Origin of the sequence: Psychromonas sp. MB-3u-54, from assembly GCF_002836415.1 — a bacterium.
In the GTDB taxonomy this organism is placed as follows: Bacteria; Pseudomonadota; Gammaproteobacteria; order Enterobacterales; family Psychromonadaceae; genus Psychromonas.
On sequence record NZ_PJBP01000178.1, the window covers coordinates 1 to 115,343 of the forward strand.

The 115,343-nt window shown below is 41.0% G+C and carries 98 protein-coding genes and 1 tRNA gene (1 of these 99 running past the window's edge); 49 read left to right on the top strand and 50 right to left on the bottom strand.

Translation table 11 applies throughout. The annotated features are described in order from the left end of the window. Positions 1-16: 16 nt before the first annotated feature. Positions 17-901 (bottom strand): LysR family transcriptional regulator, encoded by an 885-nt coding sequence (locus CXF72_RS15775; protein WP_101040418.1) that lies wholly within the window; start codon positions 899-901, stop codon positions 17-19. A 136-nt stretch (positions 902-1,037) separates the two neighbouring features. On the opposite strand from CXF72_RS15775, the gene CXF72_RS15780 reads away from it, so the two are divergent. Beyond that, positions 1,038-2,180 carry an alkene reductase gene (locus CXF72_RS15780; protein ID WP_101040420.1) on the top strand — a complete coding sequence of 381 codons (1,143 nt, stop codon included), beginning with the start codon at positions 1,038-1,040 and terminating at the stop codon, positions 2,178-2,180. A gap of 196 nt (positions 2,181-2,376) precedes the next feature. On the opposite strand, the gene CXF72_RS15785 is transcribed toward CXF72_RS15780, so the two are convergent. Next, positions 2,377-2,778: a hypothetical protein gene (locus tag CXF72_RS15785; protein ID WP_157823277.1), complete on the bottom strand. Its 402-nt coding sequence runs from the start codon at positions 2,776-2,778 to the stop codon at positions 2,377-2,379. 547 nt (positions 2,779-3,325) lie between these two features. Here CXF72_RS15785 and CXF72_RS15790 point away from each other — a divergent pair. Together CXF72_RS15790 and CXF72_RS15795 are read left to right on the top strand one after the other, a co-directional pair. Next, entirely contained in the window at positions 3,326-4,039 is a 714-nt protein-coding gene (locus tag CXF72_RS15790; protein ID WP_232785005.1) for a methyltransferase domain-containing protein, read from the top strand. Continuing rightward, positions 4,027-5,085, top strand: coding sequence for an FAD-dependent oxidoreductase (locus CXF72_RS15795; RefSeq protein ID WP_198552627.1), 1,059 nt, complete (start codon positions 4,027-4,029; stop codon positions 5,083-5,085). The genes CXF72_RS15790 and CXF72_RS15795 overlap by 13 nt, the downstream gene beginning before the upstream one ends. On the opposite strand, the gene CXF72_RS15800 is transcribed toward CXF72_RS15795, so the two are convergent. The 5 genes from CXF72_RS15800 to CXF72_RS15820 form a co-directional block, all read right to left on the bottom strand. Next, the gene (locus tag CXF72_RS15800) at positions 5,082-6,170 is read right to left on the bottom strand and encodes a type III polyketide synthase (RefSeq protein ID WP_101040426.1); all 1,089 of its coding nucleotides are present in this window, start codon (positions 6,168-6,170) and stop codon (positions 5,082-5,084) included. The genes CXF72_RS15795 and CXF72_RS15800 overlap by 4 nt on opposite strands. A gap of 408 nt (positions 6,171-6,578) precedes the next feature. Then, entirely contained in the window at positions 6,579-6,935 is a 357-nt protein-coding gene (gene hpf, locus CXF72_RS15805; RefSeq protein WP_101040428.1) for a ribosome hibernation-promoting factor, HPF/YfiA family, read from the bottom strand. 1,085 nt (positions 6,936-8,020) lie between these two features. Continuing rightward, positions 8,021-8,641, bottom strand: coding sequence for a PEP-CTERM sorting domain-containing protein (locus CXF72_RS15810; protein WP_101040430.1), 621 nt, complete (start codon positions 8,639-8,641; stop codon positions 8,021-8,023). Positions 8,642-9,305: 664 nt separating this feature from the next. After that, positions 9,306-9,539, bottom strand: a complete 234-nt coding sequence (locus tag CXF72_RS15815; protein ID WP_101040432.1) for a hypothetical protein — start codon at positions 9,537-9,539, stop codon at positions 9,306-9,308. A 126-nt stretch (positions 9,540-9,665) separates the two neighbouring features. Then, entirely contained in the window at positions 9,666-11,102 is a 1,437-nt protein-coding gene (locus tag CXF72_RS15820) for an esterase/lipase family protein (RefSeq protein WP_198552628.1), read from the bottom strand. A 1,137-nt stretch (positions 11,103-12,239) separates the two neighbouring features. On the opposite strand from CXF72_RS15820, the gene CXF72_RS15825 reads away from it, so the two are divergent. The 5 genes from CXF72_RS15825 to CXF72_RS15845 all read left to right on the top strand — a co-directional run bounded on the left by CXF72_RS15825 (position 12,240) and on the right by CXF72_RS15845 (position 18,144). After that, the gene (locus tag CXF72_RS15825; RefSeq protein WP_101040434.1) at positions 12,240-12,506 is read left to right on the top strand and encodes a DUF4212 domain-containing protein; all 267 of its coding nucleotides are present in this window, start codon (positions 12,240-12,242) and stop codon (positions 12,504-12,506) included. Between the two features lie 11 nt (positions 12,507-12,517). Next, positions 12,518-14,236, top strand: coding sequence for a sodium:solute symporter family protein (locus tag CXF72_RS15830; protein WP_101040436.1), 1,719 nt, complete (start codon positions 12,518-12,520; stop codon positions 14,234-14,236). A 117-nt stretch (positions 14,237-14,353) separates the two neighbouring features. Beyond that, on the top strand, positions 14,354-16,198 hold the full coding sequence (locus CXF72_RS15835; protein ID WP_101040633.1) for a DUF294 nucleotidyltransferase-like domain-containing protein: 1,845 nt from the start codon (positions 14,354-14,356) through the stop codon (positions 16,196-16,198). After that, positions 16,198-16,884, top strand: a complete 687-nt coding sequence (locus CXF72_RS15840) for an exonuclease domain-containing protein (protein ID WP_101040438.1) — start codon at positions 16,198-16,200, stop codon at positions 16,882-16,884. The genes CXF72_RS15835 and CXF72_RS15840 overlap by 1 nt, the downstream gene beginning before the upstream one ends. A 132-nt stretch (positions 16,885-17,016) precedes the next feature. After that, positions 17,017-18,144 (top strand): M14 family metallopeptidase, encoded by a 1,128-nt coding sequence (locus tag CXF72_RS15845; protein ID WP_101040440.1) that lies wholly within the window; start codon positions 17,017-17,019, stop codon positions 18,142-18,144. A 201-nt stretch (positions 18,145-18,345) separates the two neighbouring features. Here the strand turns inward: CXF72_RS15845 and CXF72_RS15850 are convergent, their stop codons facing one another. Beyond that, positions 18,346-18,660 (bottom strand): DUF1840 domain-containing protein, encoded by a 315-nt coding sequence (locus tag CXF72_RS15850; RefSeq protein ID WP_101040442.1) that lies wholly within the window; start codon positions 18,658-18,660, stop codon positions 18,346-18,348. Between the two features lie 740 nt (positions 18,661-19,400). On the opposite strand from CXF72_RS15850, the gene CXF72_RS15855 reads away from it, so the two are divergent. The 5 genes from CXF72_RS15855 (at position 19,401) to CXF72_RS15875 (ending at position 24,187) form a co-directional block, all read left to right on the top strand. After that, positions 19,401-19,742, top strand: coding sequence for a PepSY domain-containing protein (locus CXF72_RS15855; protein WP_101040444.1), 342 nt, complete (start codon positions 19,401-19,403; stop codon positions 19,740-19,742). Positions 19,743-19,924: 182 nt separating this feature from the next. Continuing rightward, a complete protein-coding gene (locus tag CXF72_RS15860) occupies positions 19,925-20,398 on the top strand; it encodes a DUF2271 domain-containing protein (RefSeq protein ID WP_101040446.1) in 474 nt (157 codons plus the stop codon). Between the two features lie 18 nt (positions 20,399-20,416). Continuing rightward, on the top strand, positions 20,417-22,639 hold the full coding sequence (locus CXF72_RS15865; RefSeq protein WP_101040448.1) for a PepSY domain-containing protein: 2,223 nt from the start codon (positions 20,417-20,419) through the stop codon (positions 22,637-22,639). Positions 22,640-23,372: 733 nt separating this feature from the next. Next, complete coding sequence (locus tag CXF72_RS15870) at positions 23,373-23,663, top strand: winged helix-turn-helix domain-containing protein (protein WP_101040450.1); 291 nt, start codon at positions 23,373-23,375, stop codon at positions 23,661-23,663. Between the two features lie 284 nt (positions 23,664-23,947). Beyond that, positions 23,948-24,187, top strand: coding sequence for a hypothetical protein (locus tag CXF72_RS15875; protein ID WP_101040452.1), 240 nt, complete (start codon positions 23,948-23,950; stop codon positions 24,185-24,187). Between the two features lie 834 nt (positions 24,188-25,021). On the opposite strand, the gene CXF72_RS15880 is transcribed toward CXF72_RS15875, so the two are convergent. From CXF72_RS15880 to CXF72_RS15905, 6 genes are all read right to left on the bottom strand, one after another. Continuing rightward, a complete protein-coding gene (locus tag CXF72_RS15880; protein ID WP_011768704.1) occupies positions 25,022-25,228 on the bottom strand; it encodes a cold-shock protein in 207 nt (68 codons plus the stop codon). A 361-nt stretch (positions 25,229-25,589) separates the two neighbouring features. Then, the gene (locus CXF72_RS15885; RefSeq protein WP_198552629.1) at positions 25,590-28,358 is read right to left on the bottom strand and encodes a cation-translocating P-type ATPase; all 2,769 of its coding nucleotides are present in this window, start codon (positions 28,356-28,358) and stop codon (positions 25,590-25,592) included. A gap of 418 nt (positions 28,359-28,776) precedes the next feature. Further along, positions 28,777-29,424 carry an OmpA family protein gene (locus CXF72_RS15890; protein WP_101040456.1) on the bottom strand — a complete coding sequence of 216 codons (648 nt, stop codon included), beginning with the start codon at positions 29,422-29,424 and terminating at the stop codon, positions 28,777-28,779. A gap of 637 nt (positions 29,425-30,061) precedes the next feature. Next, complete coding sequence (locus CXF72_RS15895) at positions 30,062-31,438, bottom strand: ATP-binding protein (RefSeq protein ID WP_101040458.1); 1,377 nt, start codon at positions 31,436-31,438, stop codon at positions 30,062-30,064. Continuing rightward, positions 31,438-32,130 (bottom strand): response regulator transcription factor, encoded by a 693-nt coding sequence (locus CXF72_RS15900; protein ID WP_101040460.1) that lies wholly within the window; start codon positions 32,128-32,130, stop codon positions 31,438-31,440. The genes CXF72_RS15895 and CXF72_RS15900 overlap by 1 nt, the downstream gene beginning before the upstream one ends. A 43-nt stretch (positions 32,131-32,173) precedes the next feature. Continuing rightward, positions 32,174-32,467 carry a PepSY domain-containing protein gene (locus CXF72_RS15905; protein WP_101040462.1) on the bottom strand — a complete coding sequence of 98 codons (294 nt, stop codon included), beginning with the start codon at positions 32,465-32,467 and terminating at the stop codon, positions 32,174-32,176. A 300-nt stretch (positions 32,468-32,767) separates the two neighbouring features. Between CXF72_RS15905 and selD the strand changes: the two genes are divergently transcribed. The 4 genes from selD to tyrA all read left to right on the top strand — a co-directional run bounded on the left by selD (position 32,768) and on the right by tyrA (position 37,402). Then, on the top strand, positions 32,768-33,823 hold the full coding sequence (selD, locus tag CXF72_RS15910; RefSeq protein WP_101040464.1) for a selenide, water dikinase SelD: 1,056 nt from the start codon (positions 32,768-32,770) through the stop codon (positions 33,821-33,823). A 1-nt stretch (position 33,824) separates the two neighbouring features. Next, a complete protein-coding gene (mnmH, locus tag CXF72_RS15915; RefSeq protein ID WP_332870233.1) occupies positions 33,825-34,937 on the top strand; it encodes a tRNA 2-selenouridine(34) synthase MnmH in 1,113 nt (370 codons plus the stop codon). 266 nt (positions 34,938-35,203) lie between these two features. Next, positions 35,204-36,265, top strand: a complete 1,062-nt coding sequence (locus CXF72_RS15925) for a 3-deoxy-7-phosphoheptulonate synthase (protein ID WP_101040468.1) — start codon at positions 35,204-35,206, stop codon at positions 36,263-36,265. Between the two features lie 9 nt (positions 36,266-36,274). Continuing rightward, a complete protein-coding gene (gene tyrA, locus CXF72_RS15930) occupies positions 36,275-37,402 on the top strand; it encodes a bifunctional chorismate mutase/prephenate dehydrogenase (protein WP_101040470.1) in 1,128 nt (375 codons plus the stop codon). 84 nt (positions 37,403-37,486) lie between these two features. Here the strand turns inward: tyrA and hpf (CXF72_RS15935) are convergent, their stop codons facing one another. Then, positions 37,487-37,897, bottom strand: a complete 411-nt coding sequence (gene hpf, locus CXF72_RS15935) for a ribosome hibernation-promoting factor, HPF/YfiA family (RefSeq protein WP_011768713.1) — start codon at positions 37,895-37,897, stop codon at positions 37,487-37,489. Between the two features lie 383 nt (positions 37,898-38,280). On the opposite strand from hpf (CXF72_RS15935), the gene CXF72_RS15940 reads away from it, so the two are divergent. Genes CXF72_RS15940 through CXF72_RS15960 form a run of 5 tightly spaced genes read left to right on the top strand, consistent with a single transcriptional unit; the run spans position 38,281 to position 45,700 of the window. Further along, complete coding sequence (locus CXF72_RS15940) at positions 38,281-40,035, top strand: extracellular solute-binding protein (protein ID WP_232785006.1); 1,755 nt, start codon at positions 38,281-38,283, stop codon at positions 40,033-40,035. Next, positions 40,032-41,108 carry a microcin C ABC transporter permease YejB gene (locus tag CXF72_RS15945; RefSeq protein WP_101040473.1) on the top strand — a complete coding sequence of 359 codons (1,077 nt, stop codon included), beginning with the start codon at positions 40,032-40,034 and terminating at the stop codon, positions 41,106-41,108. The genes CXF72_RS15940 and CXF72_RS15945 overlap by 4 nt, the downstream gene beginning before the upstream one ends. A gap of 1 nt (position 41,109) precedes the next feature. Next, positions 41,110-42,159 carry an ABC transporter permease gene (locus tag CXF72_RS15950; protein WP_101040475.1) on the top strand — a complete coding sequence of 350 codons (1,050 nt, stop codon included), beginning with the start codon at positions 41,110-41,112 and terminating at the stop codon, positions 42,157-42,159. Beyond that, the gene (locus tag CXF72_RS15955; RefSeq protein ID WP_101040477.1) at positions 42,156-43,748 is read left to right on the top strand and encodes an ABC transporter ATP-binding protein; all 1,593 of its coding nucleotides are present in this window, start codon (positions 42,156-42,158) and stop codon (positions 43,746-43,748) included. The genes CXF72_RS15950 and CXF72_RS15955 overlap by 4 nt, the downstream gene beginning before the upstream one ends. 38 nt (positions 43,749-43,786) lie before the next feature. Beyond that, positions 43,787-45,700 carry a transglycosylase SLT domain-containing protein gene (locus CXF72_RS15960; RefSeq protein ID WP_198552630.1) on the top strand — a complete coding sequence of 638 codons (1,914 nt, stop codon included), beginning with the start codon at positions 43,787-43,789 and terminating at the stop codon, positions 45,698-45,700. A gap of 113 nt (positions 45,701-45,813) precedes the next feature. Here CXF72_RS15960 and CXF72_RS15965 read toward each other — a convergent pair whose 3' ends face one another. Then, positions 45,814-46,218 carry a type IV pilin protein gene (locus tag CXF72_RS15965; protein ID WP_101040479.1) on the bottom strand — a complete coding sequence of 135 codons (405 nt, stop codon included), beginning with the start codon at positions 46,216-46,218 and terminating at the stop codon, positions 45,814-45,816. Between the two features lie 334 nt (positions 46,219-46,552). Next, positions 46,553-47,005 (bottom strand): transcriptional regulator ArgR, encoded by a 453-nt coding sequence (gene argR, locus CXF72_RS15970; RefSeq protein ID WP_101040481.1) that lies wholly within the window; start codon positions 47,003-47,005, stop codon positions 46,553-46,555. A 231-nt stretch (positions 47,006-47,236) separates the two neighbouring features. Between argR and CXF72_RS15975 the strand changes: the two genes are divergently transcribed. The 3 genes from CXF72_RS15975 (at position 47,237) to cysG (ending at position 50,885) form a co-directional block, all read left to right on the top strand. Further along, a complete protein-coding gene (locus tag CXF72_RS15975; RefSeq protein WP_232785007.1) occupies positions 47,237-47,998 on the top strand; it encodes a transporter substrate-binding domain-containing protein in 762 nt (253 codons plus the stop codon). 249 nt (positions 47,999-48,247) lie between these two features. Continuing rightward, positions 48,248-49,207, top strand: coding sequence for a malate dehydrogenase (gene mdh / locus CXF72_RS15980; RefSeq protein WP_101040484.1), 960 nt, complete (start codon positions 48,248-48,250; stop codon positions 49,205-49,207). Positions 49,208-49,466: 259 nt separating this feature from the next. Further along, complete coding sequence (gene cysG, locus CXF72_RS15985; RefSeq protein ID WP_101040487.1) at positions 49,467-50,885, top strand: siroheme synthase CysG; 1,419 nt, start codon at positions 49,467-49,469, stop codon at positions 50,883-50,885. 201 nt (positions 50,886-51,086) lie between these two features. Here cysG and glgC read toward each other — a convergent pair whose 3' ends face one another. Together glgC and putA are read right to left on the bottom strand one after the other, a co-directional pair. Next, on the bottom strand, positions 51,087-52,361 hold the full coding sequence (gene glgC / locus CXF72_RS15990) for a glucose-1-phosphate adenylyltransferase (RefSeq protein WP_101040489.1): 1,275 nt from the start codon (positions 52,359-52,361) through the stop codon (positions 51,087-51,089). A 708-nt stretch (positions 52,362-53,069) separates the two neighbouring features. Continuing rightward, positions 53,070-56,864 (bottom strand): bifunctional proline dehydrogenase/L-glutamate gamma-semialdehyde dehydrogenase PutA, encoded by a 3,795-nt coding sequence (putA, locus tag CXF72_RS15995; protein WP_101040491.1) that lies wholly within the window; start codon positions 56,862-56,864, stop codon positions 53,070-53,072. A 425-nt stretch (positions 56,865-57,289) separates the two neighbouring features. Between putA and CXF72_RS16000 the strand changes: the two genes are divergently transcribed. After that, positions 57,290-57,670 (top strand): PaaI family thioesterase, encoded by a 381-nt coding sequence (locus CXF72_RS16000; protein ID WP_101040493.1) that lies wholly within the window; start codon positions 57,290-57,292, stop codon positions 57,668-57,670. Positions 57,671-57,802: 132 nt separating this feature from the next. Here the strand turns inward: CXF72_RS16000 and CXF72_RS16005 are convergent, their stop codons facing one another. After that, positions 57,803-59,341, bottom strand: coding sequence for a DUF3612 domain-containing protein (locus CXF72_RS16005; protein ID WP_101040495.1), 1,539 nt, complete (start codon positions 59,339-59,341; stop codon positions 57,803-57,805). Positions 59,342-59,527: 186 nt separating this feature from the next. Here CXF72_RS16005 and CXF72_RS16010 point away from each other — a divergent pair, with 186 nt between their 5' ends. The 3 genes from CXF72_RS16010 to CXF72_RS16025 all read left to right on the top strand — a co-directional run bounded on the left by CXF72_RS16010 (position 59,528) and on the right by CXF72_RS16025 (position 65,714). Then, positions 59,528-61,696 carry a malate synthase G gene (locus tag CXF72_RS16010; RefSeq protein WP_101040497.1) on the top strand — a complete coding sequence of 723 codons (2,169 nt, stop codon included), beginning with the start codon at positions 59,528-59,530 and terminating at the stop codon, positions 61,694-61,696. A gap of 68 nt (positions 61,697-61,764) precedes the next feature. Continuing rightward, entirely contained in the window at positions 61,765-63,360 is a 1,596-nt protein-coding gene (locus tag CXF72_RS16015; protein ID WP_101040499.1) for an isocitrate lyase, read from the top strand. A 437-nt stretch (positions 63,361-63,797) separates the two neighbouring features. After that, the gene (locus CXF72_RS16025; protein WP_101040503.1) at positions 63,798-65,714 is read left to right on the top strand and encodes an alpha-amylase family protein; all 1,917 of its coding nucleotides are present in this window, start codon (positions 63,798-63,800) and stop codon (positions 65,712-65,714) included. A 10-nt stretch (positions 65,715-65,724) separates the two neighbouring features. On the opposite strand, the gene CXF72_RS20075 is transcribed toward CXF72_RS16025, so the two are convergent. The 3 genes from CXF72_RS20075 to CXF72_RS16040 all read right to left on the bottom strand — a co-directional run bounded on the left by CXF72_RS20075 (position 65,725) and on the right by CXF72_RS16040 (position 67,782). Further along, complete coding sequence (locus CXF72_RS20075) at positions 65,725-65,859, bottom strand: hypothetical protein (RefSeq protein ID WP_269801199.1); 135 nt, start codon at positions 65,857-65,859, stop codon at positions 65,725-65,727. Between the two features lie 50 nt (positions 65,860-65,909). Continuing rightward, the gene (locus tag CXF72_RS16035) at positions 65,910-67,088 is read right to left on the bottom strand and encodes a PQQ-dependent sugar dehydrogenase (RefSeq protein WP_101040505.1); all 1,179 of its coding nucleotides are present in this window, start codon (positions 67,086-67,088) and stop codon (positions 65,910-65,912) included. Positions 67,089-67,569: 481 nt separating this feature from the next. Continuing rightward, on the bottom strand, positions 67,570-67,782 hold the full coding sequence (locus tag CXF72_RS16040; RefSeq protein WP_101040507.1) for a DUF2061 domain-containing protein: 213 nt from the start codon (positions 67,780-67,782) through the stop codon (positions 67,570-67,572). A gap of 569 nt (positions 67,783-68,351) precedes the next feature. Here CXF72_RS16040 and CXF72_RS16050 point away from each other — a divergent pair. Together CXF72_RS16050 and CXF72_RS19445 are read left to right on the top strand one after the other, a co-directional pair. Further along, positions 68,352-68,609 carry a hypothetical protein gene (locus CXF72_RS16050; RefSeq protein WP_101040511.1) on the top strand — a complete coding sequence of 86 codons (258 nt, stop codon included), beginning with the start codon at positions 68,352-68,354 and terminating at the stop codon, positions 68,607-68,609. 158 nt (positions 68,610-68,767) lie between these two features. Beyond that, positions 68,768-69,124, top strand: a complete 357-nt coding sequence (locus CXF72_RS19445) for a hypothetical protein (RefSeq protein WP_157823278.1) — start codon at positions 68,768-68,770, stop codon at positions 69,122-69,124. A 676-nt stretch (positions 69,125-69,800) separates the two neighbouring features. Here CXF72_RS19445 and CXF72_RS16055 read toward each other — a convergent pair. The 5 genes from CXF72_RS16055 to rpsU form a co-directional block, all read right to left on the bottom strand. Next, a tRNA-Ile gene (locus tag CXF72_RS16055) sits at positions 69,801-69,877 on the bottom strand. A 270-nt stretch (positions 69,878-70,147) separates the two neighbouring features. Continuing rightward, entirely contained in the window at positions 70,148-72,001 is a 1,854-nt protein-coding gene (gene rpoD, locus CXF72_RS16060; RefSeq protein ID WP_101040513.1) for an RNA polymerase sigma factor RpoD, read from the bottom strand. 111 nt (positions 72,002-72,112) lie between these two features. Then, positions 72,113-73,864, bottom strand: a complete 1,752-nt coding sequence (gene dnaG / locus CXF72_RS16065) for a DNA primase (RefSeq protein WP_101040515.1) — start codon at positions 73,862-73,864, stop codon at positions 72,113-72,115. Between the two features lie 210 nt (positions 73,865-74,074). Next, complete coding sequence (locus tag CXF72_RS16070) at positions 74,075-74,518, bottom strand: GatB/YqeY domain-containing protein (RefSeq protein ID WP_101040517.1); 444 nt, start codon at positions 74,516-74,518, stop codon at positions 74,075-74,077. A gap of 33 nt (positions 74,519-74,551) precedes the next feature. Beyond that, positions 74,552-74,767, bottom strand: coding sequence for a 30S ribosomal protein S21 (rpsU, locus tag CXF72_RS16075; RefSeq protein ID WP_011768738.1), 216 nt, complete (start codon positions 74,765-74,767; stop codon positions 74,552-74,554). Between the two features lie 266 nt (positions 74,768-75,033). On the opposite strand from rpsU, the gene tsaD reads away from it, so the two are divergent. Together tsaD and CXF72_RS16085 are read left to right on the top strand one after the other, a co-directional pair. Next, the gene (gene tsaD / locus CXF72_RS16080) at positions 75,034-76,059 is read left to right on the top strand and encodes a tRNA (adenosine(37)-N6)-threonylcarbamoyltransferase complex transferase subunit TsaD (protein WP_101040518.1); all 1,026 of its coding nucleotides are present in this window, start codon (positions 75,034-75,036) and stop codon (positions 76,057-76,059) included. Between the two features lie 131 nt (positions 76,060-76,190). Continuing rightward, positions 76,191-77,411, top strand: coding sequence for a Wzz/FepE/Etk N-terminal domain-containing protein (locus CXF72_RS16085; protein WP_232785008.1), 1,221 nt, complete (start codon positions 76,191-76,193; stop codon positions 77,409-77,411). Positions 77,412-77,524: 113 nt separating this feature from the next. Here CXF72_RS16085 and hemB read toward each other — a convergent pair whose 3' ends face one another. From hemB to ubiE, 8 genes are all read right to left on the bottom strand, one after another. Continuing rightward, a complete protein-coding gene (gene hemB, locus CXF72_RS16090) occupies positions 77,525-78,532 on the bottom strand; it encodes a porphobilinogen synthase (RefSeq protein ID WP_101040522.1) in 1,008 nt (335 codons plus the stop codon). A gap of 12 nt (positions 78,533-78,544) precedes the next feature. Further along, positions 78,545-79,342 (bottom strand): TatD family hydrolase, encoded by a 798-nt coding sequence (locus CXF72_RS16095; RefSeq protein WP_101040524.1) that lies wholly within the window; start codon positions 79,340-79,342, stop codon positions 78,545-78,547. A gap of 6 nt (positions 79,343-79,348) precedes the next feature. Then, positions 79,349-80,125, bottom strand: coding sequence for a twin-arginine translocase subunit TatC (tatC, locus tag CXF72_RS16100; protein WP_101040526.1), 777 nt, complete (start codon positions 80,123-80,125; stop codon positions 79,349-79,351). Continuing rightward, complete coding sequence (gene tatB / locus CXF72_RS16105) at positions 80,122-80,532, bottom strand: Sec-independent protein translocase protein TatB (RefSeq protein ID WP_101040528.1); 411 nt, start codon at positions 80,530-80,532, stop codon at positions 80,122-80,124. Before tatB ends, tatC begins: the two co-directional genes overlap by 4 nt. 24 nt (positions 80,533-80,556) lie before the next feature. After that, on the bottom strand, positions 80,557-80,823 hold the full coding sequence (gene tatA / locus CXF72_RS16110) for a twin-arginine translocase TatA/TatE family subunit (protein ID WP_101040531.1): 267 nt from the start codon (positions 80,821-80,823) through the stop codon (positions 80,557-80,559). Positions 80,824-80,947: 124 nt separating this feature from the next. Then, positions 80,948-82,588, bottom strand: a complete 1,641-nt coding sequence (gene ubiB, locus CXF72_RS16115) for a ubiquinone biosynthesis regulatory protein kinase UbiB (RefSeq protein WP_332870234.1) — start codon at positions 82,586-82,588, stop codon at positions 80,948-80,950. Beyond that, positions 82,585-83,217 (bottom strand): ubiquinone biosynthesis accessory factor UbiJ, encoded by a 633-nt coding sequence (locus tag CXF72_RS16120; RefSeq protein WP_101040533.1) that lies wholly within the window; start codon positions 83,215-83,217, stop codon positions 82,585-82,587. Before CXF72_RS16120 ends, ubiB begins: the two co-directional genes overlap by 4 nt. Before the next feature lie 71 nt (positions 83,218-83,288). After that, the gene (gene ubiE / locus CXF72_RS16125) at positions 83,289-84,044 is read right to left on the bottom strand and encodes a bifunctional demethylmenaquinone methyltransferase/2-methoxy-6-polyprenyl-1,4-benzoquinol methylase UbiE (RefSeq protein ID WP_101040535.1); all 756 of its coding nucleotides are present in this window, start codon (positions 84,042-84,044) and stop codon (positions 83,289-83,291) included. A 454-nt stretch (positions 84,045-84,498) separates the two neighbouring features. Between ubiE and pgi the strand changes: the two genes are divergently transcribed. Further along, positions 84,499-86,151 (top strand): glucose-6-phosphate isomerase, encoded by a 1,653-nt coding sequence (gene pgi / locus CXF72_RS16130; RefSeq protein WP_101040537.1) that lies wholly within the window; start codon positions 84,499-84,501, stop codon positions 86,149-86,151. Between the two features lie 55 nt (positions 86,152-86,206). Here the strand turns inward: pgi and CXF72_RS16135 are convergent, their stop codons facing one another. From CXF72_RS16135 to CXF72_RS16145, 3 genes are read right to left on the bottom strand one after another with little or no spacing between them, the layout of a single operon-like run. After that, positions 86,207-86,908, bottom strand: a complete 702-nt coding sequence (locus tag CXF72_RS16135; RefSeq protein ID WP_101040539.1) for a 3-deoxy-D-manno-octulosonic acid kinase — start codon at positions 86,906-86,908, stop codon at positions 86,207-86,209. Positions 86,909-86,934: 26 nt separating this feature from the next. Next, a complete protein-coding gene (locus CXF72_RS16140; RefSeq protein ID WP_101040541.1) occupies positions 86,935-87,330 on the bottom strand; it encodes an adenylyltransferase/cytidyltransferase family protein in 396 nt (131 codons plus the stop codon). An 8-nt stretch (positions 87,331-87,338) separates the two neighbouring features. Next, complete coding sequence (locus CXF72_RS16145; protein ID WP_101040543.1) at positions 87,339-88,124, bottom strand: LicD family protein; 786 nt, start codon at positions 88,122-88,124, stop codon at positions 87,339-87,341. A gap of 461 nt (positions 88,125-88,585) precedes the next feature. On the opposite strand from CXF72_RS16145, the gene CXF72_RS16150 reads away from it, so the two are divergent. From CXF72_RS16150 to CXF72_RS16165, 4 genes are read left to right on the top strand one after another with little or no spacing between them, the layout of a single operon-like run. Further along, positions 88,586-89,671, top strand: coding sequence for a glycosyltransferase family 9 protein (locus CXF72_RS16150; protein ID WP_101040641.1), 1,086 nt, complete (start codon positions 88,586-88,588; stop codon positions 89,669-89,671). Then, a complete protein-coding gene (locus tag CXF72_RS16155) occupies positions 89,661-90,431 on the top strand; it encodes a glycosyltransferase family 2 protein (protein ID WP_101040545.1) in 771 nt (256 codons plus the stop codon). Before CXF72_RS16150 ends, CXF72_RS16155 begins: the two co-directional genes overlap by 11 nt. Further along, entirely contained in the window at positions 90,428-91,201 is a 774-nt protein-coding gene (locus tag CXF72_RS16160; protein WP_101040547.1) for a glycosyltransferase family 2 protein, read from the top strand. The genes CXF72_RS16155 and CXF72_RS16160 overlap by 4 nt, the downstream gene beginning before the upstream one ends. Positions 91,202-91,246: 45 nt before the next feature. Further along, entirely contained in the window at positions 91,247-92,185 is a 939-nt protein-coding gene (locus tag CXF72_RS16165) for a glycosyl transferase family 90 (RefSeq protein ID WP_101040549.1), read from the top strand. Between the two features lie 24 nt (positions 92,186-92,209). Here the strand turns inward: CXF72_RS16165 and waaA are convergent, their stop codons facing one another. From waaA to rfaD (CXF72_RS16180), 3 genes are read right to left on the bottom strand one after another with little or no spacing between them, the layout of a single operon-like run. Then, positions 92,210-93,481, bottom strand: coding sequence for a lipid IV(A) 3-deoxy-D-manno-octulosonic acid transferase (gene waaA / locus CXF72_RS16170; RefSeq protein ID WP_101040551.1), 1,272 nt, complete (start codon positions 93,479-93,481; stop codon positions 92,210-92,212). Further along, a complete protein-coding gene (gene waaF, locus CXF72_RS16175; protein WP_101040554.1) occupies positions 93,475-94,530 on the bottom strand; it encodes a lipopolysaccharide heptosyltransferase II in 1,056 nt (351 codons plus the stop codon). Before waaF ends, waaA begins: the two co-directional genes overlap by 7 nt. A gap of 1 nt (position 94,531) precedes the next feature. Then, on the bottom strand, positions 94,532-95,467 hold the full coding sequence (gene rfaD, locus CXF72_RS16180) for an ADP-glyceromanno-heptose 6-epimerase (RefSeq protein ID WP_101040556.1): 936 nt from the start codon (positions 95,465-95,467) through the stop codon (positions 94,532-94,534). 254 nt (positions 95,468-95,721) lie between these two features. Here rfaD (CXF72_RS16180) and CXF72_RS16185 point away from each other — a divergent pair, with 254 nt between their 5' ends. Next, positions 95,722-95,970: a hypothetical protein gene (locus CXF72_RS16185; RefSeq protein ID WP_101040558.1), complete on the top strand. Its 249-nt coding sequence runs from the start codon at positions 95,722-95,724 to the stop codon at positions 95,968-95,970. Between the two features lie 158 nt (positions 95,971-96,128). Here CXF72_RS16185 and CXF72_RS16190 read toward each other — a convergent pair whose 3' ends face one another. Further along, positions 96,129-97,355, bottom strand: coding sequence for an O-antigen ligase family protein (locus tag CXF72_RS16190; RefSeq protein ID WP_157823279.1), 1,227 nt, complete (start codon positions 97,353-97,355; stop codon positions 96,129-96,131). Positions 97,356-97,442: 87 nt separating this feature from the next. Beyond that, positions 97,443-98,387, bottom strand: a complete 945-nt coding sequence (gene rfaD / locus CXF72_RS16195) for an ADP-glyceromanno-heptose 6-epimerase (protein ID WP_101040561.1) — start codon at positions 98,385-98,387, stop codon at positions 97,443-97,445. A 373-nt stretch (positions 98,388-98,760) separates the two neighbouring features. Between rfaD (CXF72_RS16195) and glpE the strand changes: the two genes are divergently transcribed. The 9 genes from glpE (at position 98,761) to CXF72_RS16245 (ending at position 108,346) form a co-directional block, all read left to right on the top strand. Continuing rightward, a complete protein-coding gene (gene glpE / locus CXF72_RS16200; protein ID WP_101040563.1) occupies positions 98,761-99,063 on the top strand; it encodes a thiosulfate sulfurtransferase GlpE in 303 nt (100 codons plus the stop codon). Between the two features lie 120 nt (positions 99,064-99,183). Further along, entirely contained in the window at positions 99,184-99,534 is a 351-nt protein-coding gene (locus CXF72_RS16205; RefSeq protein WP_101040565.1) for a DUF6572 domain-containing protein, read from the top strand. A 273-nt stretch (positions 99,535-99,807) separates the two neighbouring features. Next, on the top strand, positions 99,808-101,811 hold the full coding sequence (gene tkt / locus CXF72_RS16210; RefSeq protein WP_101040567.1) for a transketolase: 2,004 nt from the start codon (positions 99,808-99,810) through the stop codon (positions 101,809-101,811). Between the two features lie 317 nt (positions 101,812-102,128). Then, positions 102,129-102,545 carry a D-ribose pyranase gene (gene rbsD / locus CXF72_RS16215; protein ID WP_101040569.1) on the top strand — a complete coding sequence of 139 codons (417 nt, stop codon included), beginning with the start codon at positions 102,129-102,131 and terminating at the stop codon, positions 102,543-102,545. 26 nt (positions 102,546-102,571) lie between these two features. Beyond that, positions 102,572-104,077, top strand: coding sequence for a ribose ABC transporter ATP-binding protein RbsA (gene rbsA / locus CXF72_RS16220; RefSeq protein ID WP_101040571.1), 1,506 nt, complete (start codon positions 102,572-102,574; stop codon positions 104,075-104,077). After that, positions 104,074-105,048, top strand: coding sequence for a ribose ABC transporter permease (rbsC, locus tag CXF72_RS16225; RefSeq protein ID WP_101040573.1), 975 nt, complete (start codon positions 104,074-104,076; stop codon positions 105,046-105,048). Before rbsA ends, rbsC begins: the two co-directional genes overlap by 4 nt. Positions 105,049-105,118: 70 nt before the next feature. Next, positions 105,119-105,997 carry a ribose ABC transporter substrate-binding protein RbsB gene (gene rbsB / locus CXF72_RS16230; RefSeq protein ID WP_101040575.1) on the top strand — a complete coding sequence of 293 codons (879 nt, stop codon included), beginning with the start codon at positions 105,119-105,121 and terminating at the stop codon, positions 105,995-105,997. A gap of 394 nt (positions 105,998-106,391) precedes the next feature. Continuing rightward, the gene (gene rbsK / locus CXF72_RS16240) at positions 106,392-107,333 is read left to right on the top strand and encodes a ribokinase (protein ID WP_101040577.1); all 942 of its coding nucleotides are present in this window, start codon (positions 106,392-106,394) and stop codon (positions 107,331-107,333) included. A gap of 8 nt (positions 107,334-107,341) precedes the next feature. Then, a complete protein-coding gene (locus CXF72_RS16245; RefSeq protein WP_101040578.1) occupies positions 107,342-108,346 on the top strand; it encodes a substrate-binding domain-containing protein in 1,005 nt (334 codons plus the stop codon). A 72-nt stretch (positions 108,347-108,418) separates the two neighbouring features. On the opposite strand, the gene ilvD is transcribed toward CXF72_RS16245, so the two are convergent. From ilvD to ilvG, 3 genes are all read right to left on the bottom strand, one after another. After that, positions 108,419-110,257, bottom strand: a complete 1,839-nt coding sequence (gene ilvD, locus CXF72_RS16250) for a dihydroxy-acid dehydratase (RefSeq protein WP_101040580.1) — start codon at positions 110,255-110,257, stop codon at positions 108,419-108,421. Between the two features lie 143 nt (positions 110,258-110,400). Then, positions 110,401-110,658, bottom strand: a complete 258-nt coding sequence (gene ilvM, locus CXF72_RS16255) for an acetolactate synthase 2 small subunit (protein ID WP_101040582.1) — start codon at positions 110,656-110,658, stop codon at positions 110,401-110,403. Then, a complete protein-coding gene (gene ilvG / locus CXF72_RS16260) occupies positions 110,655-112,301 on the bottom strand; it encodes an acetolactate synthase 2 catalytic subunit (protein WP_101040584.1) in 1,647 nt (548 codons plus the stop codon). The genes ilvM and ilvG overlap by 4 nt, the downstream gene beginning before the upstream one ends. A gap of 154 nt (positions 112,302-112,455) precedes the next feature. On the opposite strand from ilvG, the gene CXF72_RS20080 reads away from it, so the two are divergent. Then, complete coding sequence (locus tag CXF72_RS20080; RefSeq protein WP_269801200.1) at positions 112,456-112,584, top strand: hypothetical protein; 129 nt, start codon at positions 112,456-112,458, stop codon at positions 112,582-112,584. A gap of 73 nt (positions 112,585-112,657) precedes the next feature. On the opposite strand, the gene CXF72_RS16265 is transcribed toward CXF72_RS20080, so the two are convergent. The 3 genes from CXF72_RS16265 to menH form a co-directional block, all read right to left on the bottom strand. Further along, positions 112,658-113,260, bottom strand: a complete 603-nt coding sequence (locus CXF72_RS16265; RefSeq protein ID WP_101040586.1) for a peroxiredoxin C — start codon at positions 113,258-113,260, stop codon at positions 112,658-112,660. Positions 113,261-113,529: 269 nt separating this feature from the next. Next, positions 113,530-114,372, bottom strand: coding sequence for a 1,4-dihydroxy-2-naphthoyl-CoA synthase (gene menB / locus CXF72_RS16270; protein ID WP_101040588.1), 843 nt, complete (start codon positions 114,370-114,372; stop codon positions 113,530-113,532). Positions 114,373-114,687: 315 nt separating this feature from the next. Then, positions 114,688-115,343 carry the 3' portion of a 2-succinyl-6-hydroxy-2,4-cyclohexadiene-1-carboxylate synthase gene (menH, locus tag CXF72_RS16275; RefSeq protein WP_101040590.1) on the bottom strand. Its footprint extends 142 nt past the window's final position, so the window shows 656 of its 798 coding nt (coding positions 143-798); the start codon falls outside the window, past its right edge; it ends in the stop codon at positions 114,688-114,690.

Genomic DNA, 115,343 nt, shown 5'->3' on the forward strand with positions numbered 1-115,343 from the left:
TAGGCTCTATTTCACTTCAAATGTTTTTTAGCTTTTCTATTATCCAGCCGTGGATTGCACTATCACTTGTGCGTGGATGCCATGCCGCTATGACCTTAAATGTCGGGGGCAAAGCTGCTATCTTTAATTGTTTAACCTTACTATTTGGTAATAACCGCGAAGGATAGAACGCAATCATATCGGTCGTCTGAAGAATGTCGGGCACGGCAGAAAAACTAGGCACTGACATAACAATATTTCGTTTAAGATCTCTTGCTGCAAACCACTTATCATGTGAGCCGCGTAAATTTGCGCGCGAAGGTGATACCACCAGCTGCGGGTACGCTGCAATTTGCGCAAGTGTTAAAGGTGCTTTTATAAGATAGTTGCCGCAACCAGTAATGCATAAATGTTGCTCTTCAAGCAACGTTACATAGGCTAAGTTATCGGGTATAAATTCTGGAAAAGTAATTAATAAATCAAGCTCACCCGCCGTAATTAGCTGATTAACATTGTCGGAGGCGAAGTCGCGTACTATCAGTTTTAAGCCCGGCGCCTCTCGCCTGGTTATTTTAAAAAGCTGCGGCAACAAGGCTTGTGTTGCGTAGTCGGTAGCGCTAATAGTAAATACGCCTTTATATGTTTGAGGTATAAACAGATCGGGCTCAAGTAACGTCTCCAGCTGCTTTAATATATGACTAATAGGTTGTTGCATAGATAGCGCTTTGGGTGTTGGCACCATGCTATTGCCCTGGCGAATAAATAAGCGGTCATTAAATAAATCACGTAGCTTGCGCAGCTGCTCGCTAATTGCTTGTTGGGTTAACCCCATTTTACGTGCAACTTGTGAAAGATTTTTTAAATCAAGCAAGGCATTGAGCACCCTGAGCTGTTTAATATCGAGCCTACTAATACCATTCATAATTGTATCTCAAACAAAAAAGTGTTGTTTCAAATTGTATCTTTAAAACGCTAAGCTTACCAACATTGCTTAAGCAACTCATTAAGCATCAAAACAATTAAATGATTTCTATCAGTTTGCTTTAAAAGAGAGTTTTATGAAACAGTCTATTCCAAATACCAGCACGTTATTTTCATCTGTGAAGCTGGGTCCTTTTACGCTTAAAAACCGTGTTGTAATGCCACCATTAACACGTTCTCGCAGCAGCCAACCAGACAATATTCCTAACCAATTAATGGCAAATTATTATGCTCAGCGTGCCTCTGCAGGCTTTATGGTTACCGAAGGCACCCAAATAGAACCACGAGGCCAAGGCTACGCATGGACTCCAGGTATACATTCGCAAGCCCAAATTGAAGGTTGGAAAAAAGTAACCCAAGCAGTGCATGCTAAAAACGGTATTATTTTTGCTCAGTTATGGCATGTTGGTCGAGTGTCTCACACTAGCTTACAACCAAACGAAGCTCAGCCGATAGGCCCTTCGGCTATTGTGGCTGACAATGTAAAAGTATTTGTTGAAACAGGCCCGAGTGAAGGCGCGTTAGCCGATCCAAGTGAGCCGCGGGCACTTACTACCGAGGAAGTGGGTGAACTGGTAAATATGTATGCTCAAGCAGCACGTAACGCACTGGAGGCTGGCTTTGATGGTGTAGAACTTCATTGTGCTAATGGTTATTTAGTTAATCAGTTTATTTCAGAACATAGCAATAATCGTGATGACCAATACGGTGGTTCGCTGACCAACCGTCTGCGTTTTTTAAAAGAAATAGTTGCAGCAGTAAGTGACGTTGTTGGTGCACAGCGTTTAGGTGTTCGCTTTGCGCCTTTATTTGCAAGTACCAACGAAACGCGTGTTTACTTAGGTTTAGTAGAATCAGACCCACACAACACTTATGTTGAGGCTGTTAAAGCGCTTGAGCAAGCTGGCATTGCTTACTTATCCATAGCTGAAGCGGATTGGGATAATGCCCCGGATTTACCTGAGTCATTTTATAAAGCAGTAAGATTCGAGTTTTCGGGGCGCATTATTTATGCGGGTAAATATACCGTTGAAAAAGCAGTTAACATATTAGCTAAAGGCTATGGTGACTTATTTGCCTTTGGTCGTCCTTTTATAGCGAACCCAGATTTACCTGAGCGCATTGCTAATAATTGGCCGCTAAACGAAGCCGATCCAGCCACTATGTATGGCGGCTCTGAACTTGGTTATAGTGACTACCCATATTACAAAATCAGTTAATATTATAAGGCTACGGAGGGCTTGGTTAATTGGTGGGGAAGTTGATTTTTTTAATGGATGATTTAAAAGAATATAAGATATGGATGTTCAGCCTTTTTATCCAGCCTTTTTTAAAGGTAGCAAAATCGTTCAAGCAGACAATTGTCCGCGATCAACTACCTTTATCTCAATTGCCTCATTAAGTACTAATAATGACTTAGCTGTGTTTTGCTTTGTTGAATATTTTAGGGATTCGAAGTGCTGCAATAAATGCGGCAGTAAATACAACGGCAACATATGCAAACCAAGATATCTGGTATAAGCCTAATAAATAACTTAGGGTATGAGATATTAAGAATACCAAGGCTGCTGAGAACGCTAAGTGCTTTATAGCTAAAGACTCTTTACCTATAAGTTGCCCTAAATAAAAACCAGCACCGCCAATTAAACCTGCAATTAATACATTTATAGCAATACTCAGAAAATTAATGTTTACACCTAAGTCATAAATAGAGTAATAACGAAGAATAAAACCGAAAATAATCAGAAACACGGTAAATAGGCTTGCTTGTTTGATAATGCTCAATGGAACTCCTTGTACAGTTAACGCCAGCCACAAAAGCCAGCTTTTTTATGTCCGACTTAATGGCCTTGTTAGCTGGTTGTGACATGTTTTTTTGTTGCCTGCATATCACGCTTGGCTAATATTGGTTTTAACTTGAAACGACAAACCAATTCATTTAATACAGTAATTTAACAAGCTATTGCCCAATTGCAAGCAGGGAAACTTAATTCCTTAACACAACTCTCAGGGTAAATTGATCTAACCCGTTTAGCTCAATTTGAAGCGTTAGAATTGCCCCTTTTCAAATATAAAATCCACGTTGCCGATGATAATTTTCCATGCAGACTGAATGGCCAACTAATATTATAGTCATAAAAGGTTATTTCAATGGATGATGAAATAACCTTTTATTGTTTATAAAAATGGGTGACTGAGTGAGTTAATGTAGTTAGTTATAAGGCTGTTTAAATATGACAGATAATAAACGTTATTCTCCTTTCAAAACTCATTACGCAGATAGGGGGGATTTTAGCCAGCAAGGCTGATCACTTATTTGATGCGCTTGGTATTAGAGTGAATGTGTTATTATTTGCGGTATTAAATGAATTTCTGGAAAAAAACTGTGCTATCAAATCGCTCAAATGAAAAAGAAATTCTCGATTTAGGTCCGGGCAACTACAGCGCGGAAGAGTTTACTCATTGTCAAAAAATGCTATATCGCATCAACCAAATTCTTGGATTCTTTCACGGAACCGTTAATGTTTTAAAGAAAGATGGGGAAAAGTCGCATGTGATGGACGTTGGTTGTGGCGCAGGATTATTTATTCTTAATCTCAGTTGCCATTTTCCAAAGATGACATTCCATGGTATTGATATCTCATCTGAAGCGATTGATATGGCCAATCATGAGAAGTCTGTATTTAGAGCGGATACCTCAAATGTGAAATTTGAGAAAATGACTGAGCCCAACTTAACATTTGGCGAAAATAGTGTTGATGTCATTTTGGCAACAATGGTTTGCCACCACATGAGCAACGAAGAAATTATTGAATTTTTCAAACAAGCATTACACACCACAAAAAATAAAGTCATCATTAATGATTTGCACCGTAACATCATTGCCTATGGGTTTTATCGCCTTTTTAGTCCAATTTTATTTCGCAATAGGCTCATTACCTATGATGGTCTTATCTCGATCAAACGCGGCTTTATCCGTCAAGAACTAATAACACTGTTAGAACAAGCTGGTATGAAATACTACCAAGTTAAATGGTGTTTCCCATTTCGTTGGAGAGTGATCATTTGGAAGAAGTAGTCATTATCGGTGGTGGCGTTGCTGGACTATCGTGCCTAAATGCATTGCTTGATCAAGGTATATCGGCGCTTTTAATCGAAGGCTCAAGCATCGGTACACCTAAAATGTGTGGCGAATTCTTAGCACCGATTGCGGCACAGCAACTACAGTTTTGGGACATTGATCCTCTTATCCCCATTCCTCATGCCGCATTCTATGCTGGAATTAGGCAATTAGATATTCACTTCACCAAGCCCTCTGCTGCTATCTCAAGAAGTGACGTTGAGCTAAAGTTAGCTGCACGAGCACGCCGGTTGGGTGGACGCATCCGGGAAAACATTTATCTGGAGTACACAACAGCAGCCACTGAGAGAACGCCATTTTACTTCAAATTATCCACTGGTGAGATTATTGAGGCTAAAAGTGCTTTTTTTGCAACGGGTAAACTCAGTAACAACCAAGACAATAACAAAATTGCGCTACCCTATTTTGGTTTTAAATTACATTTTTCCCATACCGAAAATGATCATAGTCTTAAGATGTTCAGTCTGGATAAAGCTTATTTGGGCATTGTTCCGATCACCGAGACATTAAGTAACTGTGCCTGTTTGGCAAAACGAGAAGCGGTTGATGCTGCAACTTCGCCGAAGGAATACTTTAGGCATCTAACACAATCTCATCCGGTGCTTAAAAAAACATTCACTCCGCTTGATCTTAGTACTATTGATATTCTGTCGGGTCGCGCTCCTGCATTTACTCAAAAAAATCCGCCTAGCTGGCCTAACAGCTACTGGATAGGGGATACCTTAGCATCGCTTTACCCCGCTATTGGCTCTGGATTTGCACATAGTATTGATAGCGCTATTCAAGCTGTGCAGTCTTACTTAAAACAACAACCTAAGCTGTATCGGATCAATTATTCGAAATCGATTAAAACAAAAGTACGGTTAGGCAGTCTATTTAACGCCGTATTACTGCAACCTAAGGTGGGTCAATTGGCTCTTCCTGTACTAAAACGATCACCTAAGCTGATGAACCTTGTTCTCAAAAAGCTTGATTATGTTTAATTCGGTTGGTTTACCTTAAGTAACATTGATTCTAAAGTTAATCCAGGTCCAAAAGCGCAACTAAAAACAGTTTCTTGATGATTATTAACCGTCAAATGGGTCATCAATTCTTTCAAAACAAACAAAATGGTGGCTGATGACATATTTCCATACTCACGCATCACATGATAAGCATGCTTGTTTTTGTCTTTTGTAATACTCAAGGCCGCTTCACAGGCTTGTAGTATTTTCATACCGCCTGGATGAATTGCATAGTGATTAACTTCGCTGATCGCTTCCTGTCTCAAGAGTTTATCCATAAACGCCGCAATCCCTGACTCAATCACTTCTGGAATATAAGATTTTAAAACAATATCAAAGCCTGAATCACCTATCTCCCATGCCATATCTTCGCTGGTCTGTGGTAATAAATCACAATTGAAGGCCTCGATCGATAGGCTTTTTTGATTCTCTATCATAGGCTGAACCAGTGCCGCTGCGGCACCATCTGCAAAAATCGCATTTGAAAGTAAATGATCCAAATCTTCATCATTCTGGAAATGCAGACTGCAAAGCTCAACACATACAATTAAAACAACAGCCCCTTTATTCGCGCGACAGATATCATCCGCCACTTTCAATGCGTTGAAGGCACCATAACATCCCATAAAATTGATTGCCGTGCGTTTAGCATTAGTGCGCAGCTTTAATTGCTGCACAATTTCAATATCTAAGCCGGGGGCATACATGCCTGTACAACTGACTGTAATAACATGTGTGATATCGGAAAATGTGGCATCGGACTGCTCCATACATTGCTTGATAGCAGCAACCGCTAACGGCAGCGCATGCTCCTTATAAAGTGCCATACGCCCTGCTGTGCTTAAGTCGGGGGATGATATGTCACTTCTGGAATTTGAGAGATGCCCCATATCGTTTAGCACTGTATACCGCGATTCAATACCCGTCGCTTTATAAATGGATCTAAGCATTCTTTTTTTTGCGGCACTCAATTGCAACCGTTCTGAAATGAGCACTGAGGCTTCACTTTGCTTGAATTTGTGCTGTGGCACTGCGGTTCCAATGGCGCTAATACTACTTTGCATCCTCGTATCCTGCTTTATAAAAATTAAAGAGTAATATTACCATCTTAGCGCATAAAGCCGCTTCCATCAGGTGGGGGATATAAGCCTTTTCTTTTGTTCTTATAAAAGGTTATCTCAATGGATGATCAAAGAAGCTCTATTATTGTTTATAAAAATGGGTGGTTTGGTTAATTTTGCAACTATTAAGCAAATGAAGGGGGCTAGTTGAATGGTCTCGTTGATCGTTTGCCGGCAGGTAGGTTTCATTTAATAAACGGTCGAACGTTGCCGAATATCGGGGCATAAATATAGCGTCATTTGATTGCACAAGGCGCTGTAGTAATAAATCGATTAGCTGAGGTTTCGAATGGCACAAACAAAAAACGCAGCTTGGGCTGCGTTTTTGGGGTATTAACTGAACGAGTAGGGTTAATTTAAGTTCATTTCTTGTTCTGTTTCGTCAGCAGTTTCAGGTTCAGTCAAATCGGGCTTTTCATGTAAATCTGCTTTTAATTGACCTTTGCGGTGCTTTAATACTGTATCTAATTTTTTAGCTGCACTCGCAATAGCGGGGTACATAACCGAATCGTTACCTTTAGCGGCAATGCTGGTTCCTTCATAATTAGTGCGAATTTCAACATCAAACTGACCATGCTCTTTAGAAATGATGATATCTAGCGAGATAAGTGTGGGGAAATGAGTCGCTATTTTAGCGAATTTTTCTTCTACGTGCTCTTTGATGCTATCAGTAACATCAACATGGTGACCGGAAATATTTATTTTCATATATTGTCCTTAACAAATTTACTTGCCAAATCTATCGCGTATTACATCTTTATATTTACATAAATAAACTCGTTGTACAAATGTAAGCTTACATAATTTGACATACATCAAGTGAGTTGTCGTATCCGTGTTTACATAATAATATGTGTACAAGAATTAACATGACCACCCAAGATTATTGTCATAAAAGGTTATATAAAGGGACTAAGTTGTCAGTTGACTTGTTAGATATTAAATTTTTGTTTTTTTTGAGGGGGAATCAATATTTCTAGAGAGACTAGCCTAGCCAATTTTACTCACTCTCATCAGTTAAAGGCGCGATTAAGCATAGCGAATATACATTTAAAAGATCTATTTCTAAGTTGGTTTTAGGACGATTGTGAGTTAGTTTTCTAGGGTGAAAAGAGGCATAAAGTCTTAGCTTTTCTTCTCTATTATCAATTTTAACAGCCAAAATAGACTAATAAGCCTTGTCGATTGAACTGTACAATCGTCAGGTCATATTTTTAGAGATACCTTGGTAGATTAGGTTAGCAGCTATGACAAAGCCCTGAGGAGTTCAATGCATGGAGCTAAGATTTAGGGCATCAAGGCGTATTAACCACATTAAATAGTTATGGTGATGTACTAGATTATCGACAAGCAGTGTTGATTAAAAAGCTTCATACACCGAGGCAAGAGCAACGTGTTGATATGGAGGCTATTATTGCAGCAATTATTAAACAAATGAAGGGTGCTAGTTGAACGGTCTCATTTATTGCTTGCTCAAAAATAACTTTAATTTCAGGTCGAATTTTGCCGGATTTCCAAGCATAAATATAGCGCCATTTGATTACCAAAGGCGCTGTAGTAATAAATTAATTAGTTCGGATTTGATGTGACTGTAATCAAGACACGATGATATCTGACATCCTATATTGGGGCGAATATATGCCTCAGAACGGATGTGAATTATTAAAAAAGCAAAAAAACTGACCCTAGGCTCCACCTTGTCTACATACTCAATAACAAGTGTAATTCAACACGCTGGGAACAAAAAACGCCTCCATCAGGAGGCGTTTTTACACAATAAAAAAATTAATTGACTATGATTTAGCGCGTCGACCAAGCATCAGACCAAAAAGCCCTAAAAACATTAATGCAAGTGATGACGGTTCCGGTACGGCGGTGACTACTCGTATCCAGTCACCGGGCTGACTAACTATCATGTTCACCATGAGAAAACGGCTCCCTACACCAGAGTACTTGTCTGCACCTTCCATACCACGAGCGTTAAAACCACCCGGGTAAGTTGTTGCCAATGCACCGAGAATCGGCGTGCTTGATGCCTCGTATGCGCCAAGTTTATCGGACATAACACCGAGGATCGTGCCATCGAAGGCCCATTTCACTGCGTTATGGATTGTTGTCACCCCTATGTTATTAGGATTATTGAGAAAGATCATATGGCTATCCACCACCATTCCTCCACCAACTACACCTTGATCTGTGGAAACTCCATTCCCCAATAAAACACCTTGCTGTTCATCGAAGCCTTGTTGTGCCAAATTGGTCACCGAAGCATCCTCCGCGGCTGATGGTGCAGCGATAATTGACGCAAAATTTCCATTAGAGCTTACGGGCCCGGTCACATTGATTAGGGAGGCATTAGCGTTCATTGTAACCAAGGCACTAATCCCTAGCATACATTTCAAGATTGTTTTCATGATTGATTCCCTTAACTATTTGGTTGTTTGAAAGTCACTGCCTTAGAGGCCAGAGATCGTAATAATTATTTCTACACTAAATAAATTTGCAAAGGTCATGCCAAAAACAATTACTGTTTGATTTCAAAAGCTTATGTTTTATTGAGCAAATGGTTTTTGGTTTTATGTAAAGAATATCGACAATTTAAAGCGTAAACGAATAAGGAAAACAAAAAACTATATATTTTTTAATTACTTATATACGTAAAAGAGGTTTTTTTCGATCTGTAAAGTTTTCTGACATCTACCCTAACAAGAGAGATAACCCCGAAGATTCCTTGTCATTCACAGAATCATTGGACAAATCTATATCGTAATCAAACCACTGGAGGATGGGGTCAGGTCTGAATGGCACTGCATTAAGCCTAAAATGTATGGATAATGGGGGGGCAGTGTGATTTTACATTCGGCGACAATTTAATCTAACTTATTAAGCGCATGTTTATAGGTCTATTTATACCAAAAGAATTAATGAAGTGATCAATGATTGCGAAGGAAAAATCAGCACTAATAGGTGTGAGTTGCAGGAGATAGTTATTCTCACTTCACAAAAATCGTCTGGAACGATTTTGAACACCTTTAGCTGACCACGAAGTGGTGAAGAACAGGATGTTCTGAATAAAACTCACAACGCAGTTAGGGATGGTTTTAACCAGCAAGGGTGCTCACTATCAAGATTTGGATCATCAAATAGAGATAACAGGGAAAGATCTGGTGATGTAACAAAAGTAATTCCTTTACCGGTCTCATTTTCAGGTGTCGGAATTTCGATTCCCTTAAGGTGATAGATCTTACCTTTATGCTGCCCGGCTGATTCTAAGTAACTAGAATTAACATGACCACCCAAGATTATTGTCATAAGAGGTTATCTCAATGGATGATGAGAGAAGCGATATTATTTAAAAAACGTTAACTAGATGAATTAACTATAATGTCGCCCATTGTTAAGTCGCCTTTGCCGAGCAGCAAAGGCGATAGAGACAGACTAAGACTTCTCGACCTCCTTCTTCATAGGTTTCTCGTTTTTAAAGGAATGACGGGTTTCTGATTTGATGATAAAACCTTCCTTCCTGAGCTTTGGATCACTGGCATTGTCCACTCTGAAAACGTTCTTGTCGACGCAACGATGCAGTTGAATTTCCACATAAAAGGTCTCATTAGGTTTCATGAAATCATTGATATCAATACCATTGGCATGGTATTCAACAACATGATAGAACACGAATCCATCGTCGGGACGTGCGATGATGCGGAATCCTGTGAGTTTGTTTTTGGTCACTAGATCGTAATCAATGTAATAAACAAGATGATTGGGGTGCGCTACATTTTTTTGTCGATCAACAAAAAATCCTTTGGTCAAATTGTTTGGATTGTGACTGTCTCCCCCCAAAAGGAATAGGTCGTAATCGTTAACCGGGTCGCCCTGATCATCTTTTATGATGAATACTAGCATGACGTAACGATGCGTTCCCTTCTGCGTTTCTTTAGTCAATACTTCCAGAGCGTTGGCGCGGTCAGTATAATCGGCTTTGCTATCGACGGTCAGGCATTTTAAAATTTCGCTAACCTGAGGCTTGTTCTTTGCTTTTGCAGACAGCACGCTACGCATAATCCCTTTGTCCTTACCGGAATGGCTGGCACCCGGAATCACACCCAAAGGAGCTAATGAAGGACGTTGTAATTTTCCTTCTACTTTAAGAAGTTGAACCTTTATTTCATCAGCCCCGTGAGTAACCGTCTCGAACTTCTTTGTTTCCACTAGTTTTATCATGCTGTAGTTGATATTGGCACAGGCAACACGAACAACCCCATCGGACCCAGCCTCTGCCAAATAACTGTTAACAAAGTCATATAACTTTTTGTCAATCGTCTGCCCGGTGAGAACAAAAGGAAAGAACTTATGTTCAGCAGGTTTATATTTGAGGTAAGACTGTGCCAAATCAATCTGCTGCTGACTGCCCAGTGACAGCCAATCAAGAATCCGTTGCCCGGGCTCTACTCCGGAAAACCATGCTTTAATCCGCCCAACCCGTTGCTTGCCGAGGGCTGCTAGCGGGGAGCCATGATTCGCAGGCGCAAGCATGACCAGATGACGCAACGGTGATTGTGAAAGTAGAGAACCCCGATAGAAACGATCCAGCCATTCGCGCACTACGGGTCCACCGGTGGAGTGGGTAATGCACGAAAAATCCGCGATTCCACCAATGCCATCGGATATCTGATCATGCAATGAGTCGTGAAATGCCCGTGCAATATCAGCTACGTTGACTTCATCATTAAAACTAATATAACGGCCTAGCCAGATATGCTTGATCTCAATTTTAAGCTTGTACTGATTCGCCTGTTCTGCCAATGCCTCGGGCAACAAACCATAGGTACTGGTATCGACAACACTCCAACCATGAATAAAAATCACTATCATACAAATTTCTCCTTCGTCCTTTTATAGGGGGCCGTAATGATCCGATCTGGAGAGGGTTATCTTTCTCCTATCATTTAATCAGTAACCCTATGATTAAATTTAGAAATTATTTTGAAATAACCTGCACTATGAAGATTGTTGCCGGATCAGCTGAGAATCACTTTTGTGTATTCCACTTCTATTTAATGTTAGTTCCTTTCCTAAGTATTGGTATTAGCCCCAACTGCTAATTTCATGATTTCAGGCAAAAAGCAGATGTCCGTACCTGGATCTCCTCACACTTGATGATGGCTATAATGGCGGGTATTTGCTTTTCTGTTTTTTCACTGTTCGCTCGAAGTCATAAATCGATTAGCTTGGATTTGACTGTTCGCTCGAAGTAATCAATTACAATTAGCGGATGTTAAATACTTCTATGATGGTTTTGCTATCCCCGGAGAAGTGGGTGATTGAGTGAAAATTGAAGGACATAAGGAGACGGCCAGGATTGTCAAAATAGACTATGCCAGGCAAGCCATTATATTAAATTGACCATTAAGCTGGCAGCAGGGGGATGGAATCGCATTAAGTTATAAGGGATTGAGTCCAGATTTAGGTGTCTTGGAGTACCATTAATGACATTAAAAATATCAACTTAATGAGCAAGATTGAATTGTCAATAAATGTGAAATAACGCTGAATACCCTATTATCTATAGATTTTAGGTTTAATGTACTGCTATTCAGGTCTGATCCTCTAATTTACTCCTGATTCCCCCTATATTTCACTCTTTAATTATTTCATCAAAATTTACTAATTTTCATTTTTTCGACTCATTTTAATAACTTATCTAGTTGCAAATAGCGTCAAGCAAAAGTGTTAATTAAGTGAACTTCAATCACAAAAATAACGCAAGAGCACTTTTCTGTGATGGACTGCTCATTTTTTATTCAGCAAAACATGATCCAGCTCTTTGTCTTGGGCTATTAAAATAGTGTATTTAACATACTATAGCGGCATGCTTATTTGATAAGAAAATTATTTTTTAAGTGATAAGAGAAGCGACTAAAATGAATGCTTATTCTTTGTTTAATGCATGCAAAAAGTAAGTGTTTACTTTAACTCTCTTCCTCATTAAGACCATTAAGGAGAATGCTCGTGAGTTTTGAAGATAAAAGTAAAGCAGATCAATACTGGCAGGAGAATATTAATTTAGTCATCAAACTGTTAGTTATTTGGGCAACGGTATCCTTTGGCTTTGGTATCTTGCTGGTAGATGTACTAAATGCAATCACCTTTATGGGATTCAAACTGGGTTTCTGGTTTGCACAACAGGGCGCGATATATGTGTTTCTTGTACTGATTTTCTATTACAGGGCAAAAGCAAACAAACTCGATGAAAAATACGGTGTTCAAGAAGACTAAGGATTAGCATAATGGATGTTCAAACTTTAACTTATACAATTGTGGGCATGACGTTTGCCCTTTACATTGTTATTGCAATATGGAGCCGAGCAGGCTCTACTAAAGAATTTTACGTAGCAGGCGGCGGTGTACACCCCATTGTCAACGGCATGGCGACAGCAGCAGATTGGATGTCTGCAGCATCATTTATCTCATTAGCAGGTATCGTTTCATTTGTTGGTTATGATGGTTCGGTATATATAATGGGCTGGACGGGTGGTTATGTATTACTTGCACTGCTAATGGCGCCTTATTTACGTAAATTTGGTAAATTTACTGTGCCTGATTTTGTTGGTGATCGCTACTACTCTCAAACTGCGCGTACTGTTGCTGTTATATGTGCACTGGTGGTCAGTTTCACTTATATCGCAGGCCAAATGCGTGGTACAGGTGTTGTATTTTCACGCTTCTTAGAAGTCGACATTGATACTGGTGTTTATATCGGTATGGCCGTTGTTTTCTTCTACTCGGTATTAGGTGGCATGAAAGGCATCACTTATACACAAGTTGCTCAATACTGTGTAATGATTTTTGCATTCATGGTGCCCGCTATTTTCTTATCAATTATGATGACCGGCCATTTCTTTCCACAGATTGGTTTTGGATCTGAATTACTGGATGCCTCTGGTAATAATTCAGGCGTATATCTGCTTGATAAATTAGATGGATTGTCTACCCAACTCGGTTTTGCCGAATATACAGTCGGCACAAAAGATACGATTGATGTGTTCTTCATCTGTGGTGCATTAATGTTTGGTACTGCCGGTTTACCGCATGTTATCGTCCGTTTCTTTACCGTTCCTCGGGTTAAAGATGCACGTACTTCTGCAGGTTGGACATTAGTATTTATTGCCATTCTGTACACTACTATTCCTGCATTAGCCGCTTTCTCTCGTGTAAATATGATTGAAACAATCAATGGTGCCGATGGGCAAGGTGTTTCTCACGCAGAAGCGCCAAGTTGGATCAATAGCTGGGAAAGAACCGGTTTGATCGCATGGGATGATAAAAACGGCGATGGTAAGATGTTCTATGCTAAAGGCGAAACTAATGAGATGACGATCGATCGCGATATCATTGTATTAGCAACACCTGAAATAGCTAACTTACCAGCTTGGGTTATTGCATTAATCGCTGCTGGTGGTCTAGCTGCTGCACTGTCAACCTCTGCCGGATTATTACTGGTTATATCAACTTCTGTTTCACATGATTTACTGAAGAAAAATATGATGCCGGATATCTCCGATAAGAGGGAGTTAATGTATGCACGAATGGCAGCCGGTGTAGGTGTCCTTATTGCAGGTTACTTTGGTATTAATCCCCCGGGCTTTGTAGCCGCAGTGGTTGCGATCGCGTTCGGACTCGCCGCCTCCTCTTTATTCCCTGCAATAACAATGGGTATATTCTCTAAGAAGATGAATAAAGAAGGCGCTATTTCAGGTATGGCTGCAGGTTTACTGTTTTCAATAGGTTATATTGTTTACTTTAAATTTTTAAATCCAGCTATAAACACTGCTGAACACTGGTTATTTGGTATTTCACCAGAAGGTATCGGTTTATTGGGTATGTGTCTTAACTTCGTTGTCGCTATTCTGGTTTGTCGCATGACAGCACCAGTACCTCAAGATGTACAAGAGATGGTTGAAGCCATTCGTTTCCCTAAAGGATCAGGTGAAGCATCAGATCATTAATATAATGATGTAATTAAAAAAGCGCTTCGGCGCTTTTTTTTAATGCTTTTTTTAGCCACCTATCTATACCCGCAAAAACCACAACACTCGCAATCCTCAACTTATAGTCAGGTGCATATGGATAATAGTGAATTACAGCCAATTATTGATTTCATGCGTAAATTAGCCCCTTTTGATTCATTGCCTGAACAGGGTATCAAGCAATGCTGTCAGGCATTAACTATTGCCTATTACAGTAAACAACAGAAATTAGTACCCGTAGACAGTAACGCTCCGCAGCTCTATATTGTTCGCAGTGGTGCTTTTGAAGTAACTACCGAACAGGGAGATCTCATTGACCGAGTGGGTGAAGGCCAATACTTCGGATTTAGCGGTTTGCTATCGGGAGAAAAAGTCGTTAACCAAATACATATTTTAGAGGATGGTTTGGTTTATCACTTACCTGCTAAAATGTTCGACGAATTACGTGCCAACAGCCAATCATTTGATCGTTTCTTTAATCAAGCCTTTGCCAAACGCTTACGTAATCAAGGTACACTCCAACATGATAATATCAGCACAGCGCGTATTACCCACATCATGTCCAGAGATCTCACCACGATCACAGCCGATGCCAGCATTCATCAAGCCGCACTTTTAATGTCTAAAAAACGTCTCTCCTCTCTGGTAGTGGTTGATCAAGAAAAATTGTGCGGTATTCTAACCGATCGTGATTTGCGCAATCGCGTGTTAGCAAAAGGACTTAATGGCGATCTATTAGTCGGGCAAATAATGACTAAGGATCCGGTTATCATTGAACCTAATGTATTGATGTTTGAAGCCATGTTAAAAATGAGTGAAAATAATATCCATCATTTACCCGTCGTGCATGTAGGTCGACCAGTAGGGATCATTACCAGCACTGACTTGATCCGCAGCCAAAGCTCTCAACCCCTGTTGTTAATTGGTCAAATAGAGCGTCAAAATAGTTTAGAAGCGCTTATTAAAGTCAGCCAGAAGATACCTGATTTATTGCACAATTTAATCAGCAGCGATGCTAAAGCCATTGAGATCGGCCGTATTCTCACCTCGGTAACCGACTCATTAACACGGCGTTTAATCGTATTAAAACAGGAACAGTTAGGTCCGGCACCAATGGGATTTTGCTGGTTAGCTTTTGGATCACAAGGCCGCCAGGATCAAATGGCAGGCTCTGATCAAGATAACGCCTTGATCTTAGAAAGGGATACCACAGCGGCAGAAAAAGACTACTTTAAACAACTATCGGAGTCCGTATGCAGTGCTTTAAATGAGTGTGGCTTTCCATTTTGCCCGGGTAATATCATGGCCCAAAACCCGCAATGGCAATTAACATTACAACAATGGCAGCAACAGTTTTCAAGCTGGGTTAAAACGCCACAACCGAGCGCATTATTAAATGCCACTATTTTTTTTGATATGCGCGGAATATTTGGTGATTTAACATTATTGAACACTCTGCAATCTAGCGTATTAAAAAATACCAAAGGTAACGATATATTTATTGCTGCGCTTAGTAAGAACGCTCTGCAATCAACACCCCCATTGGGTTTTTTTCGCAGCTTTGTTATTGAACGCGACGGCAGTGAAGTTAAAGGAATAGACTTAAAACATAAAGGTAATGCATTAATCAATGATATTGTCAGAATCTATGCTTTAGCTGCAGGTATAAATGAAGTAAACACCACCAAACGTCTTGAAAGTTTAATGGCCAAATCTAAGATAGATAAAGATATTGCAATGAGTTTGTTAGATGCATGGGAGTTTATCGCCCATAAACGCCTGATCAATCAAGGCCAGCAATTTAACAATAATGAACCCGTATCTAACTATATTTTACCCGACAGCCTCTCTTCATTGGTGCGTCATCAGCTAAAGGATGCATTTAAAGTTATCCATGAAGCGCAGGGCACCGTTAGGCTAAAATTTTTAAGGCAATTTTGATGTTTAAGCAATGGTGGTTACAGTACAAATTAAAACGGCTGATTAAAAACAGCAAACTTGCCGCGCTAAAAGCACATTACCAGTACCTGTTAACCCATCTTCATCAGCCCATTTCTGACATTAAGTTATTAGCATTAGATATTGAAATGACAGGCTTAAATCATAAAAAAGATCAGATGGTCAGTATTGGTGTTATCCCTATTATCAATGCCGAAATCCAACCTCAGTTTGCACAGTATAAATTAATGAAAATAGAGGGTAGTGTCGGACAAAGCGCCGTTATACACGGTATTTTAGATAAAGATTTGGCTAATGCATTACCACTGGAAGAAGTTCTGCAGTGGTTGTTTGAGCAATGTAAAGATAAAGTATTAGTCGCCCATCATGCTCAATTGGATTTACAATTTTTGCGACAATCATTATCAAGCTCTGGAGCACACTCTTTTGCCTTGTTGGGTATTGATACCTTAATCATTGAGAAGGAGCGAGAACAGCGTAAGCATCCGGTTTTAAAAACGGGAAGTTTACGTTTGAACGCCTGCAGAGAGCGTTATAATTTGCCTATTTATAATGCACATAATGCATTAACCGATGCATTAGCTTGCGCTGAATTATTGTTAGCGCAATTAAATAAGATGGGTGGCTTGGATAATATCACTCTGGTGCAGTTGCTCACTAAGCGATAATGACAATGCTAGGAAGCAAAAAGCAACGAGTAACCTGCTTTACTCGATTAAGTTAGTTTTCCTATCCTGTTTGTTTACAATCCTTTATGCTCGACTTACTTTGTAAAATAACTAATTAAGAAAGGAAGTGTTATGCGCATCACCGCTAATTTTGATTCAGGTAATATCGACGTTATTAATTTGAAGGATAAAAAAGATATCCAACTGGCTATTCGTCCGGACTTTGGGGGCGAGTTTTTCCAGTGGTTTAACTTTCGACTGGAAGGGGAGGTTGGTCAGCAATATATCCTTAATATCCTTAATGCGGGTGAAGCTTCCTATCTTGAAGGCTGGGAAAATTATCAAGCGGTGGCTTCTTATGATCGAAAACATTGGTTCCGGCTGCCAACATTTTATAAAGAGGGAAAATTAACTATTGTGGCAGAGCTGGATTGTGAAACAATTCAAATTGCCTACTTTGCGCCTTATAGTTACGAGCGCCATCAGGACTTACTGGCGGCTGTACAAACACATCCGCTGGTGAGTTTAGAGCACTTAGGTGAAACCCTTGATCAACGTGATTTAACCTTAGTTAAAATTGGCGATGGTGATACTAATAAACGTAATATCTGGATCACGGCGCGTCAGCATCCCGGTGAAACGATGGCTGAATGGTTAGTCGACGGGTTAATGAATAGTTTACTTGATAGTAATAATCCTACCGGCAAATTATTATTGGATAAAGCCAACTTTTATATTGTGCCTAATATGAATCCCGATGGCAGTGCGCGTGGACACCTTCGCACTAATGCGGCAGGCATTAATTTAAACCGTGAATGGTTGAACCCAAGTTTAGAAAAAAGTCCTGAAGTCTTTCATGTGATCAATAAAATGGAAGAGACGGGGGTTGATTTATTTTATGATGTGCACGGTGATGAGGCATTACCCTTTGTTTTCCTGGCGGGCTCAGAAGGGTCTCCGAGTTATAACAACAGACTTGCGGTTTTACGTAAGCGTTTTTCTGAAGTGTTTATGTTAGCGAGTGCTGACTTTCAGTCTGAATTTGGTTATGACGTTGATGCGCCGGGTAAAGCTAATATGACCGTGGCAACAAATTGGGTTGCAGAACGATTTGATTGTCTTGCTAATACCCTAGAGATGCCGTTTAAAGACAACGATAATTTACCCGATCCAACCATGGGGTGGTCACCGCAACGTTCGCTTAAGTTAGGTGAAGCATCATTGGTTGCTATGTTAGCAGTGGTTGATGACTTACGTTAGTTTATCAAGCACTTAATCTTTAAATAAAAACTAACGAAAAAGCCCGGCAAGTATTACTTGCCGGGCTTTTTGTTTTTTGAGCGCTTTAAATTGATCTGGCTAGGCGGCTTGTGCTTTTACAATAAAATAATGGATGATCCTATTATTTTTTGGTCTTCAACTAACGACTGCATGTCCATCTGAATGTGGGTGTAAAAAGGATTATCGATTGCTATCCCACATCACATTGCATTTATCCCTGACCGCAGCCCTGAGTAATTCGATCAAAGGCAAGGCGCGATGCGAGAGGCTGATGGCCGGTTCGTCGTCTTCATCTTCCAGCTGTTTTATCGATGCTTTTGGCTCAGTCGACTGCTTGATGGCCGCCTCCAGACGAACCAGAGCGGCTTGCACATCTTCTGCACCGATAGCACCGGGTACTGTGCCACTGTGGCCCATTATTTTAAGCAGTTTGACCGCCACGTCACCGAACATAGTTACGTCCGCATAGGCCGGACATGAAAAAGTTATCAGCATAATCACTTCCTCTTTATTGAGTTGTTCATTTATTGGGCTCTATTTATCCCTTGAATTTCTTCTTGCTTCAAAATGTTATTCAAGAGAATAGGGTGATTTTATTCATCGATTGAGGTCATACCGCAGCAACCCTGATTTTATGAATTAACAAAGCGACGGCTTAGTATCGTCAATAGGGTGAACACACTCGAACAATAACACTTCTAATAGTTTTACCATCAAAATCCTATCAATTTAAAATTGTAAGGAATGCAGACCCCGACCTTATGGAAGGAAATTACCTTGTTGACGGCGGTCCAAGTGAAAGCAAATTATTCCACTCATTATCTGTATTAATTTTATCATCATCGCGCTTTGCCGCAGATTGTTGAGAAGTTCGGTTAATCTTCAATAATACACTGTTATTAATGGTTAACGGGCTGCGCATGGAGAGAATATAATGATCGGAACGGTTGCTTATTCAGCGCTACCGCCTATTTCTGCCCCTCCAGTTTTTTTCCAGCTAATTGATTTCTACTAAGCTTACGTTAAGTAAGGTCAAATATAATGTCTTTATTGCTAATCATCCGTTTCAATTTTTTTCTCTGCAGCAGTGCAGATTTTAGATGGCTTAGGTTCAAATAATAAGTGCATAACTTGAATAGGTAAAAAATGAGATGGCAAATAGTAAGCAGGTGTTTGAGTGGATAACAAAACCATATTTTAAATTAACCAAGCAAGTTAGCTGAGGGCAATTCAATATGAATAAAAAAGGGTTAAAAATCTTTACCGTATTATCTCTGTGCACTGCCGTGGCTCAAGCCGAGGTGGAGTGCCACGATCCTGTCGGCAAGTGGCAACCGCGGCAGCAACTTCGTCATAAATTGGAGCAAAAAGGCTGGCAGGTTAAACGCATCAGAGTGGATGATAACTGTTATGAAGTAAAAGCATTAGACCATCACGGGAATAAAATAGAGGCACGATTCGGGCCTGCTGAGCTGGATATTTTAGAACTTGAGGTTGAGGTTGTCGGTACGGAGAAAATTGAGAAGTTTCTGGAAGATCACGGCGAGGCGCAACCTTATACCAATTCCACTAATTAAGTGATCTGTTTAGGCGCCGGAAAAACGCATGAAAGCAAGGCATTGATTGCAGTAACTAGTTGTTCTAATTACAAAATCAATAACGAAGCTAGCATGTGTTTTAATCAGCATAAATGAACAGAAAATTAATGGATTTGGTATTAGCCAGCCATCAAAGATAAAAGCAATAAGGAGATTATTAAATGAACAGATTGATAATGTTAATATTTTTTGTTTCATCGCTTATTTTTGCGGCCTCGTCTCAGGCGCGCACGGTTAACTTTAACACTGAACTGACAAATTATGGCGGGAGCGGTGCCTATCTGGTGTTATATCTTACGGATGCTAACGGTCAGTATCAGGATACGCTATGGGTAGCGGGGAGGAAGTCAAAATACTACAAACATTTAAGAGGATGGACACGCAGCGCCGGTACTCAGGTTTTTTCATATGACGGCTTAACCGGGGCGAGCAGGGGACAAGGGGAGACATTTACGATAACAGTTGACGTTGCGGATAGTTTGATCGACTCCGGGTACCAGCTCCGAATGGATACCGCCGTTGAAGACATGCGTGAAAATCGTAATGATGTGGTCGTGCCTCTTAGCAGTGAAGGGGCGGGTAAAGCAGTATCCGGTCGCGGTTATGTAAAAACCTTCACTTATACTTTTAATTAATAGGTTAGGTATCTGATTTTGCTACGTAAACTGCATTCTTATTTAGGTTTGGCGGCCAGCATACTGGTCGTTCTGCTGGCTATCAGCGGCGCCGTTCTGGCGATAAATCCCGCTCTGGATCGTGCTCAAGCTAAGGTATCCGGCACTGACCAAATTAGCGTGGCGGATGTGGCCGCTAATATTGCCCATCTTTACCCCAATGTAGAACAGCTGCAGCGTAAGGCTTCGGGCAGTCTTATCGTTTATTACAGTAATGCTGATCAGGCGGGTGCGGATCTTGTTGATCCCTTTACGGGAGAAAAAATTGCGCCTTACTCTCTTTCACCTTTTAAGCGCTGGGTGCAAAATTTTCACCGATCGTTTCTGCTTGATACTCCCGGACGCGCCGCGGGTGGTATCGGTGCGCTGCTGATGGTTATTTTGAGTATTTCCGGCCTGTTTATGCTGCGTACACGGCAGGGCGGCTGGCGGAAAATTTTCCGTCCGATGCCGGGGTCTATTAAGCAGGATCTGCACGGTCACTTCTCGCGTTTTGCGGTGCTGGGGTTAATTCTTTCGGCCTGTACCGGCGGTTATATGTCAGCGAGCCGATTCGAGCTGATACCTGTCTATCAGCAGGTTGATCCTGCCTTTCCGGAAACAGTTAATGGCGGTAAACCCGCCGCTGTTGATGGGTTACCTGCATTACAAACTATCGCATTAACGGATCTGCGAGAGTTAGTTTATCCCTATCCGGGAGACAGCCTAGATGTTTATTCACTGCGCACCGATCAGGGGGTGGGCTTTATTGATCAGGCAAGCGGAGAGCTGCTCTCTTACCAGATGGTTGGCACTGCGCAGAAGATCTATGAATTTATTTATATGTTACACACCGGGGAAGGGCTGTGGTGGCTGGCTTTATTAGTCGGGCTCGCTTCATTAAGTGTGCCTTTGCTGGCGTTCACCGGCCTGCAAATATTTATGAAACGCCGACGCAGCATGATACGTATTAAGAATAATGCCACGGCCAACAGTGCCGAGATAGTGATTTTAGTGGGCAGTGAAACTAACAGTACCTGGGGATTTGCGAAAACACTGCATGATGCGCTGAGTTTGTCGGGTTATCGCGTTCATAGTAACAGCATGAATAACATTGCCAGTACTTACCCTAAAGCTAAGAAGATGTTTATTTTAACTTCTACTTATGGTGATGGTGACGCGCCCGCATCCGCGAAGCTGTTTATGAATAAAATAAAGCGGTTTACCAATCATTCTAATTTCCAGTTTTGCGTATTGGGGTTCGGCGATCGCAAGTTTGATAGTTATGGCCAATTTGCGCTTGATGTTAATAATGTTTTGCTTGATAAGGGCTGGAATCCACTCTCCAGTGTCGACATTATTGATACACAGTCAACGCAGGCCTTTAATCGTTGGGGGACAGTAGTGGGATCCTTAATGGGCTTAGATCTTGACCTTATTTATCGTCCTCCTCGTATTAGTACGCAATTATTGCAGCTGGTGGACCGTGTTGATTACGGTGCTGAGGTTAATGCGCCAACCGCTGTCCTGCGTTTTATCCCGGCGGAGCAAAAATCAGGTAGATTTTTTAACAAACTGCGCCGTAAACCCCGATTACCGCAATTTTCTGCTGGAGACTTGGTTGGTATTTTACCGACAGAGTCAGACAATGCGCGCTTTTATTCACTGGCCAGCGCATCGAAAAATCGTCAGCTGGAAATTTGTGTGCATCAACATCCGCAGGGAATCTGTTCCAACTATCTTTATAACCTGCAGCTAGGCGACTGTATTAAAGGATTTATTCGGGAGAACCCCACTTTCCGTCCGCAGCGGGAGCAAAGCTCTATTCTTTTAATTGGGGCGGGTACGGGGATAGCACCGCTGATTGGATTTATAAGGAATAATCACACCCGTCAGCCGATGCGCTTGTATTGGGGAGGACGGGATCCGAACTCTGATTTTCTCTATCGGGCCGAGCTTGAACAATATTTGCAGGATAAGCGTTTAACCGAGTTAGTCACCGCGTTTTCGCGCACTGAAGAGCGTTGTTATATTCAGGATAAACTGCTTGCCGATGCGCCGAAAATTCAGGCATTAATTAGTGAAGGAGCACAAATACTGGTCTGTGGAGGCCGGCCAATGAGTAAATGTGTCAGCGCGGCTATTACCGAGGTGATCTCACCGCTGCAGATCACATTGGAAGATTTGAAAGCGCAGGGACGTTATCTGGAGGATGTTTACTAAATTAGCACCGGGTTTTTAATTGTAAAATAAAAGGCTTGTGAATAAATTCGGAAGCCTTTATATATTCCACATTCTGCACCTGATTTTAAAAGATGATAAAGGCATGGCTGTCCAGCCTTCTTGCTTTCTTGCCTTCTTGCCTTCTTGCCTTCTTGCTTTCTTGCCTTCTTGCTTTCTTGCCTTCTTGCCTTTTAGCCTTATTGCCTTATTGCCTTATTGCCTTATTGCCTTTTAGCCTTATTGCCTTTTAGCCTTTTTACTCTTTATTTTTGATTATTTTATTGAAAATATTCTAAACTAAAAGGGCTGTTGTCCTTTAGTGCTGCTAACCTATACCCATGATACTTCAAGATGCAAAGTCAGCAAGGAACATTGTGCTGAGATGCTAGGCATAAAATTGAAGGTTAGTTATTCTACAGAGAGATTTTATAACAACGCAGATTGGCACAATTTACCTTGCCCTACGGGGCGCAAGGTCGAAAACCAGCGCTGCGTTGCACCCATCGAAAAGGGAATAACCATTACCTCATGTTGCGTCTGCTCTGGTCTACGACCTTGCGCCTGACAAAGCATCTTGAAGTAACATGGGTATATAATAAACCTTCAGATTGAGTTGATGACGAGCGGCGCTTTATTCTGCTCTGATTGTTTTCAACTGCTTGATAAAAATAGACCTTCTAGCTTTACAGCTATCATTGAGGCATTTCTTGCCTGAGTCTTTTAAAGGGAAAATATGACTAGTAAACCAAGTAAAACCCAAACTTCATTTCTGCGCAGATTGCTTGTCGCCTACTTGATTGACAATGATTTTAATACAGTGCCCAAAATCATCGATGCGACGGGAATGCCCAGAAGAACCGCACAAGACACCATCAAAGCCCTGCATGAAATTGAAATTAAAATAGAGCAATCTGTACGAGGTGAGTATCGGATAACCGATTGGGGGGCAGTGAACAAAGATTGGGTAAAAAACAACTTAAGACACGTCTGTGAGGTGCTGTCATACCTGGATGTAGAAATTTAATCTTTAAGAAATAAATTTTGGAGTCTGACTGATTGCGCCAATTTTTGAAACGGGGCCCTTGGTCAATTAACGCTAAAATAATTGTCTGCACAGTAGTGACTAAAATGTCTGCTGGCGAAAAACAGGCGAATCGCCATAAGACTAAAAAGAAAAATATCAATAATTTTGTTTTTATAACACTTAATTATCAATAACTAATCAATAATTAATAAATAATGCAGTGATAATGTGACACTAATGCAATAATTAAAATATAAATCAACCACAGTAGTGGGTGATAAAGAATGACCGATATTTTTACCGGCTACCATATTTTATTAGCAACGGAGCACAAGAACATGAGTAAAAAGATAATCAACAGCACGTTTAAAAATCAACTGCTGAATGATTGTACCAACCATTTATCCCTTCAACTTAAGCAGTGCCGTAGGGAAAATGAAACGCAACATAAAACCGTCAATCGATCATATGAAACGCCATTAACTGATATCGTAACGGATCACTTTATTCGCGGTTATAACTAGTAGTTTTAAAAGATACCAGCCAATGTTTAATGATAGGCGAGTACCTTCTCTCTTTTATCTAATAGCTAGTTACTTTGAAGCTGTAGCTCTCTGCGGTGATAATAATTTGCGCAGTCGTATTTATCCTGAAAATATGAACTGCTAAGAACCGCCAAGAAAAAGTTTGCTTTACTGTCTCAAGCAGAAGACTAGCTTGTATCTGCTTAGTGCGCTATTTTATGTAAAATCTGCCCTTAAGAGGGCGGGTTTCGACTCTTAGAGTCATAAAAATGATTAAAATCTAGAAGACAATAGCCCGTTTACTTTTTTGTTGTGACGGGCTTTTTTTATGCTCCATATTGCGAGCTTATTGCTATTAAGTATTCCTTTCCTTTTTTTTATCGCATTGACAGCTCTTGTGATCATTATTTTACCTATAGTAAAACCCACTTTTCGATAAACTCGTAGCAGATATAATAAGGATGTGATCTTGCATCACGTAGATAGGATTGATTTTAACCCGCAAGGTTAATCACTTATTTGATACGTTTGGTATCTATCCGTTTGTATCAGAAATTCTCTAATACTGGACAGGGAAAATAAACGCTGGCAAGATTTTTTATTGAGTCATAGGCGGCTATCGAGAATAAAAAAGGTATTAGCAGAGCAATATAGATCAGATATTTATGCGGATTGGGATCAGACAAAGCAGTGTGGGTGGACTGAAGGGACTAAATCTCTTTAATTATGGAAGCATTTTATTTTAGAATGGACAAAAAAAATGGCAAACCCGTGAAGGTTTACCATTTTTAAATATTACTCAGCTCAATATAGAAGCTAAAATATCATAGCAAACTAGATAGCTACGATGTTTTCAGCGTTCGGGCCTTTTTGACCTTGAGTAATAGTAAATTCTACTTTTTGGCCTTCAGCAAGAGTTTTGAAACCTTCGCTTGAGATAGCGCTAAAGTGAGCGAATACATCTGGACCAGAAGCTTGCTCGATAAAACCAAAACCTTTAGACTCGTTGAACCATTTAACTGTACCTTGAACTTTAGACATAATAATACCCTGTAATTTTAATAAAAGTGTCTTTAAAAGACATGAATAGCGTAAAAACAGACTGGAACTTAAAAACTACAGAGCGAGGTATTATTAATAAAACAACGAAATGGAGAATGTAAACAAAAGGCTTTCTTTCCTGCTGGCGTGTACTTTATAGAATCTAATTTGAAAGTCAAGAGGAGGTTAAAAAATAAACACATTAAAATCGATAAATTTAATGCTGCTATTATTATCAGACTTCAGACTATAACCGTTATCGTTATCTTCAATGTTATTCTTCGCCAGAATTTGTAAACGGCATCTTCAATTATATCCATTATCTCCCCTCTTTTACGAGAGGAAAAAATAATGCGATAGCTTATACCGCTAGCCATTTTACTCCCCTGCGTACCAGCCACTTCCTGAATTCTTCGATGGAAAATAGCGTAATAGGAGCAATAATAAAAATCCACCAGATAGATATATCTATAGGTGCCGTGGAGAAAATGTTGTGCAGTGCGGGCGTGTACAAAATAGTGACAATAAACAGCAGTTCTGCGACCACCCCCAGAGTTATCCATTGATTAAACTGAGTCAGATGCGGCCATGCACTTTGACGGTTGCTGCGACATGCCATCACATTACCTATCTGTGAGAATATAATAGTCGTGAGAAAAGCACCTGCCGCCTGACCGTAAAGCGGATCACTGCTTGTCAGCGTCTGTCCCCATTCCCAGCCGGCACCGTAGAGCACCATAAAGAATGCCATAAATGAGAATGCGGCCTCCACCGGGCCGATGATTGCATAACTGCGTATAAAAGTATTAATACTGACCAAGCGCTCATCTCGTCGCCGCGGAGGGCGCAACATGGTATCGGCCTCAGGGGGTTCGTTACCCAGACCGATTGCCGGCAAAATGTCGGTAATAAGGTCGATCGCAAGGATCTGTATCACGGTGATCGGCAAGGGGATTGGAAACAGCACATAGGCAATAAAAGGCAGAATCTCGGGGATGTTGCTGGTGAGTATGTAGGTAATGAACTTCTTGATATTGTCATAAATCGCCCGGCCTTCTTCGATCGCTTTAACAATAGTTGCGAAATTATCGTCAAGTAGGATGATGTCCGAAGCTTCTTTGGCAACATCGGTTCCACGCTTGCCCATGGCGATCCCGATATCAGCCCGCTTAAGCGCCGGGGCGTCATTAACCCCGTCACCGGTAACAGCCACCACCTCATTCATCTCCTTGAGCGCGTTAACTATTGATAGCTTCTGCTCGGGGGCAATGCGTGCAAAAACCACCTCACCACCGCGCAGCTCCTCCATCAGCTCCTCCATATCCATTGCCGATAACTGCTCACCGTCAATCACTTTCGGTGTGGTAACAATACCGAGTTTACGGGCGATGTAGCTCACTGTCTCCCCCTTGTCGCCGCTGATTACTATAATACGAATCCCTGCACTCTTACAGGCCGAGACCGCTGCAGGCACCTCCCGGCGAGGTGGGTCGACCATCGCAACCAGCCCAGCAAAAACTAGCTGCTGCGCGTTGCTCTCGAGCTGTGCTGTTTTACGGTAGGCCAGCGCTAGCACCCGTAACCCCTGATTCGCATAGTAGTGAGCCTGTTTTGCAATATGCAGCCTATCCTGATCCTGTATTTCACGTACTATCCGATCGCAGTGGAGTTGTGAGCAACGCTCAAGGATCACATCCGGCGCGCCCTTAACGGTCAGGTAAAAGCTATTATCACCGGTTTGGTAAGTGCTGGACATATACTTGCTGACGGCATCAAAAGGGCGAGTTTGCATTATTTTAAAACGCTCACGTATTGCCTCAAAACCACCGTGCCTGTCGGTAAATAGCGCCATTGCAACTTCAGTAGGATCGCCGTGAAAGCGCTCACTGCTTTTATGCTCTTTAAGTGTGATTACCTCGTTGCATAACGCCATAATTTCAAATGCAGTGCATGCAGCTGGATTATTCTCTAGTCCATTTTGATGATTGACAGAGATCTCCTGCAAATTGAGATATAGCTTCTCTACATGCAGCTTGTTATGAGTCAGAGTGCCTGTCTTGTCGGTACAGATAACAGTGGTGCTGCCGAGGGTTTCTACCGAAAGAATATGTTTGATGATCGCGTTATGCTTGCTCATTCGCACCGAGGCTTGGGTCAGTGCCAGAGTGACCGTCGGCAGGAGCCCCTCGGGCACGTTGGCAACGATGATCCCGATTGCAAAGATCAGGTTGATCCAGAAGGAATTACCGATAATAAAGCCGATCATAAAAAAGATCAGCCCAATCCCTAATGCCAGCCAGGTGATCTTACCTACAAAATCCTGCAGTTCGAGCTGCATTGGTGTCAGGTTGCTTGTTACCGACTGTGATAACTCCGAGATACTGCCTAGGCTGGTGGCGCGACCGGTACGGGTTACCAGCATCTGTGCACTGCCCTTTAATACTGTCGCTCCGGAGCGGGCAAGGTTGGTTTTCTCAACCTTATCCTGCACTGCAAACTTGATCACAGGCTCTGATTCACCGGTCAGGATAGATTCATCCAGCAATAGCTGTGAGGCACTGATAATAACACCATCGGCCGAAATCTTATCTCCCTCCTGAAGGAAAAGAATATCACCTGGTACGACCTCTTTTGCATCCCGCAAAATTTTCTCACCCTCGCGCAGCAATGCAACCTCTTTGGGGATGTAATCAAGAAAGGAGAGCATTAATTGCTCTACTCTGTAGTTCTGGGAAAAGGAGACCAGGGCATTAAGCAGCACAACCAGTAATAGCGCAAATCCAATCAGCTTGTATCCCTGATCAGGGCTAATTGACTGGGCAAAAAAGGAGAGCAGTGCTGCGGCCATCAGTAACAGCGGAAATAGCGCGGTGAATTCTGCCAGTAGCATCAGCAATGGCGAACGGCGTCTGTGAAACTCAATCTGGTTTTTACCAAAATTCTGTAACCGTTGACTGGCCTCCTCATCGGAAAGACCGCTTGGCGTGGTAAGGTAGTAATGAAAGAGTGCCGCTCGGCACAGACCAAGAACGGGGCGATTGATAATACTCTGTGAAAGGGGGGGGGTCATAACTTCAGCGTAGTACTGGATAGGGTAAATGAACAATGATAGCGTTGTGTTTATAGCCAAAAATTAATGACCTTAGCCCTGCCAATTTACGATTATTGCCGTGCTATTCAAGTAAAATCGCTTCAGCCTCAATACGCTATATCTTGCCTATTTTCTATTGCCACAGGGATTTGACTCGTTCTCTGACATCCTGTTTGCTGGCTGCAGAGCAGCTGAATTGTTAATTGAAAACTCAGAATCTCTGCGAGGGAAAATTGAACATGTTGAGCCGCGTGAAATAGTCACCAAAAATATATTTGCTGGGGCTGAAAAAGGATTGCCGGATCTTATTTGCGATTAGGCAGGGTGCCCGAATTAAAGTGAACGCAGACTCCGATGGGATAGCGGGAGGCTGCGTTACAACGTGTTAGCTTGGCAGGTTATTTTTTTAAATTGTCTTTTTGATCTTTTAGAGAATAGCTAAAAGATTCCAAAACACCTAGTTAGCTATAATATTAATTTCAACACGACGGTTAGCCGAACGACCTGAAGGAGTATCGTTAGTTGCTATCGGGCGGCGTTCGCCATAGCCTAATGTACTTAGGCGACCTGATTTTACATTGCGCTGCATAAGGTAATTAGACACGGATTCAGCACGACGCTCAGAAAGAGTTACATTTGATTCTGAGCTGCCAACACTGTCCGTATGACCAATGATGCGCAGTGATGATTTAGGGTACTCATTAAGAACGCTTGCAACGCCATTTAAAGTTGAAAAAATACTGCCGCTTAACTGATAATTTCCGGTATTAAAACCAATACCATCTGCCATTATAAGCTGCAGTTCATTTTCGCCAACACGTTTGACCTGCACTCCGGAATTTAATAACTCTTCGCGTAATGCCGCTTCCTGCTGGTCAAAGTAATAACCGATTCCGCCACCAATAGCAGCACCACCAAGTGCGCCAAATAACGCGCCATTTTTTTTGCCTGTCGCAGCACCCGCAAGCGCTCCAGCAATCGCGCCACCGAAAGCAGATTTTGTCGCGGTATTCATTTCTTGTTCACCTGTTGTTGCATTTTGGCGATTTACACAACCGCTTAAAAGAGTAACAACCATTAACGCGATAACTGATTTTTTGTTCATTATTTGCTTCCTGTTTTTTGAATGATGCGTAGAACTTTAATAATAAAATATTTAATGATAGGGCTTTGAGATCGTTTTAATAATACTCCATATTCATAAGAAATATAGGTTATTATTTCAATTGCAGCCGTTGGTTATTAGGATCTTAATATTTAGATCCTTTACAGGAATCTTTATCTTTCTGCTGGCCCCTGCATCTTGAGATCGATCCTATGAGTGGGCGGTCTTAACTGCTGCTGATTTTAACCCTGTTATTCATTAATCGATGGCGATTGTCCGGCTGACTGGTTTTGTTATCAAACAGTTGATGACGTTATCCCAAAAGAATTAATGAAGTGATCAATGATTGCGAAGGAAAAATTAGCAACTTATAGTTGCATTCGGTTGTTATCCTCCTTCACAAAATCGTCTGGAACGATTTTGAACAGCTTTAGCTGACCACGAAGTGGTGAAGAAAAAGACCTTCTGAATAAAACTCACAACGCAGTTAGGGTTAATTTTAACCAGCAAGGATGATCACCTTTTTGGTTCTTTTGGTATTAGGACATCATAAAGAGTCAAAGATGAACACCAGCTGAAGATTTAAACCTAAGTGCGAAAAATAACATTTAGCGCTGAATTTTGTCGATGGACAATTTTAGAAGCTAAAGCGAAACTCAAATTTGGCTCCTCCGAGGTTTTTTGACGTTGAAACGAAGAGTTGACCATTATAGCTGTCCGTAAGATCCCGCACGATAGCCAGACCTATCCCGTGTCCACGCTGGTAGGATTCCGCCCGTATACCACGCTCGAAGATTTGGCTGTGTTGCTCCGGGCTAATCCCCTTGCCATCATCTTCAACCGTGATGATTAACTCATCTTCATTGGCGGTGACGGTTAATGCCACCTGCGATTTTGCGGCTTTGCAGGCGTTATCTAAGACATTACCCAGTATTTCTGTCAGATCTGCTTCATCACCTTTAAAGATAGCTTGCGGATCGCTATTCTGGTCTATTGATATTTGCGGCTCGCGATAGATTTTATGCAGGGTTCTGATTAATTTATCCGCCACGGATTTGACCTTAATGCCTAAATGCCAGGAGGCGCCCGCCGCAGTTTGAGCCCGTTTTAATTGATGACCAATGATACTGTTAATGATCGATACCTGCTCGATTGCAGCGCTATTCAGCTCTTTCTGGCTTTGAATAACGGCAAGCGGTGTCTTCAGGCTGTGCGCCAGATCAGACAGGGCATTACGGTAGCGCTTACGCTGACTTTGTTCGGTATTAAGCAGGGCATTGAGTTGTCGTGCAACAGCTTGCAATTCAGTCGGGTAAATTTCAGTAAGCTGTTGTGTTCGGCCCTGTTCAATATCGTTGAGTTCCTTGCTGAATTTGGCCAGAGGCTTTAAGGTCCATAACAACCAAGCCATCTGCACAATAACCAATAGCGCCATTAGAATAAGCAGCCAGCTCCAGAGTTGTTTAGTAAAGCGGTCAACCTGGCGCTGAAAATCTAGCTGATCCTTAATGATATGGAGAGTGATTGGCAGCGCTGCAGCACTATTAGGTTGCTCGAAACTGGCGGTGAAGCTGTAGATTAGATAAGGTTTTCCCTCAAGTTTAATCTCAGAAAATTCACTTTGACCCGTCGCCGGATGCGCTAAGTTAACGGGTGCTTTAAACCCCAGAAAGGAATTAGACTGCCAGGCTATTCTGCTCTGCCCTGCGTTAACCTTAGGCATCGTTATCAAGGCATATAAACCGGACTGAATAACATTAAATTGATTTTCTAATAATAAATCCGGCATAAGTAACTGGCCGTGATCAAACTCAGTCACCGCAAGTACGGAATAAACATAGGCGCTGAGTTCATTTTTGCTGGCACTTTTTACCTGCTCTTTAAATGCATTGTTGAGGGTCAATCCAATCAAAGGCATAAGCACTAATATTAATAACAGGGCGCTGACGATTAGGCGTGCTTTAAGGGAATTTAAGTTTGCCACTCTTTTGGGCTTAATCGTCTTTTGGCTCATTAGCCATCACCCTGACTTTTTGGTAACGGAGTAAGGCGGTAACCTTGCCCTCTTAATGTCTCGATAAGTCCATATTCATTATCAGGATCGAGCTTTTTTCTTAAGCGCCTGATAAAAACTTCAATCACATTGGAATCAAGATCAAAATCCTGATCGTAAATATGTTCGGTGAGCACTGTTTTCGATTTAACTTCACCGGGATGGAGCATAAAGTATTCAAAAATCTTGTACTCGGACGCGCTTAAATTAATGAATTGATGTTCTTTTTTGACTTCAAGGCTGCTGATATTAATACTGAACGGGCCATTATTAATAACCGGACTCGCTTTACCCGCTGAACGGCGAATCAAGGCATTGAGTCGCGCCACCAGTTCTTCCGGATAAAAGGGTTTGCACAAATAGTCATCGGCACCGGCATCCAGTCCTTCTACTTTAGCTTGCCAGCTGTCGCGCGCCGTTAAAATTAAAATAGGAAAATTTCTGTGTTTTTCCCGAAGGCGAGTAATCACAGTGATACCGTCTATTTTAGGCAAACCCAGATCGATAATGGCCGCATCATAATTATATTCAATCCCCTGAAAAAGCCCCTCTTCACCATCGGATGCGGTATCGACCCGATAATTAGAAGCGACTAAGTGTTGTTGTAGATTGCTCCGAAGACTGAGATCGTCTTCGACTAAAAGTATTCTCATTGACAGGATCCTTTGACTATCTTTCGTTGCTTGACTGCAGGGATTATTTTCCGCTAATACTGCCGGTTTGGGCATCGACAAAGAGATAAAATACCCGTCCCTCTTTGGAGATCATCTTAACCTTATAACCAGAGTAACCATCGCTGTTACTTACTTGCGCTCTGAGCACTTTACCCTGATATTGATGCTTAACTAACTGCACCGCCTGAGCTGTACTGCTAACCTTGATTTTTGATGATTGATCGGCGGCCCTGCCGTCATTAGCGGCAGAGGCTGTTGTTGCCGCCAAAGGCAACAGTAAACAGACTGCCAGAGTCAAGATAGAAGCCATTTTCATGAGCTGTGCCCGCCTTACTTAAAAGAGTCGTGATAGTGGATGCGCCTACAGTTTAATTAATAAACAGCTTGTTGTCATCCAAGTAAAGCTGCAGCCTGAAGACTCGCCTGATATACTGAGCCGAAAAAATTCAAAAACAGAAGTGCTTAAGCCCATGCGATCTTGTATACCGCAATGCTTTTACGGATAAGTATGACAAATGTTATCCTTTAAATTTGATATAAAAGCATAAAAAACACTAGTTTTCCCTGCCACGTGCTTAAGTTTAATCTTCTTCAAAAATCAGTGAGAGATAATAAAATGTCAGCAGATTATGAACATACCAATGTACGTCTAACCCAATACAGTCATGGTGCCGGTTGCGGGTGTAAAATTTCGCCGAAAGTATTAGATAGCATTCTGTTATCAGCACTTCCAGCCTTCCAGGATCCCAATCTATTAGTGGGCAATGAAAATAAAGATGATGCCGCTGTTTATGATCTTGGCAACGGTAGTTCTATTATCAGTACCACGGACTTTTTTATGCCTATTGTGGATGATCCTTTTGATTTTGGCCGTATTGCAGCGACTAATGCGATCAGCGATATTTACGCTATGGGCGGTAAACCCATTATGGCCATTGCTATTCTCGGCTGGCCTGTCAATAAATTGGATCCCAGCATAGCGGCCCGGGTCATTGACGGTGGTCGTTCGGTTTGCCATGCAGCCGGAATTGCATTAGCGGGCGGGCATAGTATTGATGCGCCCGAGCCTATCTTCGGATTGGCAGTTACCGGCATAGTACCAACCGACAAAATTAAACAGAATAGCCAGGCTAAAGAGGGCGATTTGCTGTTTTTATCTAAACCTATTGGTATCGGCATTTTAACCACCGCAGAAAAAAAGGGCTTGCTGAAGGCCGCCCACAAAAATCTGGCACGCGATACTATGTGTGAGCTTAATCAGATTGGCGCAGAGTTTGCTAATATAGACGGCGTCAATGCGATGACCGACGTGACCGGTTTTGGTTTGTTGGGGCATTTATCGGAAATTTGCGAAGGCAGCGGCTTGTCCGCATCACTTGATTTTTCCGCTATTCCCACCTTAGATGCTATTGAATATTATGTGGAAAAAGGTTGTGTGCCCGGTGGTTCAATGCGTAATTTTGACAGTTACGGCCATAAAGTGTCACCCATTAGTGAACTGCAAAAAACTATTTTATGCGATCCGCAAACATCGGGCGGCCTGCTTATCTCTGTTTCACCGTCAAGTGCTGAAATATTGATGGAAACCGCAAAAAACAGCGGTGTTAAGTTATTCCAGATTGGCAAAATAGAGTCAGCAAGCGCTCAGCAAACCGTTATTTCAGTGTTATAAAATGAGTGAATTAAAAATGCCACAAAGCGACCTTCAAGAGCAACAATTATATCGCTCGTTGTTTTTGTCAAAGACCCCGTTGATTGACCTTAGGGCGCCCGTTGAATTTGTTCAGGGCGCTTTTCCTGAAAGCTGTAACTTACCTTTAATGACAGATAACGAGCGCGAGCAGGTCGGTACTTGTTATAAAAAAGAGGGCCAAGCCGCTGCCATTACACTCGGGCATCAGTTAGTGGCATCCGATATACAAAATCGCATTAGAAAATGGGCCCAGTTTAAAGAGGCAAACTCAACGGCCTGGCTGTACTGTTTTCGAGGGGGGCTGCGCTCACGATTATCGGCACAATTCCTGATCGATCACGGCGTAGACATTAATATTGTGCCGGGTGGTTATAAAGCCTTGCGCCGTTATCTTATTGACGTTATCGATCAGGCGGCTGAGCAAAAGTTAATGATTGTCGGTGGTAATACCGGCTGTGGTAAAACACAATTAATTCAAGCACTTGATAACGGACTGGATATAGAAGGTCGGGCCAATCATCGCGGTTCCAGTTTTGGTAAGCAGGTAACACCGCAGCCACGGCAAATTAGTTATGAAAATCAACTCGCTATTGATATTCTGCATATTTCACAACATGCCAATTCCTTGGTTATTGAGGATGAAAGTAAAGCGATCGGGGCATTATATGTTCCCGAACTTCTGTTTGCCGGTATGACGCGGGCACCGATGGTGGTCGTTGATGATCCTCTTGATATCCGCCTGCAGAGACTGTGTTATGAATATTGCACCTCAATGACTGAAAAGTTTAGCCAGGCATTAGGTGCCGAACAAGGGTGGCTGGCTTATGAAAAATATCTGCACAATGGCTTGTACGGCATTAGAAAACGCTTGGGAACAGAAAAATTTAAGGTGATCAATGACGTTTTAGATGCCGCACTCAAGCAGCAGCAAAACACCGGAAGCGTAGAAGGGCACCTCAATTGGATTGCGCCAATACTGAGGGATTATTACGATCCTATGTACCAATATCAGCTTGGGAAAAAGGCCGACAGAATACAATTTAGCGGTACATTCCAAGAGGTCAAAGAATGGTTAACCGTTAACAAAAAATAAGCGGCTTTGGGCTTTCGGCTTTCGGCTCGTAGCCCGCAGCTCGCAGCCCGCAGCTCGCAGCTCGCAGCTCGCAGCTCGCAGCCCGCAGCCCGCAGCTCGCAGCCCGCAGCCCGCAGCTCGCAGCCCGCAGCTCGCAGCCCGCAGCCCGCAGCTCGCAGCTCGTCGCTTTCAGCTTTTAATCATTTCAGCGGGTTAATCGCATGATCTATTTTACCGCTATGCTATGATACTTTTATTCATAAAATGTCAGCAACAAGAGAATCACTATGCCTCAAAATGAAAATATTTATATAGAATCAGAAACAGTGTTAATCACTCCTGCAGAATTAAAAAATTTAGTGCCGGCTTCGGAAGATGTTTATCAATTTATCGCAGAAGCTCGACAAACAGTGTCGAATATTGTGCATAAGAAAGATCCGCGTTTTTTGGTGATTTGCGGACCTTGTTCTATCCATGATATTGATGCCGCTAAAGATTATGCGACACGCCTAAAATCCTTACATGAGGAATATAAGGATACGCTTTATATTGTCATGAGAGTTTATTTTGAAAAACCCCGTACCACAGTAGGTTGGAAAGGGTTAATTAATGACCCTTATATGGATGATTCATTCGAAATTGAAACCGGATTAAAGCAAGCTCGCGAACTACTGCTATGGATTTCTGAATTAGGTTTACCTATTGCAACGGAAGCGCTTGATCCTATCAGCCCGCAATATTTAGGCGATCTGTTTAGTTGGTCTGCGATTGGCGCGCGTACTACTGAGTCACAAACTCACCGCGAAATGGCCAGTGGTTTATCAATGCCGGTTGGTTTCAAAAATGGCACCGACGGCAGTTTATCTACCGCTGTCAACGCGATGAAATCTGCGTCTTCTCCACATCGTTTTATGGGTATTAACCAGTTAGGCCAAAGTGCATTACTGCAGACCTCGGGTAATAGAGATGGCCATGTTATTTTACGTGGCGGTGGTGGTAAGCCGAACTATGACTCCGTCAATGTTACATTGGCAGAGCAGGCACTTAAAAAAGCCAATGTAGAAGAAGTATTGATTGTCGACTGCAGTCATGAAAATTCAAATAAAAATCATGCCCTGCAGCCTTTAGTGGCAAAAGATGTATTCCATCAGGTGACAGAAGGCAATAAATCCATCGTAGGTATTATGCTGGAAAGTAATATTAATGAAGGCAATCAGGCGGTAAAATTACCTAAAGCGTCTCTTAAATATGGTGTGTCAGTCACTGATGCCTGTATTGATTGGGAAACAACGAGTCAACTTCTTTCTGAAGCTGTCAATATATTAAAAGATACTTTAAAAACAAGATAAGAAGGATTTATGCCTTTAAGTAAATTACGAGATCAAATTGATGCAGTTGATCAGCAGATAATTGACCTGCTTGCTGAACGTCTTCGTCTGGTGGGTGAAGTTGGTGAAGTTAAAGCCAAGCATGGTTTACCTATTTATGTTCCTGAGCGTGAAGCGGCTATGCTGGCTAAACGCCGCGAGGAAGCATCATCTAAAGGCGTGCCGGCCAATCTAATCGAAGATATCCTGCGCCGTACGATGCGCGAATCCTATGCCAGTGAAAATGATACTGGCTTTAAAACTGTTAATCCAAAGATGAAAAGAATTGTTATCATTGGCGGGAACGGCTTATTAGGTCAGCGTTTTGTGGAAATGTTTAAGTTATCGGGCTATGAGGTTGATATTCTAGGACGTGCTAACTGGGACAAGGCCGAAGAGATATGCAGTCATGCAGGTCTGGTTATTGTCGGTTCGCCAATTGATGTCACTGTCTCAGTTATCGAGCAACTTAGTTATCTTCCCGATGATTGTATTCTAGCGGATATTACCAGCGTAAAAGATGAGCCGCTGCAGGCAATGCTGAAGGTGCATAAAGGCCCTGTTGTTGGTTTACATCCTATGTTTGGTCCTGATATTACCAGTTTCGCCAAGCAGGTTGTTGTTTACTGTGATGGTCGGGGTGAAGAGAAGTACCAGTGGTTAATCGAACAGATGAAAATCTGGGGCGCGCATCTTTATAATGTTGACTCGACAGTTCACGATGAGTCGATGACCCTGATTCAAGCATTACGACACTTTACGAGTTTTGTCTACGGAAGCCATTTAAAAGAAGTGGATGCTGATTTAAAACAGTTGTTAGATTTAAGCTCCCCAATTTATCGTTTGGAGCTGGCAATGGTCGGACGCCTGTTTGCGCAGGATCCCGCTTTATATGCCGATATTATTCTTTCACAAAAAAATAATCTGGTGATGATCAAACGTTATCATCAGCATTTTGCCGAGGCGATTGAGTTACTTGAAAATGCGGATCGAGAGCAGTTTATTAAACGTTTTCAATCGGTAACTGAATGGATGGGGGATTATTCTTCTTTATTCCTTGATGAAAGTCGCTCGCTGCTGCAGCAGGCTCATGATAATCGCCATTACGAAGATAAATAAAGAACAATTAAGCACTTTTTTCAGGCAATAAAAAAGGAGGTTTTTAACCTCCTTTTTTATTTACTTATTTGTTTTGTATCAGTTTTATGCTGCGAATTCTTTATTTAATTTTATTTCAGCATCTGATTCAATTTCAATCTCAGGCTCTTCAATCGCTTCGCCTGAAATCTCTCCTGTTCGGCACATATCTTTACCGTTATTTTTGGCGCGACTCGCTTCAGATTTATGGAGATATTTAGTTAACTGACGTTCTAATTTTTGAAATAATTGTCCGATTGCGACATACAGATCATCATTCTGTGCATGTGCAAAAATTTTATCATTAGGAACGTTAATTGTAGCTTCTATTTTTACGCCTTTAGGCTCTTTGGTGATAATGACGTGGGGAGTGATAAGGGGAATTTGTAGCTTTTCTAATTTTTCGAATCTTTCCTCTACTTTGGTGCGCATTGTATCAGTGATAGTAATTTGTTTACTTGTGATTTCAATTCTCATATAAGACACCTCTTGGTTGTACGTTTATTGCATTTGTAAATAGATTATTCTTTTTTACCAATTTTAAAAGCGATCTCTGTCACAATTTTCTGGCTTGTACTGGTAATGAAATTATTATTTGACCTAGGTTTGTTTTCTTAAAATAAAAATAATCATTGCTTGTTGTGCTGAAAAACTTAGGGCATCCTTGAACAGATAACCTCATTACTTTTACTTCTTACTTTTCTTTTTCTTTTTTAATTTAAATGTTTTTTTAATTTTTTCTTTTGCTATCTTTGTTTCCATTACTCCTCTTATTTAACAGCTGAATCTATTATATGTTTCCACTCTCACTCTTTAAGCTTACACGTATTTTGCTCTTTTGCTATTTAAGCAGTAGTTCTTTGTTATTTGCCGGTGCCTGGCAGCATGGGCTGAGCATGTATGGAGACTTTAAATATGCGCCAAATTTTACCCATTTTCAATATGTAAATCCAAATTCACCTAAGGGAGGCGTTTTCAGACAAGCCGCTATTGGTAGTTTTGACTCCCTAAATCCGTTTATTGTTAAAGGCAATGCAGCCAGTGGAATCAGTATGATTTATGATACTTTACTGGCGCAATCAAAAGATGAACCCTTTAGCAGTTATGGATTGATTGCGGAAAAAGTCAAAGTGGCGAGCGACTTTACTTCGGTCAGTTTTATGCTCAATAAAAATGCCCGATTTCACGATGGTAAAAGTATTCTAGCCAGTGATGTTAAGTTCAGTTTTGAATTGTTAGTTGAAAAAGGGGCGCCGCATTATCGCTCCTATTATTCCGGAGTGAAGGAGGTGGTGGTCGATAATGATCAGCAGGTCACTTTTTACTTTAAAGAAATTGGTAATCGCGAATTGTCTTTAATCATCGGTCAGCTGCCCATTTTACCTGAACATTTTTGGGCGGATAAGGATTTTGCCACAAGCAGCTTAACCATTCCGCTCGGTTCAGGTCCCTATCAAGTGGATAGTTTTGATGCTTCAAAAAGAATCACTTACAAAAGAGTTAAAGATTATTGGGCAAAAGATTTGGCCGTTAATAAAGGCCAGCATAATTTTGACAGTATGATCATTGATTATTATCGCGATGATAGTGTTGCCTTTGAAGCATTTAAATCGGGTAATTTTGATTACCGTCTGGAAAGTTCAGCAAAGCGTTGGGCAACGGGTTATGTCGGTGATAACTTTGAAACAGGCGCAATTATCAGCCGTAAAATTGCCGATAAAAATCCGCAGGGGATGCAGGGTTTCTGGTTTAATTTGCGCAAAGAAAAATTTAAAGATGTTAATGTGCGTCAGGCGATCGCTTTGTTATTTGATTTTGAGTGGGCCAATAAAACCCTTTTTTACGGCGCTTACTCGCGTATTAACAGCTTTTATTCCGGCTCTGAATTATCCACCCAAGAAAATATTTCTGCCGCTGAACGTGCGGTTTTACTGCCCTATAAAGATCAGCTCTCAAAGGCTGTTTTTGCCCCTATCAAATTCCCGGAAAGCAGTGCCGACGGCAATATTCGAGCGCGGCTGAGAAAATCCGTTGAGTTACTTAAACTTGCCGGATACCAGTTAAAAGACAGTAAAATGCAGGATAAGAATGGCCGGCAATTAAGCTTTGAGTTTTTACTTTACAGCAAGGATTTTGAACGTGTGGTTCATCCATTTCGCCGTAATTTACAGCGTATAGGTATAAAAACCTCGCTACGACTGGTTGATGTTTCCCAGTACATTAACCGCTTAAATAATTTTGATTTTGACTTAGTATCATTGCGCAAAGGGCAATCAATCTCGCCGGGTAATGAGCAATCGGGTCATTGGGGCTGCGATAGTATGATGGAGCCCGGAACCGCCAATTGGTCCGGGGTTTGTCATCCGGTCATTGATCAGTTGGTCAGTAAATTAATTATGGCCGATACACGCAAAGATCTGGTGCAGACAACCAAAGCCTTAGACCGTGTTTTGCTCAGCCAGCATTTTGTTATTCCCCAGTGGTATCTGCCCGCCTATCGAATTGCCTATTGGAATAAATTTTCTCATCCAAATATTGCGCCACTATATGATTTGGGTTTATCCACCTGGTGGTCAACTCAGGCAGAAAACACTAAGGAGGAAATACAAGAATGAATTATTATATTTTAAGGCGTTTATTACTTATTATTCCGACCCTGCTCGGCATTATGACCATTAATTTTTTTATTGTACAGATTGCCCCCGGCGGTCCGGTTGAACAGGCAATTGCACAATATCAGGGCATAGGCGATGCGAATACAACGCGCGTCGCATCGGGCACTAACAGTGAAATAAAACAGGGCGGTGAAAGTAAATACCGCGGTTCCCGAGGGGTGGATCCTGAATATATTAAAGCACTTGAAAAACTCTATGGTTTTGATAAACCTATTATCGATCGTTACTTTTCAATGTTATGGCGTTATATAAAATTTGATTTCGGCGAAAGCTTTTATCGCAATGAAAAAGTCACCGATTTAATTATTTCAAAAATGCCCGTTTCAATTTCATTGGGGCTTTGGACAACGCTGCTCGTGTATTTAATTTCTATCCCTCTAGGGATTAAAAAAGCTACCTCGCATGGCCATTCTTTTGATATCTGGACCAGTACTATTGTGACCGTCGCCTATGCGCTGCCGAGCTTTATTGTTGCTATTATGCTGATTGTTCTCTTTGCGGGGGGGTCCTATTATGACTGGTTTCCGTTGCGCGGATTAACCTCGGATAATTTTTCGGAGTTGAGCTTGATGGCGCAAATTAAAGATTATTTCTGGCACCTGACTCTGCCTGTTTTTGCCTCTGTATTAGGCAGTTTTGCAACCCTGACTATGCTCACCAAGAACTCTTTCCTTGATGAAATTCATAAACAATATGTGGTTACTGCGCGCGCTAAGGGCTGCTCGGATAAGCGAATTTTGTACGGTCACGTGTTTAGAAATGCCATGTTATTAGTCTTGGCAGGTTTACCCGCGGCACTGATTGGTATTTTTTTTACAGGCTCGATGTTAATTGAAGTTATTTTTTCTTTAGATGGCTTAGGTCTATTAAGCTTTGAATCCGTTATCAACCGTGATTATCCGGTAATTTTTGCCTCGCTCTACATGTTTACTATAGTGGGGCTGGTGTTAAAACTGATCAGTGATATCACTTATACTCTGATTGATCCGCGCATCACTTTTGAGGGGCGTTAATATGTCATTATTAAACACATGGCAAGAGATGCGCCGCAATCCGGTTAATGCGGACCGCTGGTTACAGTTTAAAAATAATAAACGTGGTTACTGGTCGCTGTGGATCTTTTTAATCTTATTTTCAGCCAGTTTACTGGGTGAACTGTGGATAAATGACAAACCTATTATGGTTTCCTATCAGCAGCATTGGTATTTCCCCCTTGTTGAGGATATTCCTGAGAATCAACTCGGGGGGGATTTTGATATTACCACGGATTTTAGTGACCCTTATATGGTGACGCAAATTCGCAAAGCAGGCTGGATCATCTGGCCGCTTATCCCATTTTATTTTGACAGTATTAATTTTGAGTTAACCGAGCCTGCACCCTCGCCACCCAGCGATATTAACTATCTGGGAACCGATGATCAGGGCCGGGATGTGTTAGCGCGTTTGGTTTATGGATTTCGAATCTCTGTTGTATTTGCGTTGGCGTTAACCTTAGTCAGTTCAGTGATTGGTATTATTGTGGGTGCTGTTCAAGGCTATTACGGCGGGCGAATAGATCTTTTCGGGCAGCGTTTTTTAGAAATTTGGGAAGGCCTGCCGATGTTATTTATGCTGATTATTTTAGCCAGTTTTGTGGAGCCCACTTTTCTGTGGTTATTAGGCTTAATGATTCTTTTTAGCTGGCCAAGTTTAGTGGGGGTGGTGCGTGCGGAGTTTTTACGCGGACGCCATTTAGAATATGTAAAAGCCGCCCGTGCTTTGGGGGTTGGCGATAAAAAAATTATGTTTAAACATATTTTGCCCAATGCCATGATTGCAACCTTAACTTTTATGCCCTATCTGTTTACCGGAGCTTTAACCACGTTAACCTCCTTGGATTTTCTCGGTTTTGGTTTACCCCTTGGTTCTGCATCCTTAGGCGAGATGGTCGCACAGGGTAAAGACAACCTGCATGCCCCCTGGCTTGCTATTACTGCGTTTATTTCATTATCCACTATTTTGGTATTATTGGTTTTTATCGGAGAAGCGACGCGTGATGCATTTGATCCAAGGAGATCCTTGTGAGTAGCAAAAATGAATTATTAAAAATAGAAAATCTGGCGGTCAGTTTTGGCGATAAAAAGGTTGTCAGCGGAGTAAGTTTTAGCCTTGATAAAGGGCAAACACTCGCCATAGTGGGTGAAAGTGGTGCGGGTAAATCTCTGCTTGCCTTATCTATTCTGCAGTTATTACCCTATCCCCATGCACACCACCCTGCAGGTCAAATCTACATAGATGGTTTGCAGTTAGTGGGAAAAGAGACGGCAGTATTAGAAACGATTCGCGGTAATAAAGTAGGCATGATTTTCCAGGAGCCGATGACCTCACTCAACCCTTTGCATACGGTGCAAAAGCAGATTGCTGAAACCCTGCTGATCCATAAAGGATTAACAGGTAAGGCATCCACTGCGCGTATTATTGAGTTATTAGATTTGGTGGGCATTGAAGCACCGGAAACACGCTTAGCTTCTTATCCGCATGAATTATCCGGTGGGCAACGTCAACGTGTGATGATCGCCATGGCGCTCGCTAACGATCCGGAACTGCTGATTGCCGATGAGCCGACTACTGCCCTTGATGTGACTATTCAAAGGCAAATTTTGGATCTGTTAAAATCATTACAAAAACGTCTTAATATGGCGGTCTTAATTATTACCCATGATCTCCATGTAGTTAAGCATATTGCCGATTCAGTGTTAGTGATGCACGATGGTAAAAGCATAGAATACAGCAGTAAAAATGATCTTTTTTCAAACCCCAAGCACGCCTATACCAAACTTTTATTGAATGCGGAACCTAGTGGCGAAATGACGGAATTAATTTCTCCCGAACTTATTTTAAGCGCGAATAATATCAATGTGAGCTACCCGTTAAAGAAAAATTTTTGGGGAAAAACCACCCGCAGTCTGCAAGCCGTTAAAAATGTCAGTTTACAGATTCATCAGGGTGAAACTGTGGCTATTGTGGGGGAAAGCGGCTCAGGGAAAAGTACCTTAGCGCAGGCGATATTGCAGCTCAATAAAAGTACCGGAGATGTTGTTTATTTGGGGAAAAAAATAAATGCTATTAAACATAACGAGTTACAAAGATTAAGGAAAAAATTACAGATAGTTTTTCAGGATCCCTTTGCCAGCTTAAGTCCGCGTATGTCTGTTCGCGATATTATTGCCGAAGGACTGCAGGTTCATCAACAAACAAAACCATTATCCGCTAAAGAAATTGATCTTCAAGTTGAGCAGGTTTTACAACGGGTTGGTCTGGAAAAAGACAGCGGGTTGCGTTACCCCCATGAGTTTTCCGGGGGGCAGCGTCAGCGAATTTCAATTGCGCGGGCCTTAATCCTAAAACCGCAGTTAATTGTATTAGACGAGCCAACGTCAGCGTTAGATCGCAGTATTCAGAAACAGATATTAGCATTGTTAATATCACTGCAGAAAGAACTCGGCTTGAGCTATCTTTTTATCAGCCATGATTTGTCCGTGGTTCGCGCTATTAGCCACCGTGTATTGGTGATGCACAATGGCGAAATTATTGAACAGGGAAGCTGCAAAAAAATATTTTCACAGCCAAACCATGAGTACACAAAAATACTATTATTATCCTCGGTTTTGTGATGATATGAGAGACTAATTAACCTTTTGGGAGAGCCTTGGTGAATAAATTATTACTACTGTGTTGCGGTTTTTTCTCTATGACAAGTTTTGTCTCTGCCTATAATCTCGAGGAGCAAAGAGAACTCTACTCACAGGTTATTGTTTTACAAGAACAAGGCGAGTGGGAGCGAGCACAAAAAAAGGTGGCATTAATCCCCGAGTATCCATTAACTTACCTGCTTGAATTTCAGAGTATTAAGGCACATTTTGCTGTTAATAACGCAGCAGTGGTGCAGTCCTTTATTAACAATAACCCGAAACGTAGCCTTTCCTTAGATTTAGAAAGAGATTATTTACGCTTTTTAGCAAAAAATCATGCCTGGAAGGAATTTTTGAATTTTTATCCGCAATTACCTAATAGTAGTGATCTTAAATGTAATTACTTCCAGGCAAAAATAAGTCAGGGTAAGACGAAAGAAATTTGGCCTGAATTTAAAAAAACCTGGTTAACGGGAAGCTCTTTAGCGCCGGCCTGTGACAGTGTTATCGCGGTTTACCGTGATAATAACTCCCTTTCAGAAACGTTGGTTTGGCAGCGTTTTAGCTTAGCTTATCAGCGTCATTCCCCTGCTTTAATGCGTTATTTAATTACCTGGATGGAAGGGGATAACAGGAGCCTCGCAACTCAGTTATATGGGTTATATAAAAATCCAAAGGGCTTGCTGAGCAGCGAATTATTTAAAAGCAGAGAACAGGACAGCTTTGTATTTTTACAAACGAGTATTAAACGCTTAGCGCGAGTCGATCTGGATGCCGCTATGGATCTGTTTAACATTTATGAGAAAAAAATTCCTTTTACGGCTTTCGAAAGTCAGGCATTAAAAAAATATTTTGCATTACGGGTCCTATTGTATGATGAGGAGGGGCAGCTGCCATGGTTAGATAAAGCGCTTGCCTCTTTGAATGATGACGGATTGTTTGAGCTGCGACTTCGTTATGCAATAAAATTGGATAACTGGAAAGATATTGAATATTGGTTAAACGCTTTGCCACAAAGATTACAAAAAAAAGACAAATGGATATATTGGCAAGCGCGTGTATTAGAAAACAAACAACAGCAGACACAAGCCGATAAACTCTATCTTAAGATTGCCGGGCAAAGACGTTATTATAGTTTTCTGGCGGCTCAAAAGTTGGGGCTTGATTATCAGCTAAATGCTAAATTAGTCAGTGAAAAGAGTAACAGCTTAAAGATGATGAAAGCGGATCTTGCTCATATTGGAGAATTAGTCTTCCAAAAACGTAATGCACTTTTAAAGCGAGAATGGCATGCATTATTAAATAACAACGATACAAACACTCAGCTGCAGCTAGGCTTGTACGCATATCAAAAGGATTGGGCACATCTGTCGGTGATGGCCAGTATTAACAGTAAGAGTTGGGATGCGTTGAATATACGTTTTCCCGAAGTAAAACCGAGCTTATTTGCAAATACGGCGAATCAATACCAGCTGGAGCCAACCTATATTTATGCTCTGGCTCGTCAGGAGAGTGCTTTTGACGAGTACGCGAAATCTCGAGTGGGTGCCAGTGGTTATATGCAGCTGATGCCGGCGACAGCAAAAGAAACGGCGCAAATGATCGGGATGAAAGATTATAACGATCAGGCGCAGTTAACTGAAGGGGCTATTAATGTGCAGTTAGGCACAGCTTATTTTGAGATGTTATTAAAACGTTATAGCGGTAATCGAATCCTTGCTACAGCGGCTTATAATGCGGGTCCTCATCGCGTTGATAGCTGGAAAGGTAAAGCTGGGCAAAGCTTGGAGATGGATAGTTGGATTGAAACCATTCCCTATAAAGAAACGCGTAACTATGTGAAAAATGTATTAGCTTATAATGTTATCTACCAGCACATTTTAGATAAATCGCGAGAATTTTTTAATAAAAAAGAGCTCAATACGCGTTATTAGTTCATAAGAAAAGAAAGGTTTAATATTGTCTACTATGCTTATCCGTTAATAACTCTTTAACAATCTTGCCGGTCGATCATAATCCCTGATTTTGTAAAAAATTGGGGATTTTTTTATGACCAGCATTCATCATTGGGGTCACCCTGATCGTCAGAATGCAGGTTGTCCTGATTGATCACTAAGGTTGTACATTGAGACTTATCATTCGCCTGCATTGTCCCTGCTTTAGCGACCGCTTTCATTACATAAGTAGATCTTCCTGCTGAGATGATAGTAAAAGTATAATAACTATGATTATCCGGTAGTCCGACGTCGCCTGCGACAGTTGAATATGTTGGATTTAAAATATGCAGACTGCTCTGTACTAACTGTGCTTTTTGCAATTCATTTATGGCATCACTGCGATTTACGCTAAGCATATAAGATTTATAGTTGGGGTAAGCGATGCTTGCTAATATCCCGATAATCACTATTACAACTAAGAGTTCAATTAATGTAAATCCTTGAGCCTTTTTCATAAAATCATCTCCTCTATTTAATGCGATGTAACGCTCTGAATCTTTTTCATTAAAGTACCTTCTATATTTAATACGATGTAAATCCTTGAGTCTTTTTCATAAAATCACTTCCCGATATAATGTCATGTGCAGGTAAGTGTAGGATGCTATTAACAAAGCGACAGGAGGTCTTCAAGCTTAATAGCTAATATGTGAAGTGTTACGATAGACCTTAAAACAGAAGTTAATATAGCAGTCGTGGATGCTCAAATTAAAAATGGGGAATCGCTGAGAATAATATTCTCAGCGGGTTTTCAATCGTCGCTATAAAAAACGGCGTTCGCGACAGGGAAAATCAATGAAATAATTTTTTGATGATATTCATCGTTTCCTGTATTTTTTTAGAGTTCGTCGGGGTTGTGAAGATAGTATCATCGCCGGCGATGTTACCTAATATGCCCTCGGTTTTACCGATCGAATCTAATAAGCGAGCGATTAACTGAGCGGCACCGGGACTGGTACGGATAACAATGATACTGTCATTGCGATCTATATCTAATACAAGGTTTTTTAATGGGCTTGTAATTATAGGGATACTTAAGTCAGCCGGTAAACAATATAACATTTCTTGTTTTGCATTACGTGTGCGTACTGCGCCGGATTTGCTTAACATGCGGGAAACTTTTGACTGATTAATATTATTAAAACCAGCATTAACCAAGGCTTCTACTATCTCGCCTTGAGAGCTAAAATGTTCTTTTTCCAATAATGCTTTGAAAAATGTCATTAATTCTGTTGATTGCTTCATTATTTATTCTTTTTAGTGCTTCAAGGGCGCAATAATAATGAATATTAAGCATTTATCAACCCATTAATCTACAATTAAAATGCATAACTATTCAATTTCAGACTTGTGTTTAAAATAGATAGTCATTAAATGTTAAGATTAGTGTAATATAGGTCATTCTCAATAAGTATTTTAAACGTCTACAACGTGAATTTTTTTTGTTATTAATGAATGAATTGGATATTAAACATCATGCTTATTCCACGCATTTTTCTTTCAATATTTCTATTTTTTTCCGCCTTTTCTGTCCTATCTTCGACGGCAGTTCCTCACGATAATATAAAAGTTCGTTTTGCGACCGATGCAAATTATTACCCTTTTGAATACTTAGATGAACAGCAACAGATTCAGGGTTTTGACATTGATATGGTTAAAGCGATTTGTAAAGCTGTTAATTTAACCTGCAGTTTTCATCATCAACGTTTTGAGAGCCTGCTGCTGTCATTATCCTTCGCGCGTTTTGATGCGGTTATTTCCGCTTTAGATATTACCAGCGAACGTTTAAAAACAGTGGATTTTACTAATAGTTATTATGAGAATTCGCCCGTCTTTATCAGTAAAAAATCGGCTCAGGAAAGCTTCTCAACGGCAGGGAAATTTATAGGAGTGCGTTCTAACTCATCCAACCAGGAATATTTAATTAAATATGAAAAAGAGAATAGTTTTATCATCTCTTACGTCACCTATTCCGAAATTCTTTCGGATTTAAGTGCTGAAAAAATTGATGCGGCATTTGTCGATCAAGCGGTCGCATCGACATTTTTAAAACAAAAAGATAATCGCACTCATTTTGACCTTCATAAGATTAATAATGCGCAGCAAAAATTATTTTCGCAAGGCTATGGTATCGCGATTCAAAAAGGAAATATCAAACTGCAAAAGCGGTTGAATTTGGGTCTTAAAATTATTACTGAAAATGGTACTTATCAAAAAATATATAAACGCTATTTTTAAGCCCTGCGACCTTGCATCACAAATTAACCACCATTCAGAGTTATCTGCTGTTTCAGGTATTAAGCAACTCTTGCTGCTTTTCAAACTATTATTGTTTAAAAATAGCGTGACCTCACTTAATCTTATTTTTTAATATGATTATTCATGTATCGCTCACAATTCATTAATATTTATTACATGCTTGCTCATTTTTCATTAAAATGACCATTCACATTTATATCATTAATTAGATACATATTGGAGATCGTTATGAAAATTGCTGTTCTTGGAGCCGCCGGTGGTATTGGGCAAGCACTTGCTTTATTGTTAAAACTTGATTTACCTGCAAATTCAGTTTTATCACTTTATGATCTTGCTCCCGTTACACCCGGAGTTGCAAAAGATTTAAGCCATATTCCAACTAGCGTTAAAGTTGAAGGTTTTGCCGGTACGGATCCTACTGCAGCTATTGAAGGTGCGGATGTTATTTTGATTTCAGCTGGGGTTGCCCGCAAACCTGGTATGGATCGCTCTGATTTATTTAATATTAATGCCGGTATTATCAAAAACTTAGTTGCTAAAGTTGCAGAAGTCGCACCTGAAGCTTGTATCGGAATTATTACCAACCCTGTTAATACAACAGTCGCAATTGCCGCTGAAGTGTTAAAAGCTGCAGGTGTTTATAATAAAAACAAATTATTTGGTATTACAACCTTAGATGTTATTCGCGCCGAAGAGTTTGTCGCTGAGTTAAAAGGTCTACCTTCAGAAGATGTTCGAGTCAATGTCATTGGTGGTCACAGCGGCACAACTATTCTACCAGTTTTATCACAGATTCAGGGCATTTCATTTACGGATCAGGAAGTGATCGACTTAACTTCTCGTATCCAAAATGCCGGTACAGAAGTGGTTGAAGCAAAAGCGGGTGGTGGTTCTGCAACGCTTTCAATGGCCTGTGCAGCTGCTCGCTTTGCTGTTCAGCTTGTAGATGCTTTGTCAGGAAAACAGGGTATTATTCAAAATGCCTATGTGGATGGTGGCAATCCAGCTTCGCCTTTCTTTACTCAGCCACTGTTACTGGGTAAAAATGGCATTGATAAGGTATTACCTTATGGTGAATTGAGTTCTTTCGAAGAGAGCAAAAAACAAGAAATGTTATCTGTATTACATGCAGATATTGAAATGGGTATTGATTTTGTTAGCAAAACGCTGGTAACCGAAGCGAGCTAAGTAATATCTAAGTCGTCTATTTTGATCTAATGCTATCGCTCCAAAGTCGATGGCATTTTTTTACCGCAATTTATTTATCCTCAGCTTATTCCCTATAATTAGGGGGCTTTCCTGCCGATCACCGCCGCAAGCCAAGCCGTCTCTGCTTAACCATTATTATATTTTGAAATAACAAATCCTATTTTAGTGTTTTATCTGTATCAATTAATTCTCTATAGTGTAGATATCGATCGAAAAATTACATTAATAGAGTGCGACTATGGATTACCTACCAATTTTTACCAAACTTGAAAAGCGCCCCTGCCTTGTTGTTGGCGGAGGAAGCATTGCTTGTCGAAAAGTGCACTTATTACTGAAAGCGGGAGCCGATGTGACTGTCTGTGCACTGGAATTTCATCCCACTTTATTAAAACAAGCTGCTAATAAAGAGTTGAAAATAATTGAGCAGGCATTTGCTGAAGCGCTTCTGGAAAATAAATGGTTGGTCATTGCTGCCACCAATAATAAGCAGGTTAATGAGTATATAGCGACGGCCGCACACGCAAAACAACTATTAGTTAATGTGGTTGGTCAAGCTGATATTTCGAGCTTTATTCTGCCCTCAATTGTAGATCGCTCACCGATAGTTGTGGCTATTTCAAGTGGCGGCAAAGCCCCCGTTCTGGCACGTTTAATTCGTGAACGTTTAGAAACGTTATTACCTATGCATTTAGGTCGATTAGCGGCTATTTCTGCACAATTTCGTCACCGTGTTAAAGAGGTTATTAAAATTGCCCCCTTGCGCAGACGCTATTGGGAAAAACTCTTTGGTAATGGGTTGCTTGCCAACCTATTACAAAAAGGGCAAACAGAGAGCGCTATTGCTTTAATGGAGACCAGTCTAACGGAAGATATTACTCAGGGTGATGTGGCTTTAGTGGGGGCCGGGCCTGGCGACCCCTCTCTTTTAACCTTAAAAGCATTACAATTGATGCAGCAGGCGGATGTCGTTTTATATGATCGTTTGGTTTCTTCAGACATTTTGGACTTAATACGTCGTGATGCAGATTTAATTTCGGTGGGTAAAGCTGCCGGTAATCATGAAGTAGAGCAGTCTCGAACTAATCAGATGTTGGTGGAATTTGCTCGGGAGGGTAAAAAAGTAGTGCGCCTTAAAGGGGGAGATTCATTTATTTTTGGGCGGGGAGGTGAAGAGCTTGAAGAGTTGGTTGAAGCTGGCATTGCTTTTCAGGTTGTTCCCGGTATTACCGCAGCTTCGGGTTGCAGTGCTTATGCGGGTATTCCCTTAACCCACCGCGATTTTGCGCAGTCAGTGACCTTTGTGACCGGACACCGCAAAACCGACGGTGAGGAGCTTAATTGGCAGGCATTAGCAGCGCCTAACCAAACTTTGGTTGTTTATATGGGTTTGCTGCAGTCACAGGAAATTAAAACTCAATTGATTAACCACGGACGAGCTCCTGAAACAGCCGTTGCATTAGTTAATAAGGGAACGACTTCGGATCAGCATGTGGTGATTGGTCAATTATCTGAATTGGAACAACTCGGTGGTGGTTTGCAAGGTCCAACCCTTATGATCATTGGCGAGGTCGTCAATTTGGCCGATAAGCTTGCATGGTATCACCCTGATAATAATCAGCCGCTTTCACGGGATCCCTTTTTAGTCAACTTGGCCTAACATTAACGTTTATCTGTACTATCCGCTGAGTCTTAACATTTATACTAAGCTATGCTCAAACGACGGAAGATCAATAACTCTGCATCTTCAGGTAGTTTGGGCATTTATCATTTAAAAAAGAGTTAATAGTATAAATTAGAGATGGGTTGCGGTTTAATTATGGGCTGATTTAAGTTTCGTAGATCCCTGTAAAAGAGAATCTTAACCTGACTTTTTGTCAGCTAATGCCGCCAGCATATCTTTCGTTACAAGGGTAATTCCTTTTTCTGTCACACGAAAACCATTGGCTATATCTTGTTCTCTATCATAACCAATACATAAACCGGCCGGGATAAAACACTTAGTATCGACAATAACCCGGCGTAATTGACAGTGCTCACCGACATCACTTTCACGCATTAATACGGAGTGCTCAATGAGACTGTAGGAGTGCGCATGAACACTTGAGTATAATAATGACTTACGAATTTTTGCGCCGGAAATTATACAGCCGCTGGCAACCGTTGAATCAAGTGCAGTGCCTCGTCGTAGTTCATTATCAAAAACAAATTTAGCGGGTGGTAGTTGTTCCTGATAGGTATAAATCGGGCTGGATTTATCATATAAATCCAATTGAGGAGTCGGCTCCACAAGTTCCATATTTGCTTCCCAAAACGAATCTAATGTACCAACATCTCGCCAGTAAGGCTGAAGGTCAGTATTTGGATCTTTGAAAGAAAAAGCAAAAACATCACACTCATGAATAATTGACGGGATAAGATCATGGCCAAAATCATGGCAGGAATTTTCATTCTTATGGTCTTTTTTTAGTTGTTCGAATAAAAATTTAGTATTAAAAACATAATTACCCATTGAAGCTAAGCATCGACCTGGTTTACCCGGTATTTCGTTAGGAACAGCCGGTTTTTCATTAAATGCGATAACCCTATTATCCGCATTTATCGTCATAACACCAAAATTACCTGCCGCCTCTTCGACGGATGTTTCAATACAGCAGACAGTCATCTCCGCTTTACTTTTAACATGTTGAGCTAATAGGGTGCGATAATCCATGCGATAGACATGATCGCCCGATAAAATTAAAATATGTTCAGGTTGTTGACTGCGAATAATATCCACGTTTTGGTATACCGCATCGGCTGTACCTTGATACCAATTATCATTATGGCGTTGCGATGCGGGTAATATCTCCACAAACTCGGATGTTCTGCTTTTAAAGTGCCCCCAGCCGCGGTTAATATGACGGATCAGGGAGTGCGACTTATATTGAGTTGCAACACCGACACGGCTAATCCCCGAGTTGAGGCAGTTTGATAATGGAAAATCAATAATTCGAAAGTGACCACCAAAATAAACGGCAGGTTTAGCACGCCAATTGGTTAACTCAAACAGTCGACTGCCACGACCGCCCGCTAAAATAACCGCGTAAGTATTCTGAGCAAGATGACTAAGACCATTGTGATTGTTGTGCTGCATTCCTAACCCCTTCTACTTCGTATGTAAAATAAACAGAGAACCATTAATAGAGAGTACTGATAGTGTGATCACGCTTTAATGAGTACTTTTTTAAAGAGTCCTGTTAAGAATAGTCGCGGCTCAGAATTTTCTAACCCCATCTACCTTGTATGTCAAATAATTGAGAACCATTAATAGATAGTACTCATAGTTAGATCTCGCTTTAATAAATACTTTCTTAAAGAGTGCTATTAAGAATAGTAGCGGGTCAGAATTTGCTAACCCCATCTAGCTTGTATGTAAAATAAATAGAGAATATTTTTTATGATGCGATTACGCTTTAATGAGTACTTTCTTAAAAGGTGCTATTAAGAATAGTCGCGGCACAGAATTATTGACAGGATCGAGATGAATTAAAAAGCGCCCATGGCCATTTTACTGCAGCTTGCCATGATGTTCTGGTTTCGATAATTTGCGGGGCGGTGCTCTGCTTTAGCCGGATAGAAGATGCGGGACATTAATGGATTTGATTAAAAAACAATAAAATGGCAGTGCCTATTTTTAAAATAGAAAATGGAGGTAACTGCTTGCTGTTGAAATAGAAGTTGGAAAATTTATCTGGAGTCTTTGACAGATCATCTGAAAATTCTGCGTTATTAAACTTCGGAAGGTAATGAAAAAACGTGGTTTTTAGCTAAAAAAACCACGTTTGTTGTCACAAAAAAATAATTAGTCTTCTTCTTCAACCAAAGTCATCAGAGAGGTATTACCACCTGAGGCGGTGATATCTATACTGATGCTTTTTTCAGTGAGTAAGCGTTGAATCAAGTGATCAGTGTATTCCGAGGTGATTACCGGCAGTATTGCACCTTCACGTTCGGCCAATTTACGCACCATAAAGGTACGACGTGGACTGTGACTGTCGATTACCACACCCGCCAACTTATCCTGCTCTAGTAAGGCTTCTAAATGACATAATTTAGCTACTTGAAGCACTCCTTTAGGAGCACCCGTCGCGTTAAATTTATCTCTGAATGCCAATGCTTCCTCATAAAACAAGTCAGAAACCACCGAAATAACAGTATTACCGGTGGCTAATGCAGTCACTATCGCTAACGTCCAATATTCGAAGGTTACATTCTTATCCGCAAAACACACTAGAATACCGCGAGGCTCTAAGTACAATACGTTAGATTCACCGGTAGGCCCAGGCAGTGCCTTTGGTCTTCTCATCTTTTTTTCAATGCTTATCAGCTGTGATCTTGCTGCCGCGAGTGTTGAATTAAAATCATCTGCTAATTCTTCAACAATGGTCACCTTCGCAATTTGGGCAAGAAGCTGACGCACTGCAGAAATACGATCATTTAAATTGGTTACCCGCCATTCAGGCTCTACTTTGATAGCATTCTTCATGAACGCAAGCGTTTCCAGATTTGATACCTTATTACTGATCAGCGCTTTGTCGTCACCCAACACACTATCATCCTGCAGTGGTGCTGGTGTTGCCTTTTCATTCATAAAGCGAGACAGATAATTAGGCCCGCCTGCTTTTGGACCTGTACCGGATAAACCTGTTCCGCCAAAGGGTTGTACTCCAACCACCGCACCTATCATATTACGATTGATATAGACATTACCTGCGCGTGACAACTTAGCAAGTTCAATGGCCCGTTCTTCAATGCGAGTATGAATACCCATGGTTAATCCAAATCCAGTGGCATTGATTTTTTCGATAGTATTTGCAAGTTGGTCGCCCTTAAACCGGACGATATGCACGCAAGGACCAAAAACTTCGCGTTCTAATACCGAGATATCTGCTATCTGGTAAAGACGCGGGGCAAAAAATGTGCCGTTGTTTTCCGGTACTGGACATTCGTAAAGTAGGTCGGCCTTATGCTCCATATCTTTAACATGCGCTTCTAGGCTAGTTAATGCTTTGCTGTCAATCACCGGTCCAACGTCCGTTGATAGTTGAGCAGGGTCACCAATATGAAGTTCTTTTAGCGCACCAATCAACATCTTGGTCATACCGTCGGCAATTTCTTCCTGTAAAAATAAAACGCGCAGGGCTGAACAGCGTTGTCCTGCACTTTGGAAGCCCGATGAAATGACATCATCAACGACTTGCTCAGGCAGGGCAGTTGAGTCGACGACCATACAGTTCTGGCCGCCTGTTTCTGCGATCAGCGGTATTTGATCTCCGGCTCGGTTTGCCAGAATACGGGAAATAAGTGTGCCGGTGGTGGTTGAGCCGGTAAATACTACCGCCTTAATCCGCTCATCTTCAAGCAGCGCTTCACCCACCGCAGGACCTCTAGCAATAACGGCTGTCACTGTGCCCTCGGGCATGCCCACGGACTCCATTAATTGGATAGCGCGTAAAGCTATCAAGCTGGTTTGTTCAGCGGGTTTAGCTATTACTGTATTACCCGTTACAATTGCCGCAGCAACCTGACCCATAAAGATCGCCAGCGGAAAGTTCCATGGGCTGATACATAAAACCACACCACGCGGTTCTAGTCGGTTATCTTCAGCAAGTTCTTCGGCTCGAGCTGCGTAATAACGACAAAAATCAACTGCCTCACGTACTTCATCAATACCGTCTTGCGCAATTTTGCCTGCTTCTTTAATACAAATCGCAATGAGTTCGTCCATGTGACGTTCTAAAATATCAGCGGTTCGTCTGAGTAAATTAGCTCTCTCCTCAATGGGAGTTTCTGACCAAGTCTCAAAACTGTCGTGGGCTTTGGCAAGTTTCGCGACCATTTGCTCACGGCTGTCATGGCGATGAAAGCCAATGATTTCATTATGGTCAGCCGGATTTTTTACCGCAAAACAATCATCAGGCACTTGCTCTGCTGTGATTAAGTGATCATTGAACCAACGATCGAGCGATTCTCTTAATGGCGTAATCTGATTAATATCATTAAGGTCAAGCCCTTTGGAGTTATCTCTCTCCTGACCAAATAACTTGATCGGTTTAAGAATCTGCTCATTGTAAGTGACTTTAAGTCGCTGGGTTTTTTCGACAGGATCTTCAAGCAAAGATTCAACCGGACGACTTTCATCAACGATAGCATTAACAAAAGAAGAATTAGCCCCATTTTCCAGCAGACGACGTACCAGATAAGCGAGCAGATCTTCATGCTGACCAACGGGTGCGTAAATTCGACATTGAATATTATCAGTGGTTACAATTTGATCATACAAACTGTCACCCATGCCATGTAGACATTGGAATTCAAAGCCTTCTTTATCATCACCGGCAAGCTCAATAATGACCGATGCGGTATAAGCATTGTGCGTTGCAAATTGAGGATAAATAGTATCGCGATAGTCCAACAGGCGATTAGCACAGGCATGATAAGACACATCCGTGGAAGACTTACGGGTAAAGACCGGATAATGTTCAAGCCCGTCTTTTTGTGCATTTTTTATTTCAGTATCCCAATAAGCGCCTTTGACCAGTCGGACCATCAGCTTGCGACCCACTTTCTCGGTTAGCTCGCGCAACCAGTCGATCACAAAAATAGCCCGTTTCTGATAAGCCTGAACCGCCAAACCGAAACCATCCCAGTCATTTAATTCAGGGTCGCTAAAGACTATTTCAATAATATCAAGGGAGATGTCCAGACGCTCAGACTCTTCAGCATCGACCGTTAAACCAATATCATATTTTTTTGCCAGTAAGCATAAAGATTTTAGTTTTTGCGGAAGTTCCTTAATCACTCGGTCTCTGTGACTAAACTCGTAGCGGGGATGAATAGCTGATAATTTAACAGAGATCCCGGGGCTTTTTCGAGGGCCTCTGCCTTTAGCTGCTTCACCAATAACAACGATTGCCTTGGCATAGGATTGAAAATAACGTTCCGCATCTTGTTCAGTTCTTGCGCCTTCACCCAGCACATCGTAAGAATAGACATAACCACTACGTTCTTTTTCTTCCGCACGCTTGACCGCAGCAACAATAGTTTCACCTATTACAAACTGCTCTCCCATGACCTTCATCGCAATATTCATCGCTTTACGAATGACGGGTTCACCCATTCTTCCAAGGGTTTTCTTTAATAAGCCAAACTGATTGCTTTTGCGGCTATCACTGAAATTAACCATACTGCCGGTTAACAACAGGCCCCAGGATGATGCATTCACAAAGAGTGAATTACTGGTACCTAAATGTGTACTCCAGTGGCCCTTTGAAAGCTTATCGCGGATCAGCTCATCCTGCGTTTTTTTGTCAGGTACCCGTAATAATGCTTCCGCCAGGCACATTAGCACCACACCTTCAGCCGAAGAAAGAGAATATTCATTGAGTAATGCTTCAACAACGCCAGTACCTTCCTGCTGACGGCGTATTTGCAGCACCATTTTGCGCGCACGCTCCCAGGCACGGCTACGTGCGCGCATATTAACTTCTGCCTCGGGCAAAATATGATCAACAGCCAAATTTTCATCGATACGGTGAAAATCTCGAATTTTTTGGCGAATAGTAGACTCGGTGACTAAGTTACCATCAAACAACATACGCAACCCCCAGGAAGCTAAATACTTAAGTATTAGGATAGAAAGATTCGGCGAGTATATAGTAGATTGTTCGAACAATCTTTAGTGAAATTAAAATAAATATTTAAAATAAAAAAGAGTTATTAAGTGCTGCCAAAGCCCTTAATTTATCACCACTAAAATTAACTAAATCACGGTAGAATCAATTCTGGATTGACCCTGCCAATCGCCTGAAAACAGACCTGAAATACGGCTATTTACGAAGAAAAATGAAAAATTACGATCAGGTTTTGTTGCAGTCTTGCATAACGGAAAAAAGATGCTGTTCAAAACTTTTTTTTTTTGCTGGGAGGCTGTCTATATTACATCAAAACAAAGTAAAGTTAAGATAAATCGCGCCCTTGTGGTTGCTATAATAATTCCAATTTAAAACTAGGGAGAAATACATGAAAAATATTGTTGTACCATTTCTTGAGCACACCGGTGCTTCATTAAAGAACTTTTCCAAAGGTAAGGCGGAAGTTGAATTACATGTACAGCCATATCATCTCCAACATATAGGTTTTGTACACGGTGGTGTGATCTCCACTCTTATGGATAACACCGGCTGGTATGCCGCAGTATCTAATCTTGAAGACGGATTTACGGCGGTCACCATGGAGATAAAGATAAACTACCTAAAACCTGCTTTAGGAAAGTATCTGCTAGCCTCCGCTGTTGTAAAGCGGCAGGGTCGTACGACCTCTTTTGTGACCATAGAGCTTCATGATCAAGGGGAACTTATCGCCTATGCAACGGGAACCTATGCGCTTATAAAAGAGGATTAAACCTTTAAACCCCTCTTTACAGATCACTTGCTGATAGGAGCCTATTTTTTAAATTATCTGAGAGATCAACAGGGCCTGAGGCGAAAGGGTATAAAAAGCCTGATAATCTAAGGTCTTACTGAATCTGTTTTTTTAAAAAATAGACTCAATTGTCTTGTCTATATAACAACTCGGCTGGCGCGGACATACTGCTCCCCGAGAACAAATTAACCTTGCCTCACCTGCAATTCCGCGCTCAATCCAATTAATATTTAAAATCCGCGCCACACTGATTAACACTTTTTTGATATGCGCGGGTATTTTCGCCGAACCACCGTTAGCAATACAAATTTGTTTTAATTCTCGAACCAGCGCCAGTGCATCATGACCCTGTGCGTCAATCGCGGGATTCAAATCAATGCCGGCACACAAAACATGGTTCACATCTGCCGAGTCCTGCACTTTAATCGATTCACAGCAGTATATTTTGGGCGTGCCATTTTCATTGAGTATCGATATTTGTGCGGCAGTACCCTTAGCGTTCATTCCGAGCATGCGAAATACAGACCAGTGCTGGCAGGGATCTTTTACGACGCGCATATTTCCCCAGGGTAACGGGATACCGTTACCCCGGTAAACTGCCTTTAGCTGACCCGGGCTGTAAGCATCAAAATAATGCCAGTTTGGATAGGCTGAAACAGCCGTCATACGACGCATAACAACAGATTCTGATACGTCTATTTGTTTGCAGACATTGACTTCATAACCATGACGATCCAGCAACTGCCGAAAAGCTACCTTAGGGCAGAGCAGCGCCGCGGCAAAAAAACTGCATTCAAAATCGTGCCATGCATACAATATATCCTGCGCATCCAGGCTGGTGGAATAGGACTGGTTCTGCGTTGAATTCTGCACGTCATACTGGGTTTTATCTCCCGCCACCATAATGCTTTTTTCACCATCACTATTGTGTAAAACACGGTGACCTATATGGACGGCAAGCTCATATTTGAGACGGGGAGTGTTTTTTTTCAGAATAGAGTTCAGGTAAACGGTGCCGGGGGGCTGAAAGTAGGAAGTAATCATGTGCTTCGACTTTTCATTTGCAGGGCTTTGGCGATCACCGGGTAATTTGCTGAACCAGCGTATTTTCAGGCCTTTCTGCTCTGCAATTTCCATTAAGTCTTCAACATATAACGGCATGCGTTTTTTACCCACCTCTTCAGCCGCACGTTCTAAATCAGGAAAGTGATTCTGATGATGTTCCTGATGAGCACGAATCAGTAAGTGCGCAAACTGCCTGCCGCTGGTACCTGTTTGTGAGAGCATTTCCGGAATGGCTATCTGTAGAATTTCATTTGAAAAAAGAAAACTTGGCTCAAGTGCCATCCCCTTTATGCCGCCACGGCTACCTTTCTCGGGGGTGATTTCAGCCTGCTCCGAGGCGTCATCTAGAAACCATTGCATATTTTTTTGAAAAACCTGTGCAATGACTTCCAGCATGTCTTCACCGGGCACGCGTTTCCCTCTTTCTATCATCGAAAGGTAAGACACCGAGGGTGCACATTCTGGCTCTAATTTCACACAACGGGCAGATAAATCATCGAGTGTTAAATTATTTCTTTTCCGTAAGTTACGGATTTTAGTGCCAAGAAAATGCGATTGTCTGATTAATGTTTTTGAATTTTTCATTTTGTAAAATTTACACTGTGTAATTTCCTTTGTGAAATTATAAGGAAATTAAGTGTAGACTTCTAGTCGTAGAATGAAAAACGAACATAAGTTGTTTAAAATGTAACCCTGATCACTTTTTCAATTAATTTCAATAAGTGATCAGGCATAGGATTAAGCGGTCAAATCAATAGAAGGAATGCAGCCATGAATTTACCACAACAAAAACAGAGTGAAATTGAGTCAGGTTTTTACAATTTCATCAATCAAGAAGTACTGCCACATACAAATTTGAATGCTGATGATTTCTGGTTTGACTTGATGAAATTGGTCAACGATTTTTCACCCCTTAATTCGCAGTTATTAGCCACGCGTAAAACAATGCAGAAGCAGATCGATGAGTGGCATCGGTCGCATCAGAACTTTGAGCAACCGGACTACCTGAAATTTTTGAAAGAAATCGGTTATTTAGTCGAGCAGGGCGAATCCTTTAACATCGAAACGCAGAATGTGGACAGTGAAATATCCACATTAGCCGGGCCGCAGCTAGTTGTGCCGGTACAAAATGCACGCTTTGCATTAAATGCTGCCAATGCCAGATGGGGTAGTTTATACGATGCCTATTACGGCACTGATGTTATCCAGAAAACCGGTGCGTTAAAACCCGGTTCTGAATTTAATATAGCCCGCGGCCAACGTGTGATTACCTTAGCTAAAGACTTTCTTGATGAAGTGTGCCCGCTTGACAGCGGCTCGCACCATGATGTTTTAAGCTATTTGGTTTATTACCAGCATCTTCTGGCTTTTTTCCCGGACGGCAGTAAAACCGGCTTAAAAACCCCTGCTCAGTTTATTGCATTAGATGGTTCGAAAAGCGATCCGAGTTATCTTCTTTTGAAAAACAATGGCTTGCATATTGGTATTATGATTGATCGTCACGGAAAAATTGGCTGTTCAGATCTTGCCGGCATTGATGATATTCAAATAGAATCTGCTCTGACCACTATCATGGATTTTGAAGACTCGATTTCGGCTGTGGATGCGCAGGATAAAGTTGAAGCCTACAAAAACTGGCTGGGTTTAATTAAAGGTGATTTAAGCGCAAATTTCAGCAAAGACGGTAAACAGGTGAAACGCCAGCTTAATCAGGACAAAGCCTTCATCGACAAAGACGGTGAGAAATATGTTGTTCACGGGCGAGCTTTGCTGATGGTGCGTAATGTTGGTCATTTAATGGGTAGCGATTTAATCCAGGACAGTGAGGGCAATAATGCCCCCGAAGGTATTATTGATGCGGCTATTACCGCGTTAATCGGCAGTATCGATTTACAGGAAAAGACCGGTAATAAGATCCGCAATAGCCGCAGCGGCAGCATCTATATTGTTAAGCCTAAAATGCATGGCCCGGACGAAGTCGCTTTTACTTGTGACTTGTTCAGCCGCGTGGAGAAGATGCTTAAACTGCAGCCTAATACCATTAAGCTCGGAATTATGGATGAAGAACGCCGTACATCGGTAAATCTGAAAGAGTGTATTCGGGCAGCAAAATCCCGGGTGGTCTTTATTAATACCGGTTTCTTAGACAGAACCGGTGATGAAATCCATACCAGTAAAGAAGCGGGTGCTGTTTATCCTAAAGCGCTGATCAAAACGATGCCCTGGTTTGATGCCTACGAAAATAACAACGTAGATGTTGGACTCGCCTGCGGATTCGCCGGAAAAGCGCAGATTGGTAAAGGTATGTGGGCAATGCCCGATGAAATGAAAAAAATGATGAAGGAGAAAATTCAACATCCTTTATCCGGTGCAAATACTGCATGGGTGCCGTCGCCTACCGCTGCGACATTACATGCTCTACATTATCATAAGGTAGATGTTTTTAAAGAGCAGCTGAAAATAGCGCAGCGCCCGGCTGCCAAGCTGACGGATTTGTTAACCCTTCCGATTATGCCGAGTGATTATCCCTTGTCGTCGAAAGAGATTGAAAAAGAGTTAGAAAACAATATTCAGGGCATTTTAGGTTACGTGGTGCGCTGGATTGAAATGGGCATAGGCTGTTCAAAAGTGCCCGATATTAACAATGTTGGATTAATGGAGGATCGTGCCACCCTGCGTATTTCAAGTCAGCATATCGCCAACTGGTTAAAACACGATATATGCAACACCGAGCAAGTAAGCCGCATTATGTGCAATATGGCAAAAATTGTAGATAAACAAAATGCAGGGGTGCCTGGTTATCAGAACATGTCTCCTAATTATGAAACAAATTACGCATTTCAGGCCGCAGAAGCGTTAATTTTTGAAGGCTACGATCAACCCAATGGATATACAGAACCGTTATTACATGAGTACAGAATGTTTGCAAAAATTTCCTAGAAATAACCGATTCTAGGAATATTAATCTAACCACTAATGGATTCAACTACTGAGAGAGAGAGTTTATCATGAATTATAATACTGAAAAAAATAATGCTAGTAATGTTATTTCACAACAGGGTGATGCTTGGAAAGCGATTAATCCTGAGTACGTTGCCCGTTTGCGCTCGCAAAACCGTTTTAAAACAGGTATTGATATTGCTAAATACACCGCGGCAATTATGCGCGAAGATATGGATGCATATGATACCGACAGTAAAAACTATACCCAGTCTCTAGGTTGCTGGCATGGATTTGTCGGTCAGCAAAAAATGATCTCTATTAAAAAGCATTTTACGACGACTAAAGGTACCTATTTATATCTTTCCGGTTGGATGGTTGCGGCAATGCGTTCTGAATTTGGTCCGCTTCCTGACCAGTCAATGCATGAAAAAACCAGTGTTCCGATGTTAATAGAAGAGCTTTACACTTTCTTAAAACAAGCGGATGCTCGTGAGCTTGGTCATATCTTTCAAGAGTTAGATGCGGCTAATGATAAAGGTGATCAAGTAGCAGCTCAGGCGGCGCTAAAGAAAATCAATGAATTTGAAACGCATGTTGTGCCTATTATCGCCGATATTGATGCGGGTTTTGGTAATGAAGAAGCAACTTACCTGTTAGCTAAAAAAATGATTGAAGCGGGTGCCTGCTGTATTCAGATTGAAAACCAGGTATCCGATGCCAAACAGTGTGGTCATCAGGATGGCAAAGTAACCGTCCCGCATGAAGACTTTTTGGCTAAGATTAATGCGGTACGTTATGCATTTATGGAGTTGGGTGTGGAAGATGGTGTTATTGTTGCGCGAACGGATTCTTTAGGTGCAGGCTTAACTCAAAAAATTCCAGTATCCCAAGCACCTGGCGATCTTGCTGAGCAGTATAATAACTTTATCGACGGGGAAGTACTTAATTCTTTAGAGCAGTTAAACTCGGGTGATATGGTATTAAGTCGTGGTGGAGAATTGATTAAACCAAACCGCTTAGCCAATGGCCTGGTACGTTTTAAACCTGAGACTGGCGAAGATCGGGTAGTACTTGATTGTATTACTTCTCTGCAGAACGGTGCCGATTTATTGTGGATTGAAACGGAACAACCTAACGTTGGGCAAATTGCTGGTATGGTTAACCGTATTCGCGAAGCGGTTCCAAATGCCAAGCTTGTTTATAATAACAGTCCATCATTTAACTGGACATTAAGCTTCAGACAGCAGATTTTCGATGCTTGGAATAAAGAAGGTAATGATGTTTCAGCTTATAAACGCGCTGATTTGATGAGCCCAGTTTATGATGATACTGAATTAGCCCTTGAAGCTGACCAACAAATACAGAACTTCCAGAAAGATGCGGCAAGAGAAGCAGGTATTTTCCATCACTTGATTACTTTACCTACTTACCATACTGCGGCATTGTCGACTGATAATCTTGCTAAAGATTACTTTGGTGAAATGGGTATGCTGGCTTATGTTAAAAACGTACAGAGAGAAGAAATTCGTCAGGGTCTTGCATGTGTAAAACATCAGGATATGTCCGGCTCTAATATGGGCGATGATCACAAAGAATATTTCTCTGGAGAGCAGGCGCTGAAAGCTTCTGGAGAGAACAATACTATGAGTCAGTTTTCATAGTGAATAAGTAATAGGCGCTATCAAAATCGCCTGATTATAATCGCATAAAGCATACTGGTGTATGCTTTTTTTTAGCTTTTATTTTTGTCGAATTTCCTCTGTTTCCTTAACACGCCTTTCGCCCCTCATGTAAATAATCTGTTTTTATCTCTTGCCGCAAAATACAACCTGATATCTTAGCTTGTGTTATACCGCCGAGGTGGTCCGCTTTGGGTTGCACGGTTTTATGCTGTGCAGTCATCTTGTTGGCTTTTTTTTGTATTGCAGGGAATGACAATGTTGTCCAGATCACAATCAGGATCAACAGCATGGCTAAAGGCAGAGTTATTGCCAATTCATATTTTAAATTGTTCGGTTTTACACTATGTTGAATGACTTTAATGGGCTATCGAAGCCAGTTGCGGTAAATTGTAATTATCAATATAAGCAGAATAAATATGGATTTAACCTTTGAAAGCCAGCGTACTTTAAAACGCATTCTAGAACTTATTGATTTATCTAAACTCACAAAAAATGATTTGGCACTTTTTTTAGCACGATTAGACAAAAACTTCCCCGCGTTATTTTCCAAGCTGCATCACTTATACGGTGAACAATATGATTTCTTTTATTATTTGCAACAACTGGTGGCTCATCTGGCAGCGGGGATTGTCGCACGCTCGAGGAAGCTTAAGAAACAAGATAAACTGCGTCTTGATAAGCCAGGTTGGTACCGTGATCAGAAAATGCTTGGCATGGCAGTTTACGTGGATCTGTTTGCCGGTGATTTAAAGAAATTAAAAGCGAAAATTCCCTACCTTAAATCTTTAGGCATTAATTATTTACATTTGATGCCGTTATATAAATCTCCCGAAGGGGATAGTGATGGCGGTTATGCTGTTTCAGACTATCGTGAAGTTGATCCAAAACTCGGCACAGAAAAAGATCTGCTTGCCCTTAGCGATGCATTATCAGCCGAGGGGATAAGTTTAGTATTGGATTTTGTGTTTAATCATACTTCCGATGAACACCCATGGGCTAAGGCCGGCGATGAAGATTTTACCGATTTTTATTACTTTTTTGAAAAGAAACAAGAGGTTGATGACTATAACCAAACGTGCCGGGAAATATTTCCTACGGTACGTCGCGGTAGTTTTACCTATTTAGAAGCACAAAAAAAATGGGTCTGGACCACTTTTAATAGTTTTCAATGGGATCTTAACTACTCCAATCCTGCGGTTTTTAATGCGATTACCGATGAGATGTTGTTTCTAGCAAACCTCGGTTGTGAAGGACTGCGTTTGGATGCATTGGCTTTTATATGGAAAGAAAAATGGACACAATGTGAGAATTTACCTAAAGCACATACGCTTATTCAAGCTTTTAATTTATGTTTACAAATTGTTGCCCCTGCGGTTGTTTTTAAATCTGAAGCGATAGTTCATCCCGATGAAGTGGCAAAGTATATTGGTAAAGATGAGTGCCAGTTATCCTATAATCCATTAATGATGGCCTTAATGTGGGAAAGTCTGGCAACCCGAGAAACTAAGTTACTGACCGCGTCATTGAAAAAAAGTTTTGCCATCTCGCCGCAATGCAGCTGGGTTAATTATATTCGTTGTCATGATGATATTGGCTGGACCTTTGATGATGCTCTTGCGCAGCAATTGGGCATTAATGGCTTTGACCACCGCCGTTTTCTTAATAATTTTTATACCGGCCGTTTTGAAGGATCTTTTGCGCAGGGTGTGCCATTTCAAGAAAACCCCGCCACGGGAGATTGCCGCGTCTGTGGATCATTGGCTTCATTAACCGGGTTGGAAAAAGGGCTTGAACAAAATAATCAGCGCGATATTGACTTTGCGTTAAAGCGAATCAACCTGCTTAACAGTATTAACCTGAGTATTGGCGGTATTCCTCTCATTTATCAAGGGGATGAGCTAGGCATGTTGAATGATTACAGTTACCTTGACGATCACAGTAAAAAAGAGGATTCGCGTTGGGTTAATCGCCCGGCAATCACCGATCAGGATATTAAATTAGCGGAACAAGCGGGCTCAGCACAATTTTTCGTTAAGCAATCTTTGCAGGCTATGATAAAGATTCGCCAGCAGCATCAAGTATTTGGTATCGCGGCGACGGAGATTCTTGAAACTTATAATGCACATCTGTTTGCTTATTGCCGAATTCATGAAAGTGGTCAGAAAATGTTGGCTATCTGTAATTTCAGTGAAGAAAGCCAATCAGTTGAATCTTCAATTACCGACATTTTGGCTTCGAATAAAATGCTGGATTTACTCAGTGCTACTAAGGTTAACAAAGCAACTGCACTTGAGTTAGGCGCTTATCAGGTACTTTGGTTAGTGGCAGAGTAGGTATTGTTAGCTAGCCCTGTTGTTGATTATTTACCAGCAACAGGGCATTTTTAAGGTGATGATAGGCGGCCAACGAAGCGGCTTTAAGATCAGACAGTGTGCAGTGGTTAAGTAAGTTGAAACCTGTTTCGGCATGTATTTTCATTATCTCAAATTCATTTTCATCTGATTAGCCAATATTAGCAATTTCATGACTCACTCGAATGCACTGAGGCGCAGCAGGCGACCACCATTTTCATCCTCAAGAACCCATATTGCACCCTTTGGTCCCTGCTCAACCTCTCGTATTCGTTTTTCCATGGTGAAACGTTCTACCTCCTCGGCTTGCTCTCCTTCAATTTTTATCCGCAGCAGTGATTTTGACTTGAGCCCACCGATAAAGGCATTACTCTCCCACTTTGGAAACATAACACCGGAATATATAATCAGGCCTGATGGTGCAACCGTTGGCACCCAGTATACTTCAGGTGGATTGAACTCCGGACGCGAATCATGATCGGGAATAGGAATACCAGAATATTGATCACCCCAGGACACAATGGGCCAACCATAATTATCTCCACCAAGGGTCAGGTTGAATTCGTCACCGTGCCTCGGGCCCATTTCGTGTGTCCACAGTTGCCCCTTTTTATCAAAGGCAATACCCAGTAAATTGCGGTGTCCAAGAGACCAGAAGGTTTTTGCAAGTTCTCCTTTATCCTGAAACGGATTGTCGAATGGCACTGAGCCGTCTGCGTTTAGCCTGATGACCTTGCCTAAATTTTGCGTCCAGCTCTGTGCTGGTGCCTGTTTTTGCCGTTCGCCGGAAGTGATAAACAGCTTTCCATTCGGGCTAAATGCCAAGCGGTGAGAATAATGTCCGCTGCCCGATACTTTAGGTATTTGCCGCCAGATGATTTCAAGGTTTTGCAGTTGAGGCTTGGCCGATGTAGGAATAAATTGAGCCCGGGCAACGACGGCTCCGTTGTTTCCTGAGCTATCCTTTTCGGCATAGGATAAGTATATTCGGTGGTTTTCTTTGTACTGAGGATGGAGAATTACATCACCCAAACCACCTTGACCACCATAAGCTACCTTAGGTACGCCCTTAACAACTGTTTTAGCAACTACCTTGGAACTGTCACCCAGGTCAACCACAAGTAAAGTACCTTTTTTTTCAGTTATCAGGAGATCACCGCTGGGTAGAAAAGTCATCGCCCAGGGTTCATTGAAGGCTGCAAAACTCTCAGCCAGAAGTATTGAGCCTGCATTACCTTCAATCCTTTTAGCTGCAGGCTCAGCATCGCTATTACAGGAAAGAAGAGACAATAATAGAGGAAGGTAGATTGTTAAAAGTAACTTGGATTTAAATAGTAAGTGCATAATAGCATCCATTTTATACCGCTAGGTGAGACGCATCCGATTTGAGTAAGAGATGCATTTAAAGCCTTCTGCACCCGTTTGAGTATAGGAAGAATAAAAGTGCAGTCAAGATTGATTCGAGCAGGTTTTTTTCTCTTATGACGCTTCGATCTCAGCAAAACCTTATTGAAATTTACTATTCTCCTTTGCAAAAACCGGTGTGTTGCCCATATTTCTATCCGTCAAAAAGGTTTGGCTGTCTTCAATTATCGCCATTTATAGGATTAAAATAGGAGACCTTCTAACAGCCGTAATAGATTAAGCTTTTATGGCTGTTTATTTTCGTCTCTATAAGCCAAGAATAAAATTCCACTGCTGGTCTTTGTTCTGTGATCTTTTAGGCTATTTTACTTACCTCAACTAACAGAGATATATTCAGGCTCTAAATCGCTCAAAAGTTGGACAGCCACTCTTTTTCTTACAATGGAGAGTATCGTTTCCTATCCGTAAATAATTAACAGACAGAATGGATGCCGCTCATTTTTTTTTCTACCTTTCCGGCTTCAATTTTTTTCCACACTTTTTCATGAAAGTAGAAAACAAAAGTATTCACCGCAGGCTCAACTAAGGCAACGGTCCCGCCAATCACTATGCTGCCAGTTAATAAGTAAGTAACTGTAAAAGCGACTGTGAAATGTAATACTGCAAAAGTCATTGTCTTTTTCATACTAAAGCCTATTCAGTTATTATTAAAAACACCATGTAAATGGTAATGATTATCATTTGCATTGTCAATAGCTCGTAGAATAAGTTTCCCTTTTGATAACAGTGATACCGGTAAAATTGCTTATCATAGAAAGAAAATCATTCAGATATCTTTATCAGTTAGCCGTAACAAATAGCTGGACAGGCATCTAATTGACTACATATTAATCTGCTTCTATATTTTATTCAGACACTGTTTTGAATAATTAGGAGTTCATTATGACGCAATCTCGTGCAACACAGATTTCTCTGGTTGATACGCCTACTTTATGAATAACATCCCTGTTATTCACTTCTTCGAAGCCAGCTGAAGCTGTTCAAATTTATTCCCTAAAAATTTGTCATTGTATTTCCCGTTGTGTACGGCGTCCTTTTTTATGCGGCAAGGATAAATTCAGCGGGCAAAGCTTTGAGCATCGCAGACAATGGATGGTCGAACGGCTCCAGTTTTTAACCTCCATCTTTACTATTGATACCTGCGCTTATGCCATTATGTCTAATCCCCGTAGTTAAAATAAAAGGCATCTGGTTTTGCATGTTAATGAATTAGAAAACAGTGAGTTAACCGATGAAGAAGTTTGTCTGCGTTGGAACCGTCTTTATTCAATGCCAACATTGGTCAGTCGATGGCAAGCGGGGGCAGGATTATCCGAGGAAGAGTTATTGATGGTAAAAATGGTTATCAATAGGTGGCGAGAAAGATTAATGGATATCTCTTGGTTGATTCGCTGCCATCCATGGCGCTCACCCTTCGGGCCAGCTAAAGCTGTTCTAATTGATTCCCGATAAATTAGTATGCGCAGTATTAATGAATTTATCGCCCGTAAAGCGAATAAAGAAGATAATTGCGCCGGTCGATTCTATTCGCTGCCATCCCTGGCGCTCACCCTTCGGGCCAGCTAAAGCTGTTCTAATTGATTCCCGATAAATTAGTATGCGCAGTATTAATGAATTTATCGCCCGTAAAGCGAATAAAGAAGATAATTGCGCCGGTCGATTTTATTCACTGCCATCCCTGGCGTTCACCCTTCGGGCCAGCTAAAGCTGTTCCAATATTTTCCCGAAACATTGGTGGGGGGGGGCGTTTTAAATCGCAGGCACTATTAGATGAAAATGCGTTAATTACCTGCATGGCTTACGTTGATTTAAACCCAATACGCGCGAAAATGGCCGATAGCATAGAGCGCTCAGAATACACCTCTGCTCATGAACGCATTCACGGGGCCATCAGTCAAAACATTACCGCGGCACCCGAAAGTGGCCCCATTAAACCTTTGTATGGTTTTGTGGGCGATGAGTCTTAGCATACACCGCAAGGCATTCCTTTTTCGCTGATTGATTATCTTGAATTACTGGATTGGACGAGCAGAGTATTACGAGATGATAAGCGGGGTGCGGTATTAGGCACTCGGCCACAATTACTTAATGAATTAGGAGTAGATGATGAAACCTGGAGTGAATTAGCGAGTAGTTTTGGCAAAAATTATCATGGTGCAGTAGGGTCGTTAGAAGAATTAGCTTCTTACGCTGAACATACAGGTAAATGTTGGATTGCCAAGAAGAATGTCTTGCATCGAGTTTTGCATTAATTCTCTGATTTAAAATATTTTAATGTCGTCTTATACATCTCTGCTCGTTAAGGTACTTCAACATGCGTTAAATGCAGCCAATCTAACCATTTAACCTGCTCTTCAATAAGATTTTTCTAGCTACCTTAATAAATCACTTAAATACGGCTTATCAGGGCTGATATTTATGAGTCTTTATATTAAATTATGGCCATTGTAATTAATGGATGTCCACGATTGTTTATGTTCAAAGGTAAAAGTGAGCTGTATCAATCAGAAAGGAAATATTGGTCGTTGGTGAAATCATAGTTTGCAGGCTTAATAATCTCTAACTGCACCCACAACTACACCCATTTCTTACAGGCATAAAAAAAGCCGTAAAAGAATTTAATCTATTACGGCTTTTAGAATGTGGTGGCCCCTCTCTGATTTGAACAGAGGACCTGACGATTATGAGTCGTATGCTCTAACCAGCTGAGCTAAGGGGCCAAATTTTTTATATGTAGAGCTTGCGCTCTAACCACTATGCCAAGTTAAGGCTAAGTGTCTAATTTTTTCTCTAACCGCTATGCCAAGTGAATGGAAGGGCTAAATTTGAAAGGCGAGTATATAAGGTAAATTTTTGTCTGTCTAGTATATGTCATGCGTTTGCTTATTTATTCTACGCTCTTGTTGATATCACTTGATAATATTCGCTATTTGTCACTCTTTAGAGAAAAAAAATCCTGCCGAAGCAGGATTTTGTGATTTTAATCTGGGTTATTCATCCAGGAAACTGCGCAGTTGTTCGCTGCGGCTTGGGTGACGAAGTTTACGCAATGCTTTCGCTTCAATTTGACGGATACGCTCACGTGTTACATCAAACTGTTTACCGACTTCTTCAAGAGTATGATCGGTATTCATGTCGATACCAAAACGCATACGTAATACTTTCGCTTCGCGTGCAGTTAAACCTTCCAATACATCGTTAGTTGCATTTTTAAGGCTTTCACTTGTGGCACAGTTAGCAGGCAGCGCAATCGTTGTATCTTCAATAAAATCACCTAGATGAGAGTCTTCATCATCACCAATAGGCGTTTCCATTGAGATTGGCTCTTTCGCAATTTTTAATACCTTACGGACTTTATCTTCCGGCATCATCATGCGTTCTGCGAGCTCTTCCGGCTGCGGTTCACGTCCCATTTCCTGTAACATTTGACGAGAGACACGGTTAAGTTTATTAATGGTCTCAATCATATGTACCGGAATACGGATAGTACGTGCCTGATCTGCAATAGAGCGAGTAATTGCCTGACGGATCCACCAAGTTGCATAGGTTGAAAATTTGTAACCTCGGCGATATTCAAATTTATCTACCGCTTTCATTAACCCGATATTACCTTCCTGAATTAAATCTAAGAACTGTAAACCACGGTTGGTATATTTTTTGGCGATAGAGATAACCAGACGTAAGTTAGCTTCTACCATCTCTTTTTTTGCTCGACGTGCTTTGGCTTCGCCAATGCTCATGTTGCGAGAGATGCCCTTCATATTGGTAATGGTTAATACACTTTGTACTTCCACGGCTAACATTTTTCTTAAACAGCGTCTTAAGTCTTCTTCAAATTCACTGATTCGGGTTGCATAATCAGTACCACTTGAAAGAATCACTTCTAACCATGCAGGATTTGTTTCGTTGCCTTTAAACAGTTTAATAAACTCTTTTTTAGGCATTTTACATTGTTCAACACAAATCTTTAATACTAAACGTTCCTGTACACGAACAGCGTTCATTGCAAAGCGAATTGCTTTTACCATACGGTCAAACTGTTTAGGAATTAATTTGAACTGTTGGAAAAACTCAGCCTGTTCATTAATGGCTGCGCGTGTCTCAGCATGTGCACGGCCATTTTTGATAATTGAATCTTCAACAACTTGATTTAATTTACGAAGTTCGGCAAATTTTTCAGCTGCTTCTTCAGGATCGGGGCCTTTAGGTCCTTCTTCTTCATCATCTTCATCGGAATCATCTTTATCGTCTTTATCTTCATCTTCTAATTGCTTTTTACTTAACTCAGATCCGATGTGTGTGGCACTGACCGCTTGTGTCATGTCATCATTAGGATCCACAAAGCCACTGATTAAATCAGTTAATTTCATTTCTTCAGCTTCGTAGCTGTCCCAGTTATCTAATAGTCCTGAGATTGTTGCAGGATATTCAGAAACAGCAGTTTGGACTTCTTTGATACCTTCTTCGATACGTTTGGCGATGACAATTTCGCCTTCACGAGTTAATAGTTCAACTGTTCCCATTTCGCGCATATACATACGCACGGGATCCGTTGTCCTACCAATCTCAGATTCAACCGTTGCTAACACCTGAGCAGCAGCTTCTACCGCATCCTCATCAGGGGTTTCGCTATCATCGCTACCTATTAGCATATCATCAGCATCGGGAGCCGTTTCTACTACACGGATACCCATGTCGCCGATCATTTGAATAATATCTTCAATCGTTTCAGATTCAACGATATCTTGCGGCAGGTGGTCATTAACTTCTGCGTAGGTCAAAAACCCTTTTTCTTTACCTTTGATAATAAGCTCTTTGAGCTGTGATTGAGGTGTTTGAGCCATAGATACCGTCCAAAAATTGATTGCAAATCAAAAATCAATTGCAAATAGGGGTTATATAAAAAAAGTACAAGCGATCTAGTATACGCTAATTTTCTGAAGTTTTCTAGTTCATTAATGCTGTTTTTGTTCAGCAAGCAGTAATGCAAGTTGCTGTGTTTCTGCACTTGTTAGCGCTTGGCCTGAACGCGATTTTTGTTTTAAAAATTCTATTTTATTTGTAAGATGAAAATTAAGAAAGTTTTCTAAAGTGTCTAGGAAAAAGGCTTCATAATAATCTTCTTTTATATCGTTTTGCCATACTGCTAATTTATTGAGTTGTTTACTTTCTGGCTTTTCCCGCCAATGCTCCAGTAATTGCCCTGTTGTTATACTGGGGGTAGTACGGCAAATTTCAAGTAACGAATTTAATAAACTTAAGCCAGGTAAGGTCATTTCCTTAAATTCAGGAAATTCAGGTAAACCATAGGCAATGCCGGGATGCTGTAAAAGCACCGAAATAGCTAAACGCATGGGTGTTACTTTTTGTTTTTTGGCTGTTTTATTGTTCGATGCCGCGGCGGGTAATAATTTATCAAGTCCCTCTTTTTCAATCCCTAATAACGCAATAAGCCTCCCTTCCATCATCTGCCGGAATACCGTGTCGGGCAGTTTACTCATTAATGGAATGGCTAATTGTGCCAGTTTAGCTTTGCTGTCAGCAATGCGCATATCAACTTGATTTAATAAATGCTGAAAAAGAAAATCAGATAAAGGTAATGCCAGTTCAATCAGATTTTCAAAGGCTTCTTTACCCTCTTTTTGTACGTAACTATCCGGATCTTCGCCATCAGCAAGAAACATAAAACGTAACGTGCGGCCATCTTGTATAAACGGCAGGGCATTTTCTAATGCTCGCCATGCAGCGGCTTTACCCGCTTTATCACCATCAAAACAACAGATAACTTCACTGGTGTGGCGGAAGAGCTGCTGGATGTGCTCAGGCGTTGTACTGGTACCAAGAGATGCTACGGCATAATCAATACCAAATTGACCGAGTGCCACAACATCCATATAACCTTCAACCACTAATACGCGTTTAATTTCTTTATGGGCTTGCTTAACCTGATATAAACCGTAGAGCTCTTTGCCCTTGTGAAAGAGGGGCGTCTCGGGAGAATTCAGGTACTTAGGCTCATCTTCACCTAAAACACGACCTCCAAAACCAATAACTCGGCCGCGCCTGTCATGAATAGGGAACATCACTCGATCGCGAAAACGGTCGTAACTGCCACTTTTTTCTTTGCTTATTAACATGCCAGCTTCAATCAACTGTTTTTCTAACTCGATCGAAACTGCAAATCGTTTGCGTACTTCATTCCAACCATCGGGCGCATAACCTATCTTAAAATGTTTGACCGTCTGCCCGGATAATCCGCGACCCTTGAGGTAATTAATAACCTGTTGACTGTTTTTGTGTGTACGCAGTTGCTGCTGATAAAAAACAGCAATATCAGCCATTAACTGATACAAATCTTTGCGGTCTACATAGCTGCTTTGTTGTGACTTTCCGAAGCCGCTTTCTTCGCGAGGGACTTCTATCGATAGCTGTTCGGCCAGCGTTTCGATGGCATCAACAAATTCAATGCCGTCATATTCCATGATAAAAGAGAGTACATTTCCGCTCGCACCACAGTTAAAACAATGATAGAACTGTTTGTCTGAACTGACTGAAAATGACGAGTTATTATTACCATTATGAAAAGGGCAACAAGCGCGGTAATCTTTGCCCTGTTTTTTTAGTTTTACACGGCTATCAATAAAATCAACAATATCGGTACGAGCAATAAGATCGTCAATAAAATTTCTTGGAATACGTCCTGCCATGTCTTTAAACCATTTAGTGTATTAATTGAAGAAAGCCGTTTTGGCTATTCCTTTATAGCACTTTCATAAGGGAATAGACATTCTAAATCGCTCTGCCGAGAGCCCAAATCTTACTGGACTTGTGAGAGGGAAATTAATTTCGTCTGCAAACGAAAAAGCCCCAAGCTTACGGGTAAGCATGGGGCTTTTGATATCTTGACGAGTAATGGATTAAGCTAAGCTGGCTCTTACAAGCGCACTTACTTCTCCCATGTCAGCTCGTCCTTGAATATCTTTTTTGAGTAACCCCATTACTTTCCCCATATCCTGCATACCGCTTGCACCCGAAGCTGCAATGGCTTGCTCGATTAAAGTTTGCACTTCATCAGAGGTCAGCGCTTGTGGAAGAAACTCTTGTAATATTTCAAGTTCTGCCTTTTCAATATCAGCCAGATCAATGCGATTCGCTTTTTCAAATTGAGCAATCGAATCTTTACGCTGTTTTACTGATTTAATAACAACAGCCATAACTTCATCATCAATGAGCTCAACTTTATTATCGATCTCAATCTGTTTGATAGCTGCAAGCAACATACGAATAGTGCCCAAACGGACCTTATCCTTCGCTCGCATAGCGAGTATTTGCTGCTCTTTTAACTTTGCTTTTAAAGACATAACAATCCTTTATCTAATTTAGGAATAACTTAATTAGTAAAGGCGAACGCGACGGGCGTTTTCACGAGAAAGTTTTTTCAGGTGACGTTTAACCGCTGCTGCTTTAGCGCGTTTACGAACTGTTGTTGGTTTCTCAAAGAATTCACGTTTACGTGTTTCTGCTAAGATACCTGCTTTTTCGCAAGAGCGTTTAAAACGACGAAGTGCTACGTCAAATGGTTCGTTTTCACGAAGTTTAATTACTGGCATGTGCCTATTACCTTTATGGTTACGGTCGTATACTGACCAGTTCATTTAAAATGGTGCGAGATTTTAAACCTATTTGGGGACTAAAGTAAAGAATTAGTACGAAAAACTTACTGTAAAAGAACAAAAGATCTTCTAGATCCTCCATTCTAACCCAGATTCATAATGTTTTCTTTATAAGTGCATGAAAAAAGCATTCGGGATAGTCTTTTTACGTTAAACTAGCATTTTTTATCTATCGTCAATTTAATCAAAGGAACATTTGTCATATGCGTATTTTAGGTATTGAAACTTCATGTGATGAAACTGGTATCGCCATTTATGATGATCAACTTGGTTTGTTATCGCACCAGTTATATAGCCAAGTTGAATTACATGCTGACTACGGTGGTGTGGTGCCTGAGCTTGCATCACGAGATCATGTGCGTAAAACCATTCCGTTAATCAAAGAAGCATTAGCGGCAGCAAACTGCACCAAAGAGAGCCTTGATGGTATTGCTTATACTGCCGGGCCGGGACTTGTTGGGGCGTTATTAGTCGGTTCATGTATCGGGCGTAGCCTGGCATACGCATGGAATATACCGGCTATTGCAGTACACCATATGGAAGGGCATCTACTGGCCCCTATGCTCGAAGAAAATCGTCCGGAATTTCCATTTTTGGCGTTGCTGGTATCAGGCGGCCATACGCTAATGGTCGAGGTTGAAAATATTGGTGAATATCAGGTATTAGGTGAAAGTATTGATGATGCTGCGGGAGAGGCCTTTGATAAGACCGCCAAATTACTTGGATTAGATTATCCGGGTGGACCGCGTTTGGCAAAATTAGCCGAAAAGGGTGTGCCAAAGCGCTTTATATTTCCAAGGCCAATGACGACTAAGCCCGGACTTGATTTTAGTTTTAGCGGATTAAAAACCTTTGCGGCCAACACCATCGCTAAGGAAGGCAAAGATCCGCAAACTCAGGCAGATATTGCTTTAGCCTTTCAGGATGCGGTCATTGATACGGTTGCTATCAAATGTAAGCGTGCTTTAAAACAAACCGGATTAAAGCGCTTAGTGGTAGCGGGCGGCGTTAGCGCCAATGAGTCATTGCGCAGTCAATTGGCCGTTTTAATGAAATCGCTTGGTGGGGAGGTTTTTTATCCCCGTAATGAGTTTTGTACGGATAACGGTGCGATGATAGCTTATGCCGGTATGCAGCGCTTAAAAGCAGGGCATTTTGAAGGCTTGGGGATTCAGGCGAAACCAAGATGGCCTCTTGATCAACTGCTTAGTGTGCGCAGCAAAATCTGAGAGAACAATCATTTAAATCTTTGTTGATTCAGAATAATGTGAGGAGAATTTCACTTTAATTTTAAATGTTTATTGATTCAGTATAATATGAGGAAACTTTTATTTTAATTTAAAAAAAAGAATCCAACACTATGGCCGGAAAAAATAATAAAAATAATAAAAATAATAAAAATAATAAAAATAATAAAAATAATAAAAATAATAACAATAATAAAAATAATAAAGACAATAATGCAATGCCTGTTCATCTTGATGCCTATCAAGATGATGAGATTGATTTACGTGAGCTTATTAAGGTTATTTGGGATTACAAGTGGTTAACCGTTGTAATGTGCGCGGTTGCCATTGCAGGATCTGTTTATTATGCATTAACGGCGCAGGAATGGTGGGTAGCTAAAGGTAAAGTGATTGTTCCTCAGGTCAATGATGTTGCTGCACTTTATGTTCAAAGTAATAAAATCAGTGCGATACTCCATAGCAATGACTTATCGAATAGTAACGCTCAAGATACAAAGCAAGTATCTAATGAGCTTATTGATCCCGGTACTTTATTCGAAAATTTTATCAATGCATTTAATTCATCAATCAATAAAAAGCACTTTTTAGAAAAAAGCAGTACGTTTTTAGCCTATTTACAGGCAAAGCAGATAGCTGTTCCAGGTAAAAATACTGGTGCATCCGCACAACAAAGTCGGCAGCAATACTTTATGGTATTAAATGCCTGGATGAATGAGATTAATGCCTCTCTTAATAGTAAAACGTCTGAGCTGGCTTTATCGTTTCGCTCAGTAACAAAAGAGTCTTCCGCTGAATTGTTAAATGAATACATTCTCTTTATTGGTGAAAATGTCAAACAACATCAATTTGAGAAACTTTTATTATTTGTTGATTCCTCCAAAAATGAGTTACAGGTTTCATTGCAGATGACCGAGCAAAAAGCGCTTCGGGAGCTAGCTATTTTATTACAAAAGACCGAATATGCTTATCAGATTGCTTCCCATTCAGGTTTAGTTGAATACCAGGCAAACCTTAATAAAGAAGGGGAATTATTTCACATTAACCTCGGCGAAAAAGCCTTAAAAGCTAAAATTGATGTTTTAAAATCGATCCAAGATTTAAGCGTGTTAGAGCCTTCGCTGGCAACAATGACAATCACGCTCGATGCGTTAAATAAATTAGAGTTCAGTAATGATCGTTCCTTCACTCCTTATCGTTATTTAGACGTTGTCGAGCCTCCTTTAAATAGGGCGGCCCCCAAACGTGCACTGATCGTTATTTTAGCGACCTTATTCGCGGGAATGCTGTCAATATTTATTGCCTTAGTACATTATTTTATGACTAAAAAAGAGTGAAATTAACCTGTCGTTACTCTTTCCTTCATACCCGCTAATTTTTTTGTACTTTACAAATAGCGTGTTATGGGGGCAGGGAGTGAGGAGCAAGCTTATCTTGCTCAGACTGGCTGTTATTTATTTTCTTGTAACCAGATAGCAACCTGCTTGGCAAAGTAGGTCAGAATGCCATTGGCGCCTGCACGTTTAAAACAAAGTAACGATTCTAAAACCGTTTCGCGCTCTTTTAACCAGCCGTTGTCTATGGCCGCTTTATGCATCGCATATTCGCCGCTTACTTGATACGCAAAGGTCGGGACCTGCAGTTCAGTTTTAACGCGGCGGACTATATCTAAATAGGGCATGCCGGGTTTAACCATTACCATGTCAGCGCCCTCTTGAATATCCAGTGCAACTTCATGAATTGCTTCATCACTGTTGGCGGGATCCATTTGGTAGGTTGATTTATTGCCCCCTTTTAAATTACCGGCGCTGCCGACTGCATCCCGAAAAGGGCCGTAGTAGTTTGACGCATATTTAGCACTGTAAGCCATTATTTGGGTATTAATAAATCCGGCATTTTCCAATGCCTGACGAATAGCACCAATACGACCATCCATCATATCCGACGGTGCGACAATATCGGCACCCGCTTGCGCATGGGAAAGGGCTTGCTTAACCAGTATCTCGGTCGTAATGTCATTTAATACATAACCGTCTTTATCAATAATACCGTCCTGCCCATGGGTAGTGAAAGGATCCAGTGCGACATCGGTGATCACCCCTAATTCGGGACAAGCCTCTTTAACAGCTATTACCGCGCGTTGAGCAAGCCCCTCGGCGTTATAAGCTTCTTCTGCCATCTCGGTTTTTATGCTCTCTGGCGTCACCGGAAACAGGGCAATAGCAGGAATACCTAATGTCACTAACTGCTTTGCTTCTGCCACCAGTAAATCAATTGAAAGACGCTCGATACCGGGCATAGACTTTATCTTTTCGCGTTGGTTCTGCCCCTCAACAACAAACATTGGATAGATAAGATCGCTTGCAGAAAGTTGGTTTTCTGCAACTAAACGACGAGAAAAATCATGCTTACGCAAACGACGCAAGCGCCGCGCAGGGAAATGCTGAGAAATGGTCATGAAGAAATCCTATTAAACGGTTGAGACTCCGCCAATATTAAAAAAGGCTCGGCTGGTTTGTGTTGTTTGTTCTATAAATTGCTCTACATTTTGATCGCGGGCGTGGGCAATTGTTTGTGCTATATAGGGTAAATATTTTGGTTCATTACGGCTTGATTTGGGTTTCGGCCGCATTGAACGAGGTAATAAATAGGGGGAGTCTGTTTCGATCATTAAGCGGTTATCTGGAATTAATTTAACTAATTCCAGCAGGTGGGCACCACGGCGTTCATCGCAAATCCAACCGGTAATACCAATGTGTAAATCAATTTCCAGGCTGCGTTGTAAATCGAACTGATCGCCGGTGAAACAGTGTAATACAGCATTGGGCAGTTGTTTGATATAAGGCTTTAACAGTTCGATAAAACGGGGGTTAGCATCACGCTCATGCATAAAGACAGGTAACTGTAACTCAACGGCTAACTCGAGCTGAGCTATAAAAGCGAATTCCTGCTCAGCGGGTGTTGAATAATTACGGTTAAAGTCTAAACCACATTCTCCGATGGCTTTGACCGATCGGTTCTGGGCAAGTGATCGAAGTTGATTCAGGCTGTTTTTATCAAAGGATGCCGCATCATGCGGGTGAATACCTGCTGTCGAAAACAAATAATCGGGAAAATTTTGTGCCAGTTGCAGGGCAGCTTCACTTTCGGTTAAATTTGTTCCCGTGATAATCATACTGCTAACGCCGACCTGCTTTGCGTTAGCAATAATGTCATTAATATCTTTTTGAAAACGTTTATTCGTCAGGTTGGCGCCAATATCAATCATCTAATCTCAGTTCTCCTGTTCACTATTTTCATTCTCTTCTGCCGGTTGCACATAAAAACGGGAAAACAGTAAACCAATCTCAAATAAAATTAGCATGGGCACCGCCAGTAAGGTTTGTGAAATTACATCGGGCGGCGTTAACAGCATGGCAAAGACAAATGCGGCGACCACAATATAAGGACGTTTTTCTTTGAGTTTTTGCGGTGTGGTTGCCCCCGTCCAGCATAATACTAAGGTGGCGATGGGGATCTCAAAGGCGAGTCCAAAGGCAAAAAACAGTTTTAAGGCAAAATCCAAATAACTGCTGATGTCGGTGGCGATTAAAACACCTTCCGGTGCGGTATTAGTGAAGAATGAAAATGCCAGCGGAAAGACCACATAATAAGAAAATGCCATACCTAAATAAAAGAGCAGGGCGCTGCTAATCACCAGAGGGGCGACTAATTTGCGTTCGTGTTTGTATAAACCCGGCGCAATAAAACCCCATACTTGATATAGAATAGCTGGAATGGCAATAAAAATAGATAAAACCAGGGTGAGTTTAATCGGCGTGAAAAAGGGTGTCGCCACGCCGGTCGCTATCATACTGGCGCCTTCAGGCAGCTGGCTGGTTAGCGGAATTGCTAAGTAATGATAGATATCATTAGCGAAATATACCAAGCTTAAAAAAATAACCATAACGATAGCAACAATACGCAATATACGGTCGCGAAGTTCAATTAAGTGGCTAAATAATGGCAAGCTGTGCTGGCTGCTTGTTCCATTATCCTGATCTGAACTCATTCGTTTTTGTCCTGTGTGGGGGCAGTGTTTTTGCTGCTATCAAGAATACTGTTTTCTTGCTGCGCAGTGCCGTTGGGCTCTTTATTTAAAGATGTTTTAATATCATCTATGTCTTTTTTATAGGGGCGAGATAATTGCTCTGCTGTTTCTTTCATTTCATCGATAGATTTTTGTAATTCAGGATCCAGATCTTTTAATCCTTGTTTACTCGCTTTGATCATATTCTCATTTATTTCGTGCAGTTTTAACTCTTGCGTTACTTCTGTTTTAACCGAGTTGGCCATGTTTTTTGCCGTTGTGACCCAATGCATCACACTGCGTATCGCATGGGGTAGACGCTCGGGGCCAAGAACAACTAAGCCGATCACAGAAATGACCACAATTTCCCAAAAACCTATATCAAACATCTAAAATATACCTTGAATTAATGATTATGCCTGATCTTTTTCTTTACTCTGCTCTTTACTATTTTCCTCTACTTTTTTATTTGAGGATTGCTCTGCTTTATCATCTACTTGGGTAGAATTTTTATCGTCTACCTGCGTAGAGTCTTTGTCATTATCTTCCTTGAGTGCTTTTTTAAATCCTTTGATAGCACCGCCTAAATCACCGCCAATGCCGCGTAATTTTTTTGTCCCGAAAAGTAATATCACTATTACCGTGACAATAGCTAACTGCCAAATACCAATGCCGCCCATAATTTATTTCCTTCTTTATTATTTAGTTAATTGTTTGTATTGATTTATAGTAAACTTTATATAATTGTTTATATTGATTTAGAGTAAACTTTATATAATTGTTTGTATTGATTTATAGTAAACTTTATACCTTATTGCTATGGTGCCACGCAAGTAACCAGGCAAAAATACCGGGGATACCCGCGACTAAAGTAAGGTTTTTATCTGCTTGCAGATAAGCCAGTGCCGAAATTAAGCTCAGTACGATAGCCGCAGCAATATAAAAATAACCTTTGCGATTATTTTGTTGTTGTTTATTAAAAGATTCCGATAATAAAATCAGTTGCTTATTCTGTGATTTAGCCTGCGACAAATTGTAATAAATAAGCTCAGGCAATTCCGGTAACTTCTCGAGCCAAAAAGGCGCTTTTTGGCTGATTGATTTAAATAAGGTTTTTGGACTAACTTGCTCTTTCATCCAATTTTCTAAAAACGGTTTTGCGGTATCCCATAAATCCAGTTGCGGGTATAATTGCCGTCCTAATCCTTCGACATAAAACAATGTTTTTTGTAATAAAACCAGTTGCGGTTGCACTTTCATATTATAGCGGCGGGCGGTATTAAATAAGTTAATTAAAACCTGTGCAAATGATATTTCTGCAAGGGGTTTTTCAAAAATAGGCTCACATACCGCGCGAATAGCAAACTCAAATTCTTCAACGGGTGTATCCGCCGGAACCCAACCGGAATCGACATGCAGTTGTGCAACCTGGCGATAATCTCGATTGAAAAAGGCCAGAAAGTTTTCTGCAAGGTAACGTTTATCTTCTTTATTTAGCGTGCCCATAATCCCACAATCGATCCCTATCCAGAGGGGATCTTCCGGGTGTTGATAGGAGACAAAGACATTACCGGGGTGCATATCCGCATGGAAAAAGCTGTCCCGGAAAACCTGAGTGAAGAAGGTCTCTACTCCGCGTTCAGCCAGTAACTTAAGATCTGTTTTTTGTGCCTTTAACGCGTTCATATCAGAAACTGGAATACCATAAATTCTTTCCATGACTAAGGCATTTTTAGTGCAGTAATTAGGGTATATTTCCGGAACATAAAGTAGCTTGGAATTTAAAAAATTGCGCCGTAATTGGATGGTATTAGCACCTTCGCGCATCAGGTCTATTTCATCAATAATGGTTTTTTCATATTCATGTATCACTTCAACCGGACGCAGACGTTCCGCTTCTTTTAAAAAGCGCTGCATCAAAGAAGCTAGCCACTTCATCAGCTGTAAATCGGCCTGAATTTTTTTTTCAATGCCCGGGCGGGTGACCTTAACCACCACGGCTCGGCCATCTTCTTTTAATGTTGCCGTGTGCACCTGGGCAATAGAGGCAGAGGCAAGGGCGACTTTATCAAAGTCCTCGAAGATGCTGTCAATCGGCTGATTAAAGGATTTTTCTATCTGCTCAATCGCCTGTTCACCACAAAAAGGAGGGACATTATCCTGAAGATAGGCCAGTTGGTCGGCATAAATGGGGGGTAATAAATCCCGGCGGGTGGATAACATTTGCCCAAGTTTAATATAAATAGGCCCCAGCGACTGTAAACTTAAACGTAATCTTTCGGGTAAACTTTTACCTTGATGCTTATTGTTAATCCAAAACAGACAAGCGCACATAAAACGATAGGCTAATGGTACATGCTCTTTAGGAAGCAGTTCTATTAAACCATATTCAATAACCGTTTTATTGATTTGGTAAAGGCGGGTGAGTTCTTTTATTTTTATCATCGGATATTCCGGGTTAACTTGTTACTGCTGGCAAAACCTTGCTGGAGACGTTTTTCTAAGGCATCGACCTGCTTTTTGATGTCATTTACCTGCTCACAAAAATACACAACTTCTAGCGGCCCCGGGGCGATTTTTAGCTCTTCAGTAATGTATTCGCCACTCTGTTTTTCAATTTTTTTTATTTGTAACGAGGCGTTTTTCCGGCATTGTTTGAATTCATAATAAAGTTTATGGGCGAGGATATCGCCAATGATAACTGACAGGTGTTCCTCCCAGTCAATATCCATCTCGGTGAGTAAACGTGCGAAGCGCTGTACTATTTGAATATCACCCTCTACCTCGAGTTGTTCGGTTTTAATTAAATGCGTGAGTTGATGATTATTCTGTAATTCTTTTAATGCCGAAATATTTAAGCGAATAAAGCAGTCTGCCTGCCCTTCATACTCAGACAGAATATCAATCTGTTGTGTACTGATCACAAAATAGAGTGGTTTATTAATCTCTTTGAGAGCGACGCCAATAATAGTGCCATTAAGTTGTTTACGTCTTTGTAATGCGCTTGAATCAAGTTGCTGTAATTTATTCACAGTGGTTTCAAGAAAACCGCAAACCAGCTTATCTAATGGCATAATATCCTCTATTTTAGCGTTGATGTTAGCAAGTAGTGGCTGGGATAATCTAATACCCAACCTTATATTGGTTAATATTTGTAACCACGGTGCAGGGCAACAATACCACCACTGAGGTTAAAATATTCCGAACCTTCAAAATTAGCACTATTCATCATTTCTTTTAGGGTTTCTTGACAGGGGTGCATGCGAATACTTTCCGCAAGATACTGGTAACTTTCACTGTCGTTTGCAATCAATTTCCCAAGTTTAGGGAGAACGTTAAAGGAGTAAAAATCGTAAAATTTACTGAGCGGTTTATACAGAGGTTTAGAAAATTCAAGCACTAACAAACGTCCACCCGGTTTTAAGACCCGGTACATAGAAGCTAATGCTTTGTCCTTATCGGTGACATTACGTAAGCCAAAGGCAATCGTAATTAAATCAAAATGGTTGTCAGGAAAAGGTAACTCTTCGGCATTCGCTTGTACATAACTGACATTGCCGACAATCCCCAGATCGCGCAGTTTGCTGCGACCCACTTTGAGCATAGAGTCATTAATATCAGCGAGAGTGACTTGTCCCGTTTGACCCACTATACGAGAGAATTTAGCCGTTAAATCACCCGTACCACCCGCCAGATCTAATACTTTTTGACCTTTGCGTATGCCTGAACAATCAATAGTAAAACGTTTCCAAACGCGATGAACCCCCATTGATAAAACATCATTCATAACATCGTATTTAGCGGCTACCGAATGAAAAACGTCAGCAACTAAGTCTGCTTTTGTATCTTCCTGCACGGTTTTAAAGCCAAAATGGGTGGTGTTTTCTGATTGGTTGCTCATACTTTTCCCTTTATGCTGTGACAGATTCTAACCCTAACGGGCTTAGGGCAGATCTAAAATAAGATCAAGGATAATACCTGATTTTGTCTAAAATTGGATCTTTATTGTTAATTGCTTAGGTTGTACTCGGTAATAGGAAAAACTTAATAGGATAGTGCTAACCTGTAGTGAAAAATTAACCGGCCATTGCCGTGACTAAGATAGTCGTTACTTTCTGGAAGCGAAATAATCCACTATTTTGTTCACTATCAAGAACTTTTTCCAATCACGCCGTAATGAGTGTTACTTTTTTCTTATTCGCTATTTTCTCTGTTTTATTTTAAACAAAGAAAAATAACGTTGTACCAATTGAAATGGCATCACTAAAATAGATTCAAATCAGTATCTAAAGTGTTTTTTTGTAGTTAAATAACTCTTTTCTTTCTTTTAAACATTAACTTTGTGGGAATTACCTATGTTAAAAAATATCAACCCAACAAAAACAGTCGCATGGTCTGAATTACAAGCATTATTTGATGACAATGCTGATATGAAAATATCGACTCTGTTTGCCAATGATTCGGAGCGTTTTAAGGCCTTTTCCCGTCGGTTTGATGATCATCTCTTAGTGGATTTTTCAAAAAATTTAATCACTGAAGAAATTTTTACAAAACTTTTGACACTCGCGGAAGAGGTCGACCTCAAAGGGGCGATTAAAGCGCAATTTTCGGGTGAAAAGATCAATGTGACGGAAAATCGTGCTGTATTGCATAGCGCATTGCGTAACCGCAGCAATACACCGGTGTTTGTTGATGGCGAAAACGTCATGCCAAAAATTAATGCTGTACTGGAAAAAATGAAAGGTTTCTGTGCAAAAGTACATTCCGGTGAGTGGAAAGGTTACACCGGTAAAGCTATTACCGATATCGTTAATATCGGCATAGGCGGTTCGGATTTAGGTCCTTTTATGGTGACAGAGGCGCTGCGTCCTTATAAAGTTGAAGGCATTGATGCGCACTTTGTCTCTAACGTTGATGGTACGCATATTGTTGAAACTTTAGCTAAAGTTGATCCGGAAACGACCTTGTTTTTAGTGGCTTCAAAAACATTTACCACCCAGGAAACAATGACCAATGCGCATAGCGCACGCGAGTGGTTCTTAAACTTTGCCGAAGATGAGGCCTTTGTGGCTAAACATTTTGCCGCATTATCAACCAATGCAAGCGCCGTTGCCGAGTTTGGTATTGATGTTGATAATATGTTTGAATTCTGGGACTGGGTGGGCGGTCGTTATTCAATTTGGTCTGCTATTGGTTTATCCATTGCCCTCACTATCGGTTATGATAATTATGAAGACCTGCTTGGCGGTGCGCATGAAATGGATAAGCATTTCGCAGAAACTGATTTTGAGAATAATATTCCGGTGATTTTAGCGGTTATTGGTGTTTGGTATAATAACTTCCATGGCGCAGAGTCAGAAACTATTCTGCCTTATGATCAATATATGCACCGTTTCCCTGCTTATTTCCAACAGGGGAATATGGAATCTAATGGTAAATGTGTGGATCGTAACGGTGAAGCTGTGGATTACCAAACCGGTCCCATCATTTGGGGTGAGCCCGGTACTAATGGGCAACATGCCTTTTACCAGTTAATTCACCAGGGTACAAAATTGATCCCCTGTGACTTTATTGCCCCTGCCGTCAGTCATAATCCGGCGGGTGATCACCATCCTAAATTACTTTCTAACTTCTTCGCACAAACAGAGGCCTTAGCCTTTGGCAAGAGTAAAGAGATGGTAGAAGCTGAGTTTGCTGCTGCGGGTAAAACGCCTGAAGAGGTGGCGCATTTAGTGCCTTCTAAAGTGTTCGCGGGTAATAAACCCACTAACTCCATTTTAGTAAATAAAATAACGCCGCAAACATTAGGTCAGCTGATTGCAATGTACGAACAAAAAGTCTTTGTGCAGGGCGTTATTTGGAACATCTTCAGCTTTGATCAGTGGGGCGTAGAATTAGGCAAGCAGCTTGCGGGTCAAATCTTACCTGAACTGTCGGATGAGCAAGCGGTAACAACCCATGATGGTTCAACCAATGGTCTGATCAATGCATGGAAAGCTTGGAAATAGTTTTTCAATTCTGAGTTTATGGAGAGAACAAAAACCGCTTTAGCTAAAGCGGTTTTTATTTATGGTAAGATTGAATGAGTGTCGTCCAATCGCTTTCTGACCAGTGAATATTGCGTTTTTTGACTTCCTTAAGAAATGAACGTCTTAAACGTGTTAAGTTATTCCCCTTCCAACTGTCTCCTACTCGTTTAGTGCATTTATCAAAATCGATTATCCAGACTTTATTGCTCTTATCGATCAGAATATTGTGGATATTGAGATCCGTATGATCAACTTGAGCATTATGCATTTTACGAATCTCGTGACCAATATAGCTATATAATGAACAACTTAATGATTGTGATTGCAGAATAGAAACCAGATCTTCAGCATTAGGTATTTTTTCTGAGAGCAGATCAGCCTGATAGTAAAATCCTTTTTTTATCGCGCGAGCGGCAATAGGCCGAGGAACATGGACCCCATCGCGAATGAGTTCTTCTAATAATTTAAATTCTTGCAGACTGCGGGTTTTTTCCCAACTGAAAAAGAGATAACCATCTTTGATTATTTTACCCAGTAAACCGCCTCGTCGATAATGCCGTAAAGCGGCTTCGATGACCTTTGTTTGCACAAACCATGTGGTGCCTCTGCCTTGGGCTGAACCAGTGATAGCATTTTTTTGTTTCCAATAATTATCATCAAAAATATGCTGAACAGGTTCTGACAGTAACACTGGATCATAATAAATAAATTTTTTTGGAGTAAGCAAGGTTTTCATTTCTATCTTTTTTAATAGGATAATAGCTAAATTTGTTTAACAATTTCTATGATTTCGGTTGTCGAAATTGATGGTGTACGAGGGAAATATACAACTTCACAAATATCATTAAACTGATCAAACCTCCCTTCCCAGTCATCTCCCATTGCGAGTATATCTGCCTTGAAAAACTCTATATACTCACGTTTTTTTTCTAAAGATTTTTCAATAAAAACTTCATCGACAAAGCGTAATGATTGGATTATTTTTAAACGACTTTCTTGGTCGTAGATAGGATCTCTATTTTTTTTTGAAAAGTTTAATGCATCGCTGGATACCCCGACAATTAATGTATCTCCAAGAGAAGCGCATCGTTCAAGAATATTAATATGGCCAACGTGGAATACATCAAAGGTTCCAAAAGTAATAACTCGCTTGTTCATTTTTAACCTTACTTATTGATATTAAAACAGATTTCAATTGGATTGTGGGTTATACGATCTTTTTCTTCTGGGATCCGCATGTAATCACCATATTTATCGGTTAGATACTTTGTCATATTATTTGGACAGTTAATCTGAATAGATTCAAATTGTATTTTCTTTAATGGATATAGAGCATTATGAGTAATAGTATCTTTAAATGATGCATTACCTAGAGCGTTGGTACTGATGTTATTGAAAAACTTATGTTCTTGATCCAATTCATTAAATTGTTTTTGAGAGGTTTTAAATCCATATATTGCTTTATAAATAAGAGTTTTAAGAAACTTTAATGGACTCTTCTTTTTGTACTTGTTCATATTGCAGCGTCTAAAGCGAGCAAATGCACTATCACAAGATTTTTTTTGGCTCGTTAAATTTTGAATATTATCCCAGGGGAAAATATCTATAAAAATGCCATGATTTATATCAAGCTTCTGATATCGTTTTTCTACAAAGCGAGTCGTTGAATCACGAACCTTTGCTATATAGAGTGGATAGTCGGGATCAGTTGAATAATGTTGAATAAAAAGATTTTCAGGTAATCTGGTTTGAAGTGTTAAAAATTTATCATAATCAGCTCTTGGCATACCGATATCAATATCGTCATCCCATGGAATAAATCCTTGATGCCGGAAAGCTCCTAAAGCTGTTCCTCCAATTGCAAAATAGGTTAAACCCTCCTCTTCAAAAAGAGCAATGACTTGCTCTAAAATTTTGAGTTGATGTAGCTGCAGTTCTCTTGTTTCATTCATTTGGGCGCCTATCAATACTCTATTTTAGGGGGAAACGCATCCAGATTAGTATGCGGTCTTTTTTTTATCTAATCAACTTATAACTCAGCCGGTTATAAGTTGATGTGTGGTGCATTTTAATTTCAAGGCTTAATGGGCACAATTGTCTTGTCGTCTTTTTTTACGAGCAAAACTTATCTTGTTTAAACTTTCTATATTGCTAGTAATTCCACTTTATAGTCAGTTTGTAACTCATATCTATATAAGCAGTATGAGCTATTTTATGCTCTAATGCGATAGTGACAGTGTGGGGCTAGCCTCAGTAGATACTAAGATGGTTTTTGGGCTTTGAGCTACTCTTTTATATATTTTACTCACTGCTCACCATTGAAGCTATATGGGAGCATTTTGTCTATACATTATGGAGATTAAGCTGCATAATTATTAGTTATATTGTTCTTATTTATATGCTCATAATTATTATGCCATTGTTTATATCCGCACCCAAATCTATCTGTATATTGCGCTTATCTGCTATAGGGGATGTTTGTAATGCCAGTGCTGTCGTGCAAGCTATTCAACGTCAGTGGCCAACTACTAAAATAGTTTGGGTTATGGGGAAATTAGAAGCTCAGTTATTAGGTGATTTAGATAATGTAGAAGTACTTTCTTTTGATAAAAAAAAGGGTTTTAAAGGCTATTTGGAAATTTGGTCTTTATTAAAAGGTCGCAAATTTGATGCGTTACTACATATGCAAACAGCATTACGGGCCAGCATGGTGAGCTTAGGTATAAAAGCTAAATATAAATTAGGCTTTGATAAGCAGCGCAGCAGTGATATGCAGTCTTTTTTTATCAACCATAAAGTCCCTTCACCAAAATCAGCACATGTTCTAGACGGTTTTTCACAGTTTGCAAAAGAGCTAGGAATTACAGAACTAGCGTTAAATTGGAATATCCCTATTAGTTTTCAAGATAAACAATGGGCTGTTACACAGATTAATAACCAAGCGACTGTAGTGGTAGTACCAGCTGCGAGTAAAACCTATAAAAACTGGACTGCGGAAGGCTATGCAAAGGTCATAGAGCACCTTGTGAAAAAAGGCTTTCAAGTCATATTAGCAGGAAGCCCTGCGCAGGTTGAAATTGAAGTCGCTGCAGATGTTGTTGCTCTTTGCCAAGTTAATATTATCAATCTTGTTGGTAAAAGTTCTTTGAAACAGATGTTAGCGTTATTAAAAGAAAGTAAGCTTGTTATTGCGCCTGATACCGGTCCCGCACATATGGCGGTTGCTGTAAATACGCCCGTAATAGGCTTGTATGCGCATCATAACCCTTTGCGTACTGGTCCTTATTTATATCGTGATTATGTGGTCAGTGCTTATCAACAGGCAATTGAAGCTGAAACGGGTAAAGCATTATCTGATTTATCATGGCGAGCTCGGGTTAAAGATAAACTTGCGATGGGGCGTATCGAAGCAAGTGCGGTAATTAAGATGGTTGATAAAATATCATTAGATCTCGCCATTAATAGTTCAGAAAATAAAGGAATTAAATATGGATCATAAGCCTACTATCGGTGTCCTAATGATTGTTAAAAATGAGGAAAAGCATTTAGCTGCTTGTTTGGATACGGTTAAGGACTGGGTTGATGAGATTGTTATTGTTGATTCAGGCAGTACAGATAATACCGCCGAAATTGCTAAGCGATATACAGATAAGTTCTACGTTAATAAAGAGTGGCCAGGATTTGGTAAACAGCGTCAACTGGCCCAATCCTATATGAGTTCAACCTGGGTATTACCCCTAGATGCGGATGAGCGAGTGACTGAAGAATTAAAATTGGAAATTCAGAGCGTTGTCCGGAAGAATGAAAAAAATACGGGTTATCTGATAAACCGATTAAGTAGCGCTTTTGGGAAATGTATCAAACATTCAGGCTGGTCACCTGATTGGATATTGCGTTTGTATCGTCATAATGAAGCCGGATATAACTATGCATTGGTACATGAAAAAGTGGAAAGTGAAGGTCTAATTGTAAAAAAAATTAATGGGTATTTACTGCATGACACTTATGATAATTTGCATCATTATATTAATAAAACAACGGGTTATATTAAAGCCTGGACTGATCAGAGAGAGGGTAAAAAGAACAGCGGATTAACAACTGCAATTATTCATGCTTTTACCTGTTTCTTCAAAATGTATTTTATTAAATTAGGCTTCTTAGATGGCAAGCACGGTTTTATTCTTGCTTGGTTAGGTATGCATTCCACTTTTGTTAAATATATTGATTTGTGGCTTCGAGAGCAGGAGAAAAATAGATGAAAACAGCATTAATTATTACGACTTACAACTGGAAAGAAGCCCTGAATGCTGTTCTTGAAAGCGTTAAACGACAAACTGTATTACCCGATGAGGTTATTGTTGCTGATGATGGTTCACGCGAAGATACGGCTGAATTAATAAAAAAACATAAAAAAACGTTTCCAGTGCCTTTAATCCATAGTTGGATTGAAGATAAGGGCTTTAGGCTGGCACATAGTCGAAATTTAGCGATTGCTAAAACTTCGTGTGATTATATTGTAATGATTGATGGTGATATTGTCTTATCACTTAGATTTATTGAATCACATATTAAAACGGCAAGAGCCAACTGGTTTGTTCAAGGTGGACGAGTGCTGACTAATGAAATTTGTACAAAAAAAATTATGAATTTAAACTTGGTTCCTAATATTTTCTCAAAAGGACTCCGTAATAGAAAAAACTGCATCCACAATCAATTTCTGAGTCGAATTTTTTCCTATGAACGTAATAATGATAAAGCTACCCGAGGATGTAATATGGCATTCTGGCGAGATGATGTTATTGCTATAAATGGTTTTAATGAAGATTTTGTGGGGTGGGGACGAGAAGATTCAGAATTTACACATCGAATGCTTAATTTAGGTCGTAGACGTTTATACCTTAAGTTTTTGGCTGTGGGCTATCATTTGTTCCATATCGAAAATTCTAGGGACTCGCTCACTGAACGAGATCGTATTCTGGATAATACGATAAGAAAAAAACTTATTCGTTGTGATAACGGTATTAATTAAGCTTGAGCTTAGTACGCATAATAATTTTTATAAATAGGCTGGATGATGAGTCATAGAAACCAACGTAAACGTTTTAATTATTATCTTTTTAATACCCTTACCTTGTTAATTCCTAATTTTTTTTACCGAATTAATCGTGATTTAAAGTTAAAAAAAATCAGTCTAGTTGAGCAAGAGAAGATATTAAAGCGAGTTAATTACTACAATAAATTGCCAACGCATGCTTCTATCAATACAGCAGATATGACGATAGGAAAATTTAAAAAAAAAGAAGGTACTACTTATTTTTTTGACTTAAGAAATGTACTGAAGTATTTCCCTGCACATTTTAAATTTTCAGCGGTGCTTGGAGATGTTACCAAAGTGCCCGAAATACCGAGCTTTTTAAAAAGTCGTCCCATCGCAGATAATAATGAAAATGCAGTGCTGCTTAAACTTAATAAAATTCGCCATTTTAACTTTATAGAAGATAACACTCCTTATCAGAAGAAAAAAGATAAAGTCGTATGGCGAGGGGTAGGTTATCAGCCACATCGTTTAGTGGTGTTGAAACAATTTTATAATCATCCTATGTGCAATATTGGACAAACCAAACCTTACCGAGGGAATCCATGGGAAAAGGGTTATATGAGTATAGAAGAGCAGCTTCAATATAAATTTTCACTTTGCATTGAAGGCAATGATGTTGCAACTAACTTAAAGTGGTCTATGTCTTCAAATTCGTTGTGTTTAATGTCTAAGCCGAAATTTGAAACCTGGTTTATGGAAGGGAAGCTACAAGCAGGTGTGCATTATGTTGAGCTAAAAGATGATTACTCTGATTTGGTAGATAAAATGGAATATTATTTGGCTCATGAGCAAGAAGCATTATTAATAATTAAAAATGCCAATCATTATGTGAGCCAGTTTAAGAATGAAAAGCGAGAGCAGTTAATCTCTTTATTGGTTGCCAATAAGTATTTTTACAAAACTGGGCAGTTATAATAGCTCTGTTCGAAACTGCAGCAATTACGTTAACTGCAATTGCTGCAATGTTTTTAAAATCGCCCCTTGATTTTGTTGGACAATCTTGAGGGCAGATTGACCTTGTTGTTGCAGTTTTTCGCTATTGCTAAATAAGCTGATAAGTTGTTCGGCTAACTCATTAGCATTATGGATAATAGTAGTAGCGTCCGCGTTATTTAATTGTTTGGTGATCTCTGTAAAATTAAAATAACTTGGGCCTGTCAGGCTAGGTATACCCAAAGCAGCTGGTTCGAGTAAGTTATGTCCCCCCACTTTATCCCCTATTAAACTGCCACCCATAAAGCAGATATCTGCAGCGCCAAGTAAAATTAACATTTCGCCCATGGTATCTGCTAAATAGACTTGTGTATTCGCAGTAATTTTATTTTTCATACTGCGTTTAATAACACTAAAATAATTGCGCTGACACAGTAATAATACTTCATTAAACCGTTCAGGGTGGCGGGGTACAAGTATCAGCAATGCGTTCGGAAAGGTTTGTAATACTTTCTTATGAGCCGCTAGTACTTGTTCATCTTCTCCCTGATGGGTACTTGCCGCTATCCAAATAGGGTGCTGAGTACCGAGCTCGGATCGAAGTGCCCTGGCAGCATTTTTTACTTGTGGCGTTATCTCTATATCAAATTTTATTGAGCCTGTGACATGCACTTTATCCGCATTAATTCCAAGCTCTGTAAAACGCTTTGCATCATCTTGATGTTGGCAAAGTATTTTACTAATATTTCCAGCTAATAGATTAAAAATAGCGGGGAACTTTGCGTATCGATCTGCTGAACGCTGAGAGAGGCGGGCATTGATAATAACAATTGGAATCAGTTTTTTAGCAACATTATGCAGGGTATTTGGCCAAAGCTCGGTTTCCATAATTAATAGTTGCCTTGGTTTGATTTTTTTGAGAAATCCTTTGACTGCAAAATTAAAATCAAGGGGCATATATCTATGCTCCACAAGAGGAATTAATTTTTTTGCTTGCTCAGCCCCGGTACTGGTCGTTGTGGTAAGTACGATAAGTAGCTCTGGCATTTGTTTTTTTAGTGCTCGGATCAGCGCTGTAACCGCGATAACTTCTCCGACAGAGACTGCATGGATCCATATTGGTTGTACGCTTTGATTGTTCAGTTTTGGAGTCTGACCAAAGTGCTCTTTCCAGCGTTTACCAACACTGGGTTTCCCCTCTTTTCTTTTATATAGTTTATAAAGAAAGAAGGGGGCAATAAGTATTAACAGAGCAGAATAAATAAATCGTATTAACATGTTGCGACTTTAATTGCGTTGAGCTTTTGAATACTGAGTAATACCTGTTTCGGCTGTAATTCAGTAAGGCATTTTAGGTGGCCAAATCTACAAGTACGTTTAAAACAGGGGCGACAGCCGATATCGGTATGGGCTATTTCCACTGCCTTTGCCAAAGGAGGTGTATATCTTGGTGATGTCGAGCCATAAACAGCCACTACGCGACAGCCAACGGCTGCTGCTATATGCATTAAACCTGAGTCGTTACTAACGACAGTTTGGCAGGCCGCTAGCAAATCAACGGCTTCAATAAGGTTGGTTGTACCGGCTAAATTGTAAACGGCTTGCTGGTTTGAAACTGCAACTAGGCTTTTTATTTTATCGGTGACTAAGGCATCTTTTGCCGAGCCAAATAAAAAAACTTGATAACCCTGATTGATCATCTCATTGGCAACTTTGGCATAATGCTCTTCCGGCCAGCGCTTAGACGGACCAAATTCAGCGCCGGGGCACAAACCTAAAATAGGCTTATTTTGATTTAAGTTAAACTTTTTAAGTGCTTGTAATTGTTTATCCGCATCAATAAATAAAGAGGGTTTTGCAAGGTTATCGAGTCCTCCCAAGCTGGCTGAATCTTGCATCTGTTTTTTAGGAAAGGCTAATGCAACATAACGTTCAACCATATACTGAAATGATTTTTTATTTGGCCGTAGATCGTTTAATAGCCCGTAACGCATTTCTCCTTTCCAGCCTATACGTTTGGGTATCTTAGCAAAAAAAGGGATCAGTGCAGATTTTGCCGAATTGGGTAAAATATAAGCTTGATCATACTGCTCCCCAGACAATGCTTGACCAAGTTTTCTGCGCTCAAAAAAAGAGAACTGTCCATGTGTTAAGGGCATTTCAATAGCGTTATTAACCTCTGGCATGCGATCAAGAATAGGCTTGCACCATGCTGGTGCCATAACATCAATAGTAGCCTTTGGATGTTTATTTTTTAATGTAATATAGAGACTTTGTGACATCACCATATCACCGACCCAAGAAGGGCCGATAATTAATATTTTCATCTTATTTATTCAACCAAGCCATATATTCAGCAGTACCTTGTGCAACAGACTTGAAAGCACCTTTATAACCCGCTGCCCGCAAGTTGGTTAAATCAGCTTCAGTGAAACTTTGGTAGCGACCTTTTAAATGTTCAGGAAAGGGAATGCGTTCAACTTCACCCTTCTGGTGATAAGCGACAACGGCTTTACCAACCTCTAAAAATGATTCTGCTTTACCTGTGCCGAGGTTATAAATGCCTGAAACATTATTATCAAAGAACCATAGGTTTACTTTGCAGACATCGCCGACATAAACGAAATCACGTTTATGCTCTCCTTCAAATAATTTGGCATTTTCACCGGCATTAAGCTGGTTATTCAGATGGAATGCAACGCTTGCCATACTGCCTTTATGCTGCTCGCGCGGGCCGTAGACATTAAAGTAACGAAAACCAACAAGTTGCGGCAGTGTTTCATTATGGGCTTTGGCATCTTCCCAAATACGCCGCACATATTGATCAAACTGGAATTTAGAGTAACCGTAAACGTTTAACGGTTTCTCATATTTTAATTCTTCTTTAAAAGTATCATTACCACCATAGGTTGCGGCAGATGAAGCGTATAAAAACGGAATATCACGCTCAATACAGTAATGCAGCAGATCTTTAGAATATTCATAATTATTGTCCATCATGAATTTACCGTTCCACTCGGTAGTTGCTGAGCAGGCACCTTCATGGAAAATCGCTTCAATATCACCAAAATCTTGGCCGGAGACAATTTGGGTAATGAATTCATCTTTATCCATATAATCCATGATTTGCAAATCAACCAGATTAACGAATTTGGTACCGTCAGTTAAATCATCAATAACGAGAATATCCGTAATACCACGTTGATTAAGGGATTTGACAATATTGCTGCCGATAAAACCTGCGCCACCTGTAACTATAAACATGTTTTCACCTCTGCATGGAGTCTAATTAATATGAAAAATTAATGATAAAAATTGTTATGATTATACCATGCAATTATTTAAAGTGGCATCTCAACTTAGACCTGTAAGTTCATATACACCCAAACTGTTTGAAGATGTGTATCCAAATAGTTTGGGTGTATATATTTACCTTAATTATTAGTGGATTAGATCTTAATATTGTTGAACAGATTTATTAGGTGGTTTAGAGCTGGATCAGCTTAAAGTGAAAATATGTGGCCATCGCAATGATATTCCGATACTTATTCAAGCGGGTACCTGAAATTATTGACCATCTTGAAAATGGATTATTGTTCAATGTATTTAGTCCTCAACACTTTTCTAAACAGATTCAATTATTGAATTTATCTAAAGAATTAAAAGAAAAATTGGCATTTAAGGAGCAGCAAAAAGCATTACAGTGCTTTGAAAAGGAAAAACAATTTTTAGCATTTAAAGAAAAGTTATTAAATTTAGAAGACTGAAAGATCGCAATTTTTTGAAAGTTTCCCTAATTTAAAAAGGCTATTGGTACGTTTTTGGGCTGAGAAATATTTTTAGCCCGAAGCCGATCATGATTTTAAAGCCGTGAACTAAAACTACGGGTTTTTGACCGGACTTTAGTCTATAAATTCGACCTGCTCTACTTTAAGTCGGTGGGGGTTGATAGTGAATTGTCATTTTCGTTATACAGCATGGCGTAGAAAATGATGGTAAACATTAAATATTGCAGCATGCCTGAATGATGATTAATATAGTTCTGGGTAAGACAGTAGCCCATAACCAGGATTATATGTGCTACTCCTAACTGAGTAAAAATATCATGTTTAATATTACCTCTGCGTAGGAAAAAATACATAGGCACAAGAAAGAAAGCCATTAAAGCGGTTAAACCGATAATACCTTTAATAGACAATTCTTCAATAAAACTATTATGTAAGCGATTGAAGCGCAGAACAATCGGATCAACCAAATTATTATCAACTAATGCTTGATTAAAGCTTTGCCTATTCTGGTAACCAATACCAAAAATGGGCTTAGCCGTAAAAGCATATAGACCACTTTTCCACATTTCGATGCGCGCGCCCGTTGAGGTGTTGGCGTTATTTTCTTCGCTAAACTGGTTGAAATTGTCAAGCGCGAGATTTACGCGGGGTGCTACCGTTTGATAGGAAATCACTCCAATAACTATGCTAAAAAAGATCATGCTGATGGCAATCTTTTTCGATATTAAATGACGATTGATAATTAAGAATCCAAGCATCACAAAGGGGCTCAGCAGCCAGCCCCCTCTGACGCCTGATAGCAGACTGGCCAGTATGCCGAGGATCGCGCAAACTAAGGCAAGTAAAGCTAAGTGTTTGTTTTTTTCTTTGAGGTAATGTACGGCTATCAGCAAAGAAAAAACACCTAAAGACATGGCCATATCACCCGCTTGAATCACCATATATTCAAAAGCCATAAATGCACGGATATGTAATATTTGAGTGTGGTATAAAGCAATTAACCCGCTAAGGAATGAGCCGACTAGTATCCCCCTAAATACCCACTCTTTTTTGGGGGGGGAGCTTAATAAAAAAATTAATGCCGGGAGAATAAGAATAGTGCGGCTGGGCATATCCATATTACTGGTTTTTCCTCCATACCAATAGACAGATAAAGCGGTTACAAAAAAATAACCACTTAATGCCAACCCTATTTTATAAACGTCTGAAGGTAGTTTGTGCTTAAGCGTTATAGGTAAAGCTAATAACGACACTAAGCAGAGTGTGATGGCAATATATGAATAACTTTTCCCTGATAATAATAATGTTGCAGAGAACAGAAAAATTAGCGCGTTACTAATCAAAGGAAGTTTTCTATGGAGCATTTGTTTTCTCAATAATTGATCTGTTATTAACTGATAAATTTGTGTTTTCAGCAGCACGCTGTTATTTTTCGTTGTTAGTTACCATGGTTATTTATTGCTATTATTTATTTCAGATAAATAAAGTGCAACACCTTCCGCTACTGACTTAAACTCACTATCATATCCCGCTGCCCGCAGGTTGGTTAAATCAGCTTCTGTGAAACTTTGGTAGTGGCCTTTTAAATGTTCAGGGAAGGGGATACGTTGCACTTCGCCTTTCTGGTGATAAGCAACAACGGCTTTACCTACTTCAAGGAAAGATTCTGCTTGCCCTGTGCCCAGATTATAAAGACCTGAAACATTGTTATCAAAGAACCACAGGTTTACTTTGCAGACATCACCGACATAAACGAAATCACGTTTATGCTCGCCTTCAAAAAGTTTGGCATTTTCACCGGCATTTAGCTGGTTATTGAGGTGGAATGCAACGCTTGCCATACTGCCTTTATGCTGCTCGCGCGGACCGTAGACATTAAAATAACGAAAACCAACAATTTGCGGCAGTGTTTCATCATGCGCTTTGGCATCTTCCCAAATACGACGCACATATTGATCAAACTGGAATTTAGAGTAACCGTAAACGTTTAACGGTTTTTCATATTTTAATTCTTCTTTAAAAGTATCATTACCACCATAGGTTGCGGCAGATGAAGCGTATAAAAACGGAATATCACGCTCAATACAATAATGCAGCAGATCTTTAGAATATTCATAATTATTGTCCATCATGAATTTACCGTTCCACTCAGTGGTCGCTGAGCAGGCGCCTTCATGGAAGATAGCTTCAATATCACCAAAATCCTGGCCGGAGACAATTTGGGTAATGAATTCATCTTTATCCATATAATCCATGATTTGCAAATCAACCAGGTTAACGAATTTTGTACCGTCAGTTAAGTCATCAACAACCAGGATATCGGTGATACCACGTTGATTAAGGGATTTGACGATATTGCTGCCGATAAAACCTGCACCACCTGTGACTATAAACATCTTTTTACCTCTTAATGGGAATATTAAAAAATCAATCAAAAAAATAGTACAGATTATACCATGCAATTATTTAAAGTGGCATCTCAACGTGGGCGAATTAAGCCGTGTAGCTTGATAATATCAAAGGGTTCCCTATAAATATTATCAATCTCGGTTTTCCTCTTTTAGAAGACACTTTCAGTGTTAATGCTTAAGTTAACTATCAAAAATCATCATATATTTTAAATCATTCATAAAAGTAACTAAGAGATGACGGTCAAAAATAAACGGCTAACGGATAACTATTTATCCGGCATGTAAATGAAATGTTGCAACTATTTAAGACTATTTGTTAGATTAAGTCTGTACAAGTTACTTTTAATAGGAAAAAATTATGTCAGGCTATCAGTTAATTAATGCTCTTGATGCGAAACAACGCTCACTAAAAGAAAATATTCAACTCGTTGATATTCGAGATTCCAACTCCTTTGATACAGCGCATGCAGAAGGCTCTTTTCACCTCACTAACGATACCATCGCTGACTTTATAAAAGATGTCGAGATTAATAGGACAATATTTGTCATCTGTTACCATGGCAATAGCAGTAAAGGTGTTGCACAATACCTTTGTGATCAGGGTTATTTAGATGTGTATAGTGTTAATGGTGGATTTGAGGGTTGGCAGCTTATTGAGTAGCAGGAATAACCTAATAGAAAATCTTCTTATTTTATATTAGGTTACGCGGCTTAAAGTCAATGCTGGCGGTTCAAAATCGTTCTAAATTATTTAACTGTTATTTTAGAGAAAGGCAAAAAGATGAGTGTAGTTGATACCGATGTTATTGATGCAATTGGGCTGGAGAAAGAAGCGCAGCGGGTTTTTTTAAGTATTATAGATGCTCTGGTGTGGGATGCTGAAAATGTACACCTTTATACGCTTCAGGAAAAAATCAATACTTACCTGCATTTTATTGAATCGGGCGAATTAGATAAAGCATTACCCGACGGCAAAGGTTTTGATATTGCCATTGAGCTCATTTTAAAACATATGCCCAGCGATCAAGCCGTTACCTTTTTTGATAAAACCACGCAAATATTGCTCGATAAAGGTATTATTTTTGTTTTTGGACCGAATCGGAATAGCGGTTATGTGGAACAGCAAAGTTAATATTTTTTTTGACTTTATTATAAAAAATATTAAAAAAGCGACCTAAGTCGCTTTTTTTTAAAAATGATGGCCTGCTGCATAGCAGGTTATGGAGCGTCCACTGTGATTTTACGCCTCCGGCAAAAAATGATAAATATTTTTTAAAAATATGCACGCAATTGTCATCTTTTTCATTGCCAGTACCCCCCAATATTTGGGATAATCGCGGCGCTCTACACCAGATCACTAAATTTTCAGCAATTGAACTCAATTACAACCTATCAGGAGAAAGACATGCCACCTCGTAAAGAGCTAGCTAACGCGATTCGTGCACTCAGTATGGATGCCGTACAAAAAGCCAATTCAGGTCACCCTGGAGCTCCAATGGGGATGGCTGATATAGCCGAAGTCCTTTGGCGTGATTTCTTAAAACATAACCCAACTAACCCGCAATGGGCCGATCGTGACCGTTTTATTCTGTCTAATGGCCATGGATCAATGCTGATCTACTCGCTACTGCATTTAACCGGTTATGCACTGTCAATTGAGGATCTTAAATCTTTCCGTCAACTGCATTCTAAAACACCTGGACATCCGGAATATGGTTACGCACCGGGTATCGAAACAACAACGGGTCCGTTAGGCCAAGGTCTGACTAATGCTGTGGGTATGGCGATTGCTGAGAAATCATTAGCGGCGCAATTTAACCGTCCAGCGCACGATATCGTCGATCATTTTACTTATACTTTCCTAGGTGATGGTTGTTTAATGGAAGGGATCTCACATGAAGCATCCTCATTAGCGGGCACCTTAGGACTCGGAAAACTGATTGCATTCTGGGATGACAACGGTATTTCAATCGACGGTAACGTTGAGGGCTGGTTTACGGATGATACACCGGCACGCTTTAAAGCATACGGTTGGCATGTGATTTCTGTTGATGGTCATAACAGCGCCGAGATTAAAGCGGCGATTGAAGCGGCTCAAGCTGAAACCGCAAAACCCACTATGATTTGTTGTAAAACTGTTATTGGTTTTGGCTCTCCGGCTAAACAGGGTACACATGACTGTCACGGTGCGCCACTTGGAAAAGACGAAATCATCGCTACACGTAAAGCATTAGGCTGGAACTACGGCGATTTTGAAATTCCTGAAGATATTTATGCCGGTTGGGATAATAAAGAACAGGGACAAGCCCTTGAAAATTCATGGGATGATAAATTTGCCGCATACGCAACTGCATTCCCGGAATTAGCGGCTGAATATAAGCGTCGTATCAACGGTGATATGCCAAGCGAGTGGGAAGTTAAATCTACCCAGTATATCGAGGAATTACAAGCGAGTCAGGCGAATATCGCAACTCGTAAAGCATCACAAAATTGCATCGAAGCATTTGGCGCAATGTTACCTGAATTATTAGGTGGCTCTGCCGATTTAGCACCTTCTAACCTGACTATGTGGTCTGGTACTAAAGCTATTACCGCCGATGACGCATCGGGCAACTACCTACACTACGGTGTACGTGAGTTTGCAATGTCTGCCATTGTTAATGGTATTGCTCTGCATAAAGGTTTTGTACCTTATGGTGCAACCTTCTTAATGTTTATGGAATATGCACGTAACGGTTTACGTATGTCGGCATTAATGAAGCAGCGTGCGATTCAGGTATTTACCCATGACTCAATCGGTCTGGGCGAAGATGGACCAACCCATCAGCCCGTTGAGCAGATTGCCAGCTTGCGTTTAACCCCTAATATGAATACTTGGCGCCCTTGTGACAGCGTAGAATCTGCAGTTTCCTGGAAATCAGCCATTGAGCGTTTAGATGGTCCGACATCACTGGTCTTCAGTCGTCAAAATCTACAACCTCAGCCTCGTGATGCACAGCAACTTAGTGATGTCGCTAAAGGTGGTTACGTGTTACTTGAAAGTAAAGAGTTTGACGCTGCAAATCCAGCGTCGATTATGCTGATTGCAACGGGTTCTGAAGTACAACTTGCTGTTGAAGCCTACAACGAATTAACTGCACAGGGTAAAGCGGTCCGTGTTGTATCTCTTCCTTGTACTGATATTTTTGAAATACAAAGCGCCGAGTACAAAGAGTCTGTTCTACCAGCTGCAGTTACTAAGCGTCTGGCGATAGAAGCAGGGATTGCTGATTACTGGTACAAATATGTCGGCTTAAACGGCAAAGTTATCGGTATGACCACCTTTGGTGAGTCAGCACCCGCTGAACAGTTATTTAAAATGTTTGGTTTCACTGTAGAGAATGTAGTGGATACAGCTAAAACTTTATAAGGCTTTCTAATCAACCTGACTGATTAGAAAAATAAAAACCGCGTTTATCGCGGTTTTTTTGTTTTAAGCGTTTACCAGCTCAATAATAGACCCCTTTTCTAAATCACAAATTGAATGCCTGCCACAGGAAATATTCAGCCTTTCTGTCAGATCCCAGTCACATATTTACTTTAATTAAAGTGCAAAGTATCCCATTCTGTTTTAAATTGACGCCATCGAAACGTTTGCGCAATCGTTTCGCTTACGGAAGTCACAAAACAATAATATTGAATATATTAATAATCTTAAATAGACAATGCATTATCAAGGCGAAGTCCATGAAAAAAACCGCACTCCTTAACGCCGAATTATCTTACCTTATAGCTTCACTAGGACACTTTGATGAAATAACTATCTGTGATGCGGGGCTGCCCATTGCACACGATACACAGCGAATTGATCTTGCCTTAACCCATGGCGTACCTGCATTTATTGATACGGTTCGCGTGATATTAAGTGAAATGCAAATTACGGGCGTTCTGTTAGCTCGTGAATTCAAACAAGTCAGTCCTGATTTACACCGGGCATTAATTGAACTTGTCGAACAGGAAAAGCTTGCTGGCGGTGAGATCGATCTTACCTATATCAGTCATGAAGACTTTAAGAAAAGAACACATAACAGCATCGCTGTGGTTCGCACGGGTGAATGTACAGCTTATGCCAATGTTATCTTCCAATCTGGTGTGGTTTTTTAGTTACAAATAATGATTAAGGAGCTGAGATGGATCAGCCAATTTTAGCACTAAAAGGCATTCATAAATCATTCCCTGGCGTAAAAGCCCTTGATAATGCGTGTTTAAATGTTTATCCCGGTAAAGTCATGGCTTTATTAGGGGAAAATGGTGCGGGTAAATCAACGTTAATGAAAGTATTAACCGGTATTTACGCGCTTGATCAAGGTGAAGTGCGTTATCAAGACCGGAAGGTTAATTTTGCCGGACCGCGTGAGTCACAGGAGGCGGGCATTGGTATTATTCATCAGGAGTTGAACCTGATTCCGGAATTAACCATTGCCGAAAATATTTTTCTTGGCCGCGAAATAACCAATGCATTTGGCGGTATTAAGTGGTCTGTTATGTTTGATGCAGCGGATGCTTTGCTGCAGCGTTTAAATGTAAAACATAAATCCTCGCAGCTACTCGGGGATCTTAGTCTCGGTGAGCAGCAGATGGTTGAAATAGCAAAAGCACTGTCGTTTAAATCCAACGTTATTATTATGGATGAGCCGACGGATGCATTAACCGATACGGAAACGGCGTCTCTGTTTAAAGTGATTAACGAACTACGCGATGCGGGTTACGGCATTGTGTATATCTCCCATCGTTTAAAAGAGATCTTTGAGATTTGTGATGATATCACCGTGTTACGGGACGGAAAATTTATTACAGAGCGCAAAGTGGCTGAGATAGATGAAGACACTCTAATCGAATTAATGGTTGGACGCCGATTGGATGAGCAGTATCCGCGTATAGACAGCAGCCATGGTACAACCTGCTTGGAGGTGAAAAACTTATCGGCTGCTGATGTTCATAATGTGAGTTTCACCCTTAATCACGGTGAAATATTGGGTGTTTCAGGTTTAATGGGGGCGGGGCGCACTGAATTGATGAAGGTGATTTATGGCGCATTAAAACGCGACTCTGGTGAACTGCTTTTAGAAGGCACTCCTATTCACCCTCGCAATCCTCAGCAGGGGCTTGCTAATGGTATTGCTTATATCTCCGAAGACCGTAAAGGTGACGGACTGATTCTTGGATTATCCGTTAAAGAAAATATGTCTCTTTGTGCATTAAAACAATTCTCCAAAGGAATACAGCTGGACCATCATGCTGAAACGATGGTCGTTGAAGACTTCATCGGTTTATTTAATATTAAAACCCCGTCAAAAGATCAAATTATCGGCAATTTATCCGGCGGTAATCAGCAAAAAGTCGCGATCGCTAAAGGGTTGATGACCAGACCAAAAGTGTTGATCCTTGATGAACCGACTCGCGGTGTGGATGTCGGTGCTAAAAAAGAGATCTACCAACTTATTAACCAATTTAAAGCGGAAGGCATGAGTATTATTCTCGTGTCTTCTGAAATGCCCGAGGTACTGGGTATGAGCGATCGTATTATTGTAATGCATCAAGGTCGAATCAGCGGTGAATTTAACCACGCAGACGCTGATCAGGAAAAACTAATGGCTTGTGCTGTTGGTAAAATTAGCAACGAGGTAACAGCATGAACAACAAAGTGATAGAGACACAACACAAGAGCAAGCTGTTCAATAAAGAATGGCTTATTGAGCAGAAATCCCTGATTGCATTAATTTTGCTGATCACCGTTGTGGCATTTATGAATGAATATTTTTTTACGGTTAATAATCTGCTTAATATTCTCCGTCAAACCTCGGTAATCGCTATTATTGCGGCAGGCATGACATTAGTAATATTAACTGCCGGTATCGATTTAAGTGTGGGTTCTATTCTTGCTTTATGTGGTGCCTTTGCCGCCAGTATGATCAGCCTGGAAATACCTATTTTCATTGCCGTCCCCATTTCATTATTAGGCGGGGCGCTGCTCGGCTGTGCAACGGGGGGGATAATTGCCAAAGGAAAAGTACAAGCCTTTATTGCAACTCTGGTAACCATGACCTTACTCCGTGGGGTGACTATGGTATACACCGATGGCCGCCCGATTTCGGCCGGGTACACCGATGTTGCGGATAATTTTGCCTGGTTTGGAACGGGTTATGTGTTTGGTATTCCGGTACCGGTTTGGATCATGATTGCGGTTTTTGCCGCCATCTGGTATCTGCTCAATCACACCCGTTTTGGCCGTTATGTTTATGCCTTGGGCGGCAATGAGTCAGCAACACTCTTATCCGGAATAAATGTCGATCGCGTTAAGATCGGTGTTTATGCCATTTGCGGATTATTATCGGCGCTTGCCGGGATCATTATTACGTCGCGTTTATCCTCGGCACAACCCACAGCCGGCATGGGCTATGAGTTAGATGCTATTGCTGCGGTGGTGGTCGGCGGGACAAGTTTAGCGGGTGGTAAAGGACGGATTATGGGCACTCTGATCGGCGCTCTGATTATTGGCGTTTTAAACAATGCATTAAACCTAATGGACGTATCATCCTACTTTCAGATGATTGTTAAAGCGCTGGTCATTCTGCTGGCTGTACTGGTCGATAATAAACACAAATAAAATTTTATTTTACCCCCCGCGGATGTTGAAAAACGCCGTAATATTATTAACAAAAGCAAAGGAACATAACATGAAAAAATTTACTAAACTGATTTCCGCAGCTGTTATTTCAGCTTCTTTCAGTGCCGGTGCGATGGCTCAAGATACTATCGCTATGGTTGTTTCAACCTTAAATAATCCCTTTTTTGTGAGCATGAAAGAGGGAGCCGAGGATAAGGCAAAGGAATTAGGCTATGAGCTGATTGTGCTTGATTCACAAAATGATCCCAGCAAAGAGTTATCAAATGTTGAAGATCTTGTTGTTCGAGGCGTAAAAGCTATTCTAATCAATCCGACTGATTCCGATGCGGTGACTAATGCGATTCGCATTGCTAATCAAGCTGATATTCCGGTGTTAACACTCGACCGTGGTGCTGCAGGTGGTGATGTTGTTACTCATATTGCATCTGATAACATAGCCGGTGGCGAAATGGCCGGTAAATTTATTAATGATAAAATCGGTAAAAATGCCAAAGTTGTACAGCTCGAAGGTATTGCCGGTACGTCGGCTGCACGTGAGCGTGGTGAAGGATTCATGAAAGCTGTTAGCACCTACAAGATGGACTTGTTAGCCAGCCAACCTGCTGATTTTGACCGTACCAAAGGTCTGAATGTAATGGAAAATCTGCTTGCCTCTAAGCCTGACACTCAAGCTGTATTTGCCCAAAATGATGAAATGGCATTAGGGGCTATTCGTGCCGTACAGGCATCGGGTAAGAAAATATTAGTAGTCGGTTTTGATGGAACAGAAGGTGGTATTGCGGCTGTAAAACGTGGGATGCTTGGGGCTACTATTGCTCAACAACCGCGTCTGATTGGTTCTCTCGGTGTTGAATCTGCAGCAAAAGTACTTGAAGGTGAAGCTGTCGAAAAATACATTCCAGTGTCGTTAATGATGATTGTTAAATAATTTTAAATGTGCACTTACAACAGCCTGAGGATTTCATTCTCGGGCTGTATTTTTACTCTTAACATCTTAAATACATTGTTTAAGCTTGTTTAAAACTAGGGCCTGTTTATCTTTCGTGGTTAATTTTTGTTCGTGATAAAAGCGGCGCGAGCTGTGTAGCTTAGTCATTCTAAGTAAATACCTCGCAACAAAGAGTAAAACGCTTTTAGCCGAACCCTTCGGGTAGCATTTGTAGCTCCTTTCTACGGCGTTATCGCTTATTTATGTAGAATAACTACACGGCATAAGCTCTGCCTTGTATAAAGAATCTACAAACTGCTGCAAAAACAATCCCGAAAGATAAATAGGCCCAGCTTAAACAATGTATTTTAACTTTAATTAAAATGGTTTATTTATGAATAAATTAGTCGTTCTAGGCAGCGTTAACGCCGATCATGTTTTACAAGTCCCCTCTTTCCCGCGTCCCGGAGAAACCCTGTACGGCAAGGGGTATGCTGTTATCCCCGGGGGAAAGGGCGCTAATCAGGCCGTCGCGGCTGCGCGTTTGGGCGCCGATGTCGCGTTTATTGCCTGCGTTGGAGATGATAGTTTCGGGGTTAATATTCGTGACGCTTTTAAAAGTGATGGAATCAATGTTGATGGTGTTATGATTGAAAAAAAGACGCCAACAGGGATCGCCATGATTCAAGTGTCGGCCAGCGGAGAGAACAGTATTTGCATATCTGCCGAAGCCAATAATCACCTCACGCCGGAGCGAATAAGCCCTTTTTCCTCTCTTATCAGCGCAGCTGAAATGCTGCTGATGCAATTGGAAACGCCTATTGAAACTATTCAGGCTGCTGCTGAAACGGCTAAATTATCAGCCACTGTGGTAGTCTTAAATCCGGCTCCTGCACAATCATTAAGCGATGATTTATTAAAATTGGTTGATATTATTACGCCGAATGAAACGGAAGCTGAGCAGCTTACCGGTATTAAAGTCAAGGATATGCCCTCCGCACAACAAGCCGCTGAAAAGTTGCATCACAAGGGAATCGAAACGGTGATGATAACTTTGGGTCGTGAGGGGGTCTGGTTAAGCCGGGCTGGCACGGGTAAGCAGATAAAAGGTTTCGCAGTAAAAGCCGTGGATACAACAGCTGCAGGAGACACTTTCAATGGTGCGCTATTGACCCGGTTGCTGGAAAAGGCAAGTGTGGAAGAAGCGATTCGTTTTGCCCATGCCGCAGCCGCGATCACGGTAACCGGTAAAGGGGCACAAACATCAATTCCGAATCGCCAGGCGGTTGAGCAATTTTTACAACAAATGGATAAAAATAATAATATAAGGATGTAAGAACGCGAATGGCAACCATAAAAGATGTAGCAAAACATGCCGGCGTATCGACTTCAACGGTCAGTCATGTTTTAAATCAAACACGTTATGTCAGCGAAGATATCACGGCCCGCGTAAAAAAGGCGGTCGATCAACTGCAATATGCGCCGTCAGCCTTAGCGAGAAGCCTTAAGCTTAAATATACACATACCTTTGGTATGTTAGTGACAACCTCAACGAATCCCTTTTTTGCGGAAGTGGTAAAGGGGGTTGAGCGCCGCTGTTATGAGCAAGGTTATAATTTACTGCTCTGTAATACGGAAGGAGATTTGGAGCGTTTACGTTTTAATATCGACATGCTGCTGCAAAAAAGGGTGGATGGATTATTATTGATGAGCGATGAGATTGTCAGTCAAAATCTGGATATTTTTGCCCGCCATAAAGCCGTGCCGACCGTGGTCATGGATTGTGGTAAAACGCATTTTCCGGCAGATAAAATACAGGATAATTCTTATCTTGGTGGTTATCTAGCAACCGAGTATCTGATAAAAAAAGGTCACCGAAAAATTGGTTGTATTACCGGGCCTCTCAATAAACCGATGGCTGAGAAACGTTGGGCGGGTTATCAACAGGCGATGCTGGATGCCGGGATTTTCATCAATCCTGATTGGCTGGCGGACGGCAATTTTGAATGTGAAGGGGGTCAACAAGCCTTCGATAAAATATTAAGCAGAGGCACCTTGCCCAGCGCACTGTTTGTTTGCAACGATATGATGGCCTTGGGTGTTATTAACAGCGCCAGCAAACATGGTATATCAATTCCCGATGATTTATCTATTATTGGCTATGACGATATTAAAATAGCCCGGTTTTTCACCCCCTCATTGACCACTATTCATCAACCTAAATTTAATTTAGGGCGCAAAGCCTTTGATACCCTGTTAGATAAAATTCAAAGCAAAAGAGAAAATGATTTAGAAATAAAGTTAGAACCCACATTAGTTGAGCGGGACAGTGTTAAGCAGATAGGTTAAATTCAGCCGTCAGCCGTCAGCCGTCAGCCATCAGCCGTCAGCCGTCAGCCATCAGCCGACAGCCGTCAGTTTCTATTTCAGCTTGCTTATGTCGCGTATTGCGCCTTTATCGGCAGAGGTTGCCATTAAAGCATAAACCTTGAGTGCCGTTGAAATGTGGCGTTCACGGCTAACGGGTTTCCAGCCATGAATATCCATTGCAGTGCGACGTTCAGCTAAGATTTGTTCAGATACCTTTAAGTCCATTGACCGTGTTGGAATGTTGATATCAATAATATCCCCATTTTCAATCAGACCAATAACACCACCGGCGGCGGCTTCCGGTGAAGCGTGACCGATTGAAAGTCCAGAGGTACCTCCTGAGAAACGGCCATCGGTAATTAATGCACATTTTTTACCTAAGCCCATGGATTTCAGGTAACTGGTCGGATAAAGCATTTCCTGCATGCCCGGGCCGCCCTGAGGGCCTTCATAACGGATAACAACCACATCACCTTCGACCACTTTACCCCCTAAAATAGCGGCTACTGCATCATCCTGGCTTTCGTATATTTTAGCCGGGCCGGTAAAGGTAAGATTATCATCATCAACGCCAGCTGTTTTAACCACAGCACCGTCAACGGCCATGTTCCCAAATAATACGGCAAGACCGCCTTCAGTGCTAAAGGCATGCTCCAGTGAACGGACGCAACCTGCTGCGCGATCATTATCAACGGTATCCCAGCGACAAGACTGACTGAAGGGTTTTACCGTACGAATACCGGCTGGTCCCGCACGATAAAAATCAATAATTTTCGAATCAGTGGTTTGCATAATATCGTATTTTGCCAACTGCTCTTTCATGGTCGGGCTAAGGATAGTTGGAATATTACTGTTTAATAAACCCGCGCGATCCAATTCGCCTAAAATAGCCATCACACCACCCGCACGGTGCACATCTTCCATATGGTACAAAGGAGTGGAAGGCGCAACTTTACAAAGCTGAGGAATACGGCGGGACATTTCATCCATGTCGGCCACGGTGTAGTCCAGCTCAGCTTCCTGAGCGCAGGCTAACAGATGTAAAATTGTATTGGTTGAGCCGCCCATGGCGATATCAAGTGCCATTGCATTTTCAAAAGCTTCCCGACAGGCAATTGCTCGCGGCAATACTGAATAATCATCCTGTTCGTAATGACGTTTAGTAATATCAACAATACGTTCACCCGCCTCTAAAAACAGCTGTTCACGGTCGGCATGGGTCGCAAGCATTGAGCCGTTACCCGGCAATGAAAGCCCCAGTGCTTCGGTTAAACAGTTCATTGAATTGGCGGTAAACATACCAGAGCATGACCCGCAAGTCGGGCAGGCACTGCGTTCAACTTTAGCCAGATCTTCATCGGAAACATTTTTATCCGGTCCCATGACCATCGCATCAACTAAGTCGAGCTTGATAATTTGATCGGAAAGTTTGGTTTTACCCGCTTCCATCGGACCACCGGACACAAAAATAACCGGAATATTTAAACGTAATGCCGCCATTAACATTCCCGGCGTGATTTTGTCACAGTTGGAGATACAAACAATGGCATCGGCGCAGTGTGCATTGACCATATATTCAATCGAATCAGCAATCAAATCACGAGAGGGCAGGCTATAGAGCATACCCGAGTGACCCATAGCAATACCATCATCAATGGCAATAGTATTAAACTCTTTGGCGATCCCGCCGGCAGCTTCAACGGCTCCTGCAACAAGTTGCCCCATGTCCTTTAAATGTACATGGCCGGGAACAAATTGGGTAAATGAGTTAGCAATGGCAATGATTGGTTTTCCGAAATCATCATCTTTCACGCCAGTTGCACGCCATAGTGCACGAGCACCCGCCATATTACGGCCATGGGTTGATGTTTTTGAACGATACTGTGGCATTTTAATTCCTTACTGGTTGATAAATAATCACTTCTTCAAAGAGGAGTAAACTGTTTAATAGCGTTTGCAAACTGTCTGTTAGGGAGTCACAAATTAACTTCTTTTGACAGAAAAGGTAACTTGTATGACAGAGTCAAGAGACCCTAGGCACTTTCTTTTACCGGTTGTGTCTGCCCGAGTACTGCAACCTGCGTAATGCCGAATATTTTTTCAATTTGCTTACTTAATAAACTCACCGGGCGATCACTGCTGACCGTCACGGTTACATGTAATAATTTACAATTTCCGGTGCATTCGGCGTTTATTTTTTGTATAAAAAAACCGCGGTGGCGAATAACGCGTAACAGTCTTTCCAATAATTCAGGGCTGTTCTCACCTTGAATTATCATTAAGTAATTCATTCTAAATTCTCCATCATTTTGTTATTTGCAGCGCCCGGTGGCACCAATGGCCAGACATTCTCCGCTTCTGAAATAGACACATGTAACAAATAGGCACCCTCACTGTTAAGCAGTCTAGTCAATGCATCCGGAATCTGCGATTTTGCCACAATGGTTTCGCCGGGAATATCAAAGGCACTTGCCAGAGTCACAAAATCCGGATTATCGCTTAAAATCGTTTCACTATAGCGACCTTCAAAAAATAGCTGCTGCCATTGACGAACCATGCCTAAGCGCTGATTGTCAATCAGAAGGATTTTAATCGGTAATTTACCGCGTTTGATGGTCCCAAGTTCCTGTACATTCATCATAAATGAACCATCGCCTGAAACCGCAATCACGGTATTATCAGGTCTTGCCATTTGTGCGCCAACAGCGGCTGGAATCCCAAACCCCATGGTTCCCAAACCCGAACTGGAAATATGGTTTTCAGGACGATCGACAAACATGTGCTGTGCAACCCACATTTGATGCTGTCCTACGTCACTGCAGATGACCGTGTCTGCCGGCATCATTTTTGCGAGTTTTCTAAGCAGGGCGGGAGCAAAAATAGCGCCACCGGGATGGTCATAACGATTGGCAAAATCCATCTTCATTTTGGCGACGTAGCTTCGCCAGTTGAGTATGCTGGTGGCGATTTCTATTGCCGGTAAAATTAATTTCAAATCATCATTCATGGCCAGCTCAACCACGCGTAACTTATCTATTTCGGCGGCATCAACATCCAGGTGGATAACTTTTGCATAGGGAGCAAATTCTTCTAGTTTTCCAGTAACCCGATCGTCAAATCGCGCGCCAATAGCAATCAGCAGATCGCACTCTTGAATGGCCATATTAGCCGCCTTACTGCCGTGCATTCCCACCATGCCGAGAAAATAATCGGAGTCATAGGGGATGGATCCGATGCCTTTTAATGTACACACACTGGGGATTTTTGATGTTTTGATGAAACTGCGCAACTCTGTTACTGCACCGGCCATACCGACACCACCCCCGGCATAGATAAGCGGTTTAGTGGACGACTGAATCATTGACCTTGCCTGTCTTAGTAATGAATTATCCAAGGGTTTTGAGTCGCTGGCGGGTTGTGTTAAATGATGGATAACGGCATCTGCAAGTTGAATATCCTTAGGGATATCGATCAGGACAGGACCGGGTCGACCCGACTGAGCAATTTGAAATGCCTGCTCAATAATCGGCCCTAACTGTTCAGGGCTTTGCACCATAAAACTATGTTTGGTACAGGCTAAGGAAAGGCCCAGTACATCAACTTCCTGAAAAGCATCGGTACCAATTAAATCGCTGGCCACTTGACCGGTGATAGCGATAATGGGAATTGAATCTAATAATGCATCTGCAAGTCCTGTTATCAGGTTGGTTGCGCCGGGGCCTGAAGTGGCGATACAGACACCGGTTTTTCCGGTTGCGCGTGAATAACCGATAGCGGCCATTGCTGCACCTTGTTCATGACGGCAAAGAAGGTGTTCAACACCGCCATCATAGAGAGCATCATACAAGGGCATAATTGCCCCGCCAGGATAACCAAAAACTTGTGTTACGTTTTGCTGCTTTAATGCCTGGACGACAGAGTGGGCACCATTCATTAGTATATTCCTGAATTTAGTGAATACTTATCGTTTTTTGTTTTAATAATAAAAAATCAAAACAAGCAATTAGTAAAATTTGAGAGTGTGCCTTTATAGCAAATAAAAGTTATTTCCTCAACTATTGTTAATGGCTGGGTGAGTCCACTGCAAAATGTGGTTATCTATGCTCAAAGCGGTTGCAGTGACTTTTTACATGCCGTCAAAAAAGACAGCTTGTTGGGATTGGGGATTTTATGCCGGAGACAAAAACGGCTTCAATAAAGAAGCCGTTTTTATTTAAATGATCATCGAGAAATTTGGCTGTTTTTGTATGCTTATGCTGCAATACAAAAGTGCCATTTTTTCATTTAAATTTATAGGTCGTCGTTATGCTCAGATAAGTATTTAGCAACACCTTCTGGAGATGCTTCCATACCGGCTTTATCTTTAACCCATTGTGCTGGACATACTTCGCCGTGCTCTTCATGGAACTGAAGCGCATCAACCATACGTAACATTTCATCAACATTACGGCCAAGCGGTAAATCGTTAACTACTTGATGACGAACTACGCCATTTTTGTCGATTAAGAAAGATCCACGTAGTGCAACACCGGCAGCTTCTAATTCAACATCGTATGCTTTACAAATTTCATGTTTAACATCGGCAACCAGTGGGTATTGTACCTGACCGATACCACCATCGTTGATTGCCGTGTTGCGCCATGCGTTATGAGTGAATTGTGAATCGATTGAAACACCGATTACTTCAACACCACGTGCTTGGAATTCACTAAAACGTTTGTCGAATGCGATTAACTCAGAAGGACATACAAAAGTAAAATCAAGAGGGTAGAAAAAGATGACTGTTTCTTTACCAGCAGAAAAATCTTTCAGGTTAAAATTATCAACGATTTCGCCATTACCGAGAACAGCTGCCGCTGTAAAATCAGGAGCTTGTTGGCCTACTAATACCATGAGTTATTCCTTTTAAAAATAAAAAAAGTGCTTTCACACATTGCTAACGCAATATCATGCGTCAAATGACAAAAAGATTCGAATTGTTTTTATCAATCAGTTTGATAGGAAAAGACTATCAAACTGATTGCTTATTATAAAAAACAATGAGCATATATAATCCGCTCTGAGTGCTGTTAGGCGTTTAGATCGAATTTTCTGTTATGACCAAAGGCTTGCCCGTTCAAAGGGCAATAAAAAGAGAAGAGAAGAGAAGATTGCTGTGATCATTATGGATTACGACCAAATTTTGAAAAATCAGGTTTACGCTTTTCATTAAAAGCATTACGTCCCTCCTGACCCTCTTCGCTCATATAAAAAAGCATGGTGGCATTACCCGCCAGCTCTTGCAATCCGGCCTGCCCGTCACAATCCGCATTTAATGCAGCTTTTAAACAGCGCAACGCCATGGGGCTGTTTTGCAGGATCTCTCTGCACCATTTTACGGTTTCCTTTTCTAAAGAAACAAGAGGTACAACGGTGTTGACCATCCCCATCTCCAGCGCTTCCTGAGCATCATACATGCGGCATAAAAACCAAATTTCGCGTGCTTTTTTCTGACCAACGATGCGCGCCATATAACTGGCTCCCCAGCCGCCATCAAAGGAGCCCACTTTAGGGCCGGTTTGCCCGAATTGTGCGTTGTCAGCAGCGATGGTTAAATCACACATCATATGCAGGACATGACCGCCGCCCACTGCATAACCTGCTACCATCGCAATCACAGGTTTTGGGCAAGTACGAATCTGGCGCTGAAAATCCAGAACGTTAAGATGATGACCGCCGCTTTCATCCTTATAACCCGAGTCCCCGCGGACGCTTTGATCCCCTCCGGAACAAAAAGATAAGGGACCTTGGCCGGTGAGAATAATGACGCCAATGTCACCATCATAACGCGCATCCTGAAGTGCCTGCATCATTTCATTCACTGTTTTCGGACGAAAAGCGTTACGGATATGCGGACGGTTAATCGTTATTTTGGCGATTCCATCGGCTTTGTGATAAAGAATGTCAGTGAAGTCTAAGGTGCTTTTTTTCCATGCAATGGGTGCATAACCCTCTTTTTCAGGCATATTTTTCTCTTAATTATTATCTAAAGGTTATTGGTTAAACTCGATTTAGCCGTTTTTTTACTGTGGGTTAGGCATGAAATTTTACTTACTTAAGCATAATTTGGGATAAGCATTAACATAAGTGGAGCTACATGCCTGTTAACCCGATCTGATCTTTTAAGCTGAGATCGGGTTAACTAAGATTCAAATGCTGGCATGATTCTTATGCGAATATCTTCTCTATCGTTGCATCCTATAAATTTATCTTTTTGATCTTAAAGGGTGAAAAATTTAATGCCGTCTTTAAAGTTAAAAACTGCGCAATCGAGTTAAAAGTTATTGACTAAAATGCTGCTGAATAAAGCGCGCATATTGCACCGGACTCTGCCGGTGAATATTATGACCAGCTTCGGAAAATTCAGTTAGGTGGATATTTTTAAGCTTGGTCAATGCGCGGCCTAAGGTTTTAAATTTATTATCTTTTTCGCCAAAGCAGTAATGAATCGCTAAGGGGTTTGCTTGTGTCGCATTATTTTGTAAAAAAGGGGTTGCATCGCTTTGCTGAGCGACACTGGTTGCCAGCAGCATATTGGCTAAACACACACCATAATTACGACTGCGTTTATTAATCAGGTTGTTTTTTTGTTCGCAGGAAAGATCGCTGAAAATATCCTGTTCATACCATTGATTTAAACTTTGGATAATACTTTGCGTGGCAAAGCGTTTCGCCCAATTAAGGTCATCTGCAAAACGTTGGTCTTTTTCATCCTGAGTTTGATAACCGGTATGGCAAGATTCTAATATTAAGGCTTTTAAATTTTCATCCCGTTGGGTGCGCGCGTAATCAAGTGCAATACGGCCACCAAGGGAATAACCAATGAGAATATATTCTTTGATTTGTAAGTCGTCTAGAGCATTTTTAATCAACCTGTGTGTTGTCTCAAAGCCTTTATCTATGGGTATTGTTACTGAGGCTGAATCTCCATGCCCGG

Bases quoted from the DNA above. Each gene is read 5' to 3' on its own strand.
- CXF72_RS15775 (WP_101040418.1), bottom strand. From the start codon at position 901: ATGAATGGTATTAGTAGGCTCGATATTAAACAGCTCAGGGTGCTCAAT.
- CXF72_RS15780 (WP_101040420.1), top strand. From the start codon at position 1,038: ATGAAACAGTCTATTCCAAATACCAGCACGTTATTTTCATCTGTGAAG.
- CXF72_RS15790 (WP_232785005.1), top strand. From the start codon at position 3,326: ATGAATTTCTGGAAAAAAACTGTGCTATCAAATCGCTCAAATGAAAAA.
- CXF72_RS15800 (WP_101040426.1), bottom strand. From the start codon at position 6,170: ATGCAAAGTAGTATTAGCGCCATTGGAACCGCAGTGCCACAGCACAAA.
- hpf (WP_101040428.1), bottom strand. From the start codon at position 6,935: ATGAAAATAAATATTTCCGGTCACCATGTTGATGTTACTGATAGCATC.
- CXF72_RS15810 (WP_101040430.1), bottom strand. From the start codon at position 8,641: ATGAAAACAATCTTGAAATGTATGCTAGGGATTAGTGCCTTGGTTACA.
- CXF72_RS15815 (WP_101040432.1), bottom strand. From the start codon at position 9,539: ATGACAATAATCTTGGGTGGTCATGTTAATTCTAGTTACTTAGAATCA.
- CXF72_RS15820 (WP_198552628.1), bottom strand. From the start codon at position 11,102: ATGATAGTGATTTTTATTCATGGTTGGAGTGTTGTCGATACCAGTACC.
- CXF72_RS15830 (WP_101040436.1), top strand. From the start codon at position 12,518: ATGGATGTTCAAACTTTAACTTATACAATTGTGGGCATGACGTTTGCC.
- CXF72_RS15835 (WP_101040633.1), top strand. From the start codon at position 14,354: ATGGATAATAGTGAATTACAGCCAATTATTGATTTCATGCGTAAATTA.
- CXF72_RS15840 (WP_101040438.1), top strand. From the start codon at position 16,198: ATGTTTAAGCAATGGTGGTTACAGTACAAATTAAAACGGCTGATTAAA.
- CXF72_RS15845 (WP_101040440.1), top strand. From the start codon at position 17,017: ATGCGCATCACCGCTAATTTTGATTCAGGTAATATCGACGTTATTAAT.
- CXF72_RS15850 (WP_101040442.1), bottom strand. From the start codon at position 18,660: ATGCTGATAACTTTTTCATGTCCGGCCTATGCGGACGTAACTATGTTC.
- CXF72_RS15855 (WP_101040444.1), top strand. From the start codon at position 19,401: ATGAATAAAAAAGGGTTAAAAATCTTTACCGTATTATCTCTGTGCACT.
- CXF72_RS15860 (WP_101040446.1), top strand. From the start codon at position 19,925: ATGAACAGATTGATAATGTTAATATTTTTTGTTTCATCGCTTATTTTT.
- CXF72_RS15870 (WP_101040450.1), top strand. From the start codon at position 23,373: ATGACTAGTAAACCAAGTAAAACCCAAACTTCATTTCTGCGCAGATTG.
- CXF72_RS15875 (WP_101040452.1), top strand. From the start codon at position 23,948: ATGACCGATATTTTTACCGGCTACCATATTTTATTAGCAACGGAGCAC.
- CXF72_RS15880 (WP_011768704.1), bottom strand. From the start codon at position 25,228: ATGTCTAAAGTTCAAGGTACAGTTAAATGGTTCAACGAGTCTAAAGGT.
- CXF72_RS15890 (WP_101040456.1), bottom strand. From the start codon at position 29,424: ATGAACAAAAAATCAGTTATCGCGTTAATGGTTGTTACTCTTTTAAGC.
- CXF72_RS15895 (WP_101040458.1), bottom strand. From the start codon at position 31,438: ATGAGCCAAAAGACGATTAAGCCCAAAAGAGTGGCAAACTTAAATTCC.
- CXF72_RS15900 (WP_101040460.1), bottom strand. From the start codon at position 32,130: ATGAGAATACTTTTAGTCGAAGACGATCTCAGTCTTCGGAGCAATCTA.
- CXF72_RS15905 (WP_101040462.1), bottom strand. From the start codon at position 32,467: ATGAAAATGGCTTCTATCTTGACTCTGGCAGTCTGTTTACTGTTGCCT.
- selD (WP_101040464.1), top strand. From the start codon at position 32,768: ATGTCAGCAGATTATGAACATACCAATGTACGTCTAACCCAATACAGT.
- mnmH (WP_332870233.1), top strand. From the start codon at position 33,825: ATGAGTGAATTAAAAATGCCACAAAGCGACCTTCAAGAGCAACAATTA.
- CXF72_RS15925 (WP_101040468.1), top strand. From the start codon at position 35,204: ATGCCTCAAAATGAAAATATTTATATAGAATCAGAAACAGTGTTAATC.
- tyrA (WP_101040470.1), top strand. From the start codon at position 36,275: ATGCCTTTAAGTAAATTACGAGATCAAATTGATGCAGTTGATCAGCAG.
- hpf (WP_011768713.1), bottom strand. From the start codon at position 37,897: ATGAGAATTGAAATCACAAGTAAACAAATTACTATCACTGATACAATG.
- CXF72_RS15945 (WP_101040473.1), top strand. From the start codon at position 40,032: ATGAATTATTATATTTTAAGGCGTTTATTACTTATTATTCCGACCCTG.
- CXF72_RS15950 (WP_101040475.1), top strand. From the start codon at position 41,110: ATGTCATTATTAAACACATGGCAAGAGATGCGCCGCAATCCGGTTAAT.
- CXF72_RS15965 (WP_101040479.1), bottom strand. From the start codon at position 46,218: ATGAAAAAGGCTCAAGGATTTACATTAATTGAACTCTTAGTTGTAATA.
- argR (WP_101040481.1), bottom strand. From the start codon at position 47,005: ATGAAGCAATCAACAGAATTAATGACATTTTTCAAAGCATTATTGGAA.
- CXF72_RS15975 (WP_232785007.1), top strand. From the start codon at position 47,237: ATGCTTATTCCACGCATTTTTCTTTCAATATTTCTATTTTTTTCCGCC.
- mdh (WP_101040484.1), top strand. From the start codon at position 48,248: ATGAAAATTGCTGTTCTTGGAGCCGCCGGTGGTATTGGGCAAGCACTT.
- cysG (WP_101040487.1), top strand. From the start codon at position 49,467: ATGGATTACCTACCAATTTTTACCAAACTTGAAAAGCGCCCCTGCCTT.
- glgC (WP_101040489.1), bottom strand. From the start codon at position 52,361: ATGCAGCACAACAATCACAATGGTCTTAGTCATCTTGCTCAGAATACT.
- putA (WP_101040491.1), bottom strand. From the start codon at position 56,864: ATGTTGTTTGATGGTAACTTAGTCACCGAGTCTACTATTCGCCAAAAA.
- CXF72_RS16000 (WP_101040493.1), top strand. From the start codon at position 57,290: ATGAAAAATATTGTTGTACCATTTCTTGAGCACACCGGTGCTTCATTA.
- CXF72_RS16005 (WP_101040495.1), bottom strand. From the start codon at position 59,341: ATGAAAAATTCAAAAACATTAATCAGACAATCGCATTTTCTTGGCACT.
- CXF72_RS16010 (WP_101040497.1), top strand. From the start codon at position 59,528: ATGAATTTACCACAACAAAAACAGAGTGAAATTGAGTCAGGTTTTTAC.
- CXF72_RS16015 (WP_101040499.1), top strand. From the start codon at position 61,765: ATGAATTATAATACTGAAAAAAATAATGCTAGTAATGTTATTTCACAA.
- CXF72_RS16025 (WP_101040503.1), top strand. From the start codon at position 63,798: ATGGATTTAACCTTTGAAAGCCAGCGTACTTTAAAACGCATTCTAGAA.
- CXF72_RS20075 (WP_269801199.1), bottom strand. From the start codon at position 65,859: ATGAAAATACATGCCGAAACAGGTTTCAACTTACTTAACCACTGCACA.
- CXF72_RS16035 (WP_101040505.1), bottom strand. From the start codon at position 67,088: ATGGATGCTATTATGCACTTACTATTTAAATCCAAGTTACTTTTAACA.
- CXF72_RS16040 (WP_101040507.1), bottom strand. From the start codon at position 67,782: ATGAAAAAGACAATGACTTTTGCAGTATTACATTTCACAGTCGCTTTT.
- CXF72_RS19445 (WP_157823278.1), top strand. From the start codon at position 68,768: ATGAATTTATCGCCCGTAAAGCGAATAAAGAAGATAATTGCGCCGGTC.
- rpoD (WP_101040513.1), bottom strand. From the start codon at position 72,001: ATGGCTCAAACACCTCAATCACAGCTCAAAGAGCTTATTATCAAAGGT.
- dnaG (WP_101040515.1), bottom strand. From the start codon at position 73,864: ATGGCAGGACGTATTCCAAGAAATTTTATTGACGATCTTATTGCTCGT.
- CXF72_RS16070 (WP_101040517.1), bottom strand. From the start codon at position 74,518: ATGTCTTTAAAAGCAAAGTTAAAAGAGCAGCAAATACTCGCTATGCGA.
- rpsU (WP_011768738.1), bottom strand. From the start codon at position 74,767: ATGCCAGTAATTAAACTTCGTGAAAACGAACCATTTGACGTAGCACTT.
- tsaD (WP_101040518.1), top strand. From the start codon at position 75,034: ATGCGTATTTTAGGTATTGAAACTTCATGTGATGAAACTGGTATCGCC.
- CXF72_RS16085 (WP_232785008.1), top strand. From the start codon at position 76,191: ATGGCCGGAAAAAATAATAAAAATAATAAAAATAATAAAAATAATAAA.
- hemB (WP_101040522.1), bottom strand. From the start codon at position 78,532: ATGACCATTTCTCAGCATTTCCCTGCGCGGCGCTTGCGTCGTTTGCGT.
- CXF72_RS16095 (WP_101040524.1), bottom strand. From the start codon at position 79,342: ATGATTGATATTGGCGCCAACCTGACGAATAAACGTTTTCAAAAAGAT.
- tatC (WP_101040526.1), bottom strand. From the start codon at position 80,125: ATGAGTTCAGATCAGGATAATGGAACAAGCAGCCAGCACAGCTTGCCA.
- tatB (WP_101040528.1), bottom strand. From the start codon at position 80,532: ATGTTTGATATAGGTTTTTGGGAAATTGTGGTCATTTCTGTGATCGGC.
- tatA (WP_101040531.1), bottom strand. From the start codon at position 80,823: ATGGGCGGCATTGGTATTTGGCAGTTAGCTATTGTCACGGTAATAGTG.
- ubiB (WP_332870234.1), bottom strand. From the start codon at position 82,588: ATGATAAAAATAAAAGAACTCACCCGCCTTTACCAAATCAATAAAACG.
- CXF72_RS16120 (WP_101040533.1), bottom strand. From the start codon at position 83,217: ATGCCATTAGATAAGCTGGTTTGCGGTTTTCTTGAAACCACTGTGAAT.
- ubiE (WP_101040535.1), bottom strand. From the start codon at position 84,044: ATGAGCAACCAATCAGAAAACACCACCCATTTTGGCTTTAAAACCGTG.
- pgi (WP_101040537.1), top strand. From the start codon at position 84,499: ATGTTAAAAAATATCAACCCAACAAAAACAGTCGCATGGTCTGAATTA.
- CXF72_RS16135 (WP_101040539.1), bottom strand. From the start codon at position 86,908: ATGAAAACCTTGCTTACTCCAAAAAAATTTATTTATTATGATCCAGTG.
- CXF72_RS16140 (WP_101040541.1), bottom strand. From the start codon at position 87,330: ATGAACAAGCGAGTTATTACTTTTGGAACCTTTGATGTATTCCACGTT.
- CXF72_RS16145 (WP_101040543.1), bottom strand. From the start codon at position 88,124: ATGAATGAAACAAGAGAACTGCAGCTACATCAACTCAAAATTTTAGAG.
- CXF72_RS16150 (WP_101040641.1), top strand. From the start codon at position 88,586: ATGCCATTGTTTATATCCGCACCCAAATCTATCTGTATATTGCGCTTA.
- CXF72_RS16155 (WP_101040545.1), top strand. From the start codon at position 89,661: ATGGATCATAAGCCTACTATCGGTGTCCTAATGATTGTTAAAAATGAG.
- CXF72_RS16160 (WP_101040547.1), top strand. From the start codon at position 90,428: ATGAAAACAGCATTAATTATTACGACTTACAACTGGAAAGAAGCCCTG.
- CXF72_RS16165 (WP_101040549.1), top strand. From the start codon at position 91,247: ATGAGTCATAGAAACCAACGTAAACGTTTTAATTATTATCTTTTTAAT.
- waaA (WP_101040551.1), bottom strand. From the start codon at position 93,481: ATGTTAATACGATTTATTTATTCTGCTCTGTTAATACTTATTGCCCCC.
- waaF (WP_101040554.1), bottom strand. From the start codon at position 94,530: ATGAAAATATTAATTATCGGCCCTTCTTGGGTCGGTGATATGGTGATG.
- rfaD (WP_101040556.1), bottom strand. From the start codon at position 95,467: ATGTTTATAGTTACAGGTGGCGCAGGTTTTATCGGCAGCAATATTGTC.
- CXF72_RS16190 (WP_157823279.1), bottom strand. From the start codon at position 97,355: ATGCTCCATAGAAAACTTCCTTTGATTAGTAACGCGCTAATTTTTCTG.
- rfaD (WP_101040561.1), bottom strand. From the start codon at position 98,387: ATGTTTATAGTCACAGGTGGTGCAGGTTTTATCGGCAGCAATATCGTC.
- glpE (WP_101040563.1), top strand. From the start codon at position 98,761: ATGTCAGGCTATCAGTTAATTAATGCTCTTGATGCGAAACAACGCTCA.
- CXF72_RS16205 (WP_101040565.1), top strand. From the start codon at position 99,184: ATGAGTGTAGTTGATACCGATGTTATTGATGCAATTGGGCTGGAGAAA.
- tkt (WP_101040567.1), top strand. From the start codon at position 99,808: ATGCCACCTCGTAAAGAGCTAGCTAACGCGATTCGTGCACTCAGTATG.
- rbsD (WP_101040569.1), top strand. From the start codon at position 102,129: ATGAAAAAAACCGCACTCCTTAACGCCGAATTATCTTACCTTATAGCT.
- rbsA (WP_101040571.1), top strand. From the start codon at position 102,572: ATGGATCAGCCAATTTTAGCACTAAAAGGCATTCATAAATCATTCCCT.
- rbsC (WP_101040573.1), top strand. From the start codon at position 104,074: ATGAACAACAAAGTGATAGAGACACAACACAAGAGCAAGCTGTTCAAT.
- rbsB (WP_101040575.1), top strand. From the start codon at position 105,119: ATGAAAAAATTTACTAAACTGATTTCCGCAGCTGTTATTTCAGCTTCT.
- rbsK (WP_101040577.1), top strand. From the start codon at position 106,392: ATGAATAAATTAGTCGTTCTAGGCAGCGTTAACGCCGATCATGTTTTA.
- CXF72_RS16245 (WP_101040578.1), top strand. From the start codon at position 107,342: ATGGCAACCATAAAAGATGTAGCAAAACATGCCGGCGTATCGACTTCA.
- ilvD (WP_101040580.1), bottom strand. From the start codon at position 110,257: ATGCCACAGTATCGTTCAAAAACATCAACCCATGGCCGTAATATGGCG.
- ilvM (WP_101040582.1), bottom strand. From the start codon at position 110,658: ATGAATTACTTAATGATAATTCAAGGTGAGAACAGCCCTGAATTATTG.
- ilvG (WP_101040584.1), bottom strand. From the start codon at position 112,301: ATGAATGGTGCCCACTCTGTCGTCCAGGCATTAAAGCAGCAAAACGTA.
- CXF72_RS20080 (WP_269801200.1), top strand. From the start codon at position 112,456: ATGTGGTTATCTATGCTCAAAGCGGTTGCAGTGACTTTTTACATGCCG.
- CXF72_RS16265 (WP_101040586.1), bottom strand. From the start codon at position 113,260: ATGGTATTAGTAGGCCAACAAGCTCCTGATTTTACAGCGGCAGCTGTT.
- menB (WP_101040588.1), bottom strand. From the start codon at position 114,372: ATGCCTGAAAAAGAGGGTTATGCACCCATTGCATGGAAAAAAAGCACC.